The following is a 103,572-nucleotide window of genomic DNA, read 5'->3' as shown; positions in this document are numbered from 1 at the left end:
GGTCTCAAAAATCAAAGGCTCATACCGCCCTTCCTTGCCTTGATAAAAATAAGCATTGATATTAGCTCCCTTATCCACTAAAAGCTTAATAATTTTTTTTGTTTTTTCTAAAACTATGTGATGATCTTCATCATCTATTGTAAAACTAATACGAGCCAATAAAAAATTCAACCATTTTTGATCTTTTATGAATTGTAAAATAAATTCATGAAATTCATGATCATATAAGTCATGCCAACCAAATAGGTAGGAAGCCATACTAGGTCTTTCGTATGGATATAAGTCATAAATATCTCTACCTTTTGGATCTCTTATAACATAGATAGTATTTAAATCTGATTTTTTAACATATTCTTGCCATTCTTGATAATACTTATCTTTAACACTACAGTCTTCATAAAAAAACCATTTAAGCATAGGATTAGCTTGAACTTCTTCATAAGAGATGATTTTTTCGTTAGACATTGTTAGTTTCTCCTTATGTTAAATTTTTTATTTTTTGTAATAAAATCTAAATTTTAGTTTTAGATTGTTTTGATTATGTGTTATGTAAAAATTCATATCATTTAATCTACTCGTAAATCTCCACCTTTAACTCTCAATCCTTTGCTATCTATGATCACTTGAACTCCTCCAACTTGTATAATAACTTCTTTGGCTGTAGTTGTTATAGAAGTTGTTTTTACTTGATTGACTATTTTTTTATATGCTACAATAGTATTATCCTTTTGTGCTAAAAATGAAACATTTTCTGCATTAACAATGTGATCTTTTTTAGCAACCATAAGGATAGATTTTTCTGTATACCCTTGAATATTACCTTTTGCTTCTGTTACAAGTTCAGAATCTGTATAAACGCTATATTTTCCTTGACTTTGTGTATGATGATAACCTGTGGTGATTACTTTTCTATTTGATGATGTAGAACTTGTATATTCCCCTGTAATTCTTTCTTCGTAGTTTCTGCCTATTTTTACCTCTTTATTTTCTCCTACTTTTTCATAGCTATTTTTATGAATTTTTACCTCTTGATTCACCTCTACATTTAAAAAATTAGATCTTCTTACATTAGTTTTTTTACAACATGAGGTATTTTCTAGATATCTGCCCCGTACATTGACATTTTTAAATCCGACAATATTTTGCATATGTCCTAGAGTGATAAATTCTGTATGCTTTCCCCCTACTTCTGAAATTTTATCTTTCTTTATGGTTTGATTGTAATTGTTACCTACTTCTATTTTATAATCTCGTTGAGCAAGAATATAAATTTCTTCTTTATCTTTATCGTTTTTTAGAGTGATTTCATTTCTTGCTTTTGCGTCAAGATTGTCTATTCCTATAGTAGCATTAGCTAAGGTAACATAATGATCATTGATGTAATTTAGTTTGTAATCAGTATCTTCTTGAATTTTAAGCGGATCTAGTAATAAACCTTGTTCTATTTTTTCAGGTATGTCTTTTAAAGCCTCTAAAGTATTATAAACAATTTCTCTCTTATATCTTGGATAATTATATTGAGGCATAGATGTAGTCCCATTATACAAACTTCCACTTACATAAGGTTTATCTATATCATCATCTAAAAAAGAAACTATCACTTCATCTCCAATTCTTGGAGTATGATAAAAACCTGAATGATTGCTTGCAATACTAGAAGCTACTCTTAAAAAAGCAGAATGATGATATAAACTTTCTTTTTCATCTAATTCTTCTTGATTAGCATAAAGATTAATCCTTACTTTAACTCTTCCATACTCATCTGTGTAAATAGTATTTCTTTTACTTTCTATATCATTATCTTCACCTATAACTATACCTTGAGTGTTGTAAGGAGCTTTTGGTTTAGCTTTAAGACTTGGGGTGAATAAAATATCACTTTTTAATAGAGTTAGGGTATTAGAATAAGACTTACTTAAATTTAAATCTTTTAATTGTAGATGATCATTTGTGTTGATAGAATTAGCTAAAATAGCATCATCAATTAAGATTTGAGTATTGGCTACAATCATAAAATCTTTAAGAAGTTCTTCTTGACCTTGGTGATGGATATAGGCATTATAGTCTAAGTTGATATGATCAGCCAAAGATAAATAATAAATATTGCTTTTTGCTAAGAAGCTTTCATTAAGGGTTTTTGCTCTTTTTTCTTTTTGAGTAGAAGGGGTTTTTAAATCAATACTTTGAGTAAAAGAATATTCTGATTCATAGGAGTGTTCATTATAATAAGCTTGATGGTTAAGATCTTTTTCATAAGGAACTTGACTCGAACTTAAAGATAAAAGGTTTAAAGGAGTTTTTGCATTGACACTAGAATGAGTAAAAACATTAGTTCTTAAGCTTTGTTCTTTAAAAATAGAAGAGATGCAAGTTTCATTAAGAGTATTATTGACATTAGGATTGTATTTTATATTTTTAGTGGATGATTTTGCATAGGCATCACAAAAATAAATTTTATCCTTATCTTCATAAAAAAAGATTCCATTATTATGAGCTAATCTTGTAATAAAATCTAAATCACTTTCATTGTATTGAGAGATGAGTTCTTTATCTTCATAATTTAAATGTATATTAGAAAAATCAATTTCTTTATTTAAAAGTCCTTGATAAAAATCAAGGGTTTGTTTAATGATTTCAATAACATTAGTTTGTGTATAAATACGATTGGCTTTATTTAAAGAAAGTCTTATTAAAACTGATTGTATTTTAAATTTAAAAAAGTGTTTGTGTGTTATAGTGTTAGTTTTAGAAGAAGTATTGTTAATATTAAAAGAACTTTCTTGATTGATACCTTCATAATTAACATAAGTAACAATTCCTTGATATTCTTTTACTTCATTAATATCAAAATTCAAAGTTTTGTTTTCATAAGGGTTGTTTATACTAAAAAGAGCTTCTTGATCGATTAAAACATTAGGATGAAAATTAATATTTTTACTTGAGGTGATTAAATTCTCATCTAAACTTTCAAAGAAGCCTTCACATTCTATATTAAAAAGTTCTTCAAGACTTTCATGGATTATTGCTTTGGTGATTTTAAAAGGAAGGGAATTGATGGTTAAATTTAGGTAGGAATTTTTGGACATGAGTTTCCTTAAAATATAATTTTAGTCATTTTTGGTATAAAAAAATTTTAAAGATGTTGAGTTAATGTTTGGAATTTATTGGACATAGTGTTTTTAGTTTTACCCAAAAATCTCCAAAAATTATAATTTAAACTCATCAGAAAATAAAATTATACACAATTAACTTTAATATTCAAAGAATAAATCTAAAAAATTATGTTTAAAATCAATAATAATTTATATGGTTTTAGGATTTTTGATAGTTTGGAGCAGGTTTATAAGACATGAGTTTCCTTAAAATATAATTTTAGTCATTTTTGGTATAAAAAAATTTTAAAGATGTTGAGTTAATGTTTGGAATTTAAAAGCAAAATGTTGATAACTTCTTTTATTATATTATAAATTTTCACTTTTTTCTAAAACTGCAAAATACTCCATTTCAAGTGTTTTCAACTCTTCTTGTGCCTTTTGCAACTCTTCATAAAGTTTATTAATACCGATATTTTGATAAACACTAGGATTTGACAAATCTTTATTTAATTGCTCAATTTGTTTTTCAATGATTTCTATTTTTTCTGGATGATGGTTTAAAATTTCATTTTCTTTATAGCTTAATTTTTGGCTTTTTTTCTCTTTTTGATTGCTGTTTGAAATTGAATTTTCAAGACTTAAGGTAAAATTATCAAATTCGTGCAATTCTTTTTCATTTTCAAGATATTCCGTATAAAGAGTATGTAAAATATTGATCGAAGAATTTCCCTCAAAAGCATAAATTTTATTCGCTATTTTATCAACAAAATACCTATCATGAGATACAAATAAAATCGCTCCCTCAAAATTTAACAAATACTCTTCTAAAATATTAATCGTTGAGATATCTAAATCATTGGTTGGCTCATCAAGCACTAAAATATCATAAGTTTGAGTAAAAAGTAAAGCCAAAGCTACTCGATTTTTTTCTCCTCCACTTAATACAGAAACACTTTTATCTAAAAATTCTTTAGGAAATAAAAAATTTTTCAAATATCCATAAACATGCATATTTTTATCTCTTACCTGAACTCTATCTCCACCATTAGGACAAAAAATTTCAAGCAAGGTTTTATCTGAATTTACCAAATTTCTAGCTTGATCAAAATACCCTATCTTAATTTCCCCTCTTTTAATCTCTCCGCTATCTTGCTTAATTTGCCCTAAAAGCATTTTTAAAAAAGTAGATTTTCCACAACCATTTTTTCCCACTATAGCTATACGCTCTCCTTGTAAAATACGAGCTGAAAAATCTCTAAAAAGCATTTTATCTTCTATACTTTTACTCACATTCTTAATCTCAAATAACATTTTTTTTCGGTTCATTACCTTATCAGCATTAAAATTAAGCGTAGATCTTGAAATTTCAAGTCTCAAACGTTTTATGGCTCCAGGATTTTTCTTAGCCTCTTCTCGCATTTTTAAAATGCGCTCTTTTCTTCCCTCATTTCTTTTTAGCCTTGCTTTAACACCGCGTCTTAGCCATTCTTCTTCACTTTTTAACTGTTTTAATAAAGTCTCATGGCTTTTAGTAAGACTTTCTAAAATTTGTGCCTTTTTTTCAAGATAGTTTGCATATCCTCCTTTAAAAACACTTAATTTTCCATTTTCAATTTCTACGCACTTATCAGCAATAGCATCAATAAAATAACGATCATGTGAAATAAAAATAACACACATTTTAGATTCTTTTAACAAGTCCTCTAAAAAACTCGTCATATAAACATCTAAATGATTTGTTGGCTCATCAAGCAATAAAATATCAGGATTTTTAAGTATGAGTATGCAAAGCCCTACCCTGCGTATCTCACCGCCACTTAATGTACATACTAAACGATCAATGTATTTTAATAGATCAAATTCTTTTAAAACGCGATTTATCTTAGCTTCTATATTCCAAGCATCCTTGCTTTCTATTAAAGCCATAATCAAATCCATTTGTTTTAAATATTCTTTGTTTTCTGGATTTTGTTCTAATTTTAAATGGAGTTTTTCGTATTCTTCTAAAGCGGTATAAATTTCTGAAAGCTCCTGTTTAATAGCATCTCTAACACTTAAATTCGCATGAAAATCTACATTTTGAGAAAGCATTGCAATGCTTTTTCCATTTTGTCTTATAACGCGACCACTATCTAAAGTAAGTGCACCTAAAAGCACTTTTAAGAAAGTAGATTTTCCCTCTCCATTTTTACCAATAATAGCAATCTTTTCGCCTTCATTAGCACTAAAGTTTGCTTCAGTTAAAACAATTTTTTCATCAAATCTTTTATTAGCTTCGATTAAATCTATAAGTGCCATTTAAAACCTAAAATATTTTTTAAACATTAAGATTATTTTTAATGTTTTATAACCAAATTTCTTTTGCTTCTGTATGAATTTTATATTTTTGAAGTTCTTTAATAATACTATCAATCAAAACTCGATTATCGGTATCTAAAAATATTTCAGGGCTATCGCTAGACTTTAACAAAAAATACTTTACACCAAAAGAATTCAAAGTCTGTTTTAAACAAAATACAGAATAAATATCATACTTATCTACAACAAGCTGATAATATTTACTTTTTTCTTTTAAATCGCTAGTATCAACATCAAAATAAAGACTAAATTGCTCTGCCGCTGGAGTAAAATCCCTAGATGGCCATTTAGCAAGTTCTTCTTGCCAAGTAGAATCATTTTTAATTTGCTTTTGAATATCTTCTTGCTTTATACTTTCATCTTTTGCAAATTCAGGGATAAAATCAGAATTTGACTTAAATTCCCAAAGCAATATAAAAACTACAATAAGTAAAACGAGCAATAAACCGCTCAAAATACCCAAAGTTATATATTTTTTTATCATTCAGCCAATTGATCTTTTATGATATCGCCTAGGGTTATTTTATCATTATCATTGATCTCGTTTAAAACTTCGCGTTCTTTCATCTTAGCCAAACTTTTCACACTTAAACGAATTCTATTTTTTTTCTCATCAATAAATACTATTACTGCTTCAATTTCATCATTAATTTTTAAATTTTCTAGCATTGAAGTGCTAATATCTTCTTTATGAATTAACGCATCAACATTTTTACTAAGCTCTACAAAAACACCAAAATCTTTTATGTCTCGAATTTGTCCCTTGATAATATCACCCACTTTATGACTTTTAGCATACTCTTGAACTGGAGATTCACTAAGTTCTTTAACGCTAAGGGAAATTCTTTGTCCCTCTGCATCAATTTTTATAATTTTAACTTTAATTTTGTCGCCACTTTTAAATTTATCTTTGCATTTATCACTTCTATGCCAAGATGCATCTTCATTGTGTAAAAGCCCTTCTATAAATCCAAGTTTTACAAAAGCACCAAAAGTAGTTGTTTGAGTTACTTCCCCTTCTATGATATCACCTACCTTATGATTTTTTGCGAATTCATCAAAAGGTTTAGCAAGTAAATTTCTTAAAGATACCCTCAAACGTCTTTCATTTGAATTGATTTCAATAACTTCAACATCAATTTCCTGACCTTTTTTGATATAATCTTTTGGATTTTTTATATTTTTATCCCAAGAGATCTCGCTAATATGTAAAAATCCTTCTATATCATTCCCCAAATCCACAAAAGCTCCATAAGGCTCTATATTCGAAACTATAACCTTAATCGTATCTCCCACTTCAAGACTATCTTTAATCTCGCTCCAAGGATCCGGTAAGGCAGCTTTAATAGATAATGAAAGATGCTTACGTTCTTTATTGTAGTTTATAACCTTAACTGGAACTTTATCACCCTCTTTATAAAGAAGACTAGGATTAACAGGCCCTTTGTAAGAAATTTCGCTATAATGAACTAATCCATCAATACCACCTACATCTATAAACATACCGTAAGTTGTAATTTTTTTTACTATTCCTTCTATAACACCTTCTTCTTGAGAAACACTATTAATCAGTTCTTTACGTTTCTTTCTTTCATCGTCTAAAATTCTTTTTCGAGAAACAACAATGCTTTGCTCGTCTTTATCAATTTTAACAATCTTTACTTTAAAATTTTTTCCTATAATATTATTACTTTCTTTAAAGCCATATTGAGATTTTGGTAGAAAAAATTCAACATCATTTTCATCAACAACAATAAGACCGCCTTTATTTTTTCCAATAACTTTAACTTCAAAACTATTTTCTGGATCTTCTTTATAATTTTTAATAAATTCAATTACTTTTTCTTTTCTCAAAGCTTTTTTGTGAGAAAGTAAAGATCTTCCATTGCTATAGCCTACAATAGCGACTTTAATATTATCCCCCACTTTAAACAATAAGTCTGCTTTATCGTTTTGAATTTCATTAAGTGGTAAAATTCCTTCTGATTTTTTACCTATATCTACATAAACATCATCATTTTTAATCTCTACAATTACCCCTTCCGTTACAGCTTCTTCTTTTGTTTTGTCAAAAGCTTCTAAAAGTTGGCCAAAATCTTCTTCTTCAAGATAACCATCTAAAATGTCTTGAACTTTATTGTTCGCCTCGATCATTATTGTCCTTTAAAATAATTTTGAATTTCTCTTGATTCTAACAAAAATTTATTTTTTGTTAATTTTTTTAAATTGTAGTTTTATTTACCTTTTAAAAAAATAAAATATTACAAATTTAATCTGCAAAAGATTCAATTTTAGCTATTACTTTTTTAACAATCCAATCCGGAGTACTAGCACCAGCACTAATTCCGCAATACTTTTTATCTAAAAACCACTCTTCTTTCAACTCCGCCTCTGTTTCAATTAAATAACTATCCTTACAATGTGTTTTTGCGATCAAAAAAAGTTGCTTGGTGTTGGCTGAATTTTTACCTCCTACAACAATGACTATATCACTCTTTTCGGAAAGTTCCTTAATGGCATCTTGATTTTTAAATGTCGCGTCACAAATCGTATTGAAAACTCTTACTTCTTTAACTTTTAACATTAAAAAATTTACAATTTCCATAAAATGCTCAGGTTTTTTAGTTGTTTGACTGACAACGGCGATTTTATTAGGTAGTTTTATATTTTCAAGCTCTTTCTTGTCTAAAACTACATAGGCTCTTGTGCTTACGTAGCTTTTCACGCCTTTAACTTCTGGATGGTTTTCATCTCCAAAAATAACTACATCATAACCCTCATTACTCATACGTTCACAAATTTGTTGTGGCTTGGTTACAAAAGGACAAGTTGCATCAAAAATTTCGATATCTGTTTGTCTAAGCTTTTCTAAATCTTGTTTTGTAATACCATGCGTCCGAATAATAGCTTTTTTTTCGCTGCTGAGTGCATTTATATCTTCTAATGTTTTTACATTGAAATCTTTTTGCAAACGAAGAATTTCCTCGTTATTATGTATAAGTGGCCCTATAGTTGCTGCATCTTTGATCTGTTCAGCCTTTTTTATTGCTCTTTTAACCCCGAAACAAAAACCATAATTTTTAGCTAATTCAATAATCAATTTCAACTCCTAATCTTACTAAAATTTCTATAAATTTTGGAAAAGAAGTTTGAATACATTCAACATCATCAATTTCCATCCCGCAAACCAAACCCAAAATGGCAAAACTCATAGCAATACGATGATCTCCGTAACTTTTTATTTTGGCTTTATTTACTTTTCCGCCTTCAATCTCAAAACCATCTTCAAATTCCTTAACATTGATACCACATAGCTTTAAATTTTTTACTATAGCCATGATTCTATCGCTTTCTTTTACTCTTAACTCTTGTGCATTTTTAAGTATAGATTTTCCTTTAGCTATAGAAAAAGCTATAGCTAAAGCCGGAATTTCATCTATAAGCCAAGCTATATTTTCTTTTAGCTCAACACCTTTAAGTTCGCTTGAACTCGCACTAATTTCTCCTATAGTCTCAAAGTCATTTTGAGTGATTTTTGTTTTAATGTTTGCTCCCATTTTTTGTAAAATTTTATAAGCTTCTATACGCGTAGGATTAAGTAAAACATTTTTTAATATTATTTTAGAGTTAGGTACAATAATAGCTGCTAAAGCAAAATAAAAAGCCGAAGAAGGATCGTTAGGTATATTAATATCTTGAACTTTTAAAGGTTTTGTTAAATTTGATATTTCAAGTTTTAGTCCATCTTTGCTTATTTTCAAAGGAGCACCCATCGATTTTAGCATATTTTCACTATGATTTCTACTTAAAGAAGATTCTATAAATATAGATTTTCCATTTGCATTAAAGGCTGCTAAAATCATCGCTGTTTTAATTTGAGCAGATGGAATCTGACTCTCATAATTAAAAGAATCTAACTTTTGCCCTTCTATACAAATTGGTGCTAAAGTAGCTTCATCTCTACCATAAATTTTTGCCCCAATTTGCTTTAAAGGATTGCAAATTCTATCCATGGGTCGATTATTTAGATATTTATCTCCATTTAGAACAAAAAAACCCGAAATTCCAGATAAAAACCCCAACATCAAACGCATAGCTGTGCCAGAGTTTCCACAATCTAAAACGCAATTTGGAGAAAGAATTTTTTTGGGCGGAATAATGCTTATATTAGAATGATTACGCTTTACTTTTGCGCCTAAATGCTCTAATATTTTTAAAGTATTTAAAGTATCTCCGGCTAAGAGATAATTTTTCGCCCTATTTTCACCTTGTGTTAAAAGTGAAAAAATTGCAAAACGATGAGATATGCTTTTATCTGCTGCTACATCTAAAATTTCTGTATTTAAAGCAGAAGACAAAGCACTGATTTTCATCTTAATTCTAGCCCTAAATCTTTAAGGCTTTGTAGAATTTTATCCATACATTCTATTACTTGAGTATCCTCTAAAGTTTTATTTTTATCTCTAAATGTAAAAGCTATAGTTAAGCTATAAAATTCTTTCAGATTTTCATCACTATATAAATCAACCAATCTAAAATTTTCAAGTATTTCTAAATTTAATTCTTCAATACTTTTTTTAATATTTTTATATTCGTATCCTTTAGGTATAAGCACACTAAGATCTCTACTAATTGCTGGAAATTTAGAATAATTTTTAGCGACTTTCAAATCTTGCTTTATCAGATCCAAATTTAACTCGCAAATATAAGTTCTCATTAAGTCTTTTTCATTTTCTATCTTCAAATGCAAACGACCTATAAAACCTGCTTTAAAATCATTGATATAAATATCAGCTTGTTCGTATGGACTTAAAATATCATACTTTGAAGCCTTTAACTCAAAATTTCCGATAATATTTTTAATATCTAAAAGAAAATCATAAAAATTAACAAATTCTGGTTTTGCTTTATTAGAAATTTTAGCTTCCTCTTTATAGCCTGAATGCACAAAAGCAATATGATTTAATTCTTCATTATTTGCATTAAAAACAGAACCAATCTCAAAAAGTTTAATAATTTTTTTAGAATTTTTTGTATTCAAACTGATAGCTTTTAAAAGATGATTTAAAAGCGTTGTTCTTAATGTATTTAATTCCGCGTTGATAGGATTTAAAAGCTTGAGTTTAACTAAATCAAAACCTAATTCTTGAAGTTCTACTTCATTATCTAAAACATAGTGCAGACTTTCAAAATATCCATTACTAACAGCTTTTTTTCTTAATTCTACAAAATGCTTATAATTTTCATAAGTTAAATTTAAACGATTTTTTTCTACTAATTCTAGGCCCTTAGAAGCGATATTATCAATTCCTATAATACGAACTACTTCTTCACAAATATCTGCTAAATTCTTTATATCCGATCGGCGCATTGGAACTTCAATATTTACAAGTTTGTCATTTGAAAATATAATTTTAAAACCTAACCTTTTAAGAATATCTAAAATTGTATCCTTGCTGATATTCTGACCTACGATCTTATTGATACTTTCAATGTCTATAGGTATAGTCAGTGGTTGTTTATTGAGTGTAGTTTGTTGAGAAGAACTATATATGATCAAATTCTGAATTTGTTTAAAAATATGGAGTAAAAAGTCCATTCCTAAATTTAATCTTGGTTCACTTCCTCTAAAACTTCTATAAATAGTTTTTTCATCTTGTTTTTTATAATTTGTTTTTGCATTTGCTATAATACTAGGTTCAGTATAATTTGCCTCGATAATAACTATCTTAGAATTTTCTTCATTTTTATACTTTTCTTCTTGATAAATTCCGCTAATACTGATAAGTTTATCTTTGCAAGAAATTTTAGTTTCACCACAGCTACCTTTATCTAGATTGAAAGTTATTTCTTCATTTTCTTTGGTAAAGCTGCTTAAATCATAAGCATTAAATAGCACTCCAGTTGAATGTGTGACATAATTTAACAAATTTTGAATAGGATCTTTTTGGAAATTTTCAATCTGTGCCAATCTTAAACTAATTATCAAATTAATTTGGATTTTTTCTTTAATTTCTATAACTCTATAATTATAACAACTATTTAAATCTTGTTGAGCAACTAAACGCAATATTCTTCCTATTCCTAAAACATTTTCACTTTCTTTAAAAGCTTTAGTTTCTTTTAAATTCAAACCTAAGGCGACAGATAAATCATAGGCTATTCCGTATATGCTTAAGCAATCTCCTCGATTTGGAGTAAGTTCTACCTCAATCAAGGTATCATTAAAAATTGCGTAAGAATTTAATGCTTTTCCAAGCTTCAAAACTCCAATACTTTCATCTAAAATCATAATACCTTCATTGATTTTACCAAAACCAAGTTCTGTACTTGAGCAAAGCATACCATGAGATTCTACACCTCTTAGTTTTGCATCTTGTATTTTCATGCCATTTGGCATACAAGCACCCTTAAGAGCAACTGCGACATATTGTCCTTGCTCTACATTTTTTGCACCGCATATAATTTGCAAAATTTCATTTCCTATATCCACTTGGCAAATACTAAGCTTATCAGAATTTTCATGTTTTATTTTTTCTTTTACAAATCCAACTACAATATTATCCGGAACTTTTAGATCACAAACCCTATCTACTTCAATCCCTATGGAATTTAACTTATAGGTAATTTCATCTATAGTTTTATTTTCAAGATCTAACCAATCATTCAACCAACTTTTAGTAATTATCATCTAAATTGCTCCAATAATCTTAAATCGCCCTCAAATAAAGATCTTAAATCAGGAATTTGGTGTAAAAGCATAGCAAAACGCTCTACTCCTAGACCAAAAGCATAGCCACTTACGTTTTGGTAACCCACGAAATTAAATACATTAGGATCTACAACTCCACACCCCAAAACTTCAAGCCATCCGGTTTGCTTACATACTCTACAACCACAACCTTTACAAAATACACATGAAATATCTACTTCTGCAGAAGGCTCCGTAAAAGGAAAAAAACTAGGACGAAAACGAATTTTAACATCATTAAACATATAATGTAAAAACCCCTCTAAAATATTTTTCAAATGAGCAAAACTTACTTTCTGACCTTCCTCTACTACTAGTCCTTCTATTTGATGAAACATTGGGGTATGAGTGATATCAAAATCCCTTCTAAATACAGCACCAGGAGCTATCATTCTAATGGGTGGTTTTTGAGTTAGCATTGTTCTAATCTGCACAGGAGATGTTTGAGTTCTTAAAAGTCTCTTATCATCAAAATAAAAAGTATCTTGCATATCTCTAGCAGGATGTGATTTTGGCAAATTTAAAGCTTCAAAATTATGAAATTCATCTTCGATTAAAGGACCTTTTTCTATGCTAAAATTTAAGCTTATAAAATATTCTATAATCTTATCCATAGTACTCATCACAGGATGTAAAGCTCCTGTTGTAACACTTTCATCAAAATAATTAAAATCGAGTGTATCTTGTTTCATTTTTTCTTCTAAAGCAAGATTTTCTAAAATTTTAAATTTTGATAAATAAGCCTTATTGAAAGCTTCTTTTTGCAAATTTAAAGTGGTAGCCAATTCCTTTTTAGCTTCGCCTTCTAATTCTTTAAGTTTTGAAAAACTTTCAGTTAAAACACCTTTTTTTCCCAAAACTGAAACCCTAAGTTCTTCTAAATCATTTAAATTTTCACATTTTTCAATTTGTTTAATAATTTTTTGCAATTTTCTACACCTATTTACTATATTTTTGATTTTAATTTTATTAAAAACTATTTTAAATTCAGCATAAAAACTAAACTTTAAAGATATAATTATATAAATTGACATTAAATTAAGGATAAATAATGCAAGAAAAAACGATTTTTGAACAAATAGTAGAAGGAAAAATTCCATGCAATAAGGTGCTTGAAAACAACGATTTTTTAGCATTTCATGATATTGCTCCAAAAGCTCCTATTCATGTACTTATTATTCCTAAAAAACATTTTAAAAATTTCCAAGAATTCGAACCTGAACTTATGGCAAAAATGACAAGTTTTATTCAAGAATTAGCCATTTTGCTAAATATCCATGAAAGTGGATATAAACTCATAACAAATTGCGGCAAAGACAGCGGACAAGAAGTATTCCACTTGCATTTTCATATGCTAGGAGGTTTAAAAAACCCAAAAAAATAAATACAAAATTATTTCACTAAGGGTACAAGCATCCCTTCGTATAAGCTATTATAGATTTCAACTGAACATAAGTGCTTTGCAAGCTCTAAACCAAAAAGAATAGCCGTTGCAGGACCTGCTGATGTGATTATATTTTTATTAATATTAACAGCTTTATTTATACGAGTGCCATTAAGTCCTACTTCGCAACCTGGATAACATGCAAATTCCCCTTCTAGAATACCTGCAGCGTTTAAAACTATAGGAGAAGCGCAAATTGCTGCAACGATTTTACCATTACTATGAAGATTTTGAATTATGTTTAGAATTTCATTAGAATTTTTAAGATTATTCATACCCTCATAACCTCCAGCTAAAGCAATAGCATCCAAATTTTCAATATCGACATCTTTTAATGAATAATCAGCCTTTATAACAATACCATTGGCACCTTTTACTAAAAGTTCAGAATTTAAAGAGGCTATAATAACCTCTAAATTCCCGCTTAACTCACTCGCCCTTCTCAACACATCAACTATACCTATAAATTCAGCTTCTTCAAAACCTTGCGCCAACGGAACTAAAATTTTTTTACTCGTCTTCATTATTTTTCCTTGCTCGTTTTTTAAATCTTTCTTCTCTTAATTTAGATTTTTCATTCATTTGACGATTAAATCCTACTATGAAAAATATCATCAATAAAACAAAAAATACTATTAAAATAGACTCTAAAATTGACATAATTTAACCTTTTGTAAAAATTTTAACATAATTTTACAAATCTTTAAAGAAAAATCAAAAGATAATTTTATAAAATTCAGACTTTACTTAAGAATATTTAACCAAGGTGATAATTTGAACCAAAAAAATATCAGAATTTTTGTCTTTTTTAGTATTATTATTTTATGGGGATATTTCTCATTTCCTATTGAAATCTTACAAATTAAAGATTCTAATGGAAATATAACTTATGGCTATACTGCTAATGCTAGTGCTTATTTAAAAAGTTATTTCATAACACTTTTATTGACCATTTGTGCTGTAGTTATAGGCATCATTGTAGGGTTTAGTTTAGCTATTTTACGTTTTTGCAATATCAAGGCTTTAAATTTTATCATAGATGAATATATTGATATTATACGTGGAACCCCACTTATTTTACAGCTGATGATATTTTCTTTTGTTATTTTTACTTTTGTAGATAATCTTTATGCGGCAATATTTGCATTAGGGTTAAATAGTTCTGCTTATATAGCAGAGATTGTTAGAAGTGGAATCAATAGTATAGATAAAGGACAAATGGAGGCAGCACGTGCTATGGGGCTTGATTATAAAACTTCTATGAAAGAAGTTATTTTACCTCAGGCTGTAAAAAATATTTTGCCTGCATTAGCCAATGAATTTATTTCTCTATTTAAAGAAACTTCAGTGGTTGGTTTTATTAGCGTGATTGATATTACTATGCAAAGTCAAAGTTTGCAAGCCATTTTTTACAATCCTAAACCTCTTATTTTTACAGGACTTGTTTATTATATAAGTGTAAAAATTTTTAGTTATTTTGCTAAAGAACTTGAAACTAGGATAAACAAAAATGATTAAAATAAAAAATTTAAATAAAAAATATGGCGATTTAGAAGTTTTAAAAAATATTAATGTTTCGGTATCCAAAGGCGACATTATAGCCATTATAGGACCAAGTGGTAGCGGAAAAAGTACTTTTTTGCGTTGCATTAATCGCCTAGAACTAGCCGATAGCGGAGAAATCATCATAAATAATCAAAACATATTAGACGACTCTGCAAATATCGACAAAATTCGTCAAAAAGTGAGTATGGTTTTTCAACATTTTAATCTTTTTGCAAACAAAAATGTTATACAAAATTTATGCTTAGCTCCAATCAAAACAGGGATTTTGAATAAAGAAGAAGCAATCAAAAAAGCTAGAACTTTACTTAAAAAAGTTGGGCTTTCTGATAAAGAAGAGGTTATGCCTCATAAACTCTCAGGAGGACAAAAACAACGCATAGCTATTGCAAGAAGTTTAATGATGAATCCAGATGTTATTTTATTTGATGAGCCTACTTCAGCACTTGATCCTGAAATGATAGGAGAAGTTTTAAATATCATGAAAGAACTTGCAAAAGAAGGCTTAACCATGCTTGTAGTTACTCACGAAATGGGTTTTGCTAAAAATGTAGCTAATCGTATTTTTTTTATGGATAAAGGCAATATAGCCATTGACGCACACCCAAAAGAAATATTTGAAAATCCTAAAAATGATAGACTAAAAGAATTTTTAAATAAGGTTTTAAATCATTGAGTAAGCCTTGAGTTTTTCAAGGCTAATTTTTAATCCCAGCATTCTGCATTTTTTATACCTAATTTTGAAGCACTAAAATGAGGATCAAGACCTGATTTTTGCTGCGAATTAAAGTCTTTTAGAACTTTATTAACAATACCCCCTAAAAGAAGTAAAGAAATGATATTAGTCGTCGCCATAAATGCCATAGTGAGATCTGCCAAACTCCAAGCAAGTTTTAAATTCATTTGAGAACCGATAAAAATCATAGCTACTGCAGTAATTCTGAATAAATTCATTACAAACTTAGAATCTGTTAAATATTTTACATTTGTTTGTGCATAATAATAATTTCCAATTAATGATGTAATTGCAAAAAGCACAATAGCAATTGTAACAAAATGGATTCCAAAACTTCCATAATATTCTCTCATGGCTTCTTGAACTAAAGGCATGCCATCCCCGAGGTTACTTCCGTGAAAATTTAAATATGCCATAGAAAAAAGTACTAAAAACCCTGAACTTGTACAAACTATCACATCAATTAAAACAGAAAAAGCTTGAATAATGCCCTGTTTTGCAGGATGACTAGTAAGTGCTGCTGCTGCTGCATTTGGAGCTGAACCCATACCTGCTTCATTTGAAAAAAGCCCTCTTTTAATTCCTATTACTAAAGCAGAACCAGCAAAACCTCCAAAAATTGCTTTAAAATCGAAAGCGTTTTCTAAAACAATATGAATTACCAAAGGAATCTTATCAAAATTGATTAAAACTGCAATAACAGCAAGTAAAATATAAGCCATAGCCATAAAAGGGACAATCAAAGAACTTACTTTTCCTATTTTTGTATGGTGTGAAAAAAACATCCATGCTCCAAAAATCGTTAAAATAATACCGATTACTACTGGCCAATAACTCGAAGAAAATCCTACTGTAGCGCCTGGATTAAACATATCATAATATACCTTAAATGCCGATGTCATAGTTTGACTTTGCAAACCATTAAAGCCATACGCATAAGTAATGATAAGAATAAAAGCAAAAAATGAACCAAAAAAATGTGATCCTAAAGCCTTTCTTATGTAATAAGCAGGGCCGCCTTTAAAACCACCTGTTTCATCTTTTGATTTATAAACTTGCGCTAAAGTACTTTCTGCAAAAGCTGAAGCTCCTCCAAAAAATGCCATAACCCACATCCAAAACAAAGCTCCAGCTCCACCAGTTGTCAATGCATAAGAAATTCCTGCAATATTACCTATGCCTACTCTAGAAGCTGTTGATATCATCAAAGCTTGAAATGGAGAAATATGCTCTTTTGATTGCTCTCCATTTTTTTCAGTCAAAATTGCAAAAACAGATTTAAGCATACGAAACTGAACGAATCCGGTTAAAGAACTATAATAAATTCCGCAAATGATAAGTAAAATAACCATAATTGTATCTGTATAAGGTATAATATTTCCAAGATAACCTATAATTTTTTCACTCATTAATGAAATTGTTGAAGCTAGTAAATTTAAATTTTGCTCTCCCATATTTTTCCTTTTATATTGATTTTATAACTACTTTAACATAATTTTTATGAAAAAACATTTACTTTGAATAAATACTTTTAAAAAAAATATAAATGTGTGAATTTATGAAACAAAATGTGTAAAATTTTGCCTTAAGGCCTCATAAGAAATAATACCAACACTGGTAGCCAAATTTAAACTTCTTCCACAAGATTTCATCGGAATAGTAATTGCATTTTGCCAATTAATTTGCATCAAATCCATAGGCAAACCAAAACTTTCACTACCAAAAAATAAAAAATCATTTTCCTGAAATTTGGCTTCAAAATAGGGTTTATTGCTTTTTGTAGTGGCAAAAAAGAATCTCTCTTTAAAAATTAAATTTTTTTTCAAAAAAAGCTCTAAATTTTCCCAAATTATAGGCTCTAATTTTTCCCAATAATCAAGTCCTGCCCTACGTACACTCTTTTGAGAAATATCAAAAACAATAGGTTTTATAATATGGAGTTTAAAACCTGCATTATAACACATTCTGCCTATACTACCTGTATTTTGAGGGATTCTAGGATGAACCAAGACTATATTAAACATTTATACTAAAATCCTTGGAATATCGGGATGAAGCTTAACTAAAATTTCATAGGAAATTGTATTAAAGAAATTTGCCCAAATCTCAGCATCATTAAAAACACAAACTTCATCTCCACATTCTTCGCAAGAAAAACTATCCATTGAAATTTTTCCTAAAATTTTTTTATTATTAGTCAAAAACAAATCACCTTTTCCATTGTAACGAAATAATCCATCAGCATAACCTAAATCGTAAGTAGCAATTTTCAAATTCTTTTCCGCACTAAAAGATCTGCCATAACCAACACTTTGACCAGATTTTAAAACTCTTTCGCTTAGTTTATGTGCATAAAGACTTAAAACTTTTTCTAAATTTTTATCTCCATAGCCAAATTGAGCAATTCCTATTCTAAATAATTCATCTTGAGGCATTTCTTGTGCTCTAAATAATGCAGCAGAATTATAAGAATGACAAGCCAAACCATCATAATTTTTTCTAGCTAAAGTCTTAACTTGAAAAAATTTTTCTTTTTGAATAAAAAAACTTGCATCTAATTCATCCGCGCTTGAAAAATGAGTAAAAACTCCCTTCAAATTTAATTTTAACTTATCAATCTTTAAAAAAGCATTTTCTATCTCTTCTATACAAATTCCATTTCTATGCATACCGGTGTCTATTTTGAGATGAATTTGTGTTCCGCTTTTATATTCTTGAATTTTAGAGATTTCGTTTAAAGCATAAATAAATTTAGGGTTTTCATTCCCATGGGGGCGATGAGAAAGTATTAAAATATTTTTAAAAAAATTTTCAAGCTCATAGGCTTCTTTTTCATTTTTAACAGCAATAAAATCAATACCCAAAAGTCTAGCAATTGGAGCTAAAATTTTAGCTCCATGTCCGTAAGCATTGTCTTTAAAAACACAAATAAGTTTTGAAGGATTACCTATTCTAGTAATAATTTTTTTTAAATTATTCTCATAAGCCTTTTGATTAATTTTAATTAAAGACATTTATTGCTCTGCTAAAATTTTCATTCTTCCTTTATCATCAACTTTAACATATAAAATTTTATTACCCTTAAATTGATAATTTTTAGTGTAATAATCTTCATAGAATGCAATTCTATACATTACCTCATTCTCTAAATTTGGATAAGGGCTAATACTAATCTTTGAGAATTTAATTTTTTTATTTTCTTTACGTGAAAAAATTGCTTTTTTCATAGAGGCAAATTGATCAAAATTCATTTTATCAAAACGCTTGAATTCTTTTTTATCATAAAATTTTAAATAAGATTCAGTATCACTATTAGTCCAAGCAAGTTTCCAAGCAAAAAGATCTGCAAGCAAAGAAGCAATTTCTTCTCTATTAGCTCGAATTTTATTTTTCTCCTCTGTCATAACAAATACTTTTTTATCTTGAACCACTTTTGCAAATTTTTCAAGATTTTCATTAAATAAAGCTATACAGCCTCTTGTCTTAAATTCATCAAGTCTTGTTCCATCTAAAGGATAACCATGTATCCAAATTCCACCACCTGTTTTGCCTTGTAATTTATCGAGTAAATTCGGATAAGTAGTAGCAAAAGCAAAAGGACCATAATAAGGATCACCGGGGTTAAATTTCTTTCCAAGCTCATAAAAACCTACCGGGGTTTTTAAATCTCCCTCAAACCGCTTATCCCCCATAAGACCCGTAATGATTGATTTTTGCTCAAAAAGTTGCTTAACTTTTCCATTATCGTATGAAAATACACGGAGTATTTTATTAGTTTTATTAGTAAGCACGATAGCAACATTATCATCATAATAGCCAAGAGAAATATTCTTATCTCCGATTTCAGACAACCAAAAATTTTTATCCATTAACTCTTTTTCAATTGCTACACCAACAGCATCAAGTCCTTGATCTAAATAAATTTTAACCAAATCAGATGATGCCCTAAGCATTGAAATACAAATAAAAAACAAAAATATAATTCTTTTAAGCAAAGTATTTCCTTGTAAAACATAAATTTTATAATATAAACAAAGTCTTTGTAAAAATAAGTGATTGTGATTATATTATTTTTTTCTTAAAAAATAATTATTAAAAACAGTTAAAGAAATAAATTTTAATTTTGATATAATTTTATATTAATAACCAAATCAAGGAATACTTCTAATGAAAAAATTACTTTTTATTTTAATTTTTGGTTTAGTATTGTTTATTTTGTATATTACGCTTGATTTTTATATCTCAAAAGATAGAACAAAAAATAACGATAAATCAGAGCTTTCTTGCGATTTAAATTCTAAAGATTGTATTTATAAATTTAAAGATAAAGAAATTTTAATTTCTTTAACACCAAAACCTATTCGATCTTTACAAACTATACAATTAAAAATTAAAAATTTAGGATTTTATGAAAATTTAGGAATAAAGATTTATGGATTAAATATGTTTATGGGTGAAATTAAACCTAAAATTCATCCAATTAACAAAACGGACTACGAAGCACAATTTATCCTTTCTGCTTGCTCAATGAATATTATGCGTTTTAGAGCGGAATTAATGGATGATAACAAACCTATAGACTTTTATTTTGATTTTGAATTAAGAAGATAGCTTTAACACAAAGCCTTAAAGACTGAGAATAAATTTTTATATAAAAAGAGGCTAGAAAATTTCTAGCCAAAAAAATTATTTTTTCTTTTTTGCTTTAGCAACAGCTTCTTTAAGATTTTTACCTACTTTAAATTTAGCAACTCTAGTAGCAGGAACCTTGATAGTTTTACCAGTGCTTGGAACTCTAGCTTCTCTTGCAGCTCTTTCAGCTGTTGAAAAAGTACCAAAACCAATAAAGCTAACACTATCGCCTTTAGCTAATACTTCAGTAATAGTAGCAATTACTGCATCAGTAGCAGCCGTAGCATCTTTTTTTGTAAGCCCAGCAGTTTGAGCAACTTTTGAAATAAAATCTGCTTTAGTCATAAAAAGCTCCTTTTGTTTTTTTTATTGAAACGTCTAATTCTAGCATATTAAAAAAACAATATCAAGTAAAAAACATAATTTTTTAAGATTTTTTCAAAAATTTTCAACATTTTTTGGATTTATAGTATTCAAATTCTCCACTATCATCAACTTCATTACCAATTTTTTCATATAAGCTATAATAAAATTGAACAAATTCTCTACACTCAAGTAGCACAGGCATAAAGACTTCATTTTCTATATTACAAAAATGATTTAAAAAATCCTTTGCATCAAGTTTTAAAACATAATGCCTTGCTAATTCATAATAAGTATTTAAAGCTATCAGTTTAAATTTTTCATAAAATTCTAGATTAAAATTAATCTTTAACTGATTATCTTTAAAACTTAAAACCCCACTTTGAAAAAGTAAAGAAAGATGAATAAGTCCTTCTGTATAATAAGGTTGTACTTCATCAACTTTTTGCCAAGCTATCAAAGAAATAGATCTTTTTATCAGATCGTGAAAAACAGGCATTTTTAAATTCTCCTCTTCATTAAAAAAGAAATTAACCAATCCTCCAGTTGTCGCTTTATACTCTTCTATATTTTTAAAGAAACCGCTTTTATTCATTTTCTTTTCGCTGTCATTGGCGATAAAAAAGATATGTCCAAATTCATGTCCTATAGTTGAAATTTCATAAACACGCTTCCAAATATCTTCCTTAAAAAAGAGAATTTCTCTTCCATAGGTTAAAAATTCTTTATCAAAAACCTCACTAGCTATTTTCATAAATGGTTGAGTCAATGCATTTTCATAGACAAAATTTAAAAATGCAAAAATCTTTTTTCCGGCTATGTTGCTTACAAATTCATCATTAGGAACAACTTGTGCTGAAAACAAACCTTTAAGTTCGGCTCCGTAAAATATCATAGGGGTGCAAATATAAAGTTGAGTTTTGTCTATATTATTTAACACTTCTTTTTTTAATTTTTCATCTTCAATATTTATATTTTCATATACTCTTATAAAACTTTGTTTTATTTCATTGCTAAAATTTAAAGCATTAAAATCACTTTCATCTTCTAATCTTATATCCCATTCTAGTGCTACAGCATGAGTATAATGATCTTCATAATATTCCAAAGGATGTCCAACTTGCAAAGGAGATCTAACATCCATCCAAGCAAGTTCTGCTTCTTGCCACGCTCCAATTATTTTACTTTCGTCTTTTTCACAAAACGCAGCTTTTAATTTTTCAAAATATTTTATATAAGCTATTTCATCTTGTTCTTTAGCAAAAATTTTTAATTTATCAATCATTTCATCAAAAGCAAATTCAAGTTTTAAAGTTTCATTTTCAAAAAATCTTGCATAAGGAACAAATTTCCATAAATTTCCTATTCTTATTAAGATTCCATAACTTCTTTCACAAATTTCTCCTTGCGGAGTAGTTTGATACAATCCATTCTTTTGCAAGAAACTAATAGCATCGTTAAGATTTGGAAATTGCGATGCTAAAATTTTATTATTTTTTTCTATAATTTCTTTAGTCCAGGAAATTTCAAAAGCATTTATAACAACTCCTATATTATGAACTCCTTGTATAAGAGTTTGATAAAATTCATTGAGTAGTTTTTTATCTGCAATTTCATTGATAAGGTTTTGATGCTCTAATTCATAAAATTGTTTCACTTCAAGATAAAATTTATGTTTCAACTCTACAATTTTTTCTTCTTTAAAATTATTTTTTTTCCATTCTTGTACTAAATTTTCCTCTTTTAAATCTATTAAACGTTTAAGAATAGCCAAAAGGGTGGTTTTATCTTTTTTTAATTCGCTAAGTTGAACTAGTCTTTCAAAGTATTCTCCCCATTCTTTTAAATCTAAAAGTTTATAGAAAAGATTAATATCTTTTTTGTGTTTTTTTATAAGTTTTGCTATTTCTTTAAAATTATTCATAAATTTATTTCCTTTCTTAGCTTTACTTAATTTTATTGAATTATAATGTATTATTTAAAATAAGGAGTAAAAAATGAAAGATATGGGGGAACCAAAACTTAAAATAGTTGCTATGCCTAGAGATACTAACTCAGCAGGCAATATTTTTGGCGGATGGATTTTATCACAAATTGATTCTGCGGGAGCAATAGCAGCTAGAGAACTTTCACCTGAAAGAGTTGTAACGATTTCTATGGAGCAAGTCGTTTTTAAACAACCTGTGTTTGTGGGAGATGTTATTTCTTGTTATGCAAAAGTTGTAAAAGTTGGTACAACATCAATAAAAGTCCAAGTAGAAGTTGTCGCACAAAGATCTGATGAATTTGGTTGTCCAATTTTCATCAATGTAACCTCTGCTACTGTAACCTATGTAAGCGTTGATGCACGTGGTCATAAAAAACCAATTAGTGATGAGTTAAAAAAGGCTCGCGGTTTTTAAATCGCTAGTCTTAAATTTTTGTTTGATAAAACTTTATCCTATAAGACTATCAACACTTGTTTAAACCACCACTATTGTATTTCTTTTCTAAACATTCTTGAAAAAATTCCCCTCTTGTTTTGGGGATTTTTTCAGGGTGGGTTTCTTTCATATGCTCTAAATATTTATCATAACTTGAAAGCCCAACTAAGGGATGAAAAAACCTTTCGGCCTTTTCATAATAAATTCTAAGCTTCTTTAGCATTTAAAGAATCAAGTTTAACATACGGACTTTCTTTTAATGGAATTTTTATTTTACCTATACAAATTCCTATACAAGAAATTATTACAAGTAAAGTAGTGAGCATAAAGAATATACATAAAATTGCATCTAATACATTTCCAAATAAAGAGTGTGATAAATTAGAAATTTGCTTTTCTTTGGATTGAATTTGTTCTTCAATTTTTACTTGTTCTTCCGTACCTAGATTTCCTTTTTGAGTTTTAAGCGTTTCAATTTCTTCTTCTAACTTATCAATACTTTTTTTATTCATTTGAGCAGTAGCTATATGACTTACTGCATTATGAACTTTCGCACCTTCTTCATAAGGCAATACTTTTTGAATTCCTCCATAAAGAGTTGCGATTAAAACAAATGTCGCAGGTGCCAAAGTTACCCAAAGATATCTTTTTTTACCCATTTTAGCAAGAATTGCACTGACTAAAAGTAAAGCCATACCTGCTAGCATTTGATTACTCACTCCAAAAAGTGGCCATAAAGTGTAAATTCCTCCATTTGGATCGATAGCTCCTTGATATAAAAAATACCCCCAACAAGAAACGCTGATAATAGTAGCTAATAAACCAGCCCAAACATTATGAATATTTCCTAAAGGCTTATAAACATTTCCTAATATATCTTGAATCATAAATTTAGAAGTTCTAGTTCCTGCATCAACAGCTGTTAAAATAAACAAAGCTTCAAATAAAATTGCAAAATGATACCAAAATCCCATAAATTCAACTCCACCAAAAATTTGATGCAAGATTAAAGTAACTCCCAATGCAAATGTTGGTGCCCCACCAGTTCTTGATAAAATGCTATGTTCTCCTATATCCTTAGTAAGCTGTGCTATTTCTTGCGGAGTAACTGCAAATCCCCATTCGCTAATTGTTTTAGCAGCTTGAACCAAATCAGTCCCAATTAAAGCAGAAGAAGAATTAACTGCGAAATAAATTCCAGGATGTAAAATACAAGCACAAATTAAAGCCATAACAGCCACGCCACTTTCAGCAAGCATAGCTCCATATCCTACAAACAAAGCATGTTCTTCATTTTCCAGCATTTTTGGACTTGTTCCACTTGAAATCAAAGCATGGAAGCCACTAATAGCACCACAAGCTATAGTAATAAATAAAAAAGGAAAAATAGATCCTGCAAAAACAGGGCCTGTTCCATCAAGATATTGATAATTAACTTTTGGCATTAAAAAATCAGGTGCAACAAATAAAATTGCCAAAGCCATCACAACAATAACGCCCATTTTTAAAAAAGTAGCAAGATAATCTCTTGGAGCTAAGAAAAACCAAACAGGTAAAAGCGATGAAACTAATCCATATCCCATAATCATAAATGCTAATGTAGGCTGATCAAAAGTAAAAAATTTCGCTAAAGTAGGATTAATTGATACATAGTGACCATAATGAATCGAAAGAAGCAATAAAATAAAACCAATAATTGACGCTTCACCCACTCTACCTGGACGTATAAAACGCATATAAATTCCCATAAATATAGCTATAGGAATAGTCATTGCTATGGTAAATAATCCCCAAGGAGAATTTGCCAAAGATTTAACTACAACCATTGCTAAAATAGCGATGATTATAATCATGATCCCGAAAATAGCCACCATAGCCACTCCACCAGTAAAACTTCCCATTTCATCTTTGATCATTTCCCCAAGACTGCGACCTTTTCTACGCATAGAAATGAAAAGTACTAAAAAATCATGGACAGACCCTGCCAAAACCCCTCCAACTAAAATCCAAATCATAGAAGGCAAATAACCCATTTGAGCAGCCAAAACGGGACCAACTAAAGGACCAGCTCCTGCAATAGCAGCAAATTGATGGCTAAATAAAACAATTTTATTTGTTGGAACAAAATTCTGTCCATCGTTTTCTACTTTAGCAGGAGTAGCTCGATTTTTATCTAAGCCAAACACCTTAAATGCTATAAAACAACCATAAAGTCTATACCCTATCATATAAATACAGACAGCCGACACAACTAAGTAAATAGCCGAAACTTTTTCGCCATTTTGCAAAGCAAGATAACAAAAGCAAACAGCTCCCAATAAAGCCACAAAAAACCATAAAATTTTTTTCAACTCTTACTCCTTTTTGAAATAAAAAATAATTATAATAAATAAACTATTAATTTTTTTTAAATCTTTTGTATTCTAAAAATAATTTTTAAAAATGCTAGGAATAATTTTTATGCTTAAAAATATGTAAATCTATAGGTTAAACCTATAGAAATAATTTTAAAGGAATAAAGAATTTACACTTTCGTTATGATACACTCGTCGTATAACTTCTGCAAATACAGGTGCAACACTTAAAACTTTTATATTTGGCAATTCTTGCTTTAAAGGTATAGTGTCAGTAACAACAAGTTCATCTATAGCACCGGTAGCGATTCTTTCATATGCTGGACCACTTAAAACCGGATGAGTGCAACACGCCATTACAGATTTAGCACCCTTATCCTTTAAAGCTTCAGCAGCTTTTACTATAGTTCCTGCCGTATCTATAATATCATCAACTAAAACGATTTCTTTGTCTGCTACATCACCTATGATATTCATCACTTCGCTTTCATTAGCTTTTTCTCTTCTTTTATCGACTATAACTATATCAAGCCCCAAATGTTTTGCAACACTTCTAGCTCTTGCAATTCCACCAATATCAGGGCTCGCAATAACAGCATTCTTAAAATGTTTACTTTTTATATAGTCATTAAACACTATACTTCCATAAAGATTATCAACAGGTATATCAAAAAAACCTTGAATTTGTCCAGCGTGTAAATCAATAGTTGCTACACGATCAATGCCCGCTGCTTGAATTAAATTTGCAACAAGCTTAGCTGTAATTGGTACTCTAGGATTAGCTTTTCTATCTTGCCTTGCATAACCAAAATAAGGAATAATAGCTGTAATTGATTTTGCACTTGAACGACGTAAAGCATCGGTTAAAATCAAAAGTTCCATTAAGTTATCATTTGTAGGAATACAAGTGCTTTGAATAATAAAAACATCTTTACCGCGAACGCTTTCATCAATTTGAACACTGATTTCTCCATCACTAAAACGTTTTACACCTGCATCGCTTAAAGGTAGAGAAAGATATTTAGAAATTTGTCTTGCAAATTCCATATTGGCCGAACCTGAAAAAATCTTATAACCTCGCATAACATAACCTTAATTTGTTTATAAAATTTAAAAACATGATTTTATTAAAACATTCGTTAAAAATAGCTGTAAATTTTAAAATTTCAAGATATATAAGCTGTTTTTTTGGCATAATATCTTACCAACATAGAAAGCGAAAAACATATTACAAAATAAATTCCAGCAACAATACCAATCATAGTCAATATTTCTTCAAAACTAGTTAATTTTGCCAATATAGTTTTAGAATTATATGTAAGCTCTGCTATACCAAGACCTGCCAAATAAGCTGTATCTTTTACAGTGGTCACAATTTGCGATAATAAAGCAGGCATTATCTTTCTAAAAGTTTGAGGTAAAATAATATAAAAAAGAGTAAAAAATTTACTAAAACCTTGAGAATAAGCTGCTTCAAACTGCCCTTTTGGAATGGAATTTAAACCCCCTCGAATAATTTCAGCCATAACCGAACTAGTATATAATGAAAATCCTACAGTTCCCCAAAAAGCTTGTGGAAATTGTCCAAAAAAAACAGGTAAGACAAAACAAGCTGCAAGCATCCATAATAATAATGGAGTATTTCTAAAAATATCTATATAACAAGCCGCTAAAAATCTACTTAATTTATCACCATAATTTTTAGTTATAGCTAAAAAAGTTCCAAAAATAATCGAAATAATACAAGTAGCTAAAGCAATTTTTAACGTAAGAAATAAACCTTGTATTAGAAAATTAATATTTTGCTCATTAAAAACATTTTCCATAGCAGTCCCTTTATCTTATCAAATGTGCTTTTTTTAACTTGTCTTCGTAAGCCTTTGCAAAATAAGCCAAAGGATAACAAATTATAAAATATAAAATTGCTGCAAATATATAAGCTGGTGCGTAATTTCCGTAATCAGCTGCATAACTATCTGCAGAATGCATAAGCTCAGCTCCACCCACAATGAGTAATACAGAAGTATTTTTAATCAAATTTACCATTTGATTTGTCATAGGAGGCAAAATAATTCTTACAGTTTGTGGGAGTATAATATAGCGCATTTGTTGGATATAAGTAAATCCTTGAGAAGTAGAAGCTTCAAACTGCCCTTTCGGTACAGCTAAAATTCCACTTCTAACCACTTCACTTACATAAGCTCCGTGGTAAGCTCCAACTCCTAATACACCAATTGTAAATATATCGAGTCGTATTCCTAAAACGGGCAAAGCATAAAATAAGAAGAAAATTTGTATCACCAAAGGAACATTTTGAAAAAGCTCCACATAAGTTTTAGTATAGGCTCTTATGATTTTAAATTTACTCGTAGCCATAACTCCACCTATAGTTCCAAAAATTATCGCTATAAGCAAAGCAAGGATACTTACTTCTAAAGTATAGATAAAGCCATCGATAAAAGCATCACTATTATCTAAAGCATCTAAAAATTTCCATACCGCAAAAGGACTTATACTATTTTCATCATACAAACCCCAAGAAGTAAGAATTTGTCTTAGATGATCAACAAAACCTATACTTTCATTCATAATATTATAAACCCCATTTTTTAGCTAAGGCATCGATTTCGTTTTTATGATCTCTCACAAAATCATTAACATATTTTGAAAAAGCTGGATCATCTTTTTTGGTTACAATACCATAAGATTGAGGATCAAAACTATCAGGCAAAATCACACTTTTATCGTCAACATAACCTAATAAAATTGATTTATCTACAGAAAATGCATCAACTCTTTTTGTATCCAATGCTGCTTTAATACTTGAATAATCAGGAAATTCACTAAATTTAACATCTACACCAATTTTCTTAGCAGCCTCTCCTATAACTTTTTTTGTGGTTGTGGCTTGACCTACGCCGATATTTGCACCTTTCATATCTGCTAAAGATTTATAATGTTTTTCTTTTAAAACTAAAAGTCCTACAGCATCTTGATAATAAGGCTCTGAGAAATTATATATTCTTTTTCTTTGCGGTGTAATCGTAAAAGTTGCTATCACTGCATCTACACTACCATTATCAAGTAAAGGTCCTCTTGTTTTAGCATTGACTGCAACTAATTTTAATTTTTTTTCATCGCCCAAAATACTTTTAGCAAGTAACTTTGCAATATCAACTTCAAAGCCTTTAATTTCTCCAGTTGTCTGATCAAGTAAGGCATAATGAGGTATATCATTTTTAACTCCAACAATCAACTGCCCTTTAGTTTTGATGGATTCAAGTTTTCCTTCTGCTGCATTGGCACTGTTAAACACAATACAAACACCTAAAGCAAAAATTACCAACTTTAATAAAATTTTTTTAAAAACCATCTTTTCTCCTTTCAAATTTGGTTAGTTTTTAAGAATTTTTCCCAAAAAGAGTCGCGCTCTTTCGGTTTTTGGATTAGAAAAAAAATTGCTTGGAATATTTTCCTCTACAATTACTCCCTCCTCCATAAAAATAATCCGATCAGCCACCTCTTTTGCAAAACCCATTTCATGAGTAACAACAACCATAGTAGTATTACTTTGATGAGAAATTTCTTTCATAACATCCAAGACTTCTTGTATTGTTTCGGGATCAAGTGCCGAAGTTGGCTCATCAAATAAAATATATGGCTTTTTAGTACAAAGAGATCTTGCTATAGCGACGCGTTGTTGTTGCCCTCCAGAAAGAGTGGTAGGATAAACATTTGCCTTATCTACCAAGCCTACAACCTTTAAATAATTAAATGCTATTTCTTCGGCTTCTTTTTTAGATTTTTTTTGAAGTTTTATTGGTGCTAATGTTAAATTCTGTAAAACTGTCATATGTGGGTATAAATTAAAATGCTGAAAAACCATAGCGCAATATTTTCTACAAATTTCAATTTTATTTTTATGGTTTAGAACAAGATTATTAACTATTACCTCTCCAGAACTTACTTCTTCGAGTCCATTCATACATCGGATTGTTGTGCTTTTTCCACTTCCACTTGGACCAATAATAACAAGCTTTTCACCTTCTTTAACTGAAAGATTGATATTTTTTAAGACATGATGGTTTCCATAATATTTATTTACATTTTTTAATTCGATCAAGTTTTTTCCTTAAAAATTTTAATCACAATGCAATGTTGTTAATTAAGGTAATTCTATCATTAAACCGATAAAATAATTCAAAAATGTAATTTATTTTTCTCGATAAATTAAAAAACGTAACCTTTTGTAACATTTTTATGAGCACTAAATTTTCTCATAATAAACCCCATGTGATGAAAAAACCTTCTTAAAAAATATAGTTTCTGGAACTAAATCCGCACTTCCTACATACAATCTTCCTTTATCGGCTAGAATTTGATAAAATCTCTCCATTAATTTAAGCTTAGATTCATGATCAAAATAAATAATCATATTTCTTGATGCTATAATGTCAAATTTTCCAAGTCTTAAGAATTTATCTTCAAAAACATTGCAAAGTTCAAATTTGCATTTACATAGTTCATTTTTATTAATAGTAAAAATTTGATTATCATCACAGGTAAAAAATCTTCTTTTTTCACTTTCGCTTAAATTTTGTAAAGTTCTTCCCTGATATTGACCCAATTTGGCTTTTTCAACTACATTTGAATTAATATCTATACCTAAAATTAGCATATCTTTCATAAAATTTTGTGCAGCTAACATCGCCATAGAATAAACTTCTTCACCGCTAGAACAAGGAGCACTTAAAATATTCACATGCCTTTCAAGACTTTTTGCGTAAAAAATAATTTCTTTTAATTGTGTTAATTCTCTTAAAAAATAAGTTTCTCCTATCGTTACAAAATCTAAAGTTTCTTGTCTAAGGTGTCTGTTGATTTTAAGTTTATCTAAAAAATCTCTAAAGGTTTTAACATTTACTCCTGAAACAAATTTTGATAATTTTAAAAGTAAAATATTTCTTTTTTCATTTAAGTCTATACCGCTAATCTCATTTATAATTTGAATAAACTCATTAAGTTCTAATTCAGTAGGTTTTATTCTTTCTTCCATTAAATTAATCCCCCCCCCCGCTCTATTCTTGTTCTATGAAATTTAAAATTTCTTGTTTAATTTCTTTTAAGCTCATAGGTCTTAAACTAGGGTTCATATCTTTTGCCCTTTTTGGCATACCATAAACCACACTATCAGCCTCATTCTCGCATAAACATTTTACTCCTGCTTTGTGTAATTCAAGTAAACCTTTAGCTCCATCATCTCCCATGCCTGTTAAAATCATAGCAAGAATTTTATTTGTTTTTGCCAAAGGAACTGCAGAATTAAACAATAAATCTACATTAGGCTTAAAACTAGTATCTACATCTTTCCAATTTGCTACAATATTTAAAGTTCCTGTTAAAATTGTATTCTTTTGGCAAATATAAATTTCATTAGCTAACATTTCTTTATCATTCAAAGAAGATACTTTACTCAAAGCTTCTTTGTCAAACTGATTGACAAACGAAGGAATAAAGTTAGCACCCATATGTTGGGCTATTACTACAGATGTATTTTTGATATCTACATCATTTAATAAAAATTTCAATTGATTAGGACCGCCTGTTGAAGATCCTATGAGTACAAGCTTCATTAACTTCCCTTTAGGTTTAGATTATAATTTTAGTATTAAAATTGATTAAATTTTCTATTTTATAATTTTAACATACATAAGGAAAATAAAAACTTAGCCTAAAATTATTTTTAAAAAGCTATTTTTATGATTTGTTATGTTAATATAAGATTTATTTTTGTTTTTAAAATTGGATTTTAATATGCTTAAAGAAAAAATTTACATTGCTAGCGATCACGCAGGTTTTCATCTTAAAGAAAAAATTTGTCTTTATTTTATAGAAAAACAAATTGCTTTTGAAGATTTAGGCACAAATAGCTCTAATAGTTGTGATTATCCAGATTTTGCACATCTATTAGCTTCCAAAATAGATCAAAATAGCTTTGGTATTTTAATTTGTGGATCAGGCATTGGAGTATCAATAACCGCAAATCGCCACAAAAATATTCGTTGTGCCTTATGCCAAGAAAGTCTTAGTGCAAAACTTGCTAGAAAACATAATGATGCTAATGTTTTAGCCTTAGGTGGAAGATTGATTGGTGCTGATATGGCTATTGATATTATAGAGAATTTTATTCAAACTCCTTTTGAAAAAGGTAGACATGTAAAAAGAATTCAAAAAATTGAGGTGGGTTTATAAAATGTTTACAAATTGGCTTATTTTAACGATACTTATTTGCGCTGTTATTTATCTTATTGTGATGTTGCTTTATTATAAAACTTTACTTAATAAAGAAAAGATTTCTAAAGATTTTATAAAAAACAATCTAGATGATACCGAAATCGTTATTAGAAAGCTTCAAGTACAACTTCAACGTAGCTTAGGAAATATAGACGTATTAACAGAAGAACTCAATAAAATCAAAACAGACTTAAGCTCTTTAAGAACAAGAAATTCTCAATATCGTTTAGAGAATGATAAACTAAGACAAAGAATTAAAGAATTAGAAGCAAAAATCGAGGCATTATTATGAAAGAACTTACACAGCAAGAACAGCAGTTTTTATGTCAAAGCATACGAGTTATTCCAAATTTTCCAAAAGAAGGTATTATTTTTAGAGATATTACAACCTTACTAAACAATAAAGACGCTTTATCATTTTTACTCGAACACCTAAGTCAACGTTATAAGGACAAAAATTTAGATTTTATAGTAGGAACGGAAAGCAGAGGTTTTATTTTTGCTGCTATGCTTTGCGCAAAACTAAATTTGCCTTTCGTACCCATACGCAAACCAAACAAATTACCTTCTACTACTTTTAGCTGCGAATATGAACTAGAGTATGGTGTAGATAAAGTAGAAATCCATCAAGATGCTTTTAGAGATATTAAAAATGCAAAAGTTTTACTTATAGACGATTTAATTGCTACTGGAGGAACTGCACTTGCTTCTTTGGAACTAATCAAAAAAGCTGGGGGCCAATGTATAGAATCTTGCTTTTTAATTAATTTAAAAAATTTAGGTGGAATGCAAAAATTACAAGAACATTGTCCTGTCTATAGTGTTTTACATTTTTAAGGAGAAAAATCAATAATGAAAAAATGGTTCAAATTTTTTATTTTTATAATTTTAATTACTTTTATAGCTTATATTTTTTATGTTTTGGTTAAAAATGATTTTTCTTTAGAAGATTTTATTATAAAAATTTGGAATAAACACGTTGAAACTTGGGGTTACTTAATACTTTTTTGCTGGAGTATTTTAGAGGGAGAAATTGGGCTTATTTTAGCCGGAGTCGCTGCACATGATGGAAAAATGCACGTAGCTTTAGCTATTTTTATAGCTGGACTTGGCGGTTTTGTTGGTGATCAAATTTATTTTTATATTGGAAGATACAATAAAAAATACATTCAAAAAAAACTACGATCTCAAAGACGTAAATTTGCTGTAGCACATTTACTTTTACAACGTTTTGGCTGGCCTATAATCTTTATACAACGCTACATGTATGGTTTTAGAACTATTATTCCTATGAGTATAGGCATCACACGCTATAGTAGCAAAAAATTTGCTATAATTAATCTTTTAAGTGCTTGGGTTTGGGCTGCTATAACCATTCTTTTGGCTTGGTATTTTGGAGGTTTAATCCAAGAATTCTTACACTGGGCAAAAGAATGGACTAAAGATTACTGGTACTTAGCCGTTATAGCTGTAATCGGTTTTTTATCTTTATTGATTTTTGGTTTTAAACAAATAGAAAAAGCTATACTTAAAGAAAAAAGGAGAAAATAATGCAATTTGAACTTAGTAATAAAAAATTAAATTCTATTAAGGCTGATTTTGAGCTTGTTTTTATTCAAAATAAAAATTTGAAAAAATTTAGTAAAGAAAAAGATTTTTTTAAATTAAATAATTTTCAAGGTGAAGGCGTATTACTTGATACAAGAAATCAAAAATTATTTACAGAATTAAAAAGTTTATCTTATGAAGATATAAGACTATCACTTTGCAATGCTTATAAAAATTTAGAAAAATTAAATATTAAAAGCATTAAAATGCCTAGTATTATCGGAGATTGTGTTGTTAGAAGCTTCATTTCTTTAACAGAAGGAATACTTTTTGGAGCGTATAAATTTGATAAATATAAAAGTGAAAAGAAAGCAAATACGCTTAAAAAAATTATTATTTCCAGTGAAGAATTAAATGGCAAAAAATTTAATTTAGATGAAGCAAAACTAGGATTAGAACGTGGTCAAATTTTAGCCAATGCCACCAATTTTACTAAAGATATAGTCAATGAAATTCCTGAAATTTATACCCCTTTGAAAATGGCTGAAGATGCAAAAAAATTAGCAAAAGAAAACAAAAACATCACTTGTAAAATTTATGATGAAAAATTTCTTGAAAAAGAAAAAATGAATGCTTTTTTAGCTGTGAATCGCGCTTCCATACATCCACCACGCTTGATTCATCTTAGCTACAAAGCTAAAAATTCTAAAAAACGTATTGTATTTGTAGGAAAAGGCTTAACTTATGATAGTGGCGGACTTAGTTTAAAGCCTTCAGATTTTATGCTAACTATGAAAGCTGATAAAAGCGGTGCTGCTGCTGCAATGGGTATAATAAAAGCTGTATCGGAGCTCAATTTGGATTTAGAAGTGCATTGTATTTTAGGAGCCACAGAAAATATGATAGGTGGAAATGCTTATAAGCCTGATGATGTATTGATCTCTCGTGAAGGAGTTAGTATAGAGGTTAGAAATACAGATGCTGAAGGTCGTCTTGTTTTAGCTGATTGTCTTTCGTATGCACAAGATCTAAAACCAGATTTACTTATCGATATGGCTACTTTGACAGGAGCTTGTGTAGTAGGTCTTGGAGAATATACAAGTGCTATTATGGGAAATAACGAAGGATTACAAAATGAATTCTATTTAAGCTCTAAAAAAAGCGGAGAATATACAACTATTTTACATTTTAATCCTCATTTAAAAGAACTCATAAAATCCAATATTGCTGATGTTAGCAATACAGCTTCTAGTCGTTATGGTGGAGCAATTACTGCTGGATTATTTTTAGATAAATTCATACGCAAAGAGTATAAAGACAAATGGTTACATCTTGATATAGCTGGTCCTGCTTACGTGGAAAAAGCTTGGGGATATTCAAGTTTTGGTGCTAGTGGTGCTGGAGTAAGAATGTGTGTTAATTTTTTAATTCATCTTTTAAGGAAGTCTAAATGAGTCTTTCAGTTGGAATAGTAGGACTTCCAAATGTTGGAAAATCAACAACTTTCAACGCATTAACCAAAGCTCAAAATGCTCAAAGTGCAAACTATCCATTTTGCACTATTGAGCCTAATAAAGCTATGGTTGAAGTTCCTGATACAAGACTTAATAGGCTTGCAAAAATTGTAAAACCTGAAAGAATTATGCATTCTCTAATTGAATTTGTAGATATAGCAGGACTTGTAAAAGGAGCAAGCAAAGGCGAAGGGTTAGGAAATAAATTCCTTTCTAATATACGAGAAACTGAAATGATTTTGCACATAGTTCGTTGTTTTGATGAGGAAAATATTACTCATGTTGAAGGAAAAGTAGATCCTATACGGGATGTAGAAATCATTAATACAGAGTTAATCTTAGCAGATATTGAACAGCTTAATAAAAAAATTGAAAAGCTTAATAAAGAAGTTAAATCCAATCAAAAAGGCGCAAAAGAAAATTTAGAACTTGCTAATTTATTATTAGAACACTTAAACAAAGGTTTATCCGCTAGTTCCTACCCTGATAAAGAAAGTGAAACTTATAAAAATTTAATCAAAGAATTAAGATTGCTTTCTGCCAAAGAAGTTATTTACGGAGCCAATGTTGATGAGGATGGGATCAATGAAGATAATGATTACGTAAAAGTCTTAAAAGAATACGCAAAAAAAAATAATCATGAAGTTATCAAACTTTGTGCTAAAATCGAAGAAGAATTAGTAAGCTTGAGTGATGAAGAAAGTCATGAATTCTTAAATTCTTTAGGGGCTAATGAAAGTGGGCTTGATCAGATAATACGCACTGCTTTTTCTAAACTTGGGTTTATTAATTATTTTACAGCTGGAGTTATTGAAGTGCGTTCTTGGACGATAAAAAAAGGTTGGAAAGCACCAAAAGCAGCAAGTGTGATCCATAATGATTTTGAAAAAGGTTTTATAAAAGCCGAAGTTATTTCATACGAAGACTTTATAGAGTATGGCGGAGAAAATAAAGCAAAAGAAGCTGGAAAACTGCGTCTTGAAGGAAAAGATTATATTGTTCAAGATGGAGATGTAATGCATTTTAGATTCAATGTTTAGTAAAAATTCTAAACATTGATTCACAAAGAATCTAAAAATCGTTCCAAAATTTTAATCTGTTTTTCCACGCTAGCCTTAGAACTCGATCCTTCACTTTTTTTAGAATTTAAAGAATTTTCAAAGTCTAAAAGCTCTATAGTTTTTTTATCAAAAACAGGATCAAACTCTCCAAGATCTTTAATTTCACTTATATCAATTCCTTTTCTTTCCGCCTGTGCAACAATATTTCCCACGATAAAATGTGCCTTTCTAAAAGGAATATTTTTTTCACGTACCAAGTAATCAGCCAAATCTGTAGCCAATAAATGACCTTTTTTGCAAGATTGAAGCATATTTTCTTTGTTGATTTGAATTTTTTTCAACATAGCATTTAAAATTACCAAACTATCTCGTGCGGTTTTAACACTATCAAAAAGGCCTTCTTTATCCTCTTGCATATCCTTATTATAAGCCAAAGGCAATGCTTTCATTATTGTAAGAAGGGAAATTAAATTGCCATAAACACGACCTGTTTTTCCTCGTATAAGCTCACAAACATCAGGATTTCTTTTTTGTGGCATTATAGAACTTCCGGTAGAAAAACTATCGCTTATCGTTAAAAAGCCGTATTCTGAACTAGAGAATAAAATCATTTCCTCGCAGAGTCTTGAAGTATGTGTAAAAATTACCGCTATATTATAAAGCAAATCTAAAGCAAAATCTCTATCGCTTACTCCATCCATGGCATTAGGCATGATGTCTTTAAAACCTAATATTTGGGCACTTAATTTACGATTTGTTTGATAACTCGTTCCTGCACAAGCACAGGATCCAAGAGGGGAATAATCAGCTAACTCTAAACCATTTTGCAAACGTTTAATATCTCGCATAAACATAAAAGCATAGGTTAAAATATAAAAAGAAAAACTTATAGGTTGAGCATGTTGTAAATGAGTAAAACTTGGCATAATGGTTGTTTTATGTTTTTTAGCATAAGAAATTATAGTCTTAATAAGCTCTTTTAAAAGAAAAATGATTTCGATATTGGATTTTTTTACAAAAAGTTTAAAATCTGTAGCCACTTGATCGTTTCTACTTCTAGCAGTATGGAGTTTTCCACCTATTTCAGATCCTATAATATCACTTAAACGTTTTTCTATAGCCATATGAATATCTTCATTTTTGATATCAAAAATAAATTCTCCCTGCTCTATTTCATTTTGAATTTGATTCAAACCCTTTATAATATTATCTAGTTCCTCTTTTTTTAAAACACCGCAACTTTCAAGCATTCTAGCATGGGCTATAGAACCTATTATATCTTCTTTATATAAATTTTTATCCGTATCTAAACTTGCATTAAATTCTTGTAAAAGCTCATCGCTTAATTCATTAAAACGTCCAGACCACATTTCATTTTTCATCATATTTTTATCCTGATTGATTAAATTTTAGGACCAAATTGTCTAAATTCCATTCCTTCTTTCACATCTTCATAGCGTTTAAAATTTTCTATGAACATTTTAGCAAGCTTGTCTCTTGCAGCACAATATGCATTTTTGTCTTCCCATGTATTAATAGGGTTTAAAAGCAAACTTTCTACCCCTGTTAAATTTCTAGGAATAGCTAAATTAAACACATCAAAATTTTCAAATTCACAATTTACTATGCTACCATCTAAAATTGCGTCAATACAAGCTCTAGTTGCTTTTATGCTCATTCTTTTACCTACTCCATAGCCACCACCTGTCCAACCTGTATTAACCAAATAAACATTAACATGATATTTATCAATTTTTTCACCCAATAACTTCGCATAAACAGTTGGATGAAGTGGCATAAAAGGCTCACCAAAACAAGCTGAAAATGTGGCTTGAGGCTCAGTTATACCGCGTTCTGTTCCCGCTACTTTTGCAGTATATCCGCTTAAAAAATAATACATTGCTTGTTCTTTGCTTAATTTACTAATTGGAGGCAATACGCCAAAAGCATCCGCGCTTAGAAAAATAATATTTTTTGGATGCCCTGCTTTTAAGGTAGGTTCGTGATTTGTTATATGATCTATTGGATAAGACACTCTTGTATTTTCGGTTTTTGTTGCATCGCTATAATCCACGCTTTTATCCTCTTTTAAAACCACATTTTCTAAAAGTGCATTTCTCTTAATAGCAGCATAAATTTCTGGCTCATTTTTAGGATCAAGATTGATTGTTTTCGCGTAACATCCTCCTTCAAAATTAAACACGCCTTCATCATCCCAACCATGCTCATCATCCCCGATTAACCTTCTTTTTGGATCGGTTGAAAGGGTGGTTTTTCCTGTGCCACTGAGTCCAAAAAATAATGCCACATCTCCTTTTTCGCCTACATTAGCACTACAATGCATTGAAAGCTTATTTTCTAAAGGCAACCAATAATTCATCATGGAAAAAATGCCCTTTTTCATCTCTCCAGCATACCAAGTACCGCCAATAACTGCAATATTTTCTTCTATATTAAAAACTACAAAAACTTCAGAATTCAAACCATCTTGTTTATATTCATCATTGATACATTTACAAGCATTATAGACAGTAAAATCTGGCTTAAAATCTTCTAATTCTGTTTCATTTGGATAAATAAACATATTTTTTACAAAATGGGCTTGCCAAGCAATTTCAGTTACAAATCTCACCGCCTTGCGACTTTGTAATGATGCACCACAAAAAACATCTTGTATATAAATATCTTTTTCGCTTAATTGATTTTTAGCCTTATTTAAAAGCTTATCAAAAAGTTCTTTTGTGATCGCTTGATTTACTTTCCCCCAAGCTATATATTTGCTAGAAGGTTCTTGCTTAACAAAATACTTATCTTTTGGACTTCTGCCTGTAAAAATTCCAGTGTCAATACAAAAAGTATTATTATTGCTACATTGTCCTTCTTTATTTTTATTCTCATGTTCAAATAACTCATCATAATTTAAATTATAATAAATTTTTTTCGTATCTCTTAACCCTAAATCCTCAAATTTTTTCATCTTTTATCCTTTAATTATTTTTATATGTTGCAATAATTTCACCTTCGTTGATATTATCACCGGTTTTTACATAAATCTTTTCAATCACTCCATCTTTTAGAGCACTAACTTCAATTTCCATCTTCATAGCTTCTAAAATTCCTATTACTTCACCGCTTTTAACTTCCGAACCTTCATCGATGTAAATTTTAAAAAGGGTACCAGAAATCGGAGCTTGTATTGAATCAATATTTCGATGGTTGTTTTGTATTTTTTCTACATTTTTAACTTCAACTTTATCCTCAAAACCAGAATTTATTTCTACAAAATATTTGTTTCCATTTACTGTAACAGTAAAATGATTTTCATTAATATTTTGCTTAGATATTGCTGAAATACCTTTACGTATATTTACTTTAGCTTCTCCTCTTAAAAAGCTTATGCCTTTTTCTTTGCAAGTTGCTACAATAAAAATATTTTCCTCGTTTACTTCAATATTTTCTTTTTCTAACAAAGCCTTAATATAAGATATTTTCTTTGTTTCATCTCTATCGGCTAGATCAATGGCTAATTCCTCTGTAGGCTTTAGCTTGAGTTGATCTGCTGCAAGTTTTATTATTTCACTATCTGGCTTGATTGGTGTTTTCCCAAAATAACCAAGTACCATTTTTCCATATCCATCAGCAATTTTTTTCCAAGAACCAAACATCACATTATTAAAAGCTTGTTGAAAATAAAATTGAGAAACTGGAGTAACTGACGTTCCAAATCCTCCTTTTTCAACAACTTCACGCATTGCTTTAATTACCTCTGGAAAACGCTCTAAAATATTATTATCTCTCATCATTTGCGTGTTGGCAGTTAAAGCTCCTCCTGGCATAGGAGAAAAGGGGATTAAAGAATTTACTTGATTTGCTTCTGGAGGTACAAAATAATCCTTAAGACAATCTTTAAAAATTTCTTCATATTTTAAAATTTTTTCTTCTTCAAATCCACCCAAATCATAATTTTTTCCTTTTACAGCATGCATCATAGTTAAAATATCAGGCTGAGAAGTTCCTCCACTCACAGGAGCCGCAGCTAAATCAATGCCATCAACGCCTGCTTCCAAAGCAGCCAAATAACAAGCTATACTAATTCCAGCAGTTTCATGAGTGTGAAGTCTTACATGAATTTCTGAGGGCAAATTTTTCTTAGCCATTTTAATTGTCTCATAAATTTTGTTAGGATTTGAAGTACCACTTGCATCTTTAAAACAAATACTATGAAAGGGTATTTTCGAAAATAAAATTTCTTTTAAAATTTTCTCATAAAACGGCACATCATGAGCTCCATAGCATTGTGGTGGTAAATCCATTAAAGTAATGCAAATTTCATGTTTTAATCCATATTTAACAATACACTCTCCGCTAAATTTAAGATTATTAACATCATTTAAAGCATCAAAATTCCTAATAGTAGTTGTTCCGTGTTTTGCAAAAAGCTTTGCGTGTAATTCAACAATCTCTCTACTTCCAATATCCAAAGCAACGGTATTAATTCCCCTTGCTAAAGTTTGCAAATTTACATTTTCTCCAACAATAGAACGAAACTTATCCATCATTTCAAAAGCATTTTCATTTAGATAAAAATACAAGCTTTGAAATCTTGCTCCGCCTCCAAATTCAAAGTGAGTAATTCCTGCCTCTTTAGCAGCTTCTATTGCAGGAAAAAAATCTTGCATTAAAACTCTAGCTCCATAAATAGACTGAAAACCGTCTCTAAAACTTGTATCCATCACATCTATAAATTTTTTAGCCATATTTTTCCTCAAAAAACAATACACAGATTATATAAAGAAAAAAATAACACTTTACAAAAATTAAACAAAATAAAACAAAAAATCAACATAAACTTCATTTACTTGCATACTTTTTTCAATGAAACATTTTGTCTTAAAAATTTTGACAACAATATAACTATACAAAACCAATCAATTTGGTTATCAAAACCGCCATAACAGCTAAAGGCGAAATAAATCTTACAAATATATACCAAATTTCGAAAAATATACCACTCATATAAGGCTGAAATAAAATTTTTAAAGTTTCTTTTTTGATCACAAAACCAACAAAAATTGCAGCCAAAATTCCTCCCAATGGCATAATAATTTTACTAGAAAAACTATCTAATAATTCAAAGAAACTCATTCCCAAAATTTTAAACTGAGTTGCATCCAAAGAGGATAAAATACATAAAATACCTAAAATATATACAAAAATTCCAATAAAAATTAAAGCTTTCTTACGACTCATCTTAAAAGTGTTTATTAAATAAAAAGCTGAAGGTTCTATCATGGAAACTGCTGAAGTAATACCCGCAAATACCAAAGAAATAAAAAATGCGGCTCCAAAAATATGACCCACTAAATCAAGCTTTTGAAATAAAGTAGCCAAAGAAACAAAAACAAAACCTGGACCTTCTTGATTAGGATCATATCCAAATTCGAAAATAAAGGTAAAAACTACAAGTCCCATTAAAAGTCCGACTAAAAGATTGATAAAAATAATATTTAAAGTGCTTGTAATAAAATTGGTTCTATCGGGCAAGCTTGCCGAATAAGTGATAATAGTTCCAACACCCAAAGATAAACTAAAAAAAGCAAGTCCTAAAGCTTCAAGCGTATTAGAAATATTAATTTTATAAACATCAGGAACAAAAAGAAATTTTAAAGCCATTATAAAACCATCTTTAGTCATTGCATAAATAAGCATTAAAATAAGTAAAATAAATAAAGAAGGCATCATCCAAATATTTAATTTCTCAATACCATTCTTGATTCCTTTGGAAACAGTATAAAAAATGATAAAAAAGACCAAACTAAAACAAATAAATTGACTTAAAAAATCGTGATTTATAAGAAAATTGAAATCAAGAGCACTTGACTTCAAATTATCGGGTAATCGTCCAATAATGCTTAAATATGCATATTTAACTACCCAGCCAATAACTAAAGTATAAAAAGAAACAATTAAAATCGATCCTATCATTGTAAAACCTACAAGAGACCAAGATTTTTGATTTTTAGTGGCTAATTTTTTATACGCATTAACAGGATCTTTTTCACTAATTTTACCAATACTTAATTCGGCTAAAAAAATTACAAAACCAACTCCTAGAGTTAAAACAATATAAAGCAAAATAAAAGCTGAACCACCGCTCTGTCCTACAAGAGTAGGAAATTTCCAAGCATTACCTAAACCTACGGCTGATCCTGCTACAGCTAAAATAAAACCTATTTTTGAAAATTTAGAACTCAAAACACAACCTTAAATAAAATATTTTAAAACGTTTATTAAAGCAAAAAAAGTTTTAATCTTTATTGAAAAAAAAGGAAAAATAACATTTTTCAATAAAAATAAAGATAATGTATGATAAAATTTTCCTTAATTATTTTAAAGCCTTTGATAAATATCAAGTAGGGATACGCAAGCCGAAAGTATTTTTAAAGATTTTAAGATAAATATTTAAACTATTTTTAAGGTATATTTCTATGAAAAAAATTATTTTTTTATTTTTAGCTTTTGCAGCAGTAGCTTTTGCAGCTGAAACGAACACTTTGGTTGAGCAAGAAGCTATGAATGTGTGGATTAAAGCTTTTTCAGTTTTAGCAGCTGGATTAGGCTTGGGTGTTGCGGCACTCGGTGGTGCTATTGGTATGGGAAATACAGCGGCGGCAACTATAGCAGGAACAGCTAGAAATCCGGGGCTTGGACCAAAATTAATGACTACAATGTTTATTGCTTTAGCTATGATTGAAGCACAAGTAATTTATGCACTTGTTATTGCACTTATCGCACTTTATGCAAACCCTTTTATAAAATTTATTAGTCCTGCATCTTAATTTTAACCCATTTATAATGGGTTTTTTGCGGTTATGGTGGAATTGGTAGACACGCCATCTTGAGGGGGTGGTGCGCTCAGCGTGTGCGAGTTCAAATCTCGCTAACCGCACCATTTATTCTATTTTTTACTTCTTTTAACTTTTTTTAATTCTTTTTAACTTACTATGAAATAGGCTTTTGATAAATGATGGATTATTTTAGATTATCTTTAATTTATTTTAATTTATTACTTTACAAATATTTTTTATTGACTTTGTTATTAGTCTTACTATCAGAGTTAATAAATCTACAGAATAACTATAAAATCGCTCCAAAAATCAAAGTTATTTGACACAAAAACACTAAAAATGATAGAAATGATGCTGTCTACTTATAAAAATATTTTTAGTGTAGGTAAAGAAAATAAAAAGATTACTGAAATTGTTAAACTCGCTATAGAAAAAATGTTTAAAAATGATTTTTTAAATAAAATAAAAGAATTTTAAAATAAAATAAATCACATATTACTTCACAAAACAACTAGTAGTGGCAACACAAGATATTATTCTATAGGAATTATACCCACTTTGTTTAATAAATATGGTAATATAAGATTTCAAGCCTGTACAGGAAAAAAATGTAACGAATTTCTTAATTATGATGAAGCTTTATCTCTTCTAAATAAAATTAAAGATAAAAAGAGCTTATATCCAAAAAATAACTAAAAAATTTTTACTCATTCAAAACTTGGAACAATCTTTGCTTAATCTTTTTCTAGGCAATAAATTTGAAAGGAATAATAATGAGAAAATTTTTTCTTATTTTGGCAGTTTTAACAAGCTCTTTGTTTGCTAGTGATGAGTTAAACATTGATACACTCTTCAAAAAGCAAATTGGATTAAGAAGCATTACAAGCTTTTCACTTCTTAGCACGGGTAATGCAAATTCATACTCACTTTACCCTAATATTACCATAGGCGGAGATCCTACAGTATGGAATGACACAAAACAAGTTTTTCTAACTCAAACTTTTATCTATACCTTAACTCCTAAATTCGATATATTAATTTCAGGAGGAGGAAGTTATGCCAGACAAGAATATACAAACTTTTTTACAAACGAATATTCAGCTAAAAATCGTATAGGTTTTGATAATTTATGGTTAGGTTTTATTTATACAGGCGATAGCATAGCAGATTTTGTTCCACAAATCACTTTTCAAACCGCTATTGTTCAAAGAGAAAAAGCGATCAATCAAACAAAAAACTTTTATTTAAAATCACAAAGCTTGCAAGCTAGTTTAAGAGGATATAGCGATCCTGTGGTATATAGCATTTATACAGGATTTGGTTATAATGCAAAAAGAAAATTTAAAATTGCTAATATAGAATATGGACATAGCATTTATATAGGTGGAGATTTATCTATAATCTTAAGCCCTAAAATCACTTTAGATCTAGGAGCTGAACAAAGATTTCAAACTGAACAAAAAATCAATGGCTATCAAAATTCTGAAGTGCGTTCTATTCCAACTCTAAGTTTAGGATCAACCTATAGCATAAACTCTGATACAGCAGTATCTGTGAGTGCTAGTTTTGGAGGGAGTTCTGCAAGCCCTGATAGTGTGTTTGGATTAAGCCTATGGAAAAAATTCTAAAATTATTATCAATACTTATTATTTTGCCTTTATTTTTAAAGGCAGACTTTATAGTTAAATCCTATTCTGAAATTAAAAATAAAAACGTCATAAGACAAAGTTATGAAGAATCTTGCGGTGCTTCATCTTTAGCAACACTTATTAATATACTTGATGATAAAAAATTAAGCGAACTAGATCTTTTAAAAACTATGAGTGGGCAAAAACTATATACAGATATGGTAAGTTTTGCAGACTTAAATGATGCGGTTAAAAAACTAGGCTATGAAAGCAAATCTTATAGGATAGATAGAAAGAGTTTAGAAAAACTTGCAGGAATTCCTATTTTAGTGAAGATTGAAGATGATCCACGTTTTCCACATTTTGTGGTGATTATAAATCATAGGGGTGATTTTTTACAAATACTTGATCCAAGTTATGGAGAATATATCAGTTCTAAAAGACAATTTTTTAGTGTATGGGATAGATATAAAAAAGGAGGATATGCCTTAATCATTGCTCCTAAAAAGAAATTAAAAGAATACAAGCTTAATATACCTAAATCTTTGAATTTTGATTTTAATCCTTTTAGCTTATATTAAAAGATTATTTATAGGAGTTAAAACAACTCCTATAATTTAAATATTTAATCTTTAAAAACAAAAAAATAAATACTTGCAATAAAACTTACATAAACCTCTAAACCTTAATATTCACACTTCTATGTTTAGTTTTAGCTTTAGAACTTAATTTGCTAAGATGATTGGTATTAGAGTTGGAATTGTTATCATTAGCGTTAGAATTATTGTTATTAGTATTAGAATTGTTATTTGTATTGTCATTATCTATTTTTACATTAAAAAGAATTTCTAATTCTTTCGCTAAATCAAATTTATTTTCAAGAAGTTTTTTTATGAGTTCATTTCTTATATTATCATCTTTATAAGTTTCTTTGTTTTTACTTTCTGCTTGGATGGGTTTGAAGGGTTTTTGAGTATTGTCATCTTGTGTTTTTTTATTTTTATTATTTGAAATGCTTTGTCCGTTAGGAAAAGCATGATAGACAATTCCCTTAGCTTTTTCTTCTGCAGTTAATTGTTCTACAAATTTATCGTGTCTTTCTTTAAAATCTAAATATTTAGTTTTAAACTCATTTAAGCTCATATTAGAATTAATCATTTCATTGTATTCTTTTCCTAATTTTTCAATAGTTTTAATTAGCCTATCATCTCCTAAATTTTTCGCCCTATTCATATAATCCCATATTGACAAACTATCTCCTATGGGATTATCCCAATCGTTCTGTTGATTAGAAGGTTTCATACGAACAGAATAAGTTAAATGATTAGAATTCATAAAGGATATAAAATCTTTAATTTCACTACTGCTAATATTTTTATCCAAACCTGCCATTTTACCTAATAAAGTAGTTGTTCCTTCTACAATGGGGTGATTTGCAAAAAAAGCAATCAAAGCACTCCCTTTGGATATTTCACCATCTTTTATTTGATATTTATCTGAACCCAAATCTGCTAATTTCATATCAGCAAGTTCCCAAAATGTTGCAGTATTATCTTGAAATTTTTTCCAATAATTAATACCATCATTATTGGATAAATTTTTTAAATCTTGCTCTTTAAAATTTTGCCCTAATTCTTTATCATTCACTAAAGAAGAAAAAGAATTATAAGCATTTCCTATAGTTTTAGCTATATCAATTTGAGAATAAAAGGGTTGTCTTTTAAGAAAACTATTTACAAAATTCTCCATACCCTTAGCATAAATCTTATAGTCTTTAGGTATTCCTGCAGCTTCATTAAAATCACTGGTAAAAAAACCATCTTCATCTACACCATAACCTAGTATTTTATCTACAGCCTTAGATTTATCACTTACTAAATTTGAATTTGTTTGTTTTAATGAAGTATTGTTTGAAATATTGTTATTATTGTTATTATTGTTTAAATTTGTGTTGTTGTTTATTTCTTTATTATTATCTACCAAATCATTTGTTTTAGAATTCTTTTTAGAATTTAAAGTATTTGTATAGTAATTATAATTTGAGTAAGAAGTTATATTATTTATCATTTTACTGCCTTTTGGTTATAGTGGTAGATAATATTTTATCATTTCTATATCGGTTAGAAATGATGAGAAGTTTATGGTAGCAATATTGTTATAGAAATTAATGATATATTTTTATAAATTTATTTTTTTAATCATTTTAAGTTTTAAAATTATTTTTTAAACTCTTTTATCTATGCTTTTTTCATTAAGTTTTTCCATAAGTTCTAAAATATCTATTCCATTTTCTTTTTGAACTTTTAAAAATTGTTCCCAAAAATTATTTTTTATTTCATCTTTGTAAGTTTCTTTGTTTTTACTTTCTGCTTGGATGGGTTTGAAGGGTTTATTTTCACTAGTTTTATTTTTAAAATCACTTATACTATTGCTAGTATAAAATGCTTCGGTATATTGCTTTTGAGTTTCTTGAAGTTTAAGCCACTTTTCTTTAAATTCGTCTATTGTTTTGCTTGTATGGAATATTTTAATCACATCTTCATCATAATTATCACCCCAATACATTTCTTGTGTGTTTTTATTTATCCAATCAAGCAAAGAATGAAACTCTGTTTGAGATAATTTGCCTTGTCTAAGTTTATCTTCTATTGATCCATCAAGTATTTCATTTTTTTCACCTAATTCTTCATAATATTTTTGCATCCGTGAAAAACTATTAATCAATTGCTCCCTTTCTTGATTTGTAAGTTGCGGATGCGGATCTTTTGGTATTGGATTTTTTTTAGTATAATCTAATACACCAAATCCATTTAACACACCTATTGTTATCATCTTACACTCCATCCTCTAAGAGCATATTCCATTTGCTCTTTGTATTTATTTGCCATTTCTTTAATAATCATATTATAATTTAACATAGGACTAGAATTAAATTTATAGATTTGTCCCTTGCTGTCCGCGACGCCTACGCCATAGGTAAAGTATACATATTTTCCATATCTACTATATCCTATATTTCTCTTTACTGAATACATAGGAAAAAAATCAACGGAATTGTTCGTAACATTTAAAAAAGCTTGCAACCTATTTATGCTTGGATTTGCACAATCTGATTGTCCTAATCCGGACCATTTGTATTATAAGCATAATTTAAAATATAATTCGCTTCCGCACTGGTATATCTTGCTATAACATAATATTCATTAATATTATTGTGTTTTGCTTGTATTAAATACCCACCCTTAACATCTTTCATTTCATTAAGGTTAAGAACTTTAACACCTGCACTATTATCACTGAGTGCACCATTACTGACTTTAACTAAAAAATCATCTGCAAAAGCAGAACTTGCTAATAAAGCACCTAAGGTTGCAACGCTTAATAATTTCTTGATCATGTTTACTCCTTTCTATTAAAGTATGTTTATTTTATCACAGTTGATTATTTAAATCAAATTTTTAAAAGTCTTAATTTGTAGAGATTTGAATAATATTTATAATGAATTTTTAGTGTTTTAAAAGTTTTTTATTTTTTTAATATAATTTAATATAGTGTGTCAATTGGTAATATTATTTATATCAATAAAAAAATATAATATTAACTTAAATTCTAAAAAGATTAAAACTCTAAACTCTTATATCAACTTTTCTTTGTTCAGCTAGTCTTTTTGCTTTTCTTTGTTTTTCTAAACGTTCTAATTGTTCTTTTTGAAATTTTTCCATATCTTCAAATATTTTAGATATAGGATCTTTGTAGTTTTTAAACAATTCATCAAATCCTTTTGCAGAGTTATCATTTTCATTTAAAATTGAATTAGAAATTTTTAAATTTGGTTTAAAACTAACGCTGAATTCTCCTACAGCTTTAGGATCATCAGCTGGATTATAATTTTTTATATCTTCTGCGGACATAGACTTATCAAATCCTTGAATTTTACCATTTGAAGAAGCTTCACCCTCTATAATATACATATTAGAGTTAATTAAAGCAATTAAAAGCCCACCTTTAGTGATAGAACCGTCAGAATTTGTATATTTAGAAGGTGTGGTATCAAAATCATCTATACCACCAAAAATATCATGCGTTGCAGCTTCATTTTTTGTGAATTCTTCATAAGTATTATTAAACAAATAAGATATATCTATCCTTTGATTAATAATGCTATTTTTTTCTTCTAGTAATATTTCATTAAAAGTATTTTTTATATTATTATAAGTATCTACCACTTGCATTGTTTGAGCATTATATTTATAACCTTGTGGGAATTTTGCTATTTCATCAAGTGTGAAACTATCTTTAGAATTTAAAACATCTTCGCCCACTACTTGACTTAAAATTTTATAAGCATTTCCTATGGTTTTAGCTATATCTACATGTCTAAAAACTCTTAAAGGATCATCACTTGAAGCCCAATTTGAAACCAAGCTTTCCATAGTACTAGAATGAATTTTTATATCTTCAGGAATTCCCGCTGCTTTATTAAACTCACTGGTAAAATATCCATCTTTATCTACTTTATAACCTAATACTTTATTATTTGTGTTAGAACCTTCTTTTAATTCTTGTAAATTTTTAACATTGCTATTAGAAGAATTTAAAGAACTTTGATTTTTTTTAACATTAATGTTTAAATTAGTAAAGAGATTATTGCCAAAACTTGTATTAAAATTTAACATTGTTTTAATCCTTATTTATTTTGGAATAAAATAGCAAATTCTATTCCAAAATTTAAAATTTAAAAGATAATTACTTGAATTTATATTCTTATCATTAAAAATCTTCCCTATAAATAACTATTTATCAATAGTAAGTTGCAAGAATATTATTGATTTGTTTTTGAAATCTACTTTTTATATCATATGCAATTGTGCTTGAAGTGAAAGTATTTCTAATTTTGTATACATTTTCCCCGTATACACCTACAATTGCAAATCCTTCTGCAAACTGAATTTTCGGGATACCAAAAGGAGTTGCTATGACAGTTTTAGTTGCAGTAACTGCAAGATATTGGTTAAGATCAGGGTTAGCAATATTTGCTAAATCTCTATAATTAGATTTTGCATAAAAATCATTTTTTAAATGATCGCATTTGTCACCCGCAAAACCACAGCTAACTTTATATCTTCTTTCAAAATCAGTCATTCCAATAATAATACCAATTTGTGTAAGTTTTGTCATTCCTATATTTAGATTTTGCAAAGTAAATACTTGTTGTCCTGTATTAGTTTGCAACAATCCATACCCACCCTTAACATCTTTCATCTCATTAAGACTAAGAACTTTAACACCTGCGCTATTATCACTGAGTGCACCATTACTGACTTTAGCTAGAAAATCATCCCCAAAAGCAGAACTTGCTAATAAAGCACCTAAAGTTGCAATGCTAAGTAATTTTTTAATCATAATTTATCTCTTCTATGATAAAAATATAACATAAACTATTTTATCATAAATGATAATTTTAAATCAAATTTTTAAAAGTCTTAATTTTTAAGGGTTTAAATAATGTTTATAATGAATTTATAACACTTTAAAAGTTTTTTATTTTTTAATATAATTTAATGATAATGTATAAATTGGTAAAAAATTGAAAAATTATCAAAAATGAGTTTATGGTAAAAATACCATAAACTAAAAATTCTAATTAAACTATCGCTTCAATTGATTTACAATACCTAACATATCATCACTTGTAGTAATAGCTTTTGATCCGGCCTCATAAGCTCTTTGTCCTGTAATAAGATCTGTCATCTCTTCAACAAGTTGGACATTGCTAAGCTCTACAAATCCATGCCTAACAGTTCCTAGTCCATCCTGTCCCGCTATTCCAGCAACTGGCGCACCGCTTGCACCCGTTTCAAGATATAAATTATCTCCCATAGAATGAAGCCCGGCAGGATTTATAAATTGTACCAATTCTATTTGTCCAATTTGAGTTTCTTGTTGTTCTCCTGGTAACATAACTGACACGGTTCCATCGGTTGCCACATTGATAGCAGTTGCACCTTCTGGTATAGTCATCTCAGGCAGTAATCTATAGCCATCTGAATTTACAATATTACCTTCGTTATCTTTTGTAAATTGTCCATTTCTTGTATATCCTATAGTTCCATCAGGCAGTTGAATTTGAAAAAAGCCATTTCCAGCAATTGCCATATCAAGGCTATCCGTACTCGTTGCTTTTAAATTTCCTTCAGTAAAAACTTTAGTTACCGCAGTTGGACGCACACCAACACCCACTTCTATGCCTGAAGGAGAAAGAGTTGTAGCTGAAGTTGAAGTTCCTGCGTATTTCATAACCTGATACATCAAATCAGCAAATTCGGCACGACTTTTCTTAAAACCAGCCGTATTAACATTAGCGATATTGTTAGAAGTAACATCAATTTGTGTTTGCTGCGCTACCATTCCTGTAGCTGCAGTATGAAGTGATCTCATCATTTTCTTATCCTTTAATCTTTATTATTTAACAGATGCAAGCTTATTAATAGCTTCTTGATTTAAATCATCCATATGAGCTGTCATAACTTTTTGATACATCTCAACCATTCTATTGGCTTCAATTAAACCTACCATCTCAGTCACTGGATTGACATTAGAACCTTGAGAGAAACCTTGACGCACTGCATTAGAATTATCCAAATCTCTAATGCGAGTTAAATCATCGATCTTGTAAACATTATCTCCATCTTTTTGCAAAGCCCTTATATCATCTACTTGCGCAATAAACAATCTCGCATTTCTTACGCCATCAACTTCAATATTTCCATTTTTGTCAGCATTTATTTGTGCTACACCATCTGAAACATGAATTCCTGCATTTTGAGGGTTATTAAAATAATCGCTACTTAATACCCTATAACCTTGCTTATTAACCAAATAGCCCTCATTATCTAGCTGAAAATTGCCATCTTTGGTTAATCTTACTTCCCCGTCTTTGGTTTGAACCAAATAAAAAGCATCTTCTCTCGTTATTGCAAAATCTAAAGGATTATTAGTAGCTTTTAAAGAACCTAAGCTAAAATCTGTGTATTCTTGAGAAACCTGTGGGATAGTGTCTATAGTAGTATTAACAAAACGCGAAGCGTCTCTTGTATGATTTTCTATAGGCAACTCATCCTGAGTTTCTTTAAAAATCCTTTTAAAATCTGCAATCACAACATCATCTCTTTTATATCCACTTGTGTTAATATTGGCAAGATTGTTTGTAATAACATCAAGTTTATTAAACTGAGTTACCATACCACCTGTTGCTTGATAATATCCATTTTGCATATTTTCACCTATAAAATTAATTTTTACAAAAATATAAAAAGCAAAGAGTGTTCCAACTTTTTTAAAAAATCGAAAAAATATGAAGTTGCAAGAAAAAAAATAAGATTTTATAGAATAACGCAAGACTTAAAGTCTTGCTTGAGGTTATCAATCCATTTGACGACGTAAAAATGTAGGAGTTTCAATCTGAGCCATAATTTCTTCGTCAAAACCACCACTTACTTTTTTAAGGTTTAAATAAGGGTTTTTCTTAATAGCCTCAGTACCTTCGGAAGATTTTTTCGAAGCAGCATCCTTATCTTCAAATCCTGTAGCAATAATAGTAACTTCTACCCTATCTTCCATACTATCATCTGTAGTGGAACCAAATATAATTTTAGCATTTTCATCAACAATTTCTTCTATGCTATTCGCAGCAGCTGAAATTTCAATCAAAGAGCAATTAGAACTAGTTTTAAAATGCAAAATCACACCTTTTGCACCCTTAATATCCATACCATCGAGTAATGGAGATTCAATTGCATTAGAAAGTGCTTCTTCTATGGCGTTTTCACCACTTGCACTTCCAACACCCATAAGAGCAAGTCCTCGATGACTCATAATCGTTCTAACATCTGCAAAATCAACATTAATATCGCCATTATCTAAAAGTATAGAAACCATGCCTTTAACAGCACGGGCTAAAATATCATCAACCAATTTAAAAGCATCTTTAATACCTGCTTTTTTATCTATAATACTTAAAAGTTTTTCATTTTGAATTACAAGGATAGAATCACTTTCTTTTTTAAGCTCAAGAAGTCCATTTTCGGCAAGTTTTTTTCTTTGCTTCCCTTCGAAAGTAAAAGGCATAGTAACAACTGAAACAGTTAAGGCACCAATTTCTTTAGCCGCTTGTGCAATAACTGGCGTAGCACCCGTTCCGGTACCTCCTCCAAAACCTGAAGCAATAAAAACAATATCGCTTTGACTTAAACTTGCTTTAATTTCCTCAAAACTTTCTCTAGCACTTTCAGCTCCAACCTCAGGAAGCATACCCGCCCCAAGTCCTTTTGTCTTTTTCTCGCCAAGCTGAATTTTAGTCTTTGCTAAAGAGTTTGAAATAGCTTGCGCATCAGTATTAGCAGCTATGAGATCAAGATCATTTAAACCCATTTTTACCATATGATTAATCATATTACCGCCTCCGCCACCGCAGCCTATAACTTTGATTTTAGCGCCTTTGTTATGTTGCATCTCTTCTACTGAAAATTCGTTCATGAAATTCTCTCCTTGTTAAAATTGATTTGTGAATTTATCCCATAAATTTTTAAAAATACCAGATTTCTTCTCTTTTGTTTCTTTAAAATCTAATTGTTCTTGAATTGCTATTGTATCATTTTCTCGCAAATTTTCATCAAAAAAATCAGATTTTATTTCATTTTCCATTTCTTTTTGAGAAATACTTTCTTGTCTGATTTGACGATTGTAATTTTCTATTTCACCCTTATATCTTAACTTTTCATTAGAATCAAGTTCATAAGGAGTAAAATAACCCGCACCATAAAGACAAAGCCCTATTGCACAAGTATTTTCTGGATCGTTAAATATTTCATTAAATCCTATAATTAAATCTTTTTTTGTAGTAGCAAGTCTTACAGAACGATTATCAAAATGAACTGGAGCTAATGCATCAATGCCAGCTAATTTAGTCATTCCGCCGGTAAGCACAACCCCACCACCTACGCTATTGACATAGCGATTATCACTCAAAATCTTTGCCAAGATCATTAGAGTTTCTTCAGTTCTAGCATAAATAACTTCAGAAATAATATCCAAAGAAACCTCATTAACTCTTTTTTCATCTCCCATTGTTGGAATCTGTATTAACGCATTTGGTTGTTGTGATAAAGCTGCATAATTAAGTTTAATTTTTTCAGCCTCCTTAAGTGGAGTATGTAAAGCCATAGATAGATCTTGTGTAATATTAATGGATCCAATTTGCAAACAATCATTATAACGGATAGAATTTCCAGTATGTACTACCATATCACAAATTCCACCACCCATATCAATAAGCACTGAACCAAGTTCTTTTTCGCTATCATCTAAACAAGCTATTGATGAAGCATACCCAGAAAGTACTATATTATCAACTCTTAAATCAGCTAATTCTACAGCTTTTTTTAAATTTTTAATGTGCGATTCTTGAGAAATTACAATATGTGTTGAAACCTCTAAACGACTTCCACTCATTCCTAATGGATCATCCACGTGTTCTAAATCGTTAACTTTGAAATTATAAGGTAAAACATGGATAATTTCGTATCCACTTGGTATATTAGCTGTATGTTTTGCTGTACTTACCGCACGATGTATTTCTTTGATGCCAATTTCATGATTTGGAATATTCACAACCCCTATACTATCTACACTTTTTGTATATGCACCAGAAATTGAAACAACTACTTTATCATAATGCACTCCACTCATCATTTCAGCATTTCTTACCGCTTCTTCGATTGATTTTGAAGCAAGTTCAATATTAGTAATAGTACCTTTCTTAACACCATTTGTTTTTGCTTTTGCAAAACCAATTATTTTTAAACCCTCTTCATCCTTTTGAGTAATAATAGCACAAGTTTGCGTCGAACCTAAGTCAATTCCTAATATATTCAAAATTATTTCCCTTTATAATAAATTTTTATTGGATATACTTTTTTAAGCTCTTCTATTAATTCCTGTTTAATTTCATTAGCTTTTAAAGTTTGCAAATTTTGCTTAAGCATAAGACTATATTGTTTTAATTTATTAGAATTTATATCAAGCTTTTGCTTGTTAATCTTATAAAGTATTGCTTTACTATCATTTAAAATTACATAAGAACTATTTTGATCAGAATTAAAAACATTCATTAAAAAATAGCTAAATTCTGCATCATTTAGCATTTTATCATTAATTTTATCACCATCTCTTAAGGAATCTCTACTCACAAAACCTATATTTACGCCGCTGAAATTTTTCAATTTTTCTTTAGCTTCTCTTTCCAAATTTTTCTTAGCTTCATTGCTTAAATATATAGGTAAAACCTCACTTCTTGCCTCTTCAAAAGTTTTTATTCTTATAGGATTTATCTTATTAAGCCTTACAATTATATAGCCATCTTTATATTTTACAGGTCTTAATATATCACCGTTTTTAATTTTGGATAAAACTTCTAATGGATAATAAACGCTTAGGTTAGAAATATTTTCATCTTTTTGGAATTTCTCTTTATTATTCTTCAATTCCAAAAATTTAATATTAGCTAAATTTTTAAGCTGCGCTAGTTCATAATCTCTAGAAATTTTATCTCTTGCTGATTTAAAATCTATGATTTTGCCATTCTCGTCTCTATAATTTAATTTATTGTTTCCTTCGTTATAAAATTTCTCCAACTCGCTATCATTAATTTTTTTATTTTCAGAGAATAAATAATAACTAGAAATTTCATAAATTTTTTCCGTTTTAAAGTCTTCTTTATGTTCAATCCAAATTTTTTTCAAATCATTTTCATTGATTTTTATATTTTTTTTATCATAATTAATTTCAGCAATACTTAAAGAATCTTGCATAAAATAACTTGCTGCCAACATTTTCAATTCATCTTCATTTGAAGGTATATTAAAAATTTTACCAAGCTTTTCAATAATCACTTCATTTGAAAGGATAGTTTCATAATCTTTTGGTGTAAAATTATTTGCATTTAAAATTTCGTAATAAAGAGTTTTGTTAAAATCTCCCACAGGATTTTGAAAATATCTTGTATCAGTAAGCTTTTGTATTATTTCATTTTCACTTGAATTTAAACCTAAATCTTTAGCAAAATTTAACAAAAGCTTGTCTTCAATAAGCGAATTTAATGCCACATTTTCAAGGCCTAATTTTTTAGCACTTTCTTCGTTTAAACTACCATTGCTAATTTGATTATAGTAATTGAAAATTTGATTATACCTTATATTAAACTCACCATAACCTATCTTTTCATTTCCTACTACAGCAACACTTGAATTACGATTAAGATTAAAATCATAAGCACCCCAACCTACAAAACCTGCTCCAACAAAAGCTATAGTGCTAACCCATATGGTAACAATAAGATATTTTTTATGATGCTGCATCCAAGTAAGCATAACATTCCTTGATAAAAATTAAACCGCTGACATTTTAGCGTAGAAGTCTTTAAGTGGAGTTTAATTATAAGAAAATCCGAATAAAAAATAAATCAAAATATTTAATTTCAAATCAAAATTAGTTATAATTTGATATAGTTTTACAAAACATTAATATTTTAGGATGCAATATTGGAGATTCCACATATTCCAGTTTTACTTAACGAAGTTAATAAGGTGTTTAAAAGTCTAAATACAGGCTATTTTTTAGATTGTACTTTAGGTTTTGGAGGACATAGCGAATCTATACTTGAAAATCATCCTAATATAAAACTCATAGCTTGCGATCAAGATGAAGAAGCTCTAGAATTTTCTAAAAAACGTCTCGAAAAATTTAAAAACAGAACTCAATTTTTATCATCCAATTTTAGTCAAATTTTTGATAAAATTCCATATGAAAACTTAAAAGGAATTTTGGCTGATATAGGAGTTTCTTCTTATCAACTTGATAACAATAATCGTGGTTTTAATCTTAATTCTGACTTTTTAGATATGCGGATGGATCAAAAAATAAAAACTTCAGCTTTTGATATAGTAAATTCCTATACATGCGATCAACTTGCTTTTATTTTTGAAAAATATGGAGAATTAAACGATGCAAATTTTATTGCCGAAAAAATCTGTCAAACAAGAATAAAAAATCCAATAAAAAGTGCAAAAGAATTGCAAAATATCATAGGTACGGCAAAACAAAAACATAGAAAAGTATCTAAAGCAACCTTAGTTTTTCAAGCTATTAGAATCGAAGTAAATCAAGAACTTGAAGTTTTAAAAAATTTTTTAGAAAAATTAGAAAAAATAAAATTAAAAGATTGCATTTTAGCTATAATTTGTTTTCATTCTTTAGAAGATAGGATTGTAAAAACTTATTTTAAAAAATGGGCAAAAAATTGCATATGCGATGAGAGAATTTTACGTTGTGAATGCGGAAATAATAACGCTTTGGGAGAAATTTTAAATAAAAAAGTTATCACTCCTAGTAAAATTGAAATTTCTCAAAATCCTAGATCAAGCTGTGCAAAAATGCGTTTATTTCATTTTAAAAATATGGAAAAATAATGTTAGAAGATGATTTTTTAAAAGAAAAACAAAACATACGACAAAAAATGCTTAACTTTTCTCGTGCTATTAGTCAAGGGAAACCTTTAGACGATGAATTAAAAAATGAGATAATTTCTAGCAATGATATTTTCAAAAGACGCCTTAATAAAAAGCCAAAGAATTTATTTGAACAAATTGATGAACAATATGAAATAAAAAATTCCAAAAAATCCAATATTTATTTAAAAGAAGATTTAATTAATGTAAAATTAGAAGAAAAACAATCTTTAGCTAAAAAAATCTTTTCCAAGTTAAAAGAAAAAAAGAAAAATTTACACACTAAAAAGCCTAGTAAAAAATTAAATATCTTAAAAAAAACTGAAAATGAATTAAGTCAAAAGAAAATCCAACAAGATTTCAAAATAAAAACTACAAATTCAAGCGAAAAAATTAATACTGATTCTTTAAAAAAAGAAAATATTAAAATTAATAATAAAAATTCTAAAACACCCCAAACTGATATTAAGCAAAGTTTAGAAAATTTACAAAAAAAAGTAACCATAAAACAAAACAATATATCCACAATTTCTAATCAGCCAAAAACTTATTATAATGAAGATACTCAAAAGACTAAAAATATACTTTTAGAAGGATTTAAAGATGCAACAAAAGAAGATAGAAATTTAAATTTCAATCACTTGCTTTTTACTATTTTATTTGTCAGTTTTATCTTATTCTTGTTTGCACCGCAAATTTATATAAGAAATCAAATTTATTATTTAAGTCGTGAAATTGCAACCTTAAAAACAGAAGAAAATGTACTTAATGAAGAAAGTAAAGATTTAAAAAGAAGATTGGAAAACATGCGTTTCCAAAATCAAATTCTTGATTATTTGGATTGAATAATTTTTTCTAAAACATACTTTTCTAGATTCTTCTTTAAATTATCATCTTTTAAAGCTTCTTTATAAAGATCACTCGCTATAAAAGAATACTTTTCGTATGCAAAGTAGGGAAAATGCAAATTCCATGCTTTTTCAATTAACTTCTTAGAAACTATCTTTCGGATATAAATTTTAAAAATATCATATCCTATAAAAACACAAGCTGTTACAGCAACGGCACTAACTATACTTATATGAAAATCAAGACGCGTAAGAAAATAATGCGTAACAAGCAGTAAAGGTAATAAAATAAACACACAAAGAATGCTAAAATACATATAGCAATTGAAAATTCTAAAATTAAAATTAAGTTTAGAAGGATCAACAAGCATTCCATCATTAAATAAAGCATTAGCTTCAAGTAAATCACGCAAAAGAACAGGTTGATCCGATATTTTAAAAAGAAAATTAAGACTAAATTCTTTAAATTTTTTCATGCTTTAAAAATGTAAATAAAAGCTTTTAGCCTTTATTTACAAGTTCTTCCGTAACTCTTGCAATTTCAAATTCTTCATCCGTAGGAATAATACATACTTTTATTTTAGAATTAGCAGTACTTACTATTCTCTCAGTAGACATTCTTTGGCTATTTAAATTTAAATCAAGCTCTATGCCAAGATGAGTTAATTTTTCACAAACTTTTTGTCTTACTAAAGAAGAATTTTCACCTATTCCTCCTGTGAAAATAATACCATCAGTTCCTGGTAACACAGCAAGATAAGCTCCTATATATTTTACTAAACGATAGCAAAACATATCAAAAGCTAAGCGTGCTTTATCTTCTCCTTTTTCAACTCGTGATTCAATATCCCTAAAATCATTATAACCGCAAATTCCATACACCCCGCTTTTTTTATTCATCAAATTATCAATCTCATCTATACTTAAACCTCTTGCTTTGCTGATAAAAGGTATAATAGCAGGATCCATATCTCCGCAACGAGTTCCCATAACAAGACCTTCAAGTGGAGTAAATCCCATAGAGGTATCCACGCTTTTTCCGTTTTCTACAGCACAAACACTTGCTCCATTCCCAAGATGAGCTGAAATAATATTTACGCTATTTTTTTCCAACAAATTAGCAGCTTTTGAACTAACATAAGCGTGAGAAGTTCCATGAAAACCATATCTTCTTATACCATCTTTATCATAAAATTCATAAGGTAAAGCATACATATAAGCATAATCAGGCATTGTTTGATGAAAAGCTGTATCAAAAACTGCAACATTTGGTACATTTGGCGCAGCTTTGATCATTGTTTTTATACCGGCTAAATGAGCTGGATTGTGTAAAGGTGCGAAAACACTTACTCTATCGATTTCACTAAGTACTTGATCATCTATTAAACAATGTTTTGTTAAAGTTTTTCCTCCATGGACAATACGGTGACCACAACCATCAAGAACTTTAAGATCTTCTAAAATTCCTGATTCTTTAAAAAGCTCATTTAAAACTTGTAAGCCATGTTCATGATCTTTTATAGCGACATCTCTCTCGAATTTCTCATCGCTTAAAGTATTTTTTAGAACCACTTTAGAAGTTTCTTCACCGATTTTTTCAATCAAACCACTTGCCTTAACTACTTTATCATCAAAAAATTTAAATTTTATAGATGATGAACCTGAATTTAAAACTAAAACTTTCATTTTTATCCTTTATTAAAATTATTGAGCTTGTACAGCACTTAAAATGACAGTATCTACAATATCATCAACCAAACATCCACGACTTAAATCATTTACTGGCTTTTTAAGGCCTTGCAAAATAGGACCGATTGCCAAAGCATCGGCTGTTCTTTGCACAGCTTTATAGCCAATATTTGCAGCATCAAGATCTGGAAATACAAAAACATTAATTTGTCCTGCTATTTTAGACTCTGGCATTTTTGAAGCTGCTGTTTTAGGATCATAAGCACAGTCAAATTGCATAGGACCATCTATGTTTAATTCTGGATATTTTTCCTTAGCTATTTTAAGGGCTTCTTTCACAAGATCCACGCTTTCTCCCTTTCCACTATCCCCACTAGAATAAGAAAGTAAAGCAACCTTAGGATCTAATCCGAAAGATTTTGCAGTCATAGCGCTAACATAAGCACTAGAAGCTAATTGCTCGGCTGTTGGATTAGGATTAACAGCGCAATCTGCAAAAGCCAACATTTTATCTTCTAAGCCCATGAAAAATAATCCTGAAACAGAACTTACCCCTTCTTGAGTTTTAATCAGTTGAAGTGCAGGACGAATCGTTTCAGCTGTAGTTGTAGAAGCTCCACTTACCATAGCGTCAGCTTTTCCGCTATGCACAAGCAAAGTTCCAAAATAAGTTTTATCTTTTACTAATTCTTTAGCTTGATCAAGAGTCATTCCTTTAGATTTTCTTGCCTCATAAAGCATGATGGCAAATTCTTCGCATAAATCTGAATTATAAGGATTGATCATTTTTGCAGAATTAATATCAAGCATTAATTTTTCTGCATTTTGCTTGATTTCTTTTTCATCTCCTAAAATAATAAGATCAACAACTTCAGTTTTTAATAAAATATCACAAGCTTTTAAAATTCTCTCATCATTACCTTCTGGCAAAACAACTGTTTTTTTATTTTTAATACCTTTTTTGATCATTTCATACTTAAAACGATAAGGGGTTATAAAATCATAAGATTTTAATTGAGCGATTTTATCAAAATCAATATTTTCATCAATTAAAACATAATTTTTACCACTTAAAAGCTTATCAAGATGTTTTTGAGCCATCGCTTTATATTCATTGCAAACATCAGCGACAATTGGAGTGTTAAGATTTTTAGCGATTTTAACATTAAGCCCAAAAGCATCTAATACACCAAATTTAGAAAAACCAATTGTTAAAACAAATTCATATTTTTCTTTTAATTTCTCATAAGTTTTTAAAATAGTATTAAAAAAAATATTAGAATCTTTATTAAATTCTTCCATAGCATCTTTATCAACAAAGCTATAGGTATTTTCTATGTTTTGATTGATGCTAAATTGATTAAGCCACTCTTGAAAAATAGAAATATCATGCTTAGAAGCTACTGGGCAATAAATCGCCATATTTTTATAGTTTTTACTATAATATTCTAGCAATTTTAAACCAACTTTAATATTTTGATCATCACTCTTAGATCTTATTAAATAAAGATTTTCCATTATTTCTCCTTTTATTTTAAAAAAGTGGAACACTCTTTGCTTTTCGTTTTATAAGCATTATTTTAACAAAAAAAAATAAAAATTCATAATTTAAAGGACGATTTCATGAAAAAAATTTTATTTTACACACTACCTTTTATATTTTTTGGATGTTCTGCTACAGTGGATCCTCAAATTTCTATGAAACCACCTGCTTATGTGGAAGAACTTGCTCCCAAACAAAGCAACAATATAGAAACAGCGCCAGGATCGCTTTTTGGTAAAGGAGATAATCCCTTATTTTCTGATAAAAAAGCAATGAATGTTAATGATTTAGTTACCGTGGTTATCCAAGAAAGCACTACCCAAAGCACTCAAGCCAATAAAGCTACAAGTAGAACCAATACCTCGAATTTAGGCGGTGGAGCTTTAACGGGTAGTTCTGGGATAGTAGCAAGTGCAATCAATAAGGTTAATGCCTATTCTAATATAGGTTTTCAAACTAATAGCACAAATAATTATCAAGGAACAGGATCTCAAAGCCGCAATGAAAGCTTTAATACAACCATCTCAACTCGCGTGATTAAAATCTTATCTAATGGTAATTATTTTATCGAAGGCTCAAGAGAACTTTTAATCAATGGGGAAAAACAAATCATACAATTAAGCGGAGTGATTCGTCCTTATGATATCGGACAAGATAATACTATAGATAGCAAATATATTGCAGATGCAAAAATTCTTTATAAAACTGAAGGTGAAGTGGATAGAAGTACTAGAAAACCTTGGGGAAGCAAAGTAATAGAAGCCATTTGGCCATTTTAATCAAAGCAGGGTTTTTCACCTTGCTTTATTATTCTTTTATTGTTCTACTTTTTACCTCATCTTCAACTTCTAATAAAAATCTATCAACCAAATCTTTTTCTTTTAACTTAGCAACAACTTCGCCATGTCTTATAACAAGCCCTTGATTTTTTCCAAAAGCTATAGCAACATCTGCCCCTTTAGCTTCACCTAAAGCATTAACGACACACCCCATAACGCTAATATTAATCGGTTCTTTAATATGTTTGGTTTTCTCTTCTACAATCTTAATTGCACTAAGCAAATCACTTTGTATCCTTCCGCAAGTTGGACATGAGATAATATTAACCCCGCTTTTTTGCACTCCACTATCTTGTAAAATTGCCTTTGCGACACGAATTTCTTCTTCAAGTTCTCCCGTCATAGATACACGCATGGTATCACCTATGCCTTTAAGAAGTAAATTTCCTAAAGCTATGGAACTTTTTACTGTGCTATGAAATTTAGTTCCTGCTTCTGTAACACCTAAATGAAATGGATAATCACACAGCGGACGCAATCTTTCATAAGCCTCTATCGTTTTTTGAGCGTCCGAAGTTTTCATTGAAATTTTAATATCTGTAAAATCTAAATCTTCTAAAAGCTTGATATTATATAAAGCACTTTCTAGCATAGCCTCTATGCCATATCCAAATTTATCGCTAAATTGTTTTTCTATAGATCCATGATTAACCCCTATGCGTATAGGAATATTACGTTCTTTGCAAGCCTTTACAACTTCTTTGATATTTTCTTTAGAGCCAATATTTCCAGGATTAATTCTCACTCCGTCAATAAATTCAGCACAATATACAGCCAAGTTGTGATTAAAATGGATATCAACTATTAAAGGCAAGGGACTTTTTGCTTTGATTTCTCTTAAGGCCCTTGAATCAGCTATATCTAAACAGGCCAAACGCACTATATTTGCTCCAGCAAAATAAAGGCGATTGAGTTGATCTAAACAACCCTCTATATCTCTGGTTTTTGTAAATAACATCGACTGAACTGAAATAGGCGCATCACCTCCTATCAAAACATTTCCTACTTTAATCTGCTTTGTTTTAAATCTCTCTATTTTCATACAAACTCTTTTTCAATATTATTTTTTAAAATTTTAACTTTTTTTGCTTTAACTAAAGTTTATTTTTATGATTAAATTAATATTTACATAAAATCTATAGGATCAATATCTGCATTGACATTTTTAAATTGCAAAACGTATTCTTCTATGGCAATTAAAGCCTTATAAGAATCACTGCGGATAAGGATATGAAAACGGTATCTTGCATTAATCATTTCAACTCCGCAAGCTCCGTATCCAATAAGTTCTATATTTTTTATCGTTGCTAATTTTTCAGCTAAATACTCGCATAAATTTTGTGCCTTTAGTTTATCCTTATCTTCTATGATTAGCCTTAAAAGGCGTTTAAAAGGAGGATATAAACCTTTTCTATTTTCAAGCTCATCTTGCAAAAAAGCATCATAATTTTGTATATATTTTTCAAAAAAAGCACGATTTTTAGTTTGCAAAAGCACTCTAGCTTCTCCTTTACGCCCTGCCCTACCTGCGACTTGCATAGCTAAAGCTAAAGTCTCTTCACTCGCTCTAAAATTCGGTCTAAACAAGTACTCATCAATACCCAAAATCACACTCAAATCTACATTGTGATAATCATGTCCTTTAGCAAGCATAGAAGTTCCTATAAGTATATCAATTTTTTTATCATCGAATTCTTTTAAAATATGATTTAATTTTTTAACACTCGTAATCTCATCACTATCAAACTTTGCTATTTTAGCATGGGTAAATTTTGACTCTAAAAGCTCTTTAAGCTCAGCTGTTCCCATCTTTCTAGCTTCTAGCATTAAACCTTTGCAAGAAGGGCAGGATTGGTCGATATTTTTCGTAAAATTACAATAATGGCATTTTAATAAATTTCTATTTTTATGCAAGCTCATAGCAATAGAACAAAATGGACACTTTATCGTCTCTCCGCAATTTTTACAAAAAATTTGACGAAAATTAGCACGAGTAGGTAAAAAAATAATCACTTGCTTTTGTTTATTTAAACTCGCTTGTATTTCATTTAAAAGCATAGGACTTAATGATAACTCATTTTCATCATATAAAAAATGTTTTTTACTTTCAAAAAATGTTCCTTTAAGTCTAAATGCCTTTTGCTTATAAAAACTCGTTAAAGAAGGAGTTGCGGATCCTAAAACGACTTTAATATTTAATTTAGCTCCTAAAAAAAGCGCCAAATCTCTAACATTTAAATAGGGTTGATTTGAAGCTTTATAAGAATTATCATGCTCTTCATCTACCACAATTAAACCTAAATTTCTAAAAGGCAAAAAAAGTGCTGATCTCGCTCCAGCAATCAATAAAGCTTTGCCTTCATTAAAGCTTTCTAAACATTCTTGTTTTTTCTTTTTAGAAACCTTGGAGTGCCATAAAAAAAAACAGTCTTCAAAATACATTTGCAAACGTTTTTTCATTTGAGAAGTGAGTGAAATTTCAGGCATTAAAAATAAGACTTGCTTTCCTTTTTCTAAATAATCCCTGATTAAAGAAACATAAATTTCAGTTTTACCGCTTCCAGTATCTGCAAAAAGTAAAGAACTTGTTTGATTGTTTAAAAATTCTAAAGCTTTTTGTTGTTCTAAACTTAAATTTGGCTCTTTAGTAATTTCTAGTTTTTTACAGCTATACTCTTTACTTGTTGAAAAAAAACCCAAAACAAAACCCATTTTGGCTGCATAATAATAAGAAATAAATTGCGCGAGTTCAAATTGAGATTTACTTAAAGAAAAAGGTGTAAGCTCTTTAATAGCTTTTGTTTGAAAATCTGGTTTTTCGCATTCTTTAATTACTAAGGCTCTAAGATTTTTTTTCATTTTTACATCTATAATTACTTCACTTAAGACAGGGATTTCCTTTTCACTATGAAAAATTAAATTTTGTAAATATAGCCCAAAGACTGACACTTCATAATATCTCATTGTAAATCTTTACAATATTTTGAATTTATGCACTCTAAAATACCTTCTTTAGAATTATAAATAAAATCAACATATTCTTTTGAATTAAGAAAAAATCTATATTGATTGGATGCAATTTTCATCCAAGATTTAAAATCAGAATAAATAGGAGAACTAAGCAAAGAATAGCTACAATCTTGTTTATTATCACAATAAAAAAGTTTTTCTTTTGGGGTATTGAATTTAGCATTATCAAGCTTAGATAAAAAACCATTTATTTCTTTAAGTTCAGCTTGAGTACGCATAAGCGATAAAGCCGAACTTAACATCTCATAATCTATTTTTAATTTTAAAATTTTAGCTTCATCTTTATTTTTACCTGAGAAGGTTAAAGCTAAACTTGCAAGTATCCCTAAGATAAATACAACAAAAACAAGTTCGAGCAAGGTAAAAGCTCTTTTCATTTTACTGGGAGTTCTTCATTGATAGCTTTTATAAGTTTTTTAAGCTCTCTTTCTAAAATATAATTTTCATAACTTTTTTTCACAAAAGCATCCACAAAACGCTTGAGTTCAATTTTTTTTGTTCCGCCAGAAATTAAAGCGATATCATCTTCTAAAATGTTGGCAAATTCTTCACTACATTTAACAATGAAATCTTTTGCAGAAACATTGATAATTACTTGTTTTAAATTATCACTTGCCAAGAACTGCCTCGATTTTCTTGAAAATATCTTCACTTTCTATATTGCGAGATTTTAATTCCTCTTCAAGACGCATAATTTGATTGCTTTTTGCTTCATTTTGTGCTTTGACGCTTACAAGTTCATTTCTTAAATTCTCATTTGCTTCGCACACTTCATTATACTTTTCAATAAGCTCATTAACTTTATCCGACATTGTGTTAATAATTTTTTCATCAAACATATTTTTCGCCTTCTTTGTATTGAAAATTTAAATATAGAAAATATTTCTATAATTGTAGCAAAAAAAAATAAATTTTTATGGATTAATTTTAATTAAAGTATTTTCTTTTAAAATTTTTAACATTAGAAATTTTATAAAAGCGAATATTAATGTTAGAACTTACAAGTGAATTTAAACCAAGTCCTGATCAAAAACAAGCTATAGAAGGCATAGTAAAAAGTATTAAAAAAGGTAACAAATATCAAACTTTATTAGGTGTAACAGGTAGCGGAAAAACTTTTACTATGGCTAATGTCATCAAAGAACTTCAAATGCCAACTCTTATTATGAGTCATAATAAAAGCTTGTGTGCCCAACTTTATAGCGAATTTAAAGGCTTTTTTTCTAAAAATCATGTGGAATATTTTATTTCTTATTATGATTATTATCAACCAGAAGCCTATATTCCACGCACGGATGTTTTTATAGAAAAAGATAGCTCCACCAATGAAGATCTAGAAAGATTAAGACTTAGTGCTACAGCTTCGCTTTTAAGCTATGAAGATGTTGTATGCATTGCAAGTGTTTCGGCTAACTATGGGCTTGGAAATCCAAATGAATACATTGGAATGGTTTTAATTTTTGAACTTGGTATGCAAATTTCACAAAAAGAACTTCTTAAAAAACTTGTAGATATGGGCTATAAAAGAAATGATAATTTTTTTGATCGTGCAGATTTTCGCGTGCAAGGCGATATTATAGATATTTATCCTGCTTATTATGAGGATGAAGTAGTAAGGCTTGAATTTTTTGGCGATGAGTTAGACAGTATGTATCATTACAATGTTTTAGAAAATAAAAAAGGCAAAGATTTAAAACGCTTTATTTTATATCCTACAAGTCAATTTAGCGTCGGTGAAATGCGTTTAAAACAAGCTATTAAAGATATCAAGCAAGAATTAAACGAACGCTTAGCTCAATTTGAACTCGAAAATAAGCTCGTAGAGCATCAACGTTTAAAACAACGTGTTGAATTTGATCTTGAAATGCTTACAAGCACAGGTATGTGTAAAGGCGTAGAAAACTATGCTAGACATTTAACAGGATTAAAAGCCGGAGATACACCCTATACTCTATTTGATTATTTTGCGATTAAAGATAGAAAATTTCTTGTCATTGTTGATGAAAGTCATGTTTCATTGCCTCAATTTCGCGGAATGTTTGCTGGAGATAGAAGTAGAAAGCAAACTTTAGTAGATTATGGTTTTCGTTTGCCTTCAGCCCTTGATAATCGTCCTTTAATGTTTGACGAATTTATCCATAAAAATTGTCAATTTCTTTTTGTTTCAGCTACCCCAGCACCCCTAGAGCTTGAACTAAGTAAAGAGAATATTTTTCATCAAATTATGCGTCCAACGGGCTTACTTGATCCACTTATAGAATTAAAAGATAGCGACAATCAAGTTGAAATTTTATTTGACGAAGCTAAAAAAGTGATCGATAAAAATGAACGTGTCTTAGTTACAGTGCTGACTAAAAAATTAGCCGAAGAACTTACAAGGTATTATTTAGAGCTTGGTATTAAAGTAAAATACATGCATTCAGATATTGATGCGATAGAACGCAATGAAATCATTAGAAACCTTAGAAGTGGTGCTTTTGATATGTTAATTGGTATCAATTTGCTTAGAGAAGGGCTTGATTTGCCTGAAGTTTCACTCATTGCCATTATGGATGCTGACAAAGAAGGATTTTTAAGAAGTACAACAAGTCTTATACAGACTATGGGAAGGGCTGCAAGAAATGTCAATGGAAAAGTATTGCTTTTTTGCAAAAAAATCACAAAATCCATGCAAGAAGCTATGGATACAACCAACGAACGTCGCAAACTTCAAGAAGCCTATAACAAAAAACACAATATTACTCCAACCTCAGTTAAACGTCACATAGAAGAAAGTTTAAAAAATGAGGAAGATTTGGGAGAAATTTACCGTAAGGGTAAAAAATTCGAAAAAATGCCAGCTAGTGAAAGATCTAAAATTATAAAAGAACTTCGAAAACAAATGCTAGAAGCAGCAAAAGCTCTTGAATTTGAAAAAGCAGCGGCTATAAGAGATGAGATCAATAAAATGAAAAATTTATAATAAAAAAATATCTCTTGTTCTCACTCCAACTTCATTAATCAAGGCATTTAAAATTTCATATTCAAAATCTTGCAAAGGACGCTTTTCTTTTAAAACTATACCAATAACTCCTTTTGTCTTTTCTCCATCCTCTATGGGTAAATACATTGCATTAGCATTAGGTAAGGTATTGGTACAAACTCCTGCTCTTTCACGATTTGTAGCTACCCACTGTGCTATAGCAATTTCATCAGCACTAAAACAATTTTTCAACATTTGCTTATCATCGTTAAAAAATAATAAAGGTTTGGATAAAATATTGTTTTTATTCATAGGATAGATAATAATAGGCAAATTTAATAATTTCAAAGCCTGGTTTCCAAGCTGCTCCCAAAGCTCTTGTTTGCTTTTCACTCTAGCTAATTTTTCACTATTTTCAAGTAAAATTGCAGTTCTATAAGCTCTCTTTGCAAGATCTTTAGATTGTAATTTTAATCTTCTTGTAAAAACAGAAGTTAAAAACCCGACTATAAACATCGTTGCAAAGGTGATAATATTTCCACTATCATAAATTTTAAAACTAAAAAAAGGACTTGAGAAGAAAAAATTATAAGTTAAAACGCTTATTAAGGAAGAATAAAATGCATAAAATTTATTATCCGATATAAAAGAAGAAGCAAAGACAGCTAAAATAAAAACCATGACTATATTGCTTGGTTGAGTATCAAATCTATGAAATACAAAAGCTATAATTATAGCTAAAAATAAAATTGTATTAATTTTAATAAAATTTAAAAAATTAAAATTTCTCTTTTTAGATGTTTTAAGTGTTTTAATCTCACTTTCATTAACTAAATATAAGTCAATATTAGGAGCTTTATTTGCCACAGCTTCAAAAATCTCTTCTTTAAATTTTTTTCTATTTTTATTTTTTCCCAAAACTATTTTAGAAACATTGCTAATGTTTGAATATTCAGCAATTTGATTTGCTACATCTTCATCATAAATACTTATAATTTCAGCATCAAAACTTTTTGCAAGTTCTAAATTTTGTTTCAACAGCTTATCTTCCTCAAGGTTAGAATTTTTTATACAAATAGCACTTAATTTTGCGTGAAAAGCACTTGCAAGTCTTGCAGCCGATCTGATAACCTTAGCATTACTTTCATTGATACAAACTAAAATATGCTCTCCGGTATGATAAGTTAAATCATCATTGATAAGTCTTTGCTCATTTGCTCTTACATTGACTCTTGATGCAAGTCTTCTTAAAGCAATTTCTCTTAAGGCTATCAATCTTTCTTGTCTGAAAAAATTTTCTAAAGCTAACTTAGCCTGTTTTTCTTTATAAATTTTACCCTCTTGCATCCTTTTTAAAAGCTTATTGGGCTCAATATCTACGAGTTCTACTTGATCGGCTTCATCAAAAATACGATCAGGAATTCTTTCTTTAACTTCTATTTTGCTAATATTTGCCACCAAATCATTTAAACTTTCTAAATGCTGGATATTTAAAGTAGTATAAACATCGATTCCCGCCTTCAATAACTCTTCTATATCTTGAAAACGCTTTTCATTTCTAAGGCCTTTCGCATTTGTGTGTGCTAACTCATCGACTAAAACCAAAGCTGGTTTTCTTTTTAAAGTAGCATCCAAATCAAATTCTTTCAAAATGATATTTTTATAAGAAATTTCAAGATTTTCAATACTTTCAAAACCTTCAGTCAAATTCATAGTTTCAGGTCTATCATGGGGTTCTATATAACCTAAAACGACATCGACTCCATTTTGCAATAAATTTCTAGCCTCGCTTAACATAGCATAGGTTTTTCCAGATCCTGCTGCATAACCTAAAAATATTTTTAGTTTAGCAAATTTATTTTTTTCCTCTTCTTTGGCTTTTACTTCAAATTTTTTAAGAATTTGTTCGGGTGTTTGTCGTTGCATTTTTACTCTTTTTCATGGCCTTATTTATAGCTATATTCGCTTTTAAAACATTAACTTTCATCTCGCCAAAAATACCTAAAAATTTATCTTGCGTGCTATTATTAATGATTTTTTCTACTTGATTTTTACTTAATTTTGAAAATTTGACTATACGAGGAATTTGTACCCATGCTGCTTGTTTACTAATATGCGGATCAAATCCTGAAGCTGAAGCACTTAATAAATCAATTGGAATTTCCTTTTTTGAAACATTTGGATTTTGCTTTAAAAATTGATTTAAATCCTTTATCATGCGCTCTTTTAATGCAGGATTAGACATAGCATAATTAAAACCACCTGAATTAACACTGCTTTGATTAATATCACTTGTATTATAATTTACAGCTGAACTTCTTCCATGTAAAAAATAAGGCTTGTTAAAAGCTTGACCTAAAAGCTCTGATCCAACCGCTTTATTTACATCAAGTGTAGCTTGTCCATTTTCATCGATTAAACTTCCACTCGCCTCATAAGGAAAAACAAATTTAGCTATCTCATTTAATGTAAAAGGATAAATAGCACAACACAAAACAAGCATAACGATAAAAAAACTAAGCAAAGTTCTAATCATAATCAAACTCCTAAAATTCCAAGTAGCCAAGCCGTAGGAATATCGATGATTTTAATACCAATAAAAGGAGCGATCACCCCTCCAATTCCATAAATCCCTAAATTTCTTAAAAGTAACATTTCACTTTTCATAGGTCTAAATTTAACACCACGCATAGCAATAGGTATAAGCAAAGGAATAATCACAGCATTAAAAATCAATGCTGATAAAATAGCACTTTGTGGAGTTGCTAAATGCATAATATTTAAAATTTGCATCTGCGGCAAAACCACACTAAACATAGCTGGTAAAATGGCAAAATACTTAGCAATATCATTAGCCATGCTAAAGGTTGTCAAACTTCCTCTAGTGATCAATAAACCTTTGCCTATTTCAACAATTTCTAAAATTTTTGTAGGATTAGAGTCAAGATCAATCATATTAGCAGCTTCTTTAGCAGCTGCAGTTCCTGAATTCATCGCTATACCAACATCAGCTTGTGCGAGTGCTGGAGCATCATTAGTGCCATCTCCTGTCATTGCGACAATTTTACCTTCAGCTTGTTCTTTTTTTATAGCTTCTATTTTATCTTCTGGCTTACATTCTGCTATAAAACCATCAAGTCCGGCTTCTTTGGCTATTGTAGCCGCTGTTAAGGGATTGTCTCCTGTGCACATAAGTGTTTTTATGCCCATTTTTCTTAATTTTGCAAATCGTTCTTTAAGACCTGGCTTTACAGTATCTTTTAGATAAATTACTCCTAAAATTTCCTTATCTTGACTTACCACTAAAGGAGTTCCACCTAGATTTGAAATTTGCATGACTTTTGCTTCCAAATCACTTGGAATTTCTCCACCCATTTCATCAATATAGGCCTTAATCGTATCAAAAGCCCCTTTGCGAATTTGAGTGCCATCTTTTAAATTAACCCCACTCATTCTATTTTGAGCACTAAATTCGATCACTTCTTGAATTTCTTCTTGATCGCGTTGATATCCCATTTTACCTGCTAACGCAACAATACTTTTTCCTTCTGGAGTTTCATCTTTTAAAGAAGATAATAAACAAGCATGGATCAATCGCTCCCTATCTACTCCTTGAACTTCATAAAATTCATTAGCCAAACGATTTCCAAAAGTGATCGTACCTGTTTTATCTAAGATCATGGTATCAACATCACCACAACTCTCCACGGCTTTTCCAGAAAGTGCTATTACATTAAAACGAGTTACTCTATCCATTCCTGCTATACCTATAGCCGAAAGAAGTCCTCCAATAGTAGTAGGAATCAAACATACAAGTAGAGCAACTAACCAAGAAATAGGCAAATTAACATTTAAAAATTCTATAAAAGGATACAAACTAACCACAACGATTAAAAAACTTAGACTAAGAACAATTAAAAGAATATTTAATGCGATTTCATTAGGTGTTTTTTGACGCGCAGCTCCTTCGACTAAATTGATCATTTTATCCAAAAAGCTTTCTCCAGCACCGACTAAAATTTTAATTTTTAAAAAATCTGTTAAAACCGTTGTTCCTCCAGTTACAGAAGAAAAATCACCCCCTGCTTCACGCATCACAGGCGCACTTTCTCCAGTAATTGCTGATTCATCAACACTAGCCGCCCCTTCGATAACCTCTCCATCATTAGGTATAAGTTCTCCTGCTTTAACTAGAACGATGTCTCCGATTTTTAATTTACTAGCACTTAGCATTTCTTCACTGCCATCATTTTTAATCACTCTTGCCTTAAAGTCTTTTTTACTTTGCTTTAAAGTGGCCGCCTGTGCCTTTCCTCTACCCTCGGCTATACTTTCTGCAAAATTTGCAAACAATAAAGTAATAAAAAGAACTAAGGTGATTAAAATATTATAAATTCTTTCTTGATGATCGCCTCCAAATAAACTAGGAAAAAAACTTAAAATAAGCGTGATAATAAAACCAATTTCTACCATAAACATTGTAGGATTTTTGATCATAAAACGCGGATCAAATTTAAAAAATGCTCCTTTGATTGCGGTGTTTAAAATTTCTTTTGTGATAAGTTTATTTTGTTTTTTAGACATTAGTTCTCCTTGTTTAATGCCATAAAGATAAATATTCAGCCACACTAGAAAGTGTCAGCACTGGAAAAAAAGTTAATGCCGCAAAAATATAAACGATACAAATTAAAACAAACATAAAAGTCAAAGTATCTGTTTTTAAGGTATTTGTATTATTTTCTTGGGTTTTTTGATTTAAAAATGATCCTGCAATTGCTAATTGTATAATCAAAATAAGATAACGCCCGCAAAACATTGCAAAAGCTGTGCTTAAATTCCAAAACAAATCATTATCTTTAAGTCCCTCAAGCCCAGATCCATTATTTGCAGTTGCGGATGTAAATTCATATAAAATTTGAGCTAAACCATGAAAGCTAGGATTTGTGATACTATCTTTTGCAAAAATTACCCCAAAAACGCTTAAAACAAGGATCAATAAAGGATGTATCAAAATAGCTAAGGCGATGAGTTTCATTTGCCTACTTTCTATTTTTTTTCCTAAAAACTCCGGAGTTCTTCCTATCATCAAGGCACAAATAAATACACACAAAATAACATAGATCATCATATTCATAAGCCCAACACCATCGCCACCAAAAGCAACGTTAAGCATCATATTAAGCATAGTAACTCCTATGCTTAAAGGGTTTAAACTATCATGCATATTATTAACACTTCCTGTTGTAAAAGACGTTGTAACAGCACTAAATAAACTGGATGAATTAGTTCCAAATCTTAATTCTTTTCCTTCTAAATTTCCCAAAGTTTGATTAAGTTCTAAAGAAGATAAATTAGGATTTGGAAGAGTTTCGCTATAATGGATAATAATTAAAGAAATTAAGAAAATAATACCCATAGCTCCAAAGATAACTCCACCTTGCTTTCCCATCAAAGCAAAACCTTGTTTTTCTTTTCTATAATGAATCATCAATCCAAAGGCTACAACACAAGAACTAGGAATTAACATCATGGATAAAATTTGTATAAGATTGGTTAAGGCATTAGGATTTTCAAAAGGCATACTTGAATTAGCTCCAAAAAATCCTCCACCATTGGTTCCTAAGTGTTTAATAGACTCAATAGCAGCAACAGGACCTGTGGCTATAGTTTGAATTTTATTTTCTAAAGTTATTAGATTGAAATTTGGATAATAATTTTGCACCACACCTTGTGAAACAAAAATCAAAGCAATAATAAAACTCAAAGGAAGTATTAAACGCGTCATCATGCGAGTAAAATCCTCATAATAATTTCCCATTTGCATACCACAAAATGCCCTGCAAAAAGCCATACAAGCACAATATCCACTCACACCAGAAACAAACATAGCAAGCAAAATTCCTGTGCTTTGAGAAAATAAACTTAAAGCATTTTCCCCGCTATAATGCTGTAAATTAGTATTAGTAATAAAACTAATAGCGGTATTTAAACTCAAATCTATGGGCATTGATTTGATAGAGTTAGGATTTAAAAAAAATCTATCTTGTAATAAAAAAATAATGAAAGAAAAAATAGCCACCAAAAGATTAAAAATACACAAATGAAAAGAATACTGTTTCCAAGTCATATTTTTTCTATCGATAGCGCAAATTTTATAAATGAAAGTATCTATAGGATTAAAAATAAAATCAAAAATAGTTTTTTTAAAATTAGCAATTTTATATAAATATCGTCCAAAAATTAAGGATAAACCAAAAGCTATAAGAAGTACTATTACAATTTCTAACATATTATTCCTTTAGAATTTTTCAGGATATAAAAGTGCATAAAAAAGATAGCAAGCAAGCGATAAACTTAAAATCAATAAAAAGATCATTCATAAAATCCTATTCAATAAAAATCATTTACAATAAAGGGTTTTAATTCTATCCTTGCTAGCCTTATAATTTGCTTTATTATTTTCAAACTAAAGATATCCTGCCATCATTGCAATAAAATAACCCGCTACACAAGAAGTTATTACGCCAATAAGTCCAGGTAAAATAAAACTATGATTGATCACAAATTTACCAATGCGAGTAGTTCCTGATCGATCAAATTGTATAGTAGCCAAATCGCTTGGATAAGTTGGCAAAATATAATACCCATAACAAGCAGCTGCAAAAGCTATGATCACACTTGGTTCAACACCAATACCCAAAGATAAAGGAACAAAAGCAGAGATGGCTGCCGCTTGAGAATTAACAAATTTAGAAATTAAAAGAAGCATTAAAGCGTAAGTCCAAGGATATTCTTTAACTATGTCTCCAAATAAAGCTTTCATCATAGGAGTATGAACTGCAAACATTGTATCAGCCATCCAAGAAATTCCAAAAACTGCCACAAGAGCTACCATGCCTGACTTAAAAATTTCATTAGAACTTATCTTTTTTACATCTGTTTTTGCAAAAATAATAATCAAAGCACCTGCTAAAAGCATAAACATTTGAATAATGGATACCATAGAAATATAATTATAACTTGGATTTCCAAGCTTGTCTTTTTGAGGAACGGCTATAATCTCATTTGAATGATCTTTTATATTTGAAGTTAATTTTTTAAGATCGACTGTAGCCTTATTTCCCCCGCTTAAAGTCCATTCTACCGTATTATCAATGTGTGCTTGATATACCATTTTTTGACCCCAATTGGGTTTTAAATCATCAAATATTCCAATAATAGCTACTGAAAAAATTGCAGCTATAAAAATCCACATTGCAATCCAATTGCTTTTTGCCAATTTAACACCTAAAAGCGTCTTGGATTCTCCATAAACATATTTTTTAAATTCCAAATCTTTTAATTTTTCTTGAAAAACCTCATCTTTATCCAAATCCTTACCTCTAAACCAAGAAAAAATCCCCACGCATAAAACACCTGCAAAAGTACTAGGTATAGTGATTTGAAGTAAATTAATATAACCATCAAAACCGGCCAATTTATGAGAAGTATTTAAAAGCAAGGCTGTTAAACTTACAACTGCTACAGAAACAGGACTTGCAATAATTCCCATTTGTGAAGATATAGAAGCTGCTGCCATAGGGCGTTCTGGACGAATACCATTTTTAATGGCAATATCATAAATGATAGGCATTATAGTATAAACAACATGCCCAGTCCCACAAAGCATAGTTAAAAAACACGTAACAAAAGGAGCTAAAATAGTCAAAAATTTAGGATTTTTTCTTAAAATTCTTTCAGCAATTTGAAGCATAACATCCAAACCACCACTTGCTTGCAAAGTCGCACTAGCAACAACTACAGCTAAAATAGTAAGCATAACATCAATCGCGGGTTTTCCTGGCTGGATATGAAAAACAAAAACTAGCATCAAAATGCCTATTCCACCTAATAACCCAAGAGCTATACCTCCTTTTTTAGCACCATAAAAAAGACAGATAAGTACAACTACAATTTGAATAAAAAACTGCCATCCTTCGCTAAGATTTGTTAAAAAATCCATTTTAATTCCTTTTTAAATTATAAAAAATAATTTATCCATTGTACCATAATTTAAAAAGAAAAGATAACATTTATTAAATAATATAAATAAAAATTAAATATTTTTATTTAAAGAAAATTTAGTTAGTTATTAAAGATAAATTTATCCCTCAAGCTCATAAAGTTTTTTTCTATCTGTAGAACTTGCAATATTTAAGCGTTTTCTATATTTAGTAACCGTGCGACGCCCTATATCGACTTTAAATTCATCTTGTATAAGTTTTAAAATTTTACTATCACTTAAAGGTTTTAAACGATTTTCATTCTTAATTAAATTAACAATAAAATCTTTAACACTTGCATTAGAAGTTTCTCCTTCTTCATCGAGTGCAAAAGCAAAAAAATCTTTCAAAGGAATAAGCCCTCTTTCGCAACTTAAATATTTATTTGCAATGGCTCTTGATATAGTAGAAGCATTACGATCTAAATCCTCGGCAATATCTTTTAAAGTCATGGGTTTAATATCTTTACCCACAAAAAAATCGTACTGGTGTTCTACTATCATCAATCCAATTTTATATAAAGTCGCTTTTCTCATAGCCAAAGCATCAACTAAATTTTTAGCCTCTTTGATATAGTGAGTTAAGTATTCATGATCTAGCCCATCAGTTTCAATGGAAATTTCAGGATAATATTCATCATTAATTTTTACTTTAATTTCATCATTTTCGCGAAAAATAAAAATATCTGGAATGATAACTTGAGAGTCTTCAAAATATTCCAAAAATGGAGGAATGCTAAATTTTTTTATGACAGAAATTGCTTGAGTGTATAATTTTTCTTTTGTATAGTTTTGAATATTTTCAAAATCTAATACAAGCATTTTACAAAAATCATAGAGTTCTTCGTCAAGATTTTCATTATCAAGTGCAAATAAAAAAGCTTCTTTGTAGTCTTTAGCACCTACCCCTATAGGATCTAAAAATTTAAAACGCATTCTTATATTTTCAAGATCTTTTTCATCCACATCTTGCATAATATCTTGATCATACTCAAAATATCCTTCGTGATTTAAACATTCTATGATTTTATTTGCAATATCTTGAGATTTTTTTGTAGGAAAAAGCGGAGGGATGATTTGCTCGTTTAAAATTTCATAAACACTTTTTTTACCAATTCCCATACTTTCAACTATTGCAGAATTAGTATTATTTTTATAAAAAGAATCAAAATAACTCTTTCCTTTTTCAGAGGTTTTAATCGCATCTTGAACATTTAAAAAAGGATTTTCTTCTGCAAATTTATCCAAATTCTCTTTTAAATCTTCTATATTTGCTTGCAAAATAGGAAGCCAAGAACGCAAAGTTTGGGAAATTTTTGTTTTTGTGCTTTGAGTAATCTTTTGCTTTAACATTAATCTAGGAGTTTAAACTCCGCTCCTAAATAATATTTTTTCACATCTTTATTGTTTGCAATTTCTTCAGCATTTCCACTTGCCAATAAAGATCCAGAACGAATCACATAAGCTCTATCACAAATGGCTAAAGTCTCGCGTACATTATGATCGGTAATCAAAACCCCTATATTTAGCTTTTTAAGTTCTTTAATTAAAGTTTGGATTTCAGAAACCGCTATAGGATCAACCCCCGCAAATGGCTCATCAAGAAGTAAAAATTTAGGCTCACACATCAAACTTCTTGCTAACTCACAACGCCTTCTTTCTCCACCACTTAAACTCAAACCCTTTCTTAAGCGAATCGGTTCTATACTTAAGAGTTCAAGCATTTGCTCTACTTTTTCATTTAATAATTTTTTATCTTTATAAAAAATTTGTGCCGCTAAAAGCAAATTCTCTTCAACGCTTAAATCTTTAAAAATACTACTTTCTTGTGGTAAATATCCTATCCCTTCTCTTGCACGCTTATTTAATGGCTCCTTAGTAATATCCAAACCATCAAGAAGCACCCTTCCGCTACTTGGAGAAATCAATCCGCATATCATATAAAAAGTAGTAGTTTTTCCAGCTCCATTTGGCCCTAAAAGTCCAACGATCTCTCCACTATTTAACTCTAAGGATATATCATGTATAATTTTAGTTTTTTTGATAATTTTTTCTAAATTGATTATTTCTAATTTACTCATAAAATTTCATACTTTCTTTTATTTTTCTCTATGCTAATTTTAACAATTGTAGTTAAAATTCCAAATTGCAATAATTTTTCTTTTAACCCATCATCTCCCCATTCCACCAAATGCAAACCTTCTTCAAATAAATTATCAAACAAGCCATTCTTTAAAAGCCCATCTAAGCCCTGCTGATAGATATCATAATGATACACACAAATATTTTCATTTTGGTATTTTTGCATAATAGAAAAAGTTGGAGAAGTAACCTGATCGCTTAAATTTAGAAATTTAACCCAAGCTTGAACTAAGCTAGTTTTACCACTAGCTAAATCTCCTTGCAATAAAACCACTCCATTTCTTGGTAGATTGATTAACAATTTATCCAATTCATTTTGAGTTAAAATCATTTCTTTCATAATTTTTCCACATATTGACTTTGAGTATTTTTAGGAATGCTTTTGGTGGTAGGTATAGCTAAAACTTTATATTCTTGAGTATATTGTATAAAATGCAAACTAATGATATCTCCTATTTTCACTTCTTTGCTCGCTTTAACCACTTTGTTATTGATTCTTACCACTCCACTTTTACACATATCTTCAGAAATTGCTCTTCTTTTAGTGATATTTACTACATTTAAAAATTTATCTACTCTCATCAAGAATGAATTTTAGCAAAAAAAATCAAATTTTGGAACATATTTTGCTTATATTTATTGTTTTAAAAACTTTTCTTTAATAAAATTTTAGATACAATGTAAAATACATAAAAAATTTTGATTTGTAAATGTAAAAGCCAAAGGGATTTTAATCATGAAAAATAAAATAAAAAAGGTTGTTTTAGCATACTCTGGCGGTCTTGATACAAGTATTATTTTAAAATGGCTTCAAGATGAATATAAATGCGAAGTTATAACCTTTACAGCTGATATTGGGCAAGGGGAAGAATTAGAACCGGCTAAACAAAAAGCTCTTTCTTTAGGAATCAAGGAAGAAAATATTTTTATTAAAGATCTTAAAGATGAATTTGTTAAAGATTATGTATTTCCTATGTTTAGAGCAAATGCACTCTATGAAGGAGAATACTTGCTCGGAACAAGCATAGCACGCCCATTGATCGCAAAAACTCAAGCACAAATTGCCATCCAAACCAAAGCAGATGCGGTCAGTCATGGTGCAACAGGCAAAGGAAATGATCAGGTACGTTTTGAACTTGGTTATCTTGCTTTCAATCCTGAGTTAAAAATCATTGCTCCTTGGAGAGAATGGGATTTAAATAGCCGCGAAAAACTTCTTGCTTATGCACAAAAACATGGTATTGATATTTCTAAAAAAAAGGGCAAGTCTCCTTATTCTATGGATGCTAATTTACTTCATATTTCTTATGAAGGACTTATTTTAGAAAATCCAACTTGTCCTCCAGAAGATGATATGTGGAGATGGACAAAAAATCCAAAAGAAGCTCCAAATGAAAGTGAAATTATAGAGCTTGAATTTCAAAAGGGAGATCTTGTTGCGATTAATGAAAAAAAACTTTCTCCGGCAGAACTTTTAACCCAACTAAATAAACTAGGTGCAAAACATGGTATAGGCCGTCTTGATATAGTTGAAAATCGTTACGTGGGAATGAAAAGTCGTGGTTGTTATGAAACCCCAGGAGGTACTATACTTTTGAAAGCTCATAGGGCCATTGAAAGCATTACCCTTGACAGAGAGGCTTCACATTTAAAAGATGAATTGATGCCAAAATATGCGAGTTTAATTTACAATGGGTATTGGTTCTCTCCTGAAAGACTAATGCTTCAAGCATTAATTGACGAATCTCAAAAATATGTCAATGGCAAAGTAAAACTTGAACTTTATAAAGGCAACGCCATTGTAATAGGACGCGAAAGTGCAAATGATAGTTTATTTAATGCAGCTTACTGCACCTTTGAAGAAGATGAAGTATATAATCAAAAAGATGCAGCTGGCTTTATAAAACTTAACGCCTTGCGTTTTATCATTGCAGGAAAAAATGGAAGAAAATTTTAACTAAGGAATAATAATGAAAGTGTTACTGATTAAAGATGTTAAAGGACTTGGAAAAGCTGGAGAAGTTAAAGAAGTCAAAGATGGATATGGACAAAATTTTTTAATCGGAAAAGGATTAGCAAAAGCTGCTACAACTGAAGTTTTAAGAAAATATGAAAGTGATAAGAAAAAAGAAGCTGAAAATTTACGCTTTGAAATTGCAAATTTAGAAAAATTAAAAGAAGAGCTTAGCAAAATCACTCTTGAAATTTTTAAACCTGTTGGATCCACTGGTCATTTATTCGGCGGGGTTACAAAAGATGAAATCGCCCATGCACTTAAAGAGCAAAAAAATATAGAACTTGATAAAAAAAGCTTAGAGTGTGATACTTTAAAAAGCATTGGAATTCATGAAATCAGCGTAAAATTAGGTCATGCAATCCATGCAAATTTTAAAATTGACATAAAGGCAGAATAATTATGTTTCACGCAACTACAATTTTAGCCTATAAGGGTAAAAATAAATCCGTAATCGGAGGAGATGGGCAAGTTAGCTTTGGAAATACTGTTTTAAAAGGTAATGCCGTTAAAATTAGAAAACTTAACAATGGCAAAGTTTTAGCAGGTTTTGCAGGAAGTACAGCAGATGCTTTTAATCTTTTTGATATGTTTGAAAATTTATTACAAAGTTCTAAAGGCGATCTTTTAAAGGCTGCTATAGATTTTTCCAAAGAATGGAGAAAAGATAAATACTTGAGAAAACTCGAAGCCATGATGCTAGTACTTGATAGAAATCACATTTTTTTACTTTCAGGAACTGGTGATGTGGTAGAACCAGAAGATGGAGAGATCGCAGCAATTGGTAGCGGTGGAAATTATGCGCTTTCAGCTGCAAGAGCTTTAGCAAAACACTCTTCTTTAGATGAAGAAGAACTAGTAAGATCAAGCTTACAAATTGCAGGAGAAATTTGCATTTATACCAATACAAATATAAAAACCTATGTAATAGAGGATGAAAAATGAACTTAACTCCAAAAGAAATAGTCAAATTTTTAGATGATTATGTTATCGGTCAAAAAAAAGCTAAGAAAATCATCGCCATAGCCTTAAGAAACCGCTATAGAAGAATGCAGCTTAGCCCAGAACTTCAAGATGATATTATGCCAAAAAATATTTTAATGATAGGATCAACTGGAGTTGGTAAAACCGAAATTGCAAGAAGACTTGCAAAAATGATGGGTTTTCCTTTCATAAAAATTGAAGCTAGTAAATATACTGAAGTAGGTTTTGTGGGACGTGATGTGGAAAGCATGGTAAGAGATTTGGCCAATGCAGCTTTAAATTTGGTTAAAAATGAACAAAAAGAAAAAAACAAAGATAAAATCGATGAATTTATCGAAAATAAAATTTTAGAAAAACTCTTACCGCCTTTACCAAAAGGCATTAGTGACGAAAAGCAAGAAGAATATAAAAATAGCCTTGAAAAAATGAGAACTAAACTTAGAAATGGGGATTTGGATGAAAGCAATATAGAAATAGAAATTTCTCAAAGCATGTTTGATACCAATCCTAACTTGCCACCTGAAATGGGAGCGATGCAAGATATTGTTAAAGTTATTGGCGTAGGGAGTAAAAAAGTCAAAAAAGAAATGAAAATTAAAGATGCTAAAAACGCTTTAAGAAACGAAGCTGGAGATAAAATTTTAGATCAAGAAAGTATTAAAAGTGAAGCTTTAAAAAGAGCAGAAAATGAAGGAATTATTTTTATAGATGAGATCGATAAAATAGCCGTTTCAAGCAGTAATTCAAACCGACAAGATCCAAGCAAAGAAGGAGTACAAAGAGATTTACTTCCTATAGTTGAAGGGTCTAATGTGCAAACAAAAATTGGAACCTTAAAAACCGATCACATACTTTTTATCGCTGCGGGTGCTTTTCATTTAAGTAAGCCAAGTGATTTAATTCCAGAACTTCAAGGACGTTTTCCTTTAAGGGTTGAACTTGATAGCTTAGATGATAAAGCTCTTTATGAAATTTTAACCCGTCCTAAAAATTCACTTTTAAAACAATACACCGAACTTTTAAAAACAGAAAAATTAGAACTTGAATTTGATGATGAAGCGATAAAAGAAATTGCAAAAATAGCTTCTAAAGCAAATGAAGAAATGCAAGATATAGGCGCTAGACGTTTACATACTGTGATAGAAAAACTTCTTGAAGACTTAAGTTTTGAGGCCGATGAATACGCGGGTAAGAAATTTATCGTTGATAAAAAAATGGTTGAAGAAAAACTTGGAGACATTATAGAAAATAAAGATTTAGCTAGGTATATTTTGTGAAGAGTGGCTTTGTTAGCATCATAGGAAGAACCAATGCTGGAAAAAGTGCTTTGGTTAATTCCTTGCTTGAAGAAAAAATCACCCTAGTTTCTCATAAACAAAATGCCACAAGGCGAAAAATCAAAGCCATAGTGATGCACGAAGAAGATCAAATTATTTTTATTGATACTCCTGGATTGCATCAAAGTAATGCAACCTTAAATCAAATGTTAATTGAAAGTGCTATAAAAGCCATGGGAGATTGTGATTTGATTTTGTTTGTGGCAAGCGTGTTTGATGATTTGAAAAATTATGAAGAATTTTTAACACTAAAGCCAAAAGTTCCTCATATTATCGTTTTAAACAAAGTTGATTTAACCGATAATACTACTCTTTTAAAAAAACTTAACGATTATGCTAAATTTAGCGAGTATTTTAAGGCTATCATTCCTTATTCTTGCAAAAAAAAGACTTATAAAAAAACCTTGCTTGATGAAATTGTAAAATATTTAGACGAACATGAATATTTTTATGATCCTGATTTTTTAACTCCAAGCAGTCAAAAAGAACTTTATAGAGATTTTATACTCGAAAGTATTTATGAAAATTTAAGTCAAGAGCTGCCCTATTGCACTGAAGTGGTAATCAATAAAATTAAAGAAAAAACAAATCTTATCATTATTGAAGCTCAAATCATTACCGATACAAATTCTCACAAAGCCATGCTTATAGGAAAAAATGGTATAACGCTTAATCGTATAGGTAGAGATGCTAGGATAAAAATTACACAACTAGCTCAAAATAAAATTCTTTTAAAGCTATATGTAGTGGTAAAAAAGAATTGGCAAAAAGATGAGGATTTTTTAAAAAAAATATTAAATTATGAAGAATAAAATCGAAATTGTACATTTTGAAAAACTCATTTATGTTCAAAAAAATGGAAGATTTGAAGAAGATAGACTCTTTGAGGAAATAATCAAAGAATGTGATATAAAAAATCCTTTTGAATATCAAATAGCATTTTTAAAACAAGATGAAATTTATCACTGTTTTTTAAGTAGAGTTGAAAATTTGCCTAAATGCCTCGCTTGTTTTCCCAAAGCTTTCATTTTTAAGCCTTTATTTAAAAATAATTTGATTGAAAAAAATAATTTTTGCTTTCTAGAGCTTTATTTAGATGAAGTATATTTATGTTTTTATGAACAAGATAATTTTAAAGCTTTTAAAAAATTCAAATACGAAAAAGATATGGAATTATTCTTAGAAAAAACGCATATATTAGAACTTTTACAATACTATGAAAGTGAAATTGTAATCAGTTTTGAAAATAATGATTTGATAAAAGAATTAAAAAATAAAGCAATTGCTTGTAAAATTTTAGAACAAAATGAAAATAAACTTGCAGAATTAAGTGTGCCATTCTTAGATAAAAATACAAATTTTATCAAAATAAGCAAGAAAATATTTCCTTATTATATAAAATTAGTTTTTCTATTTTTATTGAGTTTTTTAAGTTTAAGCGGGATTTTAATTTTTACTAATTTTTTAAACTATCAAGAAAATAAAAATCTGCAGACTCAAAGTAAAATTTCTCAAGATAAACTCTATAGATTAGAAAAAGAAAAAAATATAATTTTAGAAAAAAAACTCAAAGACTTAAATTCTACTCTTTATAATAAAAAAACGCTGCTTGATCAAAATTTTAATCAACTTGATGAAATTATAAAAAATTTCAAACCAAACAAGGATAGAATTTTGATTTTAAAAAACATCTTCATTTGGCTCAATCAAAACTCACTAGGAATTTCTAGCTTAAAACTAAAAAATTATAATATTATTATACAATTTAACAATCAAGAAAATTATCTTGATGCTCTTAGAAATTTAAAAAGCGATTTTAAGCTTATATCTAAAAATGACACATTATATCAAATTATTTTAGAGTTAGATCATGGATAAAATAGAATTTTTTTTAGAAAATTTAAACTCAAGAGAAAAGCTTCTTATTGCTATAATTGTAGTATTGATGGCTGTATTTTTAGCCTTTAAAATGAATTATTTAGCTTCAAGTTTCTTTTTCAATCATAATATTTTCATTCATAGTGTTAATATAGAAAAAGAACGATCTATAAATCAAAATTTAGAACAAAAAATACAAAAATTAAATCAAACACTACACCAAATTCAAAACAAAACACTAGTTTATGAACAATACCTAGTTCTATTTCAAAAAAAATACGATCAATATTTAAAAAATATTGAGGTGCTTGCATCCAAAAATAAAATCAATATTAAAAATATTACCCAAATGACAAATATTCAGAAAAATCGACTAAATAACTACAAATTATTTGTTGAATCCTATGGGAATTTTCACGCTTTATTATCTTTTATAAAAGATTTAGAAAATTCAAATTTTTATTACCAATTTAACATCATTGAAATGCAAAATATAAATTCTTTAAACCTAGAATTAAATCTTAATATTTCTTTTTTATTGCTGTAAAAAAGTAACAAATTTACAAAAATATTACAAAAATATACATAAATTTTAATTCTCCTGATATAATGTTTATAATTATAACTTTAAGGAGGGAAAATGGGTAAAAGTGTAAATAATTTAGACACCTCCTTTTTCGGACACCCAAAACCACTCTTTAGTCTTTCATTTACTGAACTTTGGGAAAGGTTTTCTTTTTATGGAGTTCGCCCCTTATTTTATCTCTTTATGATTGCAAGTTTAGAAAAAAAGGGTATGAATTTAAAACCAGAAGAAGCAAGTGCAATCATGGGAATTTTCGCAAGTTGCTTATATCTCTCTGTTTTACCAGGTGGATGGCTCGCGGATAATTATTTAGGTCAAAAAAAAGCTATTTTAATTGGCGCTTTAATAATAGCTTTTGGACACTTGTGCATAGCATTTTCTTATTTTGATGATAAAATGATTTTTATTGGTATGCTATTTTTAGTTATAGGAACAGGACTTTTTAAAACCTGTGCCTCTGTAATGGTTGGTATGCTTTATAAAAAAGACGATACAAGACGCGACTCTGGTTTTACGCTTTTTTATATGTGCTTTAATTTTGGTGCTTTTATTGCTCCTATAATTTGTGGGTTTTTACAAAAAGAATATGGTTGGCATTTTGGTTTTGGTGCAGGTGGTATCGGTATGCTTTTAGCCGTAATTATTTTCTATTTCAAAACCATACCCGATTTAAAAGAATTTGACAAACACGTTGGTATAGAAGCTACTTGGGACAAACCTAGCAAAAAGAACAAAAACGCTTTTTATATTATCGTTATATCAAGTATTATCTTAATTGGGGCTATATTTCTACTCTTCAATGGTTTTATAAAATTAGATGCAAGAGTTATCAATAAAAATATTATTTTAATTATTTTAGCTTGTGCTGCAATTTATTTTTTATATCTTTTTACTTTTACCTCTTTAAGAATAGAAGAAAAAAGAAATTTAATTGTTTTTGTTGTTTTATTTTTTGCTGCTGCATTATTTTGGTCGGTATATGAACAACAATATACTTCTTTTAATTTTTTTGCCGAAAAATTAACAAATAAAACCTTATTTAATTATGAATTCCCTGTAGTATGGTTTCAATCCTTTGGAGGCTTATTTGTTATCCTTTTTGCACCCTTAAGTACCTTTATATGGACCTATTGTGCTAAAAACAATAAAGAGATTTCATCTATTGTTAAATTTGCATTGGGACTTTTTGGTGCAGCTTTAGCATTTCTAGTAATGGCTTTAGCTTCAAATTATGCGATCAATTTAAATGGTGGTGCTGATTCTTTAAAAACAAGCTTAGAAAATTCATCGCAAATAATTTTAGTTTCACCTTGGTGGCTTGTAAGTAGTTTCTTGCTCCTAGTTTTAGGAGAGCTTTGTCTTTCACCTGTAGGACTTTCTATAATGACAAAAATTGCACCCGAACTAATCAAATCTCAAGTTATGGGACTTTGGTTTGTGGCAAGTGCTCTTGGCAATGCTTTAGCTGGATTTATAGGTGGAGAAGCAAGCGAAGAAAATATAGCTTATTTGCCGAATTTATTTTTAGAATGTATGTGGATATTACTTGGTGCTGCCATAGTTTTATTTATACTTAAAAAATCTATCAATAAAATGTTAAAAAACAATAAAGGAAAAAAATGAATACTTACAAACAAAGAGTGTTAGATCTTAGAGCCTTGATGCAAAAAAATAACATAGATGCTTATTTAATTTTAAGCGCAGATCCGCATTTAAGCGAATATTTACCAGAATACTATAAAAATAAAACCTTTATAAGTGGTTTCACAGGTTCTGTTGGTTCAGTACTTATAACACAAAATGAAGCTTTTTTATGGGTAGATGGAAGATATTGGCTTCAAGCGGATAAAGAATTGCAAGGTAGTAGTATAGTCTTACAAAAACAAGGCGCTAACAATACTATTACCAAATGGCTAGAAAATAATTTAGACAAAAATCAAATTTTAGGTGTTGATTTTAGACTTTTTCCCTTATCCTTAAAAAAAGATTTGCAGAAAACTTGTAAAGCTAATTTAAAACATATTGATTTAATCACTCCGCTTTGGCATGATCGTCCTGCTTTACCAAAAGAAAAAATCTACGAACACGAATCTCAATACTGCTCTCATTTAAGAAATGAAAAGCTACAATTAGTACGCCAAAAAATGAAAAATTTAAATGCACACGCTCATTTAATTTCTAGTCTTGATGATATAGCTTGGCTTACAAATTTAAGAGGTAATGACGTAGATTATAATCCTATATTTTTAAGTCACTTACTTATATTGGAAGATAAAGCCTTGCTTTTTGTTGATTCTTTAAAAATCAACCCTGATCTTGAAAAAAAATTAAATTCAGATGGAATTTGGCTTAAAAATTATGATGAAATTACTATAGAACTTAAAAAGCTTCAAAATACAAATTTACTTATTGAACCCTTAAAAATGACTGCTCTGCTTATCGACTCTTTAGATAAAAGTGTGAAAATTATTGAAGAAATCAATCCAAGTACGCATTTAAAAGCAACTAAAAATGTTAAAGAAATAACTCATATACAAAATGCTATGATAGAAGATGGGGTAGCTTTATGCAAATTCTTTGCTTGGCTTGAAGAGGCAATAGAAAATAATGAATTAATAAGCGAATTGGATATAGATATTAAAGCTAGAGAATTTAGAGCACAAAGTGAGTACTATCTAAACGATAGTTTTGCAACTATTGCAGGTTTTAATGAAAATGCAGCATATCCGCACTATAAAGCCACAAAAGAAAGTTTTGCCTACCTTAAAAAAGATGGACTTTTACTTATTGATTCTGGCGGGCAATACAAAAATGGCACAACAGATATTACACGCGTTGTACCTATAGGAAAACCAAATGAAGAACAAATTCATGATTATACTCTTGTTTTAAAAGCCCATATTGCTATTTCTAGTACAATTTTTCCAAAAGATATAGCTATGCCCTTGCTTGATGCTATCACACGAGCACCTTTATGGCAAGAACAACTAGATTATATACATGGTACAGGGCATGGCGTAGGATATTTTTTAAATGTTCATGAAGGACCACAAGTGCTTTCTTATCTTACCCCTGCACTTGAAAAAACAAAGGCTAAAGAAGGAATGCTAACCTCTATAGAACCAGGAATTTACAAAGCGAATAAATGGGGTATAAGACTAGAAAACTTAGTTATTCACACCAAAGTAGAAAATCCTAAAAATACTGATTTTGGAGAATTTTTATATTTTAAACCTGTTACTCTTTGTCCTTTTGAAATATCTTGCATTGATACAAATTTACTTGATGAAAAAGAAAAAACTTGGTTAAATAATTACCATAAAGAAGTTTTTAAAAAACTTTCTCCTAAATTAAAAAACCATATAAAAGCCTTAAATTGGCTTGAAAAAAGAACAAAAGCTATCCTCTAAATAAGATAGCTTTATTGATAAAAATTTTTAACACACTTTACACTAAATATGATTTATAAAAATATTTTACCCTAAAATGCAACTGCTATATAGTCTAATTGTATATTTCTTATATGCAATAAATCTATATCTGCTAAAAATTATTTAAAATATCCTAAACTAATCATTTTTTGATAAATTTTTGAACTCACTTCTCCAGAAGTAATACTTCTTCCTCCATGCTCAAGTAAAACAGTTACAACATACCGTGGCTTAGAATAAGGTGCATAAGAAGTAAGCCAAGCGTGAGATCTTGTGTAATATTGCAATTGTTTTTCATCCACTCTACTACGATCCGTTTGAGAAAATCCTACAACTTGCGCTGTTCCCGTTTTGGCTGCTACTTTTACATCAAGATTATGCAAATAACGATAAGCGGTTCCTCCTTGCTCATTTGCTACAGCATACATAGCATCTCTTATATAAGGAAGTTGACTTTTTTCAAATAAAGTAAAAATTTGATTATTGCGAGGTAGTTTATTTTCTATAAAAGTATTATTATTTTCTATACTTTGTAAAAAATGTGGTATCACCTCTTCTCCTTTTGCAATCTGGGCTGTGTATCTTGCAATCTGCATAGGAGTTGCCAAAAAATTTCCCTGTCCTATGGCTGTATTTAAAGTATCTCCTTGAAACCAATTTTGCCTATATCTTTGCATCTTCCACTCTCTGCTTGGTAAAACACCAACAAATTCATTAGGCAAATCAACTCCAGTTTTTGCACCAAAACCGATACGAGATAAAGTTTGACTGATTTGATTTATACCAACTTTTAAGCCGCCATCGTAAAAATATACATCACAACTTGATTTAATAGCATGTTTTAAGTCCACATTCCCATGGCCTGATCGATTCCAACAACGAAATAATCTTCCTCCAAGTTCTACACTACCCTCACAAAAAAATTGAGTAGAAGGAATAATATTTCCTGAATTTAAAAAGGCTAAAGCTACTCCCATTTTAACAACAGATCCGGGAGGATAGTATCCATTAATCAGTTTATTTGTAAAAGGATGATCAAGATTATTAGAAAGCTCATCCCAATCCTTAAAAGAAATTCCTGTCACAAAAGGATTAAGATCATATTCTGGAAAACTTCCGGCTGCCAAAATAGATCCATCATTAATATCCATAACAATAGCGGCACCAGCATTGCTTTCAAAAAGACTTGTTAAAAAATTTTGCAATTCTATATCAATAGTCAATTTTATACTATTTGTAAGTGGTGAAGAATAAGAAATCTGTGCAATCTCTTGATTTAAAGCATTCGCTTTATATATTCTTAATCCTTTTACTCCTTGCAAAATATCATTATAGTAGCGTTCTATGCCACTTTTTCCAATATAGTTTGTAAGTTTGGCAATTTCATTTTCTTTAATATCTTGTAAATTTGCTTTTCCAACATAACCTATAATATGAGAGGCTAATTTTCCAAAAGGATATTTTCTTTGTACCGCAGGATCTATACGTATGTTTTTATTTAAATTTAACTCAGAGTAATGCTTCATCATTTCTTCTGCAGGAATAAAATCTACAACTTGAATAAAATCTTGATTATAGTAAGAGTCATTTCTTTTATAAAGTCGTGATAATTTTGTAATATTTAAATCCGGAAAAAAACTTTGCAAATTACTTAACTCTTTTTCTAAAATTTTAATACCAGATTTTTTAAGACTTAAATAAGGCTTAATAGATATACTAAATCCTAAATCATTTATAGCTAAAATGGTTCCATTGCGATCAGATATTTGCCCGCGAATTGGTGCTAATACTTGAGTTTTAATTGCATTCTGTTTAGCAAGTTCTTCATAATAAACATTAGATTTTATACTTAAATAATACAAACGACTTAACAAAAAAATAAAAAATAAAAGTATAAATCCAATAACCAAACGCATACGCATCAAATTTTACCTTTAAAAAATATATAAGCTAAAAAGCTTTCAATTGCAATTGATATCAAATAGCCAAAATTTAAAATTTTAAAATTTTGATTATTCATATAAGAAAAAATAAAATCCAAAAGGAAAATAAAAAAATAAGCACAAAATACAAGCACAACTGGGATAAATTTTCCTAATTTTAAACTTGTTTTAATCCAATCTGCACAAACATAATAAAAAAGACCAAATGCAAACCAAGATGAAAAAATAAAAAAATTATAAGTTATATCCGTAAAACATAAAAAAAATAAAGAAAAATACCACCTAAAATCAAGTTTATTAAAAGCTTTTTGATTTTGTTCTAAAAGATAAAACATATAGCAAAAAAATATTCCATAAAGTAATGGAGTGTATATAAATACAGATCCTAAAATTTGATATATAATATAAAAAAATGCCAAAAAAATATATCCACCATTGATACTTATTCTACGACTATTCATTGCTTTGTAAACCTAAAATCTGATTCATGATTTCGTTTTCTAATTTTTCAAACCCAATTTTATTTAAATTGGATACCAAGATGGCTTCCTTAAAATTATTTTTAAGTTTAGTCTTCTCGCTCTGATTTAATTTATCGCATTTTGTAAAAACTTTTAAAATTCTTTGATCGGGTCTTAAAAAACTTTTTAAATAAGTATCCAAATTTAAATCAATTTCCAAATTTATATGCCTTGAATCAATCAAATGAATAAAAAGTTTTATCGAGGTTCTTAATCTTAAAAACTCATCTAGATAAATATTCCATTCTTCTTTTAAATTTTTTGAAACCTTAGCATAACCAAAACCGGGCAAATCTATAAAATGAATATTGAATTTATTTCCATCTTTTTGACATAGAATTTCGAAAAAATTAATCAATTGAGTTTTACCGGGAGTAGAAGAACTTTTAGCAAGATTCTTTTGCTTACACAAAGAATTGATTAAAGAACTCTTTCCGACATTTGAACGTCCTAAAAAAGCAACTTCGCTAAAATTAGATGCGAAATTTTCATCAAATTTTGGCAAAGAGGTGATAAATCGAGCACTAATAATCATTTTTGCTTCAAATCGAATACAAAACGAGCAGGTTTTTTATCTTTGCTCTGAACTTGATAGATATTTTTCTTTTTATCTACAATAATTCTATCTCCGTAAAGCTTTTGGTTATTTTCAGGCTCATTAATATAAGCATTTCCTTTAATTTCATAAACATCACTTTCTACGTTGTAAATAAACTTATCTCCTTTACCTCGATAAATTTTTCCTCGCAAATTAATCTTAAAACTAGCATTTTGCATTGCTTCATAACGTATCGGCTTGCGATTTTTATCTGTATAAATAATCAACTTTTCAGCATTTAAAATATCGTCCCCTCTCTTAACCTCTACATTACCACTAAGTACGCTTTCTCCTTTATTTTCATCTGAATAAAAATTTAAAGCCTTGACTTCAATTTTGGTTGCCAAAGATACACTTATGCAAATAAAAATTAGAATTATTTTTCTTGCAAACATGCACTTACTCCTTGAATTTGTAAAATTTTATTTTTTATATCATATTGCAAACTTTTTCCATCAATCAAACTACCATTAATCAAACCTTTAAAACCCGTATCCGTGCTTAAAAATTTGTTTTTAGGTTGATATTCTACTTCATCAGCCATAAATTTAACATTATTAGAACCAAAATATGTAACATTGCCTTCAAATTTTATTTTACTCATGTCTTTCCCAAAAAGTTCTAATTTATTAGCACTTAAATTAAAATCTAAATTAAAATTAGTAAAATAGTCAAATTCATCCCTATTAATATAACGTGACCAAGAATCAACTTCATAATAAGATTTTATTATAGTTTCATTTAATTCATAAGCTTTTAAATGACTTGCTTCAATATTTTTAAAATTCAAAGAATAAGATTTAATATTTAAAGAATACGGATCTTGAATCCATAAAACTATAAATATTATCACAAAAAGAGCAATAAGAATGCCGAAACTTTTTATAGCCAAATTTTATCCCAATCTTGCTGCATGCTATTCTCTTTTATTATAATCTCTATCATTTCTGCTACAGCAGCTTCTCCGCCCTTATGATCCAAAATAATATCAACTTTTAAATCCTTATGAGCATCTTTTGGCTTAAAACTAAGTCCAACATTTTCAAGTAAATTTTTATCATTAAAATAATCCCCTATTGCAGCACATTGAGAAAAATTGAGATTTAACTTGTATAGAATTTCTTTTGCACAAGTTAATTTATCTTTGACCCCTTGATATAAAAGATCTATTTTTAAATCCTGAGCTCTTTTTTCAACACACGGACAAATTCTACCAGTTATGATTGCGACCTTTTTTCCGAGTCTTATCCAAGCTTCAATTGCTGCACCATCTTTGACATTAAATTCTTTGATAAAATTTCCATTTGAAGTGTAGATGATCTTTCCATCTGTTAAACAACCATCTACATCTAAAAAAATCAATTCTATCATTTTATTCTCTTACTATAAAAGCTCCTGAAAACGCTCCGCTTGCAGCAAAATCACGAGCTTCTTCTTCGCTCCTAAATCCAGTTAAAAAAACACGATTTAAACCATCTACGGAACTAGTACGCACGGTGGAAGAATAAGTTCTATAAGTTTTATATCTTGATGCTATAGTTTTTGCTCCTTCTGGATTTTTAAAAGCACCAATTTGAACCATAAAATTCCCACCCTCATAAATTTGACCGTTATTTGAAATTTCTTCACCATTGCCATAATTTACATTAGAATGAACCACATCATTGCTAGAATTTGAAGAACCAAATCCAATTACTTCAAGTCTGACAGGTGCTGTTCCGCTATGAATCATATCAATTTGTTTTGCAGCCGCATTAGATAAATCAATAATACGATTATTCACAAAAGGCCCACGATCATTTACTCGAACAGTTGTTTGGCGATTATTATTTAAATTTGTCACTCTTAAAATAGTATTCATAGGTAAAGTCTTGTGAGCAGCTGTAAATGCATTTTGATCATAAATTTCACCATTTGAAGTTTTTTTGCCATGAAATCCCGGTCCATACCAACTTGCAATTCCATCTGCAGTTTCCCCAACAGAAACAACAGTTGGATAGTAAGTTTTTCCATTGATAGTATAAGGCTTCATAGTTCCTTTTCCACCTGAAGAACTAGGATCGCTTCTAAAATCATTGCTTGGGTAATAAACCTGAGCGTTACCGCTAGATTCAGAAATAAAATTACCAACTCCACAACCCGTAAAAATACTAATTACGGACAAGATTGGAATAATTTTTAGAATCGCTTTGAGCTGTTTTAATGTTTGCATTTTTTTTCTCCTTTATTGGTATTATAATTTTTTGATTAATACTTAAATGATTTTTGTGAATACGATTTAACTCACGAATACTATCTACAGTTATATGATGATTTCTTGCTATTTTATATAAAGAATCTCCTGCTTTTACTATATAAATTTTAGTCATAGGTATAGTTGTATCAACCTTAGCAAGCTTTTTTGCTTCAAAATATTTATCAAAAAAAGCTACTTTATCTAGTGGAATATACATATAATAACCTTTTCCAGGAGGGGTAAAATTATGTTTAAAATGAGGGTTGTATTTTTTAAAAGTAGCAAGGCTTATATTTAAATTTTTAGCTATATCCTTTAAAGATACCGAAGATGGAGTATCAACTTTAATAAAATCATTACTTAAAGCATAATTTACTAAAGATGCGTTTTTGCTTAATAAAAAATCTTTATCATTAGCTAAAAAAGCGAGGGTTAAAATTTTACGTAAAAAATTACGAGTTTCTAAAGAAAGATACTTTTTATCAGAATCAAGTAAAGTGTTTAAATCATCACTTCCGGCTTGTTTAATAGCTTGGCGTAATTTTCCATTACCACAATTATAAGCTAAAATCGCTAAATACCATTTTCCAAATTCTGTTTTTAGTTTTTTTAAATAATCAATAGCAGCATAGGTGGATTTCACAGGATCACGTCTTTCATCAACATAAGCATCTATTCTAAGACCCAAAGTTTTCGCTGTTGGTTGCATAAATTGCCAAATTCCTACAGCTTTAGCATTGGAAATACTATTAACTTTTAAGCCAGATTCAACCATAGCCAGATATAAGATTTCTTCAGGAACCTCTTGCTCTGCTAAAATTTTTCTTATCATAGGAGTAATTTTGGAAAAATTCTGCATTCCATCAATTAAGGTTTGTGCATGTTTTGACTTTAGATCTTGCTGACTTTGAACAAAAACCAAACTACTTATAAAATCAGATTTTATATCTAAATCTCTTAAAATATTGATCTGTCTTTCATAAAACTCGGGAGTATTGATTTGCGCAAAGAGAAAATTGAAAGAAAAAAGAAAAAATAATATTATCTTCTTCATAAGCAACCTTGAAAAAATAATTTTTTAGAATTAGTCAAACAAATTTTTAAAAGTTCTTGTCTTGATAAATTTAAAACTTCACTCATTTTATTAGCTACTAATTGAGTTAATAAAGGTTCATTGCGTTTTCCACGATAAGGTTCCGGTGTTAAATAAGGGGCATCAGTTTCAATGAGTAGTTTATCCCTTGGAATTTTAGGTAAAATTTCTACTAATTTTTTAGCATTTTTAAATGTCAAAATTCCTCCTATTCCAAAATAAAAGCCTTCATCACTAAGGCGAAGTAAATGTTCGCTTGCATTAAAACAATGCAAAACTCCACCAACAAGATCTTTGGAATATTGATGTAAAATTTCATAGGTATCATTATTGGCCTCTCGTGAATGAATAATCACGGGTTTTTTGAATTCTTTGGCCAATTCAAGCTGAATTTTAAAAAAAGATTTTTGAAGATTTTTTTGATGCTCTATTTCTTGTGCATTACTGTTTTGAAAACGAAAATAATCTAATCCACATTCACCAACAGCCACACATTTTTGATGTTTTAAGTAAGTTTTTAAAATATTTTCATCAAAATTTTCAAGCTCATAAGGATGTACCCCTGCAGCAAAATATACTTCATCATATCGTTCTGAGATCTCCATCGCATAAGGCAGATCCTTTATATTAGCTCCTGGAATAATTATTTTTTCGATACCATTTTTAAAAGAATGCTGCAAAAGATCATCTAAATCTTCTGTAAATACCTCACTATCAATATGACAATGAGTATCGATAATTTTTAAATCATCTTTAAATTCAAGATTTAAGAACATACTTCAACTCGGTCTTTACCATTAGATTTTGCCTGCATAAGAGCACTTGTGGCTTTTTGGATTAAATTATCGATTTTGTCTTTACTTTTACCGAAAACAACACCTATAGAAACAGTAAAAAACGCTTCATCTAAATTGACTAAAATTCCAACTTTTTTTATATTAACTCGAATACGAGATAAAATTCTAACCGCTTTCTCTTGAGAAATATTTTTAAATAAAATGCAAATTTTTTCAGGACTAAATCTACCTACAATATCACGCCCCTTAACCTCGCTAACAATCTCGTTTGCACAAATTTTAATAATCTCATTGCCTACATCAAAACCATATTTTTCATTCAAAGATTTTAAATCATCAATATTTAAAAAAGCCAAAGCAAAATCTTCTTCTTTGGTCATAATTTCATTAAAATATACTTCAATATTATCCATCAAGGCTTCATAATTTTTGACCCCAGATACTGGATCAAGATCATTATAAGTATTTAAAAATTCCATATTATCCATATAAGTCAAGCATCGATCTAAACGGCAATTAAAACTTTCTTTTTTAATAGGTTTTATAAGATACTCATTGGCACCATTTTTGAGTAAATCGGCCTCTAAAATATCATTTTTTTCACCTAAAAGTATTACGCCTAGTTCATCTTCGCTAAAACGGGTTCTAACTTCGTTTAAAAGCTCACTCCCGCTAATCACTGGCATATTTACATCCGCTATAATAAGACGAATATCATTATTATCATTTAAATAACTCATCGCCTCTTCCCCATGTGCTGCTGCTAAAACATTAAAATGTCTTTGTGTAAGAATTTTTTTAATTTCGTTACGTTCTGGGAGTTTGCTTAGAGCTAAAATCACCTTAATTTTAGAATAGTGGTCAAGTTTTGATATTGAGTCTATAATTTCATCGATACAAGTACTGCTTTCTTTAAAAATATAACCCAATATATCTTTTTCTACAAATTTATCTCTTATGGCTTTATCATTATTTGCAGTTAAAACCACAACAGGCATTTTTTTTTCTAAAAGATAATCTACCACTTCACCATTTGGAGCATCTGATAGGTATAATTCTGCAAAAACTAAAAAATATTCATTATTTGATAACTCTTTTACTTCTGCATGACTAAAAACGGTATCAACTTCATAATTTAAAGTAGTTTGAATTTTTTTAGCCAAAAGCTTCGCAAGCATTTTATTATGGTCAATGATTAAAACTTTTTTACTCATAGTAATATAAACGCCTTCTTAAATTATTTTTTGAAAGTACAAAAGTGCTTTATTATAGCATAAATAAATAAAAAATTCGCTTAAATCTTAAATTAAAGTTTTAGCAAATTCCAAAGCCTCTTCACTTATTTTTTCCCCACTTACCATTCTAGCAAGCTCTCTAACTCTCTCTTCTTGATTTAGTTTTTTAACAAAACTCTCATCACCATTTTTTTCAATTAGGAAATGATTATGTGCTTTTGAAGAAAGTTGTGGCAAATGCGAAATAGCAAAAATTTGATAAAAATTTGAAAGTTCATCCAAAACCTTTGCTATACTCATTGCTTCTTTTCCGCTTAAATTGGCATCAATTTCATCTAAAAATAATATACCCTTACCTTGATTTAGAATTTTACATTCTGTTGCTATAAACGCAAGTCTTAAGCGGTTAAGTTCACCTGAACTTAAGTTTTTTAAATTGGCTAAATTAATGTTTAAAACAATCTCATCTTTGCCAATAGAAGATATACTCTTATTTCCATCAAGATCTAAAATAGCATTTTCCATATAAAGATTTCTAAGATAATTATTTAAATCATTTTGCAATTTTTCCAAATTGCTTCTTCTTGTTTGGGTTAAAATTTTTGCATTTTTTTCTATTTTATTTTTTATATTCTCAAATTTTTTTTCAAGCTCTTTTTTTTCAAAACTTAAATTTTCATAATGCTCAAGCTCTCTTTTTTTCTGATCTAAAGTGTGTAATGCATTTTCTATGCTGTCATAACGCTTTATTAAAAAAGACAAGTTTTCTATTCTATCAAGTATTTTCTCGATATCAAAATCAAAATCTTCCATTTTTTCATTTTCAGCTATTAAACGCAACTCATTCAAGCATTCACTAAAGAAAGTTGGATCTTTATCGCTAAGATTTAAAGCATCCACTACGGCTTTTTCAAATTCAAAAATTACACTTGCCTTATCCCAAGCTTCTTGTAATTTATCTTTTTTTGAAAGCTTTTTTTTAAGTTCTAAAAGTTCCTCATACTCACCTACTTTTGGATTAATACTTTCAATTTTTTCAATTTGAATTTTAGCAACTTCTTTCAACTCTTCCACCTTTTTTTCTTCTTCTAAAATTTGATTTAACTCAGAAGAAATCTTAGTATAATCCTCAAAATCTCTTTCAAATTCATCTAAAAATTCTTTAAATTTGGAATTATTTTGTATTTCTAAGGTATCTAAAAGTTTTAAAAATTTTTCATTACTAAACTCATTATTCTCTTTAGCACCTAAATATCTAACAAAACTTTTACTTAAATTTTGCAAACTTTTTTTAGCAATACTTTGATTGTTGATAAAATATTTTGTATTTTTTTCTTTTAAAAGCTTAAAAACATTTTCCTCTTCGCTTTCTATTCCATAATCTTCTAATTTTAGTTCATCATCAAGTTCTAATTCTACAACTTTTGCTTCACTTTCACTTAAAGCAAAAGCAGATAAAATTCCTTTAAAAAGTATAGATTTTCCAGCTCCACTAAGTCCAGTAAAAACCGTAAGTCCTTTGGAAATTTCAAGTTTCGCTTCTTTAAAACCTAAATTTTCCTTCATAAAAACTTTACTTATCATCAATTTCCCCAATTTAATTTTTCTTTTAAAATTTGAAAATAGTCATGATTTTTTGGACGTATTAAAGCAACGCTTTTTTGACTCAAACCTATTCTTATGCTTTTAAAATCATCCATTTTGTAATTTTCTTGTCCATCTATACAGAAAATGCAATCTTTTGCTCTAATTTCCAATTCAAATCCTTTGGGTAACACAATAGGACGCTGAGTTAAAGAATGAGAGCAAATGGGAGTGAGTATAAACGCTTGTGCTAAAGTATAAACTATAGGACCATTTGCACTTAAATTATAGGCTGTTGATCCAGCAGGTGTTGAAACAATCAATCCATCTCCAAGATACTCGTTAAATTTTTTACCTCGATGATAAACTTCAATATGTGCCATAGAAACTCGATCATTTCTTTTTATCATAATATCGTTAAAAGCATAATTTTGTATTTTTTGACCATTTTTTTGTTTCAAGTTGACATTCAATAAAAAAGGATTTTCTAATTTAAAATCACCATAAAAAAAAGACTGAAAAAATTCTGCAACTTGTTCTATTTTCAAATCGGTTAAAAAACCTAAATTTCCAGCATAAATTCCTAAAATAGCTTTATCGTACTCGCAAGCCTTTCTACACAAAGAAATCAAAGTTCCATCGCCACCTAGAGAAATAATAAAATCGGATATTTGAAATAATTCATCAATATTATACTTTGGTAACTCTAAGCTTTTGGAGCTTTCTTTAAAAAGTAAAAGCTTAACGTTATATTTTTTTAAAATATTTTTCAAAACCAAAATTTCATTATCCAAATTTGAATTTGGGCGTGCTACAAGTCCGATTTTTTTAATATTTTTATAATCTATTTTTTTCTGCATAAAAAATTATAACAAATCTTAGCTAAGCAAAAGAATAAAAATATTATAATTTTAAAATAATTATTGTATCACAAAATTAATTTCAAGGAAAAAATTTGCGTAGTCATTATAATACAGACTTAGGAATTTCCAATGTTGGAGAAATAGTTAAACTCTGTGGCTGGGTCAATAGCTACCGCGATCACGGAGGGGTTATTTTTATAGATTTAAGAGACCGTAGTGGTATCATACAACTGGTTTGCGATCCAAATGATAGCAAAGAATCTCATGAAATTGCTTCACGTGCAAGAAATGAATTTGTTCTCATAGCAGAAGGTAAAATTCGTCCTCGTGGAGAAGGACTTGTTAATCATAAATTAAAAACCGGTGAAATTGAGGTTGTTGTTAGCAAACTCATTATAGAAAATGAAAGCGCGGTTCCTCCTTTTGCAATCGCCGATGAAAGCGTTAATGAAGAGTTAAGATTAAAATATAGATTTTTGGATTTAAGAAATCCTAAACTTTATGAAAATTTTGCCCTACGTTCAAAAGCTTGTATAGCCGCTAGAAACTCTTTGGCTAATATGGGATTTTTAGAAGTTGAAACCCCTATTTTAACCAAAGCAACACCGGAAGGAGCAAGAGATTATCTTGTTCCCTCTCGCGTTCATCAGGGCGAATTTTATGCCTTGCCTCAAAGCCCACAATTATTTAAACAACTTTTAATGTGTAGCGGTTTTGATCGTTATTTTCAAATTGCAAAATGCTTTAGGGATGAAGATTTAAGAGCGGATCGTCAGCCAGAATTCACACAAATTGATGTGGAAATGAGTTTTTGCGAACAAAAAGACGTTATGATGGTTGCTGAAGTCTTTTTAAAGGATATTTTTAAAGCTTGTGGAAAAGAAATCAAAACGCCTTTTCGTGTTATGCAATATAAAGAAGCAATGGAAGTTTATGGAAGCGACAAGCCTGACTTGAGATTCGATCTTAAATTTATAGATGTAATCGATATCTTTGCTAAATCCAATAATGAAATTTTCTCAAATATTGCTAAGGATACAAAGAAAAATCGTATCAAAGCTATACGCGTTCCACAAGGAGATACTATCTTTTCAAAAAGACAAATGCAAAGATTTGAAGAATTTGTTCGAAAATTTGGAGCACAAGGCTTGGCCTTTATACAAGTTAAAGAAGATGGTCTTAAAGGTCCGCTTTGTAAATTTTTTAATGAAGCTGATTTGCAAGAACTTAGCAAACGCTGCAACTTAGAAATTGGAGATGTTGTCTTTTTTGGTGCTGGTGCTAAAAAAACCGTTCTTGATTATATGGGAAGATTTAGAATTTTCCTCGCAGAAGAATTAAAATTAATTGATCCAAATGTATTGGAATTTTTATGGGTTGTTGATTTTCCTATGTTTGAGCAAAATGATGATGGAAGCTATTCGGCAATGCATCACCCTTTTACTATGCCAAAAAATATCGACACAAATGATTTAGAAGAAATTTCTTCCATTGCTTATGATGTTGTTTTAAATGGTGTAGAATTAGGCGGTGGAAGTATTAGAATTCATAAAAATGATATCCAACAAAAAGTATTCAAGCTACTCAATATCAATGAAGAACAACAAAGAGAAAAATTTGGCTTTTTACTCGATGCTTTAAGTTTTGGAGCACCTCCGCATGGGGGTATAGCTATCGGACTTGATCGCCTTATTATGTTAGTAACAGGTGCAAATAGCATAAGAGAAGTTATTGCCTTTCCAAAAACACAAAGAGCACAATGTCTTATGACAGATGCACCATCAGAGCCAAGCAATGAAGCTTTAAGAGAATTAGGAATCAAATTAAGGGAGAAAATAACAAAATGAAAGAATTATTTTTAATTATAGGTGCACCTGGAAGTGGAAAAACAACAGATGCGAGTTTGATTGCAAGATCAGATATCAATATCACTCATTATTCTACAGGTGATCTCTTAAGAGAAGAAGTTGCTAGTGGAAGCGAACTTGGAAAAACGATTGATAGTTTTATCTCTAAAGGGAATTTAGTGCCATTAGACGTAGTTATAAACACAATTGTTTCAGCACTTAAAGCTGCGCCAACAAGAACAATTATCATCGATGGTTATCCAAGAAGCGTTGAACAAATGATGGAGTTTGATAAAGTTCTTAATGAGCAAAATGAAATTGAACTTAAAGGCGTTATAGAAGTAAGAGTGAGTGAACAAATTGCTAAAGATAGGGTTTTGGGAAGAAATCGCGGAGCAGATGATAATGAAGAAGTTTTTTATAATAGAATGAAAGTCTATACCGAACCTCTAAATGAAATAATTGAATTTTATCAGAAGAAAAAACTTCATTTTATCATAGATGGGGAACGCACAATAGAACCTATTGTGGCTGATATAAAAGAATTAATCAAAAAAATTCAAGCTATATAAAAGGAAAAAAATGGACTTAAGTAAAATTAAAATCGGAGATATTCCAAATAAAATCAATGCTGTGATTGAAATTCCTTATGGATCAAACATAAAATATGAAATCGATAAAGATAGCGGTGCTATTATGGTTGATCGTGTTATGGCAAGTGCAATGTTTTATCCTGCAAATTATGGCTTCATTGCAAATACTTTAGCTGACGATAGTGATCCTGTTGATATTTTAGTATTAAATGAATATCCTATCCAAGCTGGAGCCGTTATTCCTTGCCGTTTAATTGGCGTTTTAATCATGGAAGATGAAAGCGGAATGGATGAAAAACTTTTGGCTGTTCCAAGCTCAAAAATTGATGCAAGATATGATAATATTAAATCTTACACTGATCTACCACAAGCAACCTTAAATAAAATCAAAAATTTCTTTGAAACCTATAAAATTCTTGAACCAAATAAATGGGTGAAAGTGCAAGATTTCAAAGATACAGATGCTGCAATTGAAATTTTAGAAAAAGCAATCAAAAATTACAAATAAATTATTAGCCTTTTTTAGGCTAATATCAAGGAAAATATGAAAAGTATTATTTTAGGTGGAGGTTGTTTTTGGTGCATACAAGCTGTATTTGAACAAGTAAAAGGTATTATACAAAGCGAAGTCGGATATACAGGGGGAGCTGAAAATCCGACTTATGAAAGCGTTTGTACTGGAGATGGTAATATTGAAGTTGTTAAACTAACTTACAACGATGCAGAAATTTCTCTCATAGAGATTTTAGATATTTTCTTTAAAATTCATGATCCTACTTCCATAGATAAGCAAGGTGCTGATATAGGAATTCAGTATCGATCTGCCATTTTTTATGAAAAAGAAGACGATAAAAATCTAATTAAAAACTTTATCGAAAAGATAAAAAATAAATACCCTTTACCTATAGTCACTCAAATTTATAAACTAAAAAAATATTATCCTGCGGAATCTTATCATCAAAATTATTTCGCAAAAAATCCAAACCAAGCTTACTGTAAATTTGTTATTGCTCCAAAATTAGAAAATATAAAATAATTAAAAATTATTCCGATTAAGTTTTAAAAAAATTACACTTTTTTCACACCCTTTTCACGATGTGAATTTCTTTTTAAATTACTATAAAATAGAACTTTAAGCTTTAAAAAAATAAAAAAAATATTTATTGTTTTTTAAGTTTGTTTGTGAATTTAAGAAGCAAATGTGAAAAATTATTAATTCTGCTTTTTTAAAACCATTTTTAGTCCAAACCGGAACACTTCTTGCTTGTATTTAATTATAAGATATTTAGATTTGAAGGCAGAACAATTCTAAAATCAAAGGAATAAATATGAGTATCTTCAGTATTAATGATAACTCAAACTATGGCTCTATACTTTCACAAGCAAAAGCCAATAAAGAAAGTAAAGAAAATTCAAAAATAAGTTTTGCCAATACTTTCTTAAAACAAAATGCTACTAAATTAAATGATATAGAAAATAAAAATTCACAAACTTTAATAAGAAGTGAAGTATTAGATAAACAATCAAATTCTATTAATAATAATATTAATAAGAATTATTACACTAAAACAAATTCTCCTAATTATGATATATCTAGTGAATTTAAAAACTCTATTTATACTTTAAAATTCAAACAAGCAGATATAAGTAATAATACTTCTACCAATACAGCCTATGGTTATAGTGTAGATAAAGATGGTTATATGGGAGAAGACTTTAATGAGGCTGCAGGATTACCAAAAGATTTTAAAATACATAAATCT

Annotated in this window: 101 protein-coding genes, 1 tRNA gene and 3 pseudogenes; 34 read left to right on the top strand and 71 right to left on the bottom strand. The window is 29.4% G+C overall.

The window, feature by feature from the left end:
• The 9 genes and pseudogenes from CQA76_RS04625 to pheS all read right to left on the bottom strand — a co-directional run.
• Nucleotides 1–465 (bottom strand): annotated as a pseudogene (locus CQA76_RS04625) (ankyrin repeat domain-containing protein); the annotation flags it as partial.
• Nucleotides 466–566: 101 nt separating this feature from the next.
• Nucleotides 567–3,086 carry a type VI secretion system Vgr family protein gene (locus CQA76_RS04620; RefSeq protein WP_137622274.1) on the bottom strand — a complete coding sequence of 840 codons (2,520 nt, stop codon included), beginning with the start codon at nucleotides 3,084–3,086 and terminating at the stop codon, nucleotides 567–569.
• A gap of 375 nt (nucleotides 3,087–3,461) precedes the next feature.
• Entirely contained in the window at nucleotides 3,462–5,393 is a 1,932-nt protein-coding gene (gene abc-f / locus CQA76_RS04615; protein WP_137622273.1) for a ribosomal protection-like ABC-F family protein, read from the bottom strand.
• 46 nt (nucleotides 5,394–5,439) lie between these two features.
• Entirely contained in the window at nucleotides 5,440–5,934 is a 495-nt protein-coding gene (locus CQA76_RS04610; protein ID WP_137622279.1) for a hypothetical protein, read from the bottom strand.
• Nucleotides 5,934–7,607 carry a 30S ribosomal protein S1 gene (locus CQA76_RS04605; RefSeq protein ID WP_137622272.1) on the bottom strand — a complete coding sequence of 558 codons (1,674 nt, stop codon included), beginning with the start codon at nucleotides 7,605–7,607 and terminating at the stop codon, nucleotides 5,934–5,936. Before CQA76_RS04605 ends, CQA76_RS04610 begins: the two co-directional genes overlap by 1 nt.
• A gap of 115 nt (nucleotides 7,608–7,722) precedes the next feature.
• On the bottom strand, nucleotides 7,723–8,553 hold the full coding sequence (locus CQA76_RS04600; RefSeq protein WP_137622271.1) for a 4-hydroxy-3-methylbut-2-enyl diphosphate reductase: 831 nt from the start codon (nucleotides 8,551–8,553) through the stop codon (nucleotides 7,723–7,725).
• Nucleotides 8,543–9,826, bottom strand: a complete 1,284-nt coding sequence (aroA, locus tag CQA76_RS04595) for a 3-phosphoshikimate 1-carboxyvinyltransferase (protein ID WP_137622270.1) — start codon at nucleotides 9,824–9,826, stop codon at nucleotides 8,543–8,545. Before aroA ends, CQA76_RS04600 begins: the two co-directional genes overlap by 11 nt.
• Nucleotides 9,823–12,144: a phenylalanine--tRNA ligase subunit beta gene (gene pheT, locus CQA76_RS04590; protein ID WP_137622269.1), complete on the bottom strand. Its 2,322-nt coding sequence runs from the start codon at nucleotides 12,142–12,144 to the stop codon at nucleotides 9,823–9,825. Before pheT ends, aroA begins: the two co-directional genes overlap by 4 nt.
• Entirely contained in the window at nucleotides 12,141–13,133 is a 993-nt protein-coding gene (gene pheS / locus CQA76_RS04585) for a phenylalanine--tRNA ligase subunit alpha (RefSeq protein WP_137622268.1), read from the bottom strand. Before pheS ends, pheT begins: the two co-directional genes overlap by 4 nt.
• Nucleotides 13,134–13,255: 122 nt before the next feature.
• Here pheS and CQA76_RS04580 point away from each other — a divergent pair, with 122 nt between their 5' ends.
• Nucleotides 13,256–13,588, top strand: coding sequence for a histidine triad nucleotide-binding protein (locus CQA76_RS04580; RefSeq protein ID WP_137622267.1), 333 nt, complete (start codon nucleotides 13,256–13,258; stop codon nucleotides 13,586–13,588).
• Between the two features lie 8 nt (nucleotides 13,589–13,596).
• Here CQA76_RS04580 and CQA76_RS04575 read toward each other — a convergent pair whose 3' ends face one another.
• Nucleotides 13,597–14,172: a DJ-1 family glyoxalase III gene (locus tag CQA76_RS04575; RefSeq protein ID WP_137622266.1), complete on the bottom strand. Its 576-nt coding sequence runs from the start codon at nucleotides 14,170–14,172 to the stop codon at nucleotides 13,597–13,599.
• On the bottom strand, nucleotides 14,159–14,308 hold the full coding sequence (locus CQA76_RS09015) for a hypothetical protein (protein WP_170999709.1): 150 nt from the start codon (nucleotides 14,306–14,308) through the stop codon (nucleotides 14,159–14,161). Before CQA76_RS09015 ends, CQA76_RS04575 begins: the two co-directional genes overlap by 14 nt.
• Nucleotides 14,309–14,422: 114 nt before the next feature.
• On the opposite strand from CQA76_RS09015, the gene CQA76_RS04570 reads away from it, so the two are divergent.
• Complete coding sequence (locus CQA76_RS04570) at nucleotides 14,423–15,166, top strand: amino acid ABC transporter permease (protein WP_137622265.1); 744 nt, start codon at nucleotides 14,423–14,425, stop codon at nucleotides 15,164–15,166.
• Nucleotides 15,159–15,887 (top strand): amino acid ABC transporter ATP-binding protein, encoded by a 729-nt coding sequence (locus CQA76_RS04565; protein ID WP_137622264.1) that lies wholly within the window; start codon nucleotides 15,159–15,161, stop codon nucleotides 15,885–15,887. The genes CQA76_RS04570 and CQA76_RS04565 overlap by 8 nt, the downstream gene beginning before the upstream one ends.
• Before the next feature lie 29 nt (nucleotides 15,888–15,916).
• Here the strand turns inward: CQA76_RS04565 and CQA76_RS04560 are convergent, their stop codons facing one another.
• The 4 genes from CQA76_RS04560 to pgp2 all read right to left on the bottom strand — a co-directional run bounded on the left by CQA76_RS04560 (nucleotide 15,917) and on the right by pgp2 (nucleotide 19,900).
• Nucleotides 15,917–17,356 carry an alanine/glycine:cation symporter family protein gene (locus CQA76_RS04560; RefSeq protein ID WP_232364895.1) on the bottom strand — a complete coding sequence of 480 codons (1,440 nt, stop codon included), beginning with the start codon at nucleotides 17,354–17,356 and terminating at the stop codon, nucleotides 15,917–15,919.
• A 147-nt stretch (nucleotides 17,357–17,503) separates the two neighbouring features.
• Nucleotides 17,504–17,971, bottom strand: coding sequence for a tRNA (cytidine(34)-2'-O)-methyltransferase (locus CQA76_RS04555; RefSeq protein ID WP_137622262.1), 468 nt, complete (start codon nucleotides 17,969–17,971; stop codon nucleotides 17,504–17,506).
• The gene (locus CQA76_RS04550; protein ID WP_137622261.1) at nucleotides 17,972–18,961 is read right to left on the bottom strand and encodes an alanine racemase; all 990 of its coding nucleotides are present in this window, start codon (nucleotides 18,959–18,961) and stop codon (nucleotides 17,972–17,974) included.
• Entirely contained in the window at nucleotides 18,962–19,900 is a 939-nt protein-coding gene (pgp2, locus tag CQA76_RS04545; protein ID WP_137622278.1) for a cell shape-determining L,D-carboxypeptidase Pgp2, read from the bottom strand.
• Between the two features lie 214 nt (nucleotides 19,901–20,114).
• Here pgp2 and CQA76_RS04540 point away from each other — a divergent pair, with 214 nt between their 5' ends.
• Entirely contained in the window at nucleotides 20,115–20,558 is a 444-nt protein-coding gene (locus CQA76_RS04540; protein WP_137622260.1) for a hypothetical protein, read from the top strand.
• A 75-nt stretch (nucleotides 20,559–20,633) separates the two neighbouring features.
• On the opposite strand, the gene CQA76_RS04535 is transcribed toward CQA76_RS04540, so the two are convergent.
• Nucleotides 20,634–20,924: an HU family DNA-binding protein gene (locus tag CQA76_RS04535; protein ID WP_137622259.1), complete on the bottom strand. Its 291-nt coding sequence runs from the start codon at nucleotides 20,922–20,924 to the stop codon at nucleotides 20,634–20,636.
• Nucleotides 20,925–21,027: 103 nt separating this feature from the next.
• Nucleotides 21,028–22,866, bottom strand: a complete 1,839-nt coding sequence (ciaB, locus tag CQA76_RS04530) for an invasion protein CiaB (RefSeq protein WP_137622258.1) — start codon at nucleotides 22,864–22,866, stop codon at nucleotides 21,028–21,030.
• A 73-nt stretch (nucleotides 22,867–22,939) separates the two neighbouring features.
• Between ciaB and CQA76_RS04525 the strand changes: the two genes are divergently transcribed.
• Nucleotides 22,940–23,344 carry an acyl-CoA thioesterase gene (locus CQA76_RS04525; protein ID WP_137622257.1) on the top strand — a complete coding sequence of 135 codons (405 nt, stop codon included), beginning with the start codon at nucleotides 22,940–22,942 and terminating at the stop codon, nucleotides 23,342–23,344.
• Nucleotides 23,345–23,393: 49 nt separating this feature from the next.
• Here CQA76_RS04525 and kcuS read toward each other — a convergent pair whose 3' ends face one another.
• From kcuS to CQA76_RS04480, 9 genes are all read right to left on the bottom strand, one after another.
• Entirely contained in the window at nucleotides 23,394–23,588 is a 195-nt protein-coding gene (gene kcuS, locus CQA76_RS04520) for a KCU-star family selenoprotein (protein WP_137622256.1), read from the bottom strand.
• Nucleotides 23,572–25,716 (bottom strand): carbon starvation CstA family protein, encoded by a 2,145-nt coding sequence (locus CQA76_RS04515; RefSeq protein WP_137622255.1) that lies wholly within the window; start codon nucleotides 25,714–25,716, stop codon nucleotides 23,572–23,574. The genes kcuS and CQA76_RS04515 overlap by 17 nt, the downstream gene beginning before the upstream one ends.
• Before the next feature lie 156 nt (nucleotides 25,717–25,872).
• Nucleotides 25,873–26,802: a ribose-phosphate pyrophosphokinase gene (locus tag CQA76_RS04510; protein ID WP_137622254.1), complete on the bottom strand. Its 930-nt coding sequence runs from the start codon at nucleotides 26,800–26,802 to the stop codon at nucleotides 25,873–25,875.
• A gap of 83 nt (nucleotides 26,803–26,885) precedes the next feature.
• Complete coding sequence (locus CQA76_RS04505) at nucleotides 26,886–27,545, bottom strand: amino acid ABC transporter permease (RefSeq protein WP_137622253.1); 660 nt, start codon at nucleotides 27,543–27,545, stop codon at nucleotides 26,886–26,888.
• A 10-nt stretch (nucleotides 27,546–27,555) separates the two neighbouring features.
• Complete coding sequence (locus tag CQA76_RS04500) at nucleotides 27,556–28,308, bottom strand: amino acid ABC transporter permease (protein WP_137622252.1); 753 nt, start codon at nucleotides 28,306–28,308, stop codon at nucleotides 27,556–27,558.
• A gap of 4 nt (nucleotides 28,309–28,312) precedes the next feature.
• The gene (locus CQA76_RS04495; RefSeq protein WP_137622251.1) at nucleotides 28,313–29,092 is read right to left on the bottom strand and encodes a transporter substrate-binding domain-containing protein; all 780 of its coding nucleotides are present in this window, start codon (nucleotides 29,090–29,092) and stop codon (nucleotides 28,313–28,315) included.
• Between the two features lie 21 nt (nucleotides 29,093–29,113).
• A complete protein-coding gene (locus tag CQA76_RS04490) occupies nucleotides 29,114–29,842 on the bottom strand; it encodes an amino acid ABC transporter ATP-binding protein (RefSeq protein ID WP_137622250.1) in 729 nt (242 codons plus the stop codon).
• 144 nt (nucleotides 29,843–29,986) lie between these two features.
• Nucleotides 29,987–30,775, bottom strand: coding sequence for a CheR family methyltransferase (locus CQA76_RS04485; RefSeq protein WP_137622249.1), 789 nt, complete (start codon nucleotides 30,773–30,775; stop codon nucleotides 29,987–29,989).
• 22 nt (nucleotides 30,776–30,797) lie between these two features.
• Nucleotides 30,798–31,352, bottom strand: coding sequence for a CheB methylesterase domain-containing protein (locus CQA76_RS04480; protein WP_137622248.1), 555 nt, complete (start codon nucleotides 31,350–31,352; stop codon nucleotides 30,798–30,800).
• A gap of 181 nt (nucleotides 31,353–31,533) precedes the next feature.
• On the opposite strand from CQA76_RS04480, the gene rpiB reads away from it, so the two are divergent.
• Genes rpiB through ychF form a run of 6 tightly spaced genes read left to right on the top strand, consistent with a single transcriptional unit; the run spans nucleotide 31,534 to nucleotide 36,115 of the window.
• A complete protein-coding gene (rpiB, locus tag CQA76_RS04475) occupies nucleotides 31,534–31,971 on the top strand; it encodes a ribose 5-phosphate isomerase B (RefSeq protein ID WP_137622247.1) in 438 nt (145 codons plus the stop codon).
• A gap of 1 nt (nucleotide 31,972) precedes the next feature.
• Nucleotides 31,973–32,305, top strand: coding sequence for a hypothetical protein (locus tag CQA76_RS04470; RefSeq protein WP_137622246.1), 333 nt, complete (start codon nucleotides 31,973–31,975; stop codon nucleotides 32,303–32,305).
• Nucleotides 32,302–32,850: an adenine phosphoribosyltransferase gene (gene apt / locus CQA76_RS04465; RefSeq protein ID WP_137622245.1), complete on the top strand. Its 549-nt coding sequence runs from the start codon at nucleotides 32,302–32,304 to the stop codon at nucleotides 32,848–32,850. The genes CQA76_RS04470 and apt overlap by 4 nt, the downstream gene beginning before the upstream one ends.
• Before the next feature lie 15 nt (nucleotides 32,851–32,865).
• Complete coding sequence (locus CQA76_RS04460; protein ID WP_137622244.1) at nucleotides 32,866–33,564, top strand: DedA family protein; 699 nt, start codon at nucleotides 32,866–32,868, stop codon at nucleotides 33,562–33,564.
• Nucleotides 33,564–35,015: a leucyl aminopeptidase gene (locus CQA76_RS04455; protein WP_137622243.1), complete on the top strand. Its 1,452-nt coding sequence runs from the start codon at nucleotides 33,564–33,566 to the stop codon at nucleotides 35,013–35,015. The genes CQA76_RS04460 and CQA76_RS04455 overlap by 1 nt, the downstream gene beginning before the upstream one ends.
• Nucleotides 35,012–36,115, top strand: a complete 1,104-nt coding sequence (gene ychF, locus CQA76_RS04450) for a redox-regulated ATPase YchF (RefSeq protein ID WP_137622242.1) — start codon at nucleotides 35,012–35,014, stop codon at nucleotides 36,113–36,115. Before CQA76_RS04455 ends, ychF begins: the two co-directional genes overlap by 4 nt.
• Before the next feature lie 20 nt (nucleotides 36,116–36,135).
• On the opposite strand, the gene argH is transcribed toward ychF, so the two are convergent.
• The 4 genes from argH to CQA76_RS04430 all read right to left on the bottom strand — a co-directional run bounded on the left by argH (nucleotide 36,136) and on the right by CQA76_RS04430 (nucleotide 42,391).
• On the bottom strand, nucleotides 36,136–37,518 hold the full coding sequence (gene argH / locus CQA76_RS04445) for an argininosuccinate lyase (protein WP_137622277.1): 1,383 nt from the start codon (nucleotides 37,516–37,518) through the stop codon (nucleotides 36,136–36,138).
• 20 nt (nucleotides 37,519–37,538) lie between these two features.
• Nucleotides 37,539–39,113 carry a phosphoenolpyruvate carboxykinase (ATP) gene (gene pckA, locus CQA76_RS04440; protein WP_137622241.1) on the bottom strand — a complete coding sequence of 525 codons (1,575 nt, stop codon included), beginning with the start codon at nucleotides 39,111–39,113 and terminating at the stop codon, nucleotides 37,539–37,541.
• Between the two features lie 10 nt (nucleotides 39,114–39,123).
• Nucleotides 39,124–40,893, bottom strand: a complete 1,770-nt coding sequence (locus tag CQA76_RS04435) for a biotin/lipoyl-containing protein (protein ID WP_137622240.1) — start codon at nucleotides 40,891–40,893, stop codon at nucleotides 39,124–39,126.
• A 157-nt stretch (nucleotides 40,894–41,050) separates the two neighbouring features.
• Nucleotides 41,051–42,391: a sodium-dependent transporter gene (locus CQA76_RS04430; RefSeq protein WP_137622239.1), complete on the bottom strand. Its 1,341-nt coding sequence runs from the start codon at nucleotides 42,389–42,391 to the stop codon at nucleotides 41,051–41,053.
• A 233-nt stretch (nucleotides 42,392–42,624) separates the two neighbouring features.
• Between CQA76_RS04430 and CQA76_RS04425 the strand changes: the two genes are divergently transcribed.
• The 5 genes from CQA76_RS04425 (at nucleotide 42,625) to CQA76_RS04400 (ending at nucleotide 45,193) form a co-directional block, all read left to right on the top strand.
• A complete protein-coding gene (locus CQA76_RS04425; RefSeq protein ID WP_137622238.1) occupies nucleotides 42,625–42,975 on the top strand; it encodes a F0F1 ATP synthase subunit C in 351 nt (116 codons plus the stop codon).
• 27 nt (nucleotides 42,976–43,002) lie between these two features.
• A tRNA-Leu gene (locus CQA76_RS04420) sits at nucleotides 43,003–43,088 on the top strand.
• Nucleotides 43,089–43,332: 244 nt separating this feature from the next.
• Nucleotides 43,333–43,461: a hypothetical protein gene (locus CQA76_RS09305; RefSeq protein WP_269747333.1), complete on the top strand. Its 129-nt coding sequence runs from the start codon at nucleotides 43,333–43,335 to the stop codon at nucleotides 43,459–43,461.
• A gap of 296 nt (nucleotides 43,462–43,757) precedes the next feature.
• Complete coding sequence (locus CQA76_RS04405) at nucleotides 43,758–44,612, top strand: hypothetical protein (RefSeq protein WP_137622236.1); 855 nt, start codon at nucleotides 43,758–43,760, stop codon at nucleotides 44,610–44,612.
• A complete protein-coding gene (locus tag CQA76_RS04400) occupies nucleotides 44,597–45,193 on the top strand; it encodes a C39 family peptidase (RefSeq protein WP_137622235.1) in 597 nt (198 codons plus the stop codon). Before CQA76_RS04405 ends, CQA76_RS04400 begins: the two co-directional genes overlap by 16 nt.
• Nucleotides 45,194–45,290: 97 nt before the next feature.
• On the opposite strand, the gene CQA76_RS04395 is transcribed toward CQA76_RS04400, so the two are convergent.
• The 11 genes from CQA76_RS04395 to CQA76_RS04350 form a co-directional block, all read right to left on the bottom strand.
• A complete protein-coding gene (locus CQA76_RS04395) occupies nucleotides 45,291–46,679 on the bottom strand; it encodes a Cj0814 family flagellar-dependent secreted protein (RefSeq protein ID WP_232364894.1) in 1,389 nt (462 codons plus the stop codon).
• Nucleotides 46,680–46,835: 156 nt separating this feature from the next.
• Nucleotides 46,836–47,444: a hypothetical protein gene (locus tag CQA76_RS04390; protein ID WP_137622234.1), complete on the bottom strand. Its 609-nt coding sequence runs from the start codon at nucleotides 47,442–47,444 to the stop codon at nucleotides 46,836–46,838.
• On the bottom strand, nucleotides 47,441–47,647 hold the full coding sequence (locus tag CQA76_RS09190; protein WP_232364893.1) for a hypothetical protein: 207 nt from the start codon (nucleotides 47,645–47,647) through the stop codon (nucleotides 47,441–47,443). Before CQA76_RS09190 ends, CQA76_RS04390 begins: the two co-directional genes overlap by 4 nt.
• 83 nt (nucleotides 47,648–47,730) lie before the next feature.
• Nucleotides 47,731–48,009, bottom strand: coding sequence for a hypothetical protein (locus tag CQA76_RS09185; protein WP_232364892.1), 279 nt, complete (start codon nucleotides 48,007–48,009; stop codon nucleotides 47,731–47,733).
• 229 nt (nucleotides 48,010–48,238) lie between these two features.
• Nucleotides 48,239–49,288, bottom strand: a complete 1,050-nt coding sequence (locus CQA76_RS04380) for a Cj0814 family flagellar-dependent secreted protein (RefSeq protein WP_137622233.1) — start codon at nucleotides 49,286–49,288, stop codon at nucleotides 48,239–48,241.
• Between the two features lie 124 nt (nucleotides 49,289–49,412).
• On the bottom strand, nucleotides 49,413–50,015 hold the full coding sequence (locus CQA76_RS04375) for a hypothetical protein (RefSeq protein ID WP_137622232.1): 603 nt from the start codon (nucleotides 50,013–50,015) through the stop codon (nucleotides 49,413–49,415).
• A gap of 246 nt (nucleotides 50,016–50,261) precedes the next feature.
• A complete protein-coding gene (gene flgG / locus CQA76_RS04370; RefSeq protein ID WP_137622231.1) occupies nucleotides 50,262–51,053 on the bottom strand; it encodes a flagellar basal-body rod protein FlgG in 792 nt (263 codons plus the stop codon).
• A gap of 21 nt (nucleotides 51,054–51,074) precedes the next feature.
• Nucleotides 51,075–51,887 (bottom strand): flagellar hook-basal body protein, encoded by an 813-nt coding sequence (locus tag CQA76_RS04365; protein WP_137622230.1) that lies wholly within the window; start codon nucleotides 51,885–51,887, stop codon nucleotides 51,075–51,077.
• 147 nt (nucleotides 51,888–52,034) lie between these two features.
• Nucleotides 52,035–53,147, bottom strand: coding sequence for a cell division protein FtsZ (gene ftsZ / locus CQA76_RS04360; protein WP_137622229.1), 1,113 nt, complete (start codon nucleotides 53,145–53,147; stop codon nucleotides 52,035–52,037).
• 15 nt (nucleotides 53,148–53,162) lie between these two features.
• Nucleotides 53,163–54,551 (bottom strand): cell division protein FtsA, encoded by a 1,389-nt coding sequence (gene ftsA, locus CQA76_RS04355; protein WP_137622228.1) that lies wholly within the window; start codon nucleotides 54,549–54,551, stop codon nucleotides 53,163–53,165.
• Nucleotides 54,548–56,038, bottom strand: a complete 1,491-nt coding sequence (locus CQA76_RS04350; RefSeq protein WP_137622227.1) for a peptidylprolyl isomerase — start codon at nucleotides 56,036–56,038, stop codon at nucleotides 54,548–54,550. The genes ftsA and CQA76_RS04350 overlap by 4 nt, the downstream gene beginning before the upstream one ends.
• A 171-nt stretch (nucleotides 56,039–56,209) precedes the next feature.
• On the opposite strand from CQA76_RS04350, the gene rsmH reads away from it, so the two are divergent.
• Both rsmH and CQA76_RS04340 read left to right on the top strand, forming a co-directional pair.
• Entirely contained in the window at nucleotides 56,210–57,136 is a 927-nt protein-coding gene (gene rsmH, locus CQA76_RS04345) for a 16S rRNA (cytosine(1402)-N(4))-methyltransferase RsmH (protein ID WP_137622226.1), read from the top strand.
• Nucleotides 57,136–58,020 (top strand): hypothetical protein, encoded by an 885-nt coding sequence (locus CQA76_RS04340; protein WP_137622225.1) that lies wholly within the window; start codon nucleotides 57,136–57,138, stop codon nucleotides 58,018–58,020. Before rsmH ends, CQA76_RS04340 begins: the two co-directional genes overlap by 1 nt.
• Here CQA76_RS04340 and CQA76_RS04335 read toward each other — a convergent pair.
• The 3 genes from CQA76_RS04335 to pta are packed head-to-tail and all read right to left on the bottom strand — an operon-like array spanning nucleotide 58,008 to nucleotide 61,230.
• Entirely contained in the window at nucleotides 58,008–58,499 is a 492-nt protein-coding gene (locus tag CQA76_RS04335) for a hypothetical protein (RefSeq protein WP_137622224.1), read from the bottom strand. The genes CQA76_RS04340 and CQA76_RS04335 overlap by 13 nt on opposite strands.
• A gap of 25 nt (nucleotides 58,500–58,524) precedes the next feature.
• On the bottom strand, nucleotides 58,525–59,709 hold the full coding sequence (locus tag CQA76_RS04330) for an acetate/propionate family kinase (protein WP_137622223.1): 1,185 nt from the start codon (nucleotides 59,707–59,709) through the stop codon (nucleotides 58,525–58,527).
• A gap of 18 nt (nucleotides 59,710–59,727) precedes the next feature.
• On the bottom strand, nucleotides 59,728–61,230 hold the full coding sequence (gene pta, locus CQA76_RS04325) for a phosphate acetyltransferase (protein WP_137622222.1): 1,503 nt from the start codon (nucleotides 61,228–61,230) through the stop codon (nucleotides 59,728–59,730).
• A gap of 105 nt (nucleotides 61,231–61,335) precedes the next feature.
• On the opposite strand from pta, the gene flgH reads away from it, so the two are divergent.
• Nucleotides 61,336–62,034 carry a flagellar basal body L-ring protein FlgH gene (gene flgH / locus CQA76_RS04320; RefSeq protein ID WP_137622221.1) on the top strand — a complete coding sequence of 233 codons (699 nt, stop codon included), beginning with the start codon at nucleotides 61,336–61,338 and terminating at the stop codon, nucleotides 62,032–62,034.
• A gap of 28 nt (nucleotides 62,035–62,062) precedes the next feature.
• Here the strand turns inward: flgH and ispG are convergent, their stop codons facing one another.
• The 5 genes from ispG to CQA76_RS04295 all read right to left on the bottom strand — a co-directional run bounded on the left by ispG (nucleotide 62,063) and on the right by CQA76_RS04295 (nucleotide 65,963).
• A complete protein-coding gene (gene ispG, locus CQA76_RS04315; RefSeq protein ID WP_137622220.1) occupies nucleotides 62,063–63,136 on the bottom strand; it encodes a flavodoxin-dependent (E)-4-hydroxy-3-methylbut-2-enyl-diphosphate synthase in 1,074 nt (357 codons plus the stop codon).
• Nucleotides 63,137–63,219: 83 nt separating this feature from the next.
• Nucleotides 63,220–65,058: a primosomal protein N' gene (locus CQA76_RS04310; protein WP_137622219.1), complete on the bottom strand. Its 1,839-nt coding sequence runs from the start codon at nucleotides 65,056–65,058 to the stop codon at nucleotides 63,220–63,222.
• Nucleotides 65,055–65,501 carry a type II secretion system protein gene (locus CQA76_RS04305; protein ID WP_137622218.1) on the bottom strand — a complete coding sequence of 149 codons (447 nt, stop codon included), beginning with the start codon at nucleotides 65,499–65,501 and terminating at the stop codon, nucleotides 65,055–65,057. The genes CQA76_RS04310 and CQA76_RS04305 overlap by 4 nt, the downstream gene beginning before the upstream one ends.
• Nucleotides 65,498–65,743 carry a hypothetical protein gene (locus tag CQA76_RS04300; RefSeq protein WP_137622217.1) on the bottom strand — a complete coding sequence of 82 codons (246 nt, stop codon included), beginning with the start codon at nucleotides 65,741–65,743 and terminating at the stop codon, nucleotides 65,498–65,500. Before CQA76_RS04300 ends, CQA76_RS04305 begins: the two co-directional genes overlap by 4 nt.
• On the bottom strand, nucleotides 65,733–65,963 hold the full coding sequence (locus tag CQA76_RS04295) for a hypothetical protein (protein ID WP_002776426.1): 231 nt from the start codon (nucleotides 65,961–65,963) through the stop codon (nucleotides 65,733–65,735). The genes CQA76_RS04300 and CQA76_RS04295 overlap by 11 nt, the downstream gene beginning before the upstream one ends.
• Nucleotides 65,964–66,112: 149 nt before the next feature.
• Between CQA76_RS04295 and uvrB the strand changes: the two genes are divergently transcribed.
• Nucleotides 66,113–68,086 (top strand): excinuclease ABC subunit UvrB, encoded by a 1,974-nt coding sequence (gene uvrB, locus CQA76_RS04290; protein WP_137622216.1) that lies wholly within the window; start codon nucleotides 66,113–66,115, stop codon nucleotides 68,084–68,086.
• Here the strand turns inward: uvrB and CQA76_RS04285 are convergent.
• The 10 genes and pseudogenes from CQA76_RS04285 to CQA76_RS04240 all read right to left on the bottom strand — a co-directional run bounded on the left by CQA76_RS04285 (nucleotide 68,081) and on the right by CQA76_RS04240 (nucleotide 78,851).
• Nucleotides 68,081–70,012 carry a sensor histidine kinase gene (locus tag CQA76_RS04285; protein ID WP_137622215.1) on the bottom strand — a complete coding sequence of 644 codons (1,932 nt, stop codon included), beginning with the start codon at nucleotides 70,010–70,012 and terminating at the stop codon, nucleotides 68,081–68,083. The two genes, uvrB and CQA76_RS04285, sit on opposite strands and share 6 nt — an antisense overlap.
• Nucleotides 69,981–70,622 carry a potassium-transporting ATPase subunit C gene (locus tag CQA76_RS04280; RefSeq protein WP_137622214.1) on the bottom strand — a complete coding sequence of 214 codons (642 nt, stop codon included), beginning with the start codon at nucleotides 70,620–70,622 and terminating at the stop codon, nucleotides 69,981–69,983. Before CQA76_RS04280 ends, CQA76_RS04285 begins: the two co-directional genes overlap by 32 nt.
• 2 nt (nucleotides 70,623–70,624) lie before the next feature.
• Nucleotides 70,625–72,670 (bottom strand): potassium-transporting ATPase subunit KdpB, encoded by a 2,046-nt coding sequence (gene kdpB, locus CQA76_RS04275; RefSeq protein ID WP_137622213.1) that lies wholly within the window; start codon nucleotides 72,668–72,670, stop codon nucleotides 70,625–70,627.
• Nucleotides 72,671–72,683: 13 nt separating this feature from the next.
• Nucleotides 72,684–74,375 carry a potassium-transporting ATPase subunit KdpA gene (gene kdpA / locus CQA76_RS04270; RefSeq protein ID WP_137622212.1) on the bottom strand — a complete coding sequence of 564 codons (1,692 nt, stop codon included), beginning with the start codon at nucleotides 74,373–74,375 and terminating at the stop codon, nucleotides 72,684–72,686.
• A 9-nt stretch (nucleotides 74,376–74,384) separates the two neighbouring features.
• Nucleotides 74,385–74,462: pseudogene (kdpF, locus tag CQA76_RS04265) on the bottom strand (K(+)-transporting ATPase subunit F); the annotation flags it as partial.
• A gap of 90 nt (nucleotides 74,463–74,552) precedes the next feature.
• Entirely contained in the window at nucleotides 74,553–76,088 is a 1,536-nt protein-coding gene (locus CQA76_RS04260; RefSeq protein ID WP_137622211.1) for an anaerobic C4-dicarboxylate transporter, read from the bottom strand.
• A 141-nt stretch (nucleotides 76,089–76,229) separates the two neighbouring features.
• Nucleotides 76,230–77,480 (bottom strand): RNA polymerase factor sigma-54, encoded by a 1,251-nt coding sequence (locus CQA76_RS04255; RefSeq protein ID WP_137622210.1) that lies wholly within the window; start codon nucleotides 77,478–77,480, stop codon nucleotides 76,230–76,232.
• Complete coding sequence (gene lptB / locus CQA76_RS04250; RefSeq protein WP_137622209.1) at nucleotides 77,480–78,208, bottom strand: LPS export ABC transporter ATP-binding protein; 729 nt, start codon at nucleotides 78,206–78,208, stop codon at nucleotides 77,480–77,482. The genes CQA76_RS04255 and lptB overlap by 1 nt, the downstream gene beginning before the upstream one ends.
• Nucleotides 78,205–78,609, bottom strand: coding sequence for a tRNA (adenosine(37)-N6)-threonylcarbamoyltransferase complex ATPase subunit type 1 TsaE (tsaE, locus tag CQA76_RS04245; RefSeq protein ID WP_137622208.1), 405 nt, complete (start codon nucleotides 78,607–78,609; stop codon nucleotides 78,205–78,207). The genes lptB and tsaE overlap by 4 nt, the downstream gene beginning before the upstream one ends.
• The gene (locus CQA76_RS04240) at nucleotides 78,606–78,851 is read right to left on the bottom strand and encodes an RNA-binding S4 domain-containing protein (RefSeq protein ID WP_137622207.1); all 246 of its coding nucleotides are present in this window, start codon (nucleotides 78,849–78,851) and stop codon (nucleotides 78,606–78,608) included. The genes tsaE and CQA76_RS04240 overlap by 4 nt, the downstream gene beginning before the upstream one ends.
• Before the next feature lie 154 nt (nucleotides 78,852–79,005).
• Here CQA76_RS04240 and CQA76_RS04235 point away from each other — a divergent pair, with 154 nt between their 5' ends.
• The 9 genes from CQA76_RS04235 to CQA76_RS04195 all read left to right on the top strand — a co-directional run bounded on the left by CQA76_RS04235 (nucleotide 79,006) and on the right by CQA76_RS04195 (nucleotide 88,478).
• Entirely contained in the window at nucleotides 79,006–80,226 is a 1,221-nt protein-coding gene (locus CQA76_RS04235) for an argininosuccinate synthase (RefSeq protein ID WP_137622206.1), read from the top strand.
• Between the two features lie 13 nt (nucleotides 80,227–80,239).
• The gene (gene rplI, locus CQA76_RS04230) at nucleotides 80,240–80,683 is read left to right on the top strand and encodes a 50S ribosomal protein L9 (RefSeq protein WP_137622205.1); all 444 of its coding nucleotides are present in this window, start codon (nucleotides 80,240–80,242) and stop codon (nucleotides 80,681–80,683) included.
• A 2-nt stretch (nucleotides 80,684–80,685) separates the two neighbouring features.
• On the top strand, nucleotides 80,686–81,228 hold the full coding sequence (gene hslV, locus CQA76_RS04225) for an ATP-dependent protease subunit HslV (protein ID WP_137622204.1): 543 nt from the start codon (nucleotides 80,686–80,688) through the stop codon (nucleotides 81,226–81,228).
• The gene (hslU, locus tag CQA76_RS04220) at nucleotides 81,225–82,544 is read left to right on the top strand and encodes an ATP-dependent protease ATPase subunit HslU (RefSeq protein ID WP_137622203.1); all 1,320 of its coding nucleotides are present in this window, start codon (nucleotides 81,225–81,227) and stop codon (nucleotides 82,542–82,544) included. The genes hslV and hslU overlap by 4 nt, the downstream gene beginning before the upstream one ends.
• Nucleotides 82,541–83,416, top strand: coding sequence for a GTPase Era (gene era, locus CQA76_RS04215; protein WP_137622202.1), 876 nt, complete (start codon nucleotides 82,541–82,543; stop codon nucleotides 83,414–83,416). The genes hslU and era overlap by 4 nt, the downstream gene beginning before the upstream one ends.
• Nucleotides 83,406–84,482: a hypothetical protein gene (locus CQA76_RS04210; protein WP_137622201.1), complete on the top strand. Its 1,077-nt coding sequence runs from the start codon at nucleotides 83,406–83,408 to the stop codon at nucleotides 84,480–84,482. Before era ends, CQA76_RS04210 begins: the two co-directional genes overlap by 11 nt.
• Nucleotides 84,475–85,029: a hypothetical protein gene (locus tag CQA76_RS04205; protein ID WP_137622200.1), complete on the top strand. Its 555-nt coding sequence runs from the start codon at nucleotides 84,475–84,477 to the stop codon at nucleotides 85,027–85,029. The genes CQA76_RS04210 and CQA76_RS04205 overlap by 8 nt, the downstream gene beginning before the upstream one ends.
• 93 nt (nucleotides 85,030–85,122) lie before the next feature.
• Nucleotides 85,123–86,691: a peptide MFS transporter gene (locus CQA76_RS04200; protein WP_137622199.1), complete on the top strand. Its 1,569-nt coding sequence runs from the start codon at nucleotides 85,123–85,125 to the stop codon at nucleotides 86,689–86,691.
• Complete coding sequence (locus CQA76_RS04195; RefSeq protein ID WP_137622198.1) at nucleotides 86,688–88,478, top strand: aminopeptidase P family protein; 1,791 nt, start codon at nucleotides 86,688–86,690, stop codon at nucleotides 88,476–88,478. Before CQA76_RS04200 ends, CQA76_RS04195 begins: the two co-directional genes overlap by 4 nt.
• 140 nt (nucleotides 88,479–88,618) lie before the next feature.
• Here the strand turns inward: CQA76_RS04195 and mrdA are convergent, their stop codons facing one another.
• The 12 genes from mrdA to CQA76_RS04135 form a co-directional block, all read right to left on the bottom strand.
• On the bottom strand, nucleotides 88,619–90,421 hold the full coding sequence (mrdA, locus tag CQA76_RS04190; RefSeq protein WP_137622197.1) for a penicillin-binding protein 2: 1,803 nt from the start codon (nucleotides 90,419–90,421) through the stop codon (nucleotides 88,619–88,621).
• On the bottom strand, nucleotides 90,421–90,903 hold the full coding sequence (locus tag CQA76_RS04185; RefSeq protein ID WP_137622196.1) for a hypothetical protein: 483 nt from the start codon (nucleotides 90,901–90,903) through the stop codon (nucleotides 90,421–90,423). Before CQA76_RS04185 ends, mrdA begins: the two co-directional genes overlap by 1 nt.
• Nucleotides 90,896–91,498 (bottom strand): ribosome biogenesis GTP-binding protein YihA/YsxC, encoded by a 603-nt coding sequence (yihA, locus tag CQA76_RS04180; RefSeq protein WP_137622195.1) that lies wholly within the window; start codon nucleotides 91,496–91,498, stop codon nucleotides 90,896–90,898. Before yihA ends, CQA76_RS04185 begins: the two co-directional genes overlap by 8 nt.
• Nucleotides 91,495–91,956, bottom strand: a complete 462-nt coding sequence (gene lptA, locus CQA76_RS04175; protein ID WP_137622194.1) for a lipopolysaccharide transport periplasmic protein LptA — start codon at nucleotides 91,954–91,956, stop codon at nucleotides 91,495–91,497. The genes yihA and lptA overlap by 4 nt, the downstream gene beginning before the upstream one ends.
• On the bottom strand, nucleotides 91,938–92,453 hold the full coding sequence (locus CQA76_RS04170; protein ID WP_137622193.1) for a hypothetical protein: 516 nt from the start codon (nucleotides 92,451–92,453) through the stop codon (nucleotides 91,938–91,940). The genes lptA and CQA76_RS04170 overlap by 19 nt, the downstream gene beginning before the upstream one ends.
• Nucleotides 92,444–92,932, bottom strand: coding sequence for an HAD hydrolase family protein (locus CQA76_RS04165; protein WP_137622192.1), 489 nt, complete (start codon nucleotides 92,930–92,932; stop codon nucleotides 92,444–92,446). The genes CQA76_RS04170 and CQA76_RS04165 overlap by 10 nt, the downstream gene beginning before the upstream one ends.
• A gap of 1 nt (nucleotide 92,933) precedes the next feature.
• The gene (locus CQA76_RS04160; RefSeq protein WP_137622191.1) at nucleotides 92,934–93,773 is read right to left on the bottom strand and encodes a septal ring lytic transglycosylase RlpA family protein; all 840 of its coding nucleotides are present in this window, start codon (nucleotides 93,771–93,773) and stop codon (nucleotides 92,934–92,936) included.
• The gene (locus CQA76_RS04155) at nucleotides 93,712–94,851 is read right to left on the bottom strand and encodes a lytic transglycosylase domain-containing protein (RefSeq protein ID WP_137622190.1); all 1,140 of its coding nucleotides are present in this window, start codon (nucleotides 94,849–94,851) and stop codon (nucleotides 93,712–93,714) included. The genes CQA76_RS04160 and CQA76_RS04155 overlap by 62 nt, the downstream gene beginning before the upstream one ends.
• Nucleotides 94,848–95,666: a TatD family hydrolase gene (locus CQA76_RS04150; RefSeq protein ID WP_137622189.1), complete on the bottom strand. Its 819-nt coding sequence runs from the start codon at nucleotides 95,664–95,666 to the stop codon at nucleotides 94,848–94,850. The genes CQA76_RS04155 and CQA76_RS04150 overlap by 4 nt, the downstream gene beginning before the upstream one ends.
• Nucleotides 95,657–96,901 carry a bile resistance response regulator CbrR gene (cbrR, locus tag CQA76_RS04145; RefSeq protein WP_137622188.1) on the bottom strand — a complete coding sequence of 415 codons (1,245 nt, stop codon included), beginning with the start codon at nucleotides 96,899–96,901 and terminating at the stop codon, nucleotides 95,657–95,659. The genes CQA76_RS04150 and cbrR overlap by 10 nt, the downstream gene beginning before the upstream one ends.
• An 87-nt stretch (nucleotides 96,902–96,988) precedes the next feature.
• A complete protein-coding gene (locus tag CQA76_RS04140) occupies nucleotides 96,989–98,506 on the bottom strand; it encodes a DNA repair protein RecN (protein ID WP_137622187.1) in 1,518 nt (505 codons plus the stop codon).
• Nucleotides 98,506–99,366, bottom strand: coding sequence for an NAD(+) kinase (locus CQA76_RS04135; protein WP_137622186.1), 861 nt, complete (start codon nucleotides 99,364–99,366; stop codon nucleotides 98,506–98,508). The genes CQA76_RS04140 and CQA76_RS04135 overlap by 1 nt, the downstream gene beginning before the upstream one ends.
• Nucleotides 99,367–99,461: 95 nt before the next feature.
• On the opposite strand from CQA76_RS04135, the gene aspS reads away from it, so the two are divergent.
• From aspS to CQA76_RS04110, 5 genes and pseudogenes are all read left to right on the top strand, one after another.
• A complete protein-coding gene (aspS, locus tag CQA76_RS04130; protein WP_137622185.1) occupies nucleotides 99,462–101,216 on the top strand; it encodes an aspartate--tRNA ligase in 1,755 nt (584 codons plus the stop codon).
• Entirely contained in the window at nucleotides 101,213–101,788 is a 576-nt protein-coding gene (locus CQA76_RS04125; protein ID WP_137622184.1) for an adenylate kinase, read from the top strand. The genes aspS and CQA76_RS04125 overlap by 4 nt, the downstream gene beginning before the upstream one ends.
• Before the next feature lie 10 nt (nucleotides 101,789–101,798).
• The gene (gene ppa, locus CQA76_RS04120) at nucleotides 101,799–102,317 is read left to right on the top strand and encodes an inorganic diphosphatase (protein WP_137622183.1); all 519 of its coding nucleotides are present in this window, start codon (nucleotides 101,799–101,801) and stop codon (nucleotides 102,315–102,317) included.
• Nucleotides 102,318–102,353: 36 nt separating this feature from the next.
• Entirely contained in the window at nucleotides 102,354–102,845 is a 492-nt protein-coding gene (msrA, locus tag CQA76_RS04115; protein ID WP_137622182.1) for a peptide-methionine (S)-S-oxide reductase MsrA, read from the top strand.
• 292 nt (nucleotides 102,846–103,137) lie between these two features.
• Nucleotides 103,138–103,572 (top strand): annotated as a pseudogene (locus CQA76_RS04110) (Cj0814 family flagellar-dependent secreted protein); the annotation flags it as partial.

Origin of the sequence: Campylobacter aviculae, assembly GCF_005406215.1 — a bacterium.
Taxonomy (GTDB): domain Bacteria; phylum Campylobacterota; class Campylobacteria; order Campylobacterales; family Campylobacteraceae; genus Campylobacter_D; species Campylobacter_D aviculae.
This window is presented reverse-complemented; position numbering and strand designations above follow the sequence as displayed.

Excerpts from the sequence above, each read along its gene's own strand:
- CQA76_RS04555 (WP_137622262.1), bottom strand. The coding sequence starts at position 17,971 with ATGTTTAATATAGTCTTGGTTCATCCTAGAATCCCTCAAAATACAGGT.
- yihA (WP_137622195.1), bottom strand. The coding sequence starts at position 91,498 with ATGATTATTAGTGCTCGATTTATCACCTCTTTGCCAAAATTTGATGAA.
- CQA76_RS04510 (WP_137622254.1), bottom strand. The coding sequence starts at position 26,802 with ATGCGAGGTTATAAGATTTTTTCAGGTTCGGCCAATATGGAATTTGCA.
- ychF (WP_137622242.1), top strand. The coding sequence starts at position 35,012 with ATGAGTCTTTCAGTTGGAATAGTAGGACTTCCAAATGTTGGAAAATCA.
- CQA76_RS09190 (WP_232364893.1), bottom strand. The coding sequence starts at position 47,647 with ATGTATTCAGTAAAGAGAAATATAGGATATAGTAGATATGGAAAATAT.
- CQA76_RS04285 (WP_137622215.1), bottom strand. The coding sequence starts at position 70,012 with ATGCAACGACAAACACCCGAACAAATTCTTAAAAAATTTGAAGTAAAA.
- msrA (WP_137622182.1), top strand. The coding sequence starts at position 102,354 with ATGAAAAGTATTATTTTAGGTGGAGGTTGTTTTTGGTGCATACAAGCT.
- CQA76_RS04135 (WP_137622186.1), bottom strand. The coding sequence starts at position 99,366 with ATGCAGAAAAAAATAGATTATAAAAATATTAAAAAAATCGGACTTGTA.
- CQA76_RS09185 (WP_232364892.1), bottom strand. The coding sequence starts at position 48,009 with ATGATCAAGAAATTATTAAGCGTTGCAACCTTAGGTGCTTTATTAGCA.
- CQA76_RS04500 (WP_137622252.1), bottom strand. The coding sequence starts at position 28,308 with ATGAATGAAAGTATAGGTTTTGTTGATCATCTAAGACAAATTCTTACT.
- CQA76_RS04280 (WP_137622214.1), bottom strand. The coding sequence starts at position 70,622 with ATGATTAGAACTTTGCTTAGTTTTTTTATCGTTATGCTTGTTTTGTGT.
- rpiB (WP_137622247.1), top strand. The coding sequence starts at position 31,534 with ATGCTTAAAGAAAAAATTTACATTGCTAGCGATCACGCAGGTTTTCAT.
- flgG (WP_137622231.1), bottom strand. The coding sequence starts at position 51,053 with ATGATGAGATCACTTCATACTGCAGCTACAGGAATGGTAGCGCAGCAA.
- CQA76_RS04140 (WP_137622187.1), bottom strand. The coding sequence starts at position 98,506 with ATGATAAGTAAAGTTTTTATGAAGGAAAATTTAGGTTTTAAAGAAGCG.
- CQA76_RS04185 (WP_137622196.1), bottom strand. The coding sequence starts at position 90,903 with ATGAATAGTCGTAGAATAAGTATCAATGGTGGATATATTTTTTTGGCA.
- CQA76_RS04255 (WP_137622210.1), bottom strand. The coding sequence starts at position 77,480 with ATGTTAAAGCAAAAGATTACTCAAAGCACAAAAACAAAAATTTCCCAA.
- CQA76_RS04395 (WP_232364894.1), bottom strand. The coding sequence starts at position 46,679 with ATGATAAATAATATAACTTCTTACTCAAATTATAATTACTATACAAAT.
- hslU (WP_137622203.1), top strand. The coding sequence starts at position 81,225 with ATGAACTTAACTCCAAAAGAAATAGTCAAATTTTTAGATGATTATGTT.
- CQA76_RS04435 (WP_137622240.1), bottom strand. The coding sequence starts at position 40,893 with ATGGCTAAAAAATTTATAGATGTGATGGATACAAGTTTTAGAGACGGT.
- CQA76_RS04310 (WP_137622219.1), bottom strand. The coding sequence starts at position 65,058 with ATGAGATATTATGAAGTGTCAGTCTTTGGGCTATATTTACAAAATTTA.
- CQA76_RS04340 (WP_137622225.1), top strand. The coding sequence starts at position 57,136 with ATGTTAGAAGATGATTTTTTAAAAGAAAAACAAAACATACGACAAAAA.
- kcuS (WP_137622256.1), bottom strand. The coding sequence starts at position 23,588 with ATGCTAAAGAAGCTTAGAATTTATTATGAAAAGGCCGAAAGGTTTTTT.
- CQA76_RS04165 (WP_137622192.1), bottom strand. The coding sequence starts at position 92,932 with ATGATAGAATTGATTTTTTTAGATGTAGATGGTTGTTTAACAGATGGA.
- CQA76_RS04455 (WP_137622243.1), top strand. The coding sequence starts at position 33,564 with ATGCAATTTGAACTTAGTAATAAAAAATTAAATTCTATTAAGGCTGAT.
- pgp2 (WP_137622278.1), bottom strand. The coding sequence starts at position 19,900 with ATGCTTAGGGCATCATCTGATTTGGTTAAAATTTATTTAGATCAAGGA.
- CQA76_RS04380 (WP_137622233.1), bottom strand. The coding sequence starts at position 49,288 with ATGTTAAATTTTAATACAAGTTTTGGCAATAATCTCTTTACTAATTTA.
- rplI (WP_137622205.1), top strand. The coding sequence starts at position 80,240 with ATGAAAGTGTTACTGATTAAAGATGTTAAAGGACTTGGAAAAGCTGGA.
- CQA76_RS04210 (WP_137622201.1), top strand. The coding sequence starts at position 83,406 with ATGAAGAATAAAATCGAAATTGTACATTTTGAAAAACTCATTTATGTT.
- CQA76_RS04295 (WP_002776426.1), bottom strand. The coding sequence starts at position 65,963 with ATGTTTGATGAAAAAATTATTAACACAATGTCGGATAAAGTTAATGAG.
- CQA76_RS04155 (WP_137622190.1), bottom strand. The coding sequence starts at position 94,851 with ATGAAGAAGATAATATTATTTTTTCTTTTTTCTTTCAATTTTCTCTTT.
- pheT (WP_137622269.1), bottom strand. The coding sequence starts at position 12,144 with ATGATAATTACTAAAAGTTGGTTGAATGATTGGTTAGATCTTGAAAAT.
- kdpA (WP_137622212.1), bottom strand. The coding sequence starts at position 74,375 with ATGTTAGAAATTGTAATAGTACTTCTTATAGCTTTTGGTTTATCCTTA.
- CQA76_RS09305 (WP_269747333.1), top strand. The coding sequence starts at position 43,333 with ATGATGCTGTCTACTTATAAAAATATTTTTAGTGTAGGTAAAGAAAAT.
- CQA76_RS04525 (WP_137622257.1), top strand. The coding sequence starts at position 22,940 with ATGAAAGATATGGGGGAACCAAAACTTAAAATAGTTGCTATGCCTAGA.
- CQA76_RS04390 (WP_137622234.1), bottom strand. The coding sequence starts at position 47,444 with ATGATAACAATAGGTGTGTTAAATGGATTTGGTGTATTAGATTATACT.
- abc-f (WP_137622273.1), bottom strand. The coding sequence starts at position 5,393 with ATGGCACTTATAGATTTAATCGAAGCTAATAAAAGATTTGATGAAAAA.
- argH (WP_137622277.1), bottom strand. The coding sequence starts at position 37,518 with ATGAAAAATGAAATGTGGTCTGGACGTTTTAATGAATTAAGCGATGAG.
- CQA76_RS04425 (WP_137622238.1), top strand. The coding sequence starts at position 42,625 with ATGAAAAAAATTATTTTTTTATTTTTAGCTTTTGCAGCAGTAGCTTTT.
- lptA (WP_137622194.1), bottom strand. The coding sequence starts at position 91,956 with ATGTTTGCAAGAAAAATAATTCTAATTTTTATTTGCATAAGTGTATCT.
- CQA76_RS04540 (WP_137622260.1), top strand. The coding sequence starts at position 20,115 with ATGAAAAAATTACTTTTTATTTTAATTTTTGGTTTAGTATTGTTTATT.
- CQA76_RS04575 (WP_137622266.1), bottom strand. The coding sequence starts at position 14,172 with ATGAAGACGAGTAAAAAAATTTTAGTTCCGTTGGCGCAAGGTTTTGAA.
- CQA76_RS04560 (WP_232364895.1), bottom strand. The coding sequence starts at position 17,356 with ATGAGTGAAAAAATTATAGGTTATCTTGGAAATATTATACCTTATACA.
- CQA76_RS04150 (WP_137622189.1), bottom strand. The coding sequence starts at position 95,666 with ATGTTCTTAAATCTTGAATTTAAAGATGATTTAAAAATTATCGATACT.
- pta (WP_137622222.1), bottom strand. The coding sequence starts at position 61,230 with ATGGAAAATCTTTATTTAATAAGATCTAAGAGTGATGATCAAAATATT.
- cbrR (WP_137622188.1), bottom strand. The coding sequence starts at position 96,901 with ATGAGTAAAAAAGTTTTAATCATTGACCATAATAAAATGCTTGCGAAG.
- kdpB (WP_137622213.1), bottom strand. The coding sequence starts at position 72,670 with ATGTCTAAAAAACAAAATAAACTTATCACAAAAGAAATTTTAAACACC.
- CQA76_RS04195 (WP_137622198.1), top strand. The coding sequence starts at position 86,688 with ATGAATACTTACAAACAAAGAGTGTTAGATCTTAGAGCCTTGATGCAA.
- CQA76_RS04350 (WP_137622227.1), bottom strand. The coding sequence starts at position 56,038 with ATGCTTACTTGGATGCAGCATCATAAAAAATATCTTATTGTTACCATA.
- CQA76_RS04125 (WP_137622184.1), top strand. The coding sequence starts at position 101,213 with ATGAAAGAATTATTTTTAATTATAGGTGCACCTGGAAGTGGAAAAACA.
- CQA76_RS04485 (WP_137622249.1), bottom strand. The coding sequence starts at position 30,775 with ATGGAAGAAAGAATAAAACCTACTGAATTAGAACTTAATGAGTTTATT.
- CQA76_RS04335 (WP_137622224.1), bottom strand. The coding sequence starts at position 58,499 with ATGAAAAAATTTAAAGAATTTAGTCTTAATTTTCTTTTTAAAATATCG.
- ftsZ (WP_137622229.1), bottom strand. The coding sequence starts at position 53,147 with ATGAACGAATTTTCAGTAGAAGAGATGCAACATAACAAAGGCGCTAAA.
- CQA76_RS04375 (WP_137622232.1), bottom strand. The coding sequence starts at position 50,015 with ATGATTAAAAAATTACTTAGCATTGCAACTTTAGGTGCTTTATTAGCA.
- CQA76_RS09015 (WP_170999709.1), bottom strand. The coding sequence starts at position 14,308 with ATGTCAATTTTAGAGTCTATTTTAATAGTATTTTTTGTTTTATTGATG.
- flgH (WP_137622221.1), top strand. The coding sequence starts at position 61,336 with ATGAAAAAAATTTTATTTTACACACTACCTTTTATATTTTTTGGATGT.
- ppa (WP_137622183.1), top strand. The coding sequence starts at position 101,799 with ATGGACTTAAGTAAAATTAAAATCGGAGATATTCCAAATAAAATCAAT.
- ciaB (WP_137622258.1), bottom strand. The coding sequence starts at position 22,866 with ATGAATAATTTTAAAGAAATAGCAAAACTTATAAAAAAACACAAAAAA.
- CQA76_RS04200 (WP_137622199.1), top strand. The coding sequence starts at position 85,123 with ATGGGTAAAAGTGTAAATAATTTAGACACCTCCTTTTTCGGACACCCA.
- apt (WP_137622245.1), top strand. The coding sequence starts at position 32,302 with ATGAAAGAACTTACACAGCAAGAACAGCAGTTTTTATGTCAAAGCATA.
- CQA76_RS04495 (WP_137622251.1), bottom strand. The coding sequence starts at position 29,092 with ATGGTTTTTAAAAAAATTTTATTAAAGTTGGTAATTTTTGCTTTAGGT.
- CQA76_RS04260 (WP_137622211.1), bottom strand. The coding sequence starts at position 76,088 with ATGGATTTTTTAACAAATCTTAGCGAAGGATGGCAGTTTTTTATTCAA.
- lptB (WP_137622209.1), bottom strand. The coding sequence starts at position 78,208 with ATGAGTAAATTAGAAATAATCAATTTAGAAAAAATTATCAAAAAAACT.
- CQA76_RS04305 (WP_137622218.1), bottom strand. The coding sequence starts at position 65,501 with ATGAAAAGAGCTTTTACCTTGCTCGAACTTGTTTTTGTTGTATTTATC.
- CQA76_RS04205 (WP_137622200.1), top strand. The coding sequence starts at position 84,475 with ATGGATAAAATAGAATTTTTTTTAGAAAATTTAAACTCAAGAGAAAAG.
- aroA (WP_137622270.1), bottom strand. The coding sequence starts at position 9,826 with ATGAAAATCAGTGCTTTGTCTTCTGCTTTAAATACAGAAATTTTAGAT.
- ispG (WP_137622220.1), bottom strand. The coding sequence starts at position 63,136 with ATGAAAATAGAGAGATTTAAAACAAAGCAGATTAAAGTAGGAAATGTT.
- CQA76_RS04160 (WP_137622191.1), bottom strand. The coding sequence starts at position 93,773 with ATGCAAACATTAAAACAGCTCAAAGCGATTCTAAAAATTATTCCAATC.
- CQA76_RS04565 (WP_137622264.1), top strand. The coding sequence starts at position 15,159 with ATGATTAAAATAAAAAATTTAAATAAAAAATATGGCGATTTAGAAGTT.
- CQA76_RS04235 (WP_137622206.1), top strand. The coding sequence starts at position 79,006 with ATGAAAAATAAAATAAAAAAGGTTGTTTTAGCATACTCTGGCGGTCTT.
- CQA76_RS04580 (WP_137622267.1), top strand. The coding sequence starts at position 13,256 with ATGCAAGAAAAAACGATTTTTGAACAAATAGTAGAAGGAAAAATTCCA.
- CQA76_RS04620 (WP_137622274.1), bottom strand. The coding sequence starts at position 3,086 with ATGTCCAAAAATTCCTACCTAAATTTAACCATCAATTCCCTTCCTTTT.
- mrdA (WP_137622197.1), bottom strand. The coding sequence starts at position 90,421 with ATGCGTATGCGTTTGGTTATTGGATTTATACTTTTATTTTTTATTTTT.
- CQA76_RS04550 (WP_137622261.1), bottom strand. The coding sequence starts at position 18,961 with ATGTCTTTAATTAAAATTAATCAAAAGGCTTATGAGAATAATTTAAAA.
- CQA76_RS04330 (WP_137622223.1), bottom strand. The coding sequence starts at position 59,709 with ATGAAAGTTTTAGTTTTAAATTCAGGTTCATCATCTATAAAATTTAAA.
- uvrB (WP_137622216.1), top strand. The coding sequence starts at position 66,113 with ATGTTAGAACTTACAAGTGAATTTAAACCAAGTCCTGATCAAAAACAA.
- CQA76_RS04470 (WP_137622246.1), top strand. The coding sequence starts at position 31,973 with ATGTTTACAAATTGGCTTATTTTAACGATACTTATTTGCGCTGTTATT.
- CQA76_RS04400 (WP_137622235.1), top strand. The coding sequence starts at position 44,597 with ATGGAAAAAATTCTAAAATTATTATCAATACTTATTATTTTGCCTTTA.
- CQA76_RS04460 (WP_137622244.1), top strand. The coding sequence starts at position 32,866 with ATGAAAAAATGGTTCAAATTTTTTATTTTTATAATTTTAATTACTTTT.
- pckA (WP_137622241.1), bottom strand. The coding sequence starts at position 39,113 with ATGAAAAAATTTGAGGATTTAGGGTTAAGAGATACGAAAAAAATTTAT.
- hslV (WP_137622204.1), top strand. The coding sequence starts at position 80,686 with ATGTTTCACGCAACTACAATTTTAGCCTATAAGGGTAAAAATAAATCC.
- CQA76_RS04505 (WP_137622253.1), bottom strand. The coding sequence starts at position 27,545 with ATGGAAAATGTTTTTAATGAGCAAAATATTAATTTTCTAATACAAGGT.
- CQA76_RS04605 (WP_137622272.1), bottom strand. The coding sequence starts at position 7,607 with ATGATCGAGGCGAACAATAAAGTTCAAGACATTTTAGATGGTTATCTT.
- CQA76_RS04535 (WP_137622259.1), bottom strand. The coding sequence starts at position 20,924 with ATGACTAAAGCAGATTTTATTTCAAAAGTTGCTCAAACTGCTGGGCTT.
- CQA76_RS04240 (WP_137622207.1), bottom strand. The coding sequence starts at position 78,851 with ATGAGAGTAGATAAATTTTTAAATGTAGTAAATATCACTAAAAGAAGA.
- CQA76_RS04365 (WP_137622230.1), bottom strand. The coding sequence starts at position 51,887 with ATGCAAAATGGATATTATCAAGCAACAGGTGGTATGGTAACTCAGTTT.
- tsaE (WP_137622208.1), bottom strand. The coding sequence starts at position 78,609 with ATGAAAGAAATGATTTTAACTCAAAATGAATTGGATAAATTGTTAATC.
- CQA76_RS04480 (WP_137622248.1), bottom strand. The coding sequence starts at position 31,352 with ATGAAGCTTGTACTCATAGGATCTTCAACAGGCGGTCCTAATCAATTG.
- CQA76_RS04405 (WP_137622236.1), top strand. The coding sequence starts at position 43,758 with ATGAGAAAATTTTTTCTTATTTTGGCAGTTTTAACAAGCTCTTTGTTT.